The sequence below is a fragment of the Rhizobium sp. SG570 genome, from assembly GCF_012275345.1.
GTDB lineage: Bacteria > Pseudomonadota > Alphaproteobacteria > Rhizobiales > Rhizobiaceae > Rhizobium > Rhizobium lusitanum.
Genome location: NZ_JAAZQI010000005.1, coordinates 229,539 through 344,881, shown reverse-complemented (window position 1 = coordinate 344,881; position 115,343 = coordinate 229,539). Strand labels below are relative to the sequence as shown.

The 115,343-nt window shown below is 61.6% G+C and carries 97 protein-coding genes, 3 pseudogenes and 2 riboswitches (2 of these 102 cut by a window edge); of the genes and pseudogenes, 58 read left to right on the top strand and 42 right to left on the bottom strand.

Annotation, left to right across the window (positions count from 1 at the left end):
* A protein-coding gene (locus FHT28_RS13475; RefSeq protein ID WP_047553812.1) for a sensor histidine kinase crosses the window boundary here: on the top strand, window positions 1-694 show its 3' end. Its footprint begins 722 nt before the window's first position; 694 of the gene's 1,416 nt are visible here — the last part of the coding sequence; its start codon lies beyond the left edge, outside the window; its stop codon occupies window positions 692-694.
* 174 nt (window positions 695-868) lie between these two features.
* Here the strand turns inward: FHT28_RS13475 and FHT28_RS13470 are convergent, their stop codons facing one another.
* The 3 genes from FHT28_RS13470 to FHT28_RS13460 form a co-directional block, all read right to left on the bottom strand.
* A complete protein-coding gene (locus FHT28_RS13470) occupies window positions 869-1,750 on the bottom strand; it encodes an ABC transporter permease (RefSeq protein WP_037196058.1) in 882 nt (293 codons plus the stop codon).
* Window positions 1,751-1,764: 14 nt separating this feature from the next.
* Window positions 1,765-2,583, bottom strand: a complete 819-nt coding sequence (locus FHT28_RS13465; RefSeq protein WP_034509194.1) for an ABC transporter ATP-binding protein — start codon at window positions 2,581-2,583, stop codon at window positions 1,765-1,767.
* A gap of 91 nt (window positions 2,584-2,674) precedes the next feature.
* Window positions 2,675-3,688, bottom strand: a complete 1,014-nt coding sequence (locus FHT28_RS13460; protein ID WP_037196055.1) for an ABC transporter substrate-binding protein — start codon at window positions 3,686-3,688, stop codon at window positions 2,675-2,677.
* 330 nt (window positions 3,689-4,018) lie between these two features.
* Here FHT28_RS13460 and FHT28_RS13455 point away from each other — a divergent pair, with 330 nt between their 5' ends.
* From FHT28_RS13455 to FHT28_RS13440, 4 genes are all read left to right on the top strand, one after another.
* Window positions 4,019-4,327 (top strand): hypothetical protein, encoded by a 309-nt coding sequence (locus tag FHT28_RS13455; protein WP_168596495.1) that lies wholly within the window; start codon window positions 4,019-4,021, stop codon window positions 4,325-4,327.
* A 189-nt stretch (window positions 4,328-4,516) separates the two neighbouring features.
* Window positions 4,517-4,975: a helix-turn-helix transcriptional regulator gene (locus FHT28_RS13450; RefSeq protein ID WP_037196050.1), complete on the top strand. Its 459-nt coding sequence runs from the start codon at window positions 4,517-4,519 to the stop codon at window positions 4,973-4,975.
* A gap of 185 nt (window positions 4,976-5,160) precedes the next feature.
* The gene (locus tag FHT28_RS13445; RefSeq protein WP_168596494.1) at window positions 5,161-6,414 is read left to right on the top strand and encodes a YcaO-like family protein; all 1,254 of its coding nucleotides are present in this window, start codon (window positions 5,161-5,163) and stop codon (window positions 6,412-6,414) included.
* 230 nt (window positions 6,415-6,644) lie between these two features.
* A complete protein-coding gene (locus FHT28_RS13440; RefSeq protein WP_047553818.1) occupies window positions 6,645-6,887 on the top strand; it encodes a hypothetical protein in 243 nt (80 codons plus the stop codon).
* 169 nt (window positions 6,888-7,056) lie between these two features.
* Here the strand turns inward: FHT28_RS13440 and FHT28_RS13435 are convergent, their stop codons facing one another.
* Window positions 7,057-7,740, bottom strand: coding sequence for a TetR/AcrR family transcriptional regulator (locus FHT28_RS13435; protein WP_112442017.1), 684 nt, complete (start codon window positions 7,738-7,740; stop codon window positions 7,057-7,059).
* 174 nt (window positions 7,741-7,914) lie between these two features.
* Here FHT28_RS13435 and FHT28_RS13430 point away from each other — a divergent pair, with 174 nt between their 5' ends.
* From FHT28_RS13430 to FHT28_RS13415, 4 genes and pseudogenes are all read left to right on the top strand, one after another.
* Window positions 7,915-9,141: an efflux RND transporter periplasmic adaptor subunit gene (locus FHT28_RS13430; RefSeq protein WP_037196195.1), complete on the top strand. Its 1,227-nt coding sequence runs from the start codon at window positions 7,915-7,917 to the stop codon at window positions 9,139-9,141.
* A gap of 9 nt (window positions 9,142-9,150) precedes the next feature.
* The gene (locus tag FHT28_RS13425) at window positions 9,151-12,294 is read left to right on the top strand and encodes an efflux RND transporter permease subunit (RefSeq protein WP_168596493.1); all 3,144 of its coding nucleotides are present in this window, start codon (window positions 9,151-9,153) and stop codon (window positions 12,292-12,294) included.
* 129 nt (window positions 12,295-12,423) lie between these two features.
* Window positions 12,424-12,669, top strand: a complete 246-nt coding sequence (locus FHT28_RS13420; protein ID WP_047553829.1) for a plasmid stabilization protein — start codon at window positions 12,424-12,426, stop codon at window positions 12,667-12,669.
* A pseudogene (locus FHT28_RS13415) lies at window positions 12,666-13,051 on the top strand (type II toxin-antitoxin system VapC family toxin). Before FHT28_RS13420 ends, FHT28_RS13415 begins: the two are co-directional and overlap by 4 nt.
* 21 nt (window positions 13,052-13,072) lie before the next feature.
* Here FHT28_RS13415 and FHT28_RS13410 read toward each other — a convergent pair.
* The 4 genes from FHT28_RS13410 to FHT28_RS13395 all read right to left on the bottom strand — a co-directional run bounded on the left by FHT28_RS13410 (window position 13,073) and on the right by FHT28_RS13395 (window position 22,079).
* Window positions 13,073-16,180, bottom strand: coding sequence for an efflux RND transporter permease subunit (locus tag FHT28_RS13410; protein WP_168596492.1), 3,108 nt, complete (start codon window positions 16,178-16,180; stop codon window positions 13,073-13,075).
* Window positions 16,177-19,296: an efflux RND transporter permease subunit gene (locus FHT28_RS13405; protein WP_168596491.1), complete on the bottom strand. Its 3,120-nt coding sequence runs from the start codon at window positions 19,294-19,296 to the stop codon at window positions 16,177-16,179. Before FHT28_RS13405 ends, FHT28_RS13410 begins: the two co-directional genes overlap by 4 nt.
* Window positions 19,293-20,762, bottom strand: coding sequence for an efflux RND transporter periplasmic adaptor subunit (locus tag FHT28_RS13400; RefSeq protein ID WP_168596490.1), 1,470 nt, complete (start codon window positions 20,760-20,762; stop codon window positions 19,293-19,295). The genes FHT28_RS13405 and FHT28_RS13400 overlap by 4 nt, the downstream gene beginning before the upstream one ends.
* Before the next feature lie 216 nt (window positions 20,763-20,978).
* Window positions 20,979-22,079 (bottom strand): RHE_PE00001 family protein, encoded by a 1,101-nt coding sequence (locus tag FHT28_RS13395; protein WP_092573141.1) that lies wholly within the window; start codon window positions 22,077-22,079, stop codon window positions 20,979-20,981.
* Between the two features lie 172 nt (window positions 22,080-22,251).
* Here FHT28_RS13395 and FHT28_RS13390 point away from each other — a divergent pair, with 172 nt between their 5' ends.
* The gene (locus tag FHT28_RS13390; RefSeq protein WP_168596489.1) at window positions 22,252-24,756 is read left to right on the top strand and encodes a heavy metal translocating P-type ATPase; all 2,505 of its coding nucleotides are present in this window, start codon (window positions 22,252-22,254) and stop codon (window positions 24,754-24,756) included.
* 11 nt (window positions 24,757-24,767) lie between these two features.
* On the top strand, window positions 24,768-25,154 hold the full coding sequence (gene cueR / locus FHT28_RS13385; RefSeq protein ID WP_037196031.1) for a Cu(I)-responsive transcriptional regulator: 387 nt from the start codon (window positions 24,768-24,770) through the stop codon (window positions 25,152-25,154).
* A gap of 62 nt (window positions 25,155-25,216) precedes the next feature.
* On the opposite strand, the gene FHT28_RS13380 is transcribed toward cueR, so the two are convergent.
* A complete protein-coding gene (locus tag FHT28_RS13380; protein ID WP_168596488.1) occupies window positions 25,217-26,407 on the bottom strand; it encodes an acetyl-CoA C-acyltransferase in 1,191 nt (396 codons plus the stop codon).
* Between the two features lie 188 nt (window positions 26,408-26,595).
* On the opposite strand from FHT28_RS13380, the gene FHT28_RS13375 reads away from it, so the two are divergent.
* Window positions 26,596-26,823, top strand: coding sequence for a type II toxin-antitoxin system VapB family antitoxin (locus FHT28_RS13375; protein ID WP_037196027.1), 228 nt, complete (start codon window positions 26,596-26,598; stop codon window positions 26,821-26,823).
* A complete protein-coding gene (locus FHT28_RS13370; protein WP_168596487.1) occupies window positions 26,823-27,218 on the top strand; it encodes a type II toxin-antitoxin system VapC family toxin in 396 nt (131 codons plus the stop codon). The genes FHT28_RS13375 and FHT28_RS13370 overlap by 1 nt, the downstream gene beginning before the upstream one ends.
* A gap of 22 nt (window positions 27,219-27,240) precedes the next feature.
* Here FHT28_RS13370 and FHT28_RS13365 read toward each other — a convergent pair whose 3' ends face one another.
* From FHT28_RS13365 to FHT28_RS13355, 3 genes are all read right to left on the bottom strand, one after another.
* Window positions 27,241-27,546 carry a hypothetical protein gene (locus tag FHT28_RS13365; protein WP_047553839.1) on the bottom strand — a complete coding sequence of 102 codons (306 nt, stop codon included), beginning with the start codon at window positions 27,544-27,546 and terminating at the stop codon, window positions 27,241-27,243.
* A gap of 84 nt (window positions 27,547-27,630) precedes the next feature.
* Entirely contained in the window at window positions 27,631-29,091 is a 1,461-nt protein-coding gene (locus tag FHT28_RS13360; protein WP_168596486.1) for an MFS transporter, read from the bottom strand.
* A gap of 208 nt (window positions 29,092-29,299) precedes the next feature.
* On the bottom strand, window positions 29,300-29,962 hold the full coding sequence (locus FHT28_RS13355; RefSeq protein WP_168596485.1) for a sulfite oxidase-like oxidoreductase: 663 nt from the start codon (window positions 29,960-29,962) through the stop codon (window positions 29,300-29,302).
* Between the two features lie 137 nt (window positions 29,963-30,099).
* Here FHT28_RS13355 and FHT28_RS13350 point away from each other — a divergent pair, with 137 nt between their 5' ends.
* Window positions 30,100-30,453: a hypothetical protein gene (locus FHT28_RS13350; protein WP_168596484.1), complete on the top strand. Its 354-nt coding sequence runs from the start codon at window positions 30,100-30,102 to the stop codon at window positions 30,451-30,453.
* Between the two features lie 57 nt (window positions 30,454-30,510).
* Here FHT28_RS13350 and FHT28_RS13345 read toward each other — a convergent pair whose 3' ends face one another.
* Genes FHT28_RS13345 through hutI form a run of 4 tightly spaced genes read right to left on the bottom strand, consistent with a single transcriptional unit; the run spans window position 30,511 to window position 35,558 of the window.
* Window positions 30,511-31,080, bottom strand: coding sequence for a HutD family protein (locus FHT28_RS13345; protein ID WP_168596483.1), 570 nt, complete (start codon window positions 31,078-31,080; stop codon window positions 30,511-30,513).
* Window positions 31,081-31,082: 2 nt separating this feature from the next.
* Window positions 31,083-32,768: a urocanate hydratase gene (gene hutU, locus FHT28_RS13340; protein WP_047637723.1), complete on the bottom strand. Its 1,686-nt coding sequence runs from the start codon at window positions 32,766-32,768 to the stop codon at window positions 31,083-31,085.
* Window position 32,769: 1 nt separating this feature from the next.
* Window positions 32,770-34,305, bottom strand: coding sequence for a histidine ammonia-lyase (gene hutH / locus FHT28_RS13335; protein WP_037196011.1), 1,536 nt, complete (start codon window positions 34,303-34,305; stop codon window positions 32,770-32,772).
* Window positions 34,302-35,558: an imidazolonepropionase gene (hutI, locus tag FHT28_RS13330; protein WP_037196187.1), complete on the bottom strand. Its 1,257-nt coding sequence runs from the start codon at window positions 35,556-35,558 to the stop codon at window positions 34,302-34,304. Before hutI ends, hutH begins: the two co-directional genes overlap by 4 nt.
* 101 nt (window positions 35,559-35,659) lie before the next feature.
* On the opposite strand from hutI, the gene FHT28_RS13325 reads away from it, so the two are divergent.
* On the top strand, window positions 35,660-37,003 hold the full coding sequence (locus FHT28_RS13325) for a formimidoylglutamate deiminase (protein WP_168596482.1): 1,344 nt from the start codon (window positions 35,660-35,662) through the stop codon (window positions 37,001-37,003).
* Between the two features lie 80 nt (window positions 37,004-37,083).
* Window positions 37,084-37,803, top strand: coding sequence for a histidine utilization repressor (hutC, locus tag FHT28_RS13320; RefSeq protein ID WP_168596525.1), 720 nt, complete (start codon window positions 37,084-37,086; stop codon window positions 37,801-37,803).
* A 13-nt stretch (window positions 37,804-37,816) separates the two neighbouring features.
* Here hutC and FHT28_RS13315 read toward each other — a convergent pair whose 3' ends face one another.
* A complete protein-coding gene (locus FHT28_RS13315) occupies window positions 37,817-37,972 on the bottom strand; it encodes a hypothetical protein (protein ID WP_167669529.1) in 156 nt (51 codons plus the stop codon).
* A gap of 314 nt (window positions 37,973-38,286) precedes the next feature.
* Here FHT28_RS13315 and FHT28_RS13310 point away from each other — a divergent pair, with 314 nt between their 5' ends.
* From FHT28_RS13310 to FHT28_RS13300, 3 genes and pseudogenes are all read left to right on the top strand, one after another.
* Window positions 38,287-38,901 carry a hypothetical protein gene (locus FHT28_RS13310; protein WP_037196006.1) on the top strand — a complete coding sequence of 205 codons (615 nt, stop codon included), beginning with the start codon at window positions 38,287-38,289 and terminating at the stop codon, window positions 38,899-38,901.
* Between the two features lie 90 nt (window positions 38,902-38,991).
* Window positions 38,992-39,188: pseudogene (locus FHT28_RS13305) on the top strand (AbrB/MazE/SpoVT family DNA-binding domain-containing protein).
* Between the two features lies 1 nt (window position 39,189).
* A pseudogene (locus FHT28_RS13300) lies at window positions 39,190-39,594 on the top strand (type II toxin-antitoxin system VapC family toxin).
* Between the two features lie 17 nt (window positions 39,595-39,611).
* Here FHT28_RS13300 and FHT28_RS13295 read toward each other — a convergent pair.
* Both FHT28_RS13295 and FHT28_RS13290 read right to left on the bottom strand, forming a co-directional pair.
* Window positions 39,612-42,767 carry an efflux RND transporter permease subunit gene (locus tag FHT28_RS13295; RefSeq protein WP_168596481.1) on the bottom strand — a complete coding sequence of 1,052 codons (3,156 nt, stop codon included), beginning with the start codon at window positions 42,765-42,767 and terminating at the stop codon, window positions 39,612-39,614.
* Window positions 42,767-43,936, bottom strand: coding sequence for an efflux RND transporter periplasmic adaptor subunit (locus tag FHT28_RS13290; RefSeq protein ID WP_168596480.1), 1,170 nt, complete (start codon window positions 43,934-43,936; stop codon window positions 42,767-42,769). Before FHT28_RS13290 ends, FHT28_RS13295 begins: the two co-directional genes overlap by 1 nt.
* Window positions 43,937-44,137: 201 nt before the next feature.
* Between FHT28_RS13290 and FHT28_RS13285 the strand changes: the two genes are divergently transcribed.
* Window positions 44,138-44,761, top strand: a complete 624-nt coding sequence (locus tag FHT28_RS13285; RefSeq protein ID WP_047637713.1) for a TetR family transcriptional regulator — start codon at window positions 44,138-44,140, stop codon at window positions 44,759-44,761.
* Here FHT28_RS13285 and FHT28_RS13280 read toward each other — a convergent pair whose 3' ends face one another.
* Window positions 44,762-45,232, bottom strand: coding sequence for an Lrp/AsnC family transcriptional regulator (locus FHT28_RS13280; RefSeq protein ID WP_037196181.1), 471 nt, complete (start codon window positions 45,230-45,232; stop codon window positions 44,762-44,764). It abuts the gene before it with no gap.
* Between the two features lie 151 nt (window positions 45,233-45,383).
* Between FHT28_RS13280 and FHT28_RS13275 the strand changes: the two genes are divergently transcribed.
* The 4 genes from FHT28_RS13275 (at window position 45,384) to FHT28_RS13260 (ending at window position 50,427) form a co-directional block, all read left to right on the top strand.
* Window positions 45,384-46,133 carry a tryptophan 2,3-dioxygenase family protein gene (locus FHT28_RS13275; RefSeq protein WP_037196178.1) on the top strand — a complete coding sequence of 250 codons (750 nt, stop codon included), beginning with the start codon at window positions 45,384-45,386 and terminating at the stop codon, window positions 46,131-46,133.
* A gap of 349 nt (window positions 46,134-46,482) precedes the next feature.
* Window positions 46,483-47,841 (top strand): Nramp family divalent metal transporter, encoded by a 1,359-nt coding sequence (locus FHT28_RS13270; RefSeq protein ID WP_037195996.1) that lies wholly within the window; start codon window positions 46,483-46,485, stop codon window positions 47,839-47,841.
* A gap of 132 nt (window positions 47,842-47,973) precedes the next feature.
* On the top strand, window positions 47,974-49,803 hold the full coding sequence (locus tag FHT28_RS13265) for a M23 family metallopeptidase (RefSeq protein WP_168596479.1): 1,830 nt from the start codon (window positions 47,974-47,976) through the stop codon (window positions 49,801-49,803).
* Window positions 49,804-50,049: 246 nt separating this feature from the next.
* Complete coding sequence (locus FHT28_RS13260; RefSeq protein ID WP_037195990.1) at window positions 50,050-50,427, top strand: DUF427 domain-containing protein; 378 nt, start codon at window positions 50,050-50,052, stop codon at window positions 50,425-50,427.
* On the opposite strand, the gene ugpC (FHT28_RS13255) is transcribed toward FHT28_RS13260, so the two are convergent.
* The 4 genes from ugpC (FHT28_RS13255) to FHT28_RS13240 form a co-directional block, all read right to left on the bottom strand.
* On the bottom strand, window positions 50,424-51,494 hold the full coding sequence (gene ugpC, locus FHT28_RS13255) for a sn-glycerol-3-phosphate ABC transporter ATP-binding protein UgpC (RefSeq protein WP_037195988.1): 1,071 nt from the start codon (window positions 51,492-51,494) through the stop codon (window positions 50,424-50,426). The two genes, FHT28_RS13260 and ugpC (FHT28_RS13255), sit on opposite strands and share 4 nt — an antisense overlap.
* Window positions 51,495-51,514: 20 nt before the next feature.
* The gene (locus tag FHT28_RS13250; RefSeq protein WP_047637711.1) at window positions 51,515-52,363 is read right to left on the bottom strand and encodes a carbohydrate ABC transporter permease; all 849 of its coding nucleotides are present in this window, start codon (window positions 52,361-52,363) and stop codon (window positions 51,515-51,517) included.
* The gene (locus FHT28_RS13245; protein ID WP_047553871.1) at window positions 52,356-53,294 is read right to left on the bottom strand and encodes a sugar ABC transporter permease; all 939 of its coding nucleotides are present in this window, start codon (window positions 53,292-53,294) and stop codon (window positions 52,356-52,358) included. Before FHT28_RS13245 ends, FHT28_RS13250 begins: the two co-directional genes overlap by 8 nt.
* A 306-nt stretch (window positions 53,295-53,600) precedes the next feature.
* Window positions 53,601-54,902 (bottom strand): extracellular solute-binding protein, encoded by a 1,302-nt coding sequence (locus tag FHT28_RS13240; protein WP_037195980.1) that lies wholly within the window; start codon window positions 54,900-54,902, stop codon window positions 53,601-53,603.
* Window positions 54,903-55,122: 220 nt separating this feature from the next.
* Between FHT28_RS13240 and FHT28_RS13235 the strand changes: the two genes are divergently transcribed.
* The 11 genes from FHT28_RS13235 to FHT28_RS13185 all read left to right on the top strand — a co-directional run bounded on the left by FHT28_RS13235 (window position 55,123) and on the right by FHT28_RS13185 (window position 67,359).
* Window positions 55,123-56,325, top strand: a complete 1,203-nt coding sequence (locus FHT28_RS13235) for an ROK family transcriptional regulator (protein ID WP_047553874.1) — start codon at window positions 55,123-55,125, stop codon at window positions 56,323-56,325.
* A 40-nt stretch (window positions 56,326-56,365) separates the two neighbouring features.
* Window positions 56,366-57,466, top strand: a complete 1,101-nt coding sequence (locus FHT28_RS13230; protein ID WP_168596478.1) for a Gfo/Idh/MocA family oxidoreductase — start codon at window positions 56,366-56,368, stop codon at window positions 57,464-57,466.
* Window positions 57,467-57,490: 24 nt separating this feature from the next.
* Window positions 57,491-58,132 (top strand): ThuA domain-containing protein, encoded by a 642-nt coding sequence (locus tag FHT28_RS13225; protein WP_168596477.1) that lies wholly within the window; start codon window positions 57,491-57,493, stop codon window positions 58,130-58,132.
* 377 nt (window positions 58,133-58,509) lie between these two features.
* The gene (locus FHT28_RS13220) at window positions 58,510-59,538 is read left to right on the top strand and encodes a CorA family divalent cation transporter (RefSeq protein WP_168596476.1); all 1,029 of its coding nucleotides are present in this window, start codon (window positions 58,510-58,512) and stop codon (window positions 59,536-59,538) included.
* Window positions 59,539-60,138: 600 nt separating this feature from the next.
* On the top strand, window positions 60,139-61,221 hold the full coding sequence (locus FHT28_RS13215) for an ABC transporter ATP-binding protein (protein WP_092573253.1): 1,083 nt from the start codon (window positions 60,139-60,141) through the stop codon (window positions 61,219-61,221).
* 15 nt (window positions 61,222-61,236) lie between these two features.
* A complete protein-coding gene (locus tag FHT28_RS13210; RefSeq protein ID WP_037195970.1) occupies window positions 61,237-62,307 on the top strand; it encodes an ABC transporter ATP-binding protein in 1,071 nt (356 codons plus the stop codon).
* 2 nt (window positions 62,308-62,309) lie between these two features.
* Entirely contained in the window at window positions 62,310-63,182 is an 873-nt protein-coding gene (locus tag FHT28_RS13205; protein ID WP_047553883.1) for a sugar ABC transporter permease, read from the top strand.
* Window positions 63,183-63,229: 47 nt separating this feature from the next.
* Complete coding sequence (locus FHT28_RS13200; protein ID WP_234903919.1) at window positions 63,230-64,102, top strand: carbohydrate ABC transporter permease; 873 nt, start codon at window positions 63,230-63,232, stop codon at window positions 64,100-64,102.
* 12 nt (window positions 64,103-64,114) lie between these two features.
* Window positions 64,115-64,402: a DUF2160 domain-containing protein gene (locus FHT28_RS13195; RefSeq protein ID WP_047553886.1), complete on the top strand. Its 288-nt coding sequence runs from the start codon at window positions 64,115-64,117 to the stop codon at window positions 64,400-64,402.
* A 68-nt stretch (window positions 64,403-64,470) separates the two neighbouring features.
* Window positions 64,471-66,201: an ABC transporter substrate-binding protein gene (locus FHT28_RS13190; protein WP_037195963.1), complete on the top strand. Its 1,731-nt coding sequence runs from the start codon at window positions 64,471-64,473 to the stop codon at window positions 66,199-66,201.
* A 303-nt stretch (window positions 66,202-66,504) separates the two neighbouring features.
* Window positions 66,505-67,359, top strand: coding sequence for a 5'-nucleotidase, lipoprotein e(P4) family (locus tag FHT28_RS13185; RefSeq protein WP_168596475.1), 855 nt, complete (start codon window positions 66,505-66,507; stop codon window positions 67,357-67,359).
* Between the two features lie 260 nt (window positions 67,360-67,619).
* Here the strand turns inward: FHT28_RS13185 and FHT28_RS13180 are convergent, their stop codons facing one another.
* The gene (locus tag FHT28_RS13180) at window positions 67,620-68,915 is read right to left on the bottom strand and encodes an ABC transporter substrate-binding protein (protein WP_037195960.1); all 1,296 of its coding nucleotides are present in this window, start codon (window positions 68,913-68,915) and stop codon (window positions 67,620-67,622) included.
* 149 nt (window positions 68,916-69,064) lie between these two features.
* Here FHT28_RS13180 and FHT28_RS13175 point away from each other — a divergent pair, with 149 nt between their 5' ends.
* The 4 genes from FHT28_RS13175 (at window position 69,065) to FHT28_RS13160 (ending at window position 73,707) form a co-directional block, all read left to right on the top strand.
* Window positions 69,065-70,087 (top strand): LacI family DNA-binding transcriptional regulator, encoded by a 1,023-nt coding sequence (locus FHT28_RS13175; RefSeq protein WP_168596474.1) that lies wholly within the window; start codon window positions 69,065-69,067, stop codon window positions 70,085-70,087.
* Window positions 70,088-70,126: 39 nt separating this feature from the next.
* Window positions 70,127-71,983, top strand: coding sequence for a DUF2264 domain-containing protein (locus FHT28_RS13170; RefSeq protein ID WP_168596473.1), 1,857 nt, complete (start codon window positions 70,127-70,129; stop codon window positions 71,981-71,983).
* On the top strand, window positions 71,980-73,005 hold the full coding sequence (locus FHT28_RS13165; RefSeq protein WP_168596472.1) for a hydroxyacid dehydrogenase: 1,026 nt from the start codon (window positions 71,980-71,982) through the stop codon (window positions 73,003-73,005). The genes FHT28_RS13170 and FHT28_RS13165 overlap by 4 nt, the downstream gene beginning before the upstream one ends.
* A gap of 114 nt (window positions 73,006-73,119) precedes the next feature.
* On the top strand, window positions 73,120-73,707 hold the full coding sequence (locus FHT28_RS13160) for a transglycosylase SLT domain-containing protein (protein ID WP_037195951.1): 588 nt from the start codon (window positions 73,120-73,122) through the stop codon (window positions 73,705-73,707).
* Between the two features lie 49 nt (window positions 73,708-73,756).
* On the opposite strand, the gene FHT28_RS13155 is transcribed toward FHT28_RS13160, so the two are convergent.
* From FHT28_RS13155 to FHT28_RS13140, 4 genes are all read right to left on the bottom strand, one after another.
* On the bottom strand, window positions 73,757-75,019 hold the full coding sequence (locus FHT28_RS13155; RefSeq protein WP_168596471.1) for a Gfo/Idh/MocA family oxidoreductase: 1,263 nt from the start codon (window positions 75,017-75,019) through the stop codon (window positions 73,757-73,759).
* Between the two features lie 111 nt (window positions 75,020-75,130).
* Entirely contained in the window at window positions 75,131-76,552 is a 1,422-nt protein-coding gene (locus tag FHT28_RS13150; protein ID WP_168596470.1) for a mandelate racemase, read from the bottom strand.
* Entirely contained in the window at window positions 76,549-76,746 is a 198-nt protein-coding gene (locus FHT28_RS13145) for a hypothetical protein (RefSeq protein ID WP_168596469.1), read from the bottom strand. The genes FHT28_RS13150 and FHT28_RS13145 overlap by 4 nt, the downstream gene beginning before the upstream one ends.
* A 166-nt stretch (window positions 76,747-76,912) precedes the next feature.
* The gene (locus FHT28_RS13140; RefSeq protein WP_168596468.1) at window positions 76,913-77,608 is read right to left on the bottom strand and encodes a TetR/AcrR family transcriptional regulator; all 696 of its coding nucleotides are present in this window, start codon (window positions 77,606-77,608) and stop codon (window positions 76,913-76,915) included.
* Between the two features lie 181 nt (window positions 77,609-77,789).
* Between FHT28_RS13140 and FHT28_RS13135 the strand changes: the two genes are divergently transcribed.
* From FHT28_RS13135 to ugpC (FHT28_RS13110), 6 genes are all read left to right on the top strand, one after another.
* Window positions 77,790-79,076, top strand: a complete 1,287-nt coding sequence (locus tag FHT28_RS13135) for an ABC transporter substrate-binding protein (protein WP_047553920.1) — start codon at window positions 77,790-77,792, stop codon at window positions 79,074-79,076.
* A 61-nt stretch (window positions 79,077-79,137) separates the two neighbouring features.
* Window positions 79,138-80,049, top strand: a complete 912-nt coding sequence (locus FHT28_RS13130) for a sugar ABC transporter permease (protein WP_063835585.1) — start codon at window positions 79,138-79,140, stop codon at window positions 80,047-80,049.
* A gap of 28 nt (window positions 80,050-80,077) precedes the next feature.
* Window positions 80,078-80,926 (top strand): carbohydrate ABC transporter permease, encoded by an 849-nt coding sequence (locus FHT28_RS13125; RefSeq protein ID WP_210255748.1) that lies wholly within the window; start codon window positions 80,078-80,080, stop codon window positions 80,924-80,926.
* A 73-nt stretch (window positions 80,927-80,999) separates the two neighbouring features.
* Window positions 81,000-82,025, top strand: coding sequence for a Gfo/Idh/MocA family oxidoreductase (locus FHT28_RS13120; RefSeq protein ID WP_037195923.1), 1,026 nt, complete (start codon window positions 81,000-81,002; stop codon window positions 82,023-82,025).
* A 7-nt stretch (window positions 82,026-82,032) separates the two neighbouring features.
* Entirely contained in the window at window positions 82,033-83,103 is a 1,071-nt protein-coding gene (locus FHT28_RS13115) for a Gfo/Idh/MocA family oxidoreductase (protein ID WP_168596466.1), read from the top strand.
* Window positions 83,104-83,147: 44 nt separating this feature from the next.
* Window positions 83,148-84,227 carry a sn-glycerol-3-phosphate ABC transporter ATP-binding protein UgpC gene (ugpC, locus tag FHT28_RS13110; RefSeq protein WP_037196172.1) on the top strand — a complete coding sequence of 360 codons (1,080 nt, stop codon included), beginning with the start codon at window positions 83,148-83,150 and terminating at the stop codon, window positions 84,225-84,227.
* A gap of 73 nt (window positions 84,228-84,300) precedes the next feature.
* Here ugpC (FHT28_RS13110) and FHT28_RS13105 read toward each other — a convergent pair whose 3' ends face one another.
* From FHT28_RS13105 to epmA, 7 genes are all read right to left on the bottom strand, one after another.
* On the bottom strand, window positions 84,301-86,772 hold the full coding sequence (locus tag FHT28_RS13105; protein WP_037195918.1) for a glycoside hydrolase family 2 protein: 2,472 nt from the start codon (window positions 86,770-86,772) through the stop codon (window positions 84,301-84,303).
* A gap of 78 nt (window positions 86,773-86,850) precedes the next feature.
* Window positions 86,851-87,810 carry a DUF1839 family protein gene (locus tag FHT28_RS13100; protein ID WP_080760453.1) on the bottom strand — a complete coding sequence of 320 codons (960 nt, stop codon included), beginning with the start codon at window positions 87,808-87,810 and terminating at the stop codon, window positions 86,851-86,853.
* 8 nt (window positions 87,811-87,818) lie between these two features.
* On the bottom strand, window positions 87,819-88,727 hold the full coding sequence (locus FHT28_RS13095) for an amino acid--[acyl-carrier-protein] ligase (protein ID WP_047637699.1): 909 nt from the start codon (window positions 88,725-88,727) through the stop codon (window positions 87,819-87,821).
* A gap of 5 nt (window positions 88,728-88,732) precedes the next feature.
* Window positions 88,733-89,926: an acyl-CoA dehydrogenase family protein gene (locus tag FHT28_RS13090; protein ID WP_037196170.1), complete on the bottom strand. Its 1,194-nt coding sequence runs from the start codon at window positions 89,924-89,926 to the stop codon at window positions 88,733-88,735.
* A complete protein-coding gene (locus FHT28_RS13085; protein WP_037196168.1) occupies window positions 89,926-90,177 on the bottom strand; it encodes an acyl carrier protein in 252 nt (83 codons plus the stop codon). The genes FHT28_RS13090 and FHT28_RS13085 overlap by 1 nt, the downstream gene beginning before the upstream one ends.
* 350 nt (window positions 90,178-90,527) lie before the next feature.
* Window positions 90,528-91,580, bottom strand: coding sequence for a lysine-2,3-aminomutase-like protein (locus FHT28_RS13080; protein WP_037195908.1), 1,053 nt, complete (start codon window positions 91,578-91,580; stop codon window positions 90,528-90,530).
* Window positions 91,577-92,641 carry an EF-P lysine aminoacylase EpmA gene (epmA, locus tag FHT28_RS13075; RefSeq protein ID WP_037195906.1) on the bottom strand — a complete coding sequence of 355 codons (1,065 nt, stop codon included), beginning with the start codon at window positions 92,639-92,641 and terminating at the stop codon, window positions 91,577-91,579. Before epmA ends, FHT28_RS13080 begins: the two co-directional genes overlap by 4 nt.
* Window positions 92,642-92,792: 151 nt before the next feature.
* Between epmA and efp the strand changes: the two genes are divergently transcribed.
* Window positions 92,793-93,362, top strand: a complete 570-nt coding sequence (gene efp / locus FHT28_RS13070) for an elongation factor P (protein ID WP_037195905.1) — start codon at window positions 92,793-92,795, stop codon at window positions 93,360-93,362.
* 107 nt (window positions 93,363-93,469) lie between these two features.
* On the opposite strand, the gene FHT28_RS13065 is transcribed toward efp, so the two are convergent.
* Window positions 93,470-95,329, bottom strand: a complete 1,860-nt coding sequence (locus FHT28_RS13065) for an ABC transporter ATP-binding protein/permease (protein WP_037195903.1) — start codon at window positions 95,327-95,329, stop codon at window positions 93,470-93,472.
* 165 nt (window positions 95,330-95,494) lie between these two features.
* Between FHT28_RS13065 and FHT28_RS13060 the strand changes: the two genes are divergently transcribed.
* The 10 genes from FHT28_RS13060 (at window position 95,495) to FHT28_RS13015 (ending at window position 104,677) form a co-directional block, all read left to right on the top strand.
* Entirely contained in the window at window positions 95,495-96,337 is an 843-nt protein-coding gene (locus FHT28_RS13060; protein WP_168596465.1) for a MoxR family ATPase, read from the top strand.
* Entirely contained in the window at window positions 96,337-96,759 is a 423-nt protein-coding gene (locus tag FHT28_RS13055) for an NUDIX domain-containing protein (protein ID WP_047553936.1), read from the top strand. Before FHT28_RS13060 ends, FHT28_RS13055 begins: the two co-directional genes overlap by 1 nt.
* Before the next feature lie 78 nt (window positions 96,760-96,837).
* Window positions 96,838-96,915, top strand: a riboswitch (SAM riboswitch).
* Between the two features lie 50 nt (window positions 96,916-96,965).
* Window positions 96,966-97,892: a homoserine O-succinyltransferase gene (gene metA, locus FHT28_RS13050; protein WP_037195896.1), complete on the top strand. Its 927-nt coding sequence runs from the start codon at window positions 96,966-96,968 to the stop codon at window positions 97,890-97,892.
* Between the two features lie 3 nt (window positions 97,893-97,895).
* On the top strand, window positions 97,896-99,083 hold the full coding sequence (locus tag FHT28_RS13045; RefSeq protein WP_168596464.1) for a VWA domain-containing protein: 1,188 nt from the start codon (window positions 97,896-97,898) through the stop codon (window positions 99,081-99,083).
* 110 nt (window positions 99,084-99,193) lie between these two features.
* Window positions 99,194-99,616: a hypothetical protein gene (locus tag FHT28_RS13040; RefSeq protein WP_037195892.1), complete on the top strand. Its 423-nt coding sequence runs from the start codon at window positions 99,194-99,196 to the stop codon at window positions 99,614-99,616.
* Window positions 99,617-99,818: 202 nt separating this feature from the next.
* Window positions 99,819-100,844, top strand: a complete 1,026-nt coding sequence (locus FHT28_RS13035; RefSeq protein WP_168596463.1) for an aldose epimerase family protein — start codon at window positions 99,819-99,821, stop codon at window positions 100,842-100,844.
* A 122-nt stretch (window positions 100,845-100,966) separates the two neighbouring features.
* Window positions 100,967-101,740 carry a GntR family transcriptional regulator gene (locus tag FHT28_RS13030; protein WP_037196166.1) on the top strand — a complete coding sequence of 258 codons (774 nt, stop codon included), beginning with the start codon at window positions 100,967-100,969 and terminating at the stop codon, window positions 101,738-101,740.
* Window positions 101,737-102,768 carry an SIS domain-containing protein gene (locus FHT28_RS13025; RefSeq protein ID WP_047553946.1) on the top strand — a complete coding sequence of 344 codons (1,032 nt, stop codon included), beginning with the start codon at window positions 101,737-101,739 and terminating at the stop codon, window positions 102,766-102,768. The genes FHT28_RS13030 and FHT28_RS13025 overlap by 4 nt, the downstream gene beginning before the upstream one ends.
* A complete protein-coding gene (nagA, locus tag FHT28_RS13020; RefSeq protein ID WP_168596462.1) occupies window positions 102,768-103,925 on the top strand; it encodes an N-acetylglucosamine-6-phosphate deacetylase in 1,158 nt (385 codons plus the stop codon). The genes FHT28_RS13025 and nagA overlap by 1 nt, the downstream gene beginning before the upstream one ends.
* A gap of 23 nt (window positions 103,926-103,948) precedes the next feature.
* Complete coding sequence (locus FHT28_RS13015) at window positions 103,949-104,677, top strand: SIS domain-containing protein (RefSeq protein ID WP_168596461.1); 729 nt, start codon at window positions 103,949-103,951, stop codon at window positions 104,675-104,677.
* 94 nt (window positions 104,678-104,771) lie between these two features.
* Here FHT28_RS13015 and FHT28_RS13010 read toward each other — a convergent pair whose 3' ends face one another.
* The 5 genes from FHT28_RS13010 to FHT28_RS12990 all read right to left on the bottom strand — a co-directional run bounded on the left by FHT28_RS13010 (window position 104,772) and on the right by FHT28_RS12990 (window position 112,516).
* Complete coding sequence (locus FHT28_RS13010) at window positions 104,772-107,951, bottom strand: multidrug efflux RND transporter permease subunit (RefSeq protein WP_047553951.1); 3,180 nt, start codon at window positions 107,949-107,951, stop codon at window positions 104,772-104,774.
* The gene (locus FHT28_RS13005) at window positions 107,948-109,123 is read right to left on the bottom strand and encodes an efflux RND transporter periplasmic adaptor subunit (protein WP_174157031.1); all 1,176 of its coding nucleotides are present in this window, start codon (window positions 109,121-109,123) and stop codon (window positions 107,948-107,950) included. Before FHT28_RS13005 ends, FHT28_RS13010 begins: the two co-directional genes overlap by 4 nt.
* Window positions 109,124-109,441: 318 nt before the next feature.
* Window positions 109,442-111,271, bottom strand: a complete 1,830-nt coding sequence (locus FHT28_RS13000; RefSeq protein WP_047553952.1) for an ABC-F family ATP-binding cassette domain-containing protein — start codon at window positions 111,269-111,271, stop codon at window positions 109,442-109,444.
* 2 nt (window positions 111,272-111,273) lie between these two features.
* On the bottom strand, window positions 111,274-111,927 hold the full coding sequence (locus FHT28_RS12995; RefSeq protein ID WP_047553954.1) for a thiamine diphosphokinase: 654 nt from the start codon (window positions 111,925-111,927) through the stop codon (window positions 111,274-111,276).
* Between the two features lie 73 nt (window positions 111,928-112,000).
* Complete coding sequence (locus FHT28_RS12990) at window positions 112,001-112,516, bottom strand: MarR family transcriptional regulator (RefSeq protein WP_047553955.1); 516 nt, start codon at window positions 112,514-112,516, stop codon at window positions 112,001-112,003.
* Between the two features lie 178 nt (window positions 112,517-112,694).
* Between FHT28_RS12990 and FHT28_RS12985 the strand changes: the two genes are divergently transcribed.
* Together FHT28_RS12985 and thiB are read left to right on the top strand one after the other, a co-directional pair.
* Window positions 112,695-114,230, top strand: a complete 1,536-nt coding sequence (locus tag FHT28_RS12985; RefSeq protein ID WP_168596460.1) for an MDR family MFS transporter — start codon at window positions 112,695-112,697, stop codon at window positions 114,228-114,230.
* 70 nt (window positions 114,231-114,300) lie between these two features.
* Window positions 114,301-114,417: riboswitch (TPP riboswitch) on the top strand.
* A 50-nt stretch (window positions 114,418-114,467) separates the two neighbouring features.
* Window positions 114,468-115,343 carry the 5' portion of a thiamine ABC transporter substrate binding subunit gene (gene thiB, locus FHT28_RS12980; RefSeq protein ID WP_168596459.1) on the top strand. The gene runs 153 nt beyond the window's last position, so only the first 876 of its 1,029 coding nucleotides appear in the window; its start codon is at window positions 114,468-114,470; its stop codon lies beyond the right edge, outside the window.

Here is a 115,343-nt window from a genome sequence, read left to right as displayed (position 1 = left end):
TCACATGGAGCGCGTGCAGAACCAGATGGCGGCGCAGCGCCGCTTCGTCTCGAATGCCGCCCATCAGTTGCGCACGCCGCTCGCTCTGATTTCGACGCAGGCAAGCGTTGCCGCACGCGAGACGGATAGCGCCAGGCGCGACGAGGCTTTGCAGGCGCTGCGTTCGAGCACGCGGCAGGTCACCCGGCTTGCAAGCCAGCTTCTCACCCTCGCGCGTGCGGAACCCGGCAGCCGCCGGCCACGGGACGACACGATCGACCTTGCGGATACCGCCCGGCGGGTGCTGGAAAATCTTGCCGAAGAGGCCTTGCGGCACAATATCGACCTCGGGCTGGAAGCCGGCGAAATGCCGGTGCGCATCGAGGGAGACGGCACCATGCTGCGCGAGATGCTGGTCAACCTCGTCGACAATGCCTTGCGGTACACGCAGCCAGGCGGGCGTGTGACGGTGGGCATCGGACGGGAAGGCGATACGGCCCTCCTATGGGTCGAGGATAACGGTCCGGGCATTCCGGAAGCCGAGCGTGCCCAGGTGTTCGAGCGCTTCTATCGCATCATGGGCACCGAACCCGAAGGCAGCGGCCTTGGACTTGCCATCGTCCGCGAGGTCGTCGACGGCGCCGACGGCTCGGTCGCGCTTGGCGAAGCGGCCGGCGGCGGGCTGTTGGTCAGCGTGCGGCTGCCGGCGGTTTGAACTGCGAAGTTAAGTCGGGAATTTACGTCGCGATCCCTGGTTCTGGAATGCGATAGTTGCGGGATAATCCCTCTCCACGCCCGCGGGGAGACGGGGTCTCTCACGCCAGCGCAACAAAAAGGGCCGGGCAAGATGCCCGGCCTCGGCCTTGGGAGGCGCCAGAAAAGTCGCGGCTTATTGCGCGTCCATATGCTGTTGCGGACGCCAGCGGGTGATGCGGTTTTCCACCAGGGTCATCACATATTCGGCGCCGAGCGTCACCAGCATCACCAGGATGATCGCGGCATAGAGGCCGGCAGCGTCATAGGTGCCCTTGGCGATCGAGATCAGGTAGCCGACGCCGGCCAGAGAGCCGACGAATTCGCCGACGATCGCGCCGATGATGGCAAACGAGAAGGACACGTGCAGACTTGCGAAGATCCAGCTCATCGCCGACGGCAGGATGACGTTGCGGGTGACCTGCCAGTTCGAGGCGCCGAGGATGCGGGCATTGGCGATCATGTTGCGGTCGGCCTCGCGCACGCCCTGAAAGGCATTGGCGAATACGACGAAGAACACCATGATGAAGGCGAGCGCCACCTTGGAAGGCAGGCCGAGACCCATGATCATCACGAAGATCGGCGCCAGCACGACGCGCGGGATCGAATTGATCGCCTTGATGTAGATCGACAGGATATCGGAGGCCAGCCTGTTGCGGCCAAGAGCGACACCGACGAGAACGCCGGTGATCGAACCGATGACGAAGCCGATCAACGCTTCTTCCATGGTGACGCCGAGATGATACCAGAGCGAACCGTTTTCGGTGCCTTCCGTGACCCAATCATAGAGCCTGTAGCCGATGGCAGTCGGGCTGGAATAGAAGAACGGATCGATCCAGTGCAAATCCGAAGCAAGCTGCCAGACGCCAAGGATCGCCACGAGGATCGCGACCTGCCAGAACAGCACGACATATTTGCGGCGTGACATTGCCTTCATCGCTGCTGCTTCGATTTCCGCATCCGAGGTACCGGCGCGGAAGATCGGCGCATTGCCTGTCTCAAGGGCTGTGTTTGCCATGATCAATCCTCCCCTTATGCCGCTTGGGCGGCACGGCGATAGCTGGTTTCGACCTCTTCGCGAAGGTCATCCCAGATCGTCTTGCAATAATCGATGAAGTTCTGCTCGTAGCGGATCTCCGAGACGACGCGCGGACGCGGCAGGTCGATCTTGTAGACCGACTTCACCGTCGCAGGTCCCGCCGTCAGCACATAGACCTTGTCAGCCAGTGCAACAGCCTCTTCGAGATCGTGCGTGACGAACACCACGGAAGCCTGCCGTTCAGCCCAGAGCTTCAGCAGTTCTTCATGCATGACCGTGCGGGTCTGCACGTCGAGAGCCGAGAACGGCTCGTCCATCAGCAGGATTTCCGGCTCGTTTATGAAGGTCTGCGCCAGCGAGACGCGCTTGCGCATGCCGCCCGAGAGCTGATGCGGATAGTGATGCAGGAATTTCGTGAGGCCGACTCGGGCAAGCCAGTCCTTGGCGCTCTTCTCGGCCTCTGCTTTGGACTTGCCTCGGAACAGCGGGCCGGACATGACATTGTCGATAACGTTCTTCCAGGGGAAGAGCGCATCCGTCTGGAAGACGAAGCCGACACGCGGGTCGATGCCGTTGACCGGGCCGCCCATCAGGCGGACTTCGCCGGCACTGGGCCTGGCAAGGCCGGTGACGAGGTTGAGCGTCGTCGACTTGCCGCAGCCCGTCGGGCCGACGACGGCGACGAATTCGCCGCGTTCGACGGTCATGTTGAAATCGCGAAGTGCCGTCAGCGATTTGCCGGTCGGTGAAACGAAACGGCGGCTGACATTGATGAGCTCGATCGCCGATGTCCGGCGTCCATCCTGTTGCATGGTGCTGATCCTCACGCGTGCCTTAGGGCGTGCACGCAAAGCCCGGTGAACTGCCGCTTCCAACACCAGCCGGAAGCGGCATTGTGACTGCTTACTTGACGTTCTTGACGAATTCCGTCGTGTAGGTCTTCGACAGGTCGATCGTCTTGCCCTTGACGTTCTTGGAGAACGCCGAGAGCACGGCGAGAACGGTCTTCGGGCCATCTTCCGGCATTACGCCATCCGGCGTGAACATTTCCTTGCCGGCGTCCAGGGCCTTGATGTAGCCATCCTTGTCGCCGACGTAGAAATCCTTCGGCATCTTGTCGGCAATCTCGGCGGCGGAATGGGTGTGGATGAAGCGCAGCGTCTTGACGAAGGCGTTGGCGAGCTTCTGCACTTCTTCCTTATGGGCATCGACCCATGCGGCGTCCATGTAGAGGGATGCGGCCGGATAGGTGCCGCCGAGCGCTTCCTCGGTGCCCTTGAGCGTACGCAGATCGACGAGAACCTTGGCCTCGCCCGTCTTCAGCAGACGCGAGATCGTCGGCTCGGTGGTCATGCCGGCCTGGATGGCGTCCTGCTGCATGGCGGCGATGAAGGTCTGGCCGGCCCCCACCGGAACCGGGGTCACGTCGGCAGGCGAAAGGCCGGCCTTGGATGCCATGTAGAGCGTCAGGAAATTGGTGGAAGAACCGAGGCCGGTAACGCCGACGCTCTTGCCCTTCATATCCGCGAAGGACTTGATTTCCGGATGCTTGGCCGAAACCAGCTCGACTTCGCCGGGCGCCTGGCTGAACTGCACCACCGACTTGATGAACTTGCCCTTGGCCTGCAGGTCGACACAATGATCGTAGAAGCCGACGACACCCTGGACGGCACCGGCCAGCAGCTGGTTTTCGGCATCGACGCCGGCCGATTCGTTGAGAAGCTCGACCTCGAGGCCTTCATCCTTGAAATAGCCGAGCCCTTCGGCAAGCTTGGCCGGCAGATAGATCTGCTTCTCGTAGCCGCCGACCATGATGGAAATCTTGTCGGCGGCCTGTGCCGCCGTGGCTGCAAGTGAAGCAGCAGTCATGACGAGGGAAAGGGCTACGGTATGAAAAAAGGCGCGCGATGAACGCATCAAATGTCTCCTCCTGTTTTGGTGCTTGCGTCGCCCGACGCCGCAGAACATCTGCTTCCTCCACGAAGCTCGACGAACCTAGCGCGTGCAACCTTTCAGTCAGCTTTCAGTGCGCAAGCTCAAAAGGCGACATTACAAATTTTTTTATTTCAATGAGCTGAAAGGGCTTTTGGCGCGCGCTTGAAAAAACGGCACAGGGACAATGGCGGTTGCCGCCATCGTCAAGATACCGTTGCGATCGCCCCTTGCAACGGGGAAGCATCTTCCGATCCTGGCATTTCTACTATAGCGACATATCTAGAACATCGTATGTTCATTGGGGGATGACGGATGAGAAGCGTAGCCGCAGCGCTGATTCTAACGACGATCGCAACCGCCGGGCCGGCCTGGGCCATCTCTCGCTACGAGTCGCTGAGCCGAAGCTGCGCGTCCGTGCAGCAGCTCATTGCCGGCGAACGCGCCGTCATATTGCGTTATCCCTCGAGTAACGGCCGCCTTATGTTGTATGACCGGTATGTCTCCGGTGACGAGCAATGCGGCATAAGTGGTTATGCGGCCCGCACCTTCGTGCCGACCAGGGACAACCCGCAATGCCCAGTCCATAATTGCAGATCTTCTTCCGTCTTCAATCCGCATTGACGCGCCGCGTCTTTCTGCGTTTATTTGGCCTTCACTGCCACAAAAACTTTACAAAAAAGACTTTTGGTTGAATTTTACCCATATTTAACACACATTGTACGGGCAGATTGGACGAAGGTTCCCTGCCCCTATAGTGTCACAGCTAAGGTGGCATCCGCCTGGTCCCCTGTTTGAAAAGGAGATTGCGCAGTGAGTGCAAAAGTACCGAATCCGATCGACGCCTATGTCGGCTCCCGTGTTCGCACACGTCGACTGATGCTCGGCATGAGCCAGGAGCGGCTTGCTGAACAGATCGGCGTCACCTTTCAACAGGTGCAGAAATATGAAAAGGGCACCAACCGCATCGGCGCGAGCCGGCTGCAGGCGATAGCCAACGTTCTGGCCGTACCGGTCGCCTTCTTCTTCCAGCAAGACAATACGCAGCCGCTCAACACGGATGGTTTGGGCGCGATCAACGGCCTGGAGGATCTGTCGGAGTTTCTGACCTCCAAGGAAGGTCTGAGCCTTAACAAGGCGTTCATGAAGATCAACGATCCCGGCATACGTCAGTCCGTGCTGACACTGATCAAGTCATTGTCAAATGCCTCCGAACCGCTCGCGGGCCATGTGCCGCAAGCGGCCGACGCATCGATAGGCCTTCGCAACTGACCTTCAGCCTTGCCGCATCGAACATGGTCGAGGCGCGAACCCAACAGAAGCGCTGGTGGTCGCCTCGACAGTCGCAGTTGCGCTGTGTGCTGATGCTGTTTCCCCTCGAAAGCCGGCGCGTGGCATGGGCAATTGGGAGGCTGTGATACCCGGCCGGTCAATGATCTAACCCTTCGGCGGCAATGATGACCGTGGATCCTTCCCCAGCCGAATTTCTTGCCGGACATTCGGGCCGGAAGGCATCCGCACTCGCCGCATCTCCTTATTCGGATCGCGCCTGCTCAGCCGAGGAAACCTTTCGGCGGATCGAGCCGTGTCTCCTGGCCCACGGCGTCACCCGTCTCGCGCGCCTGACGGGGCTCGACAGGCTCGGCATTCCCGTTTGGCAGGCAATCAGCCCGAACGCCCGCTCGATCGTCGTCCACAACGGCAAGGGCGTCACCGATCTCGATGCCAAAGTCTCGGCCGCGATGGAGGCACTGGAACGGGCCACGGCCAGTACGCCCGCCCTGGAAACCGTAAACACCAGTTGCGAGCGGCTGATGGTCGACGGACGCCGCACCGATACTCTGCCGCAGCTCATTGCCGGCGGCCAGGCCGATATCGCCGATGACGAGGACATCGCCTGGGCCGAGGGTCACGATCTCATTAGTGGAGAGGCCGTCTGGATCCCCGTCGAAGCCGTAGCACTCGATCGCACCATCCGAGTTGCACGCTTCTGGCAATCATCCGACGGGCTGGCTTCCGGCAACACCTTCGCCGAGGCCATCCTGCACGGCGTGCTGGAGCGCATCGAGCGCGACGCCGTGGTACTTTGGGACATCTCCACATTGAAGCAGCGCATGGACGCCTGCATCGACCCTGCCTCCTTCCACGATCCGGTGCTGAACGAGTTGACGGCCAGGATCGATTCCGCCGGGCTGACATTGCGCCTCTTTGACATCACCAGCGATATCGGCATCCCGGCCGTCACCGCTCTGCTCGGTCCCAGCGACATCGCCGCGGCGAGACGCGTGCGCTATCTCGATGTCACGGTCGGCAGCGGCGCACATCCATCGCCGCTCCGGGCAGTGATCCGCGCGGTGACGGAAGCCGCGCAGTCGCGGCTCACCTTCATCAGCGGCGGCCGCGACGATATAGAGCCGGAAACTTTTACCCGGGAACTGCCTGATAGCATCCGAAGCTGCTTCGACGCTGCCCCAAAACCCGCATCAAGGCTCGATGCCCCCTTGCCGAAAGGCGCCGAAGCCTTGTTGGAGCTGACGATCGATCACATGCGCCACGCAGGCATCGCCTCTGCAATAGCGCTTCCTCTGGCGCACACCTCCTTGCCCTTCTCGGTTGCAAAGATCGTGATACCAGAGCTCGAAAACCCACCGGGCAACCGCAAGCGCCGATACGGCCACAGGGCGCTTTCGAAATCCCTGCATCTGCTGTGACGATGCATATGCCCGGAAATCGAGCTTGGAGACCTAATATTTCCGGCCGCTGACCGGCGCATTTCTTCATTCTAACGTCCTGAAATTGCATAGGTAGGATTATTGCACAATCACGCCTCGTGTCACGCTGCATGTCACGCGCCAACCCCAGGAACATAAGTTAAGGTCTGCTCATGTTCTCGGCAGGATGCAATTCACCACCGCGAACAGGGGGCAATAGAGGGTGTGAAATGACTGCAGTACTTTCGATCGAAATGACAAACCAGGATCCGGATTCACTTAAGGAACTGGCGTCGATCGCACGACTCATCACTTATGCGCGGCAAAGTGCCAAAAATCTCAACGCGGAATTCCCGGTCTGGTGCCTGGATCTGGCGCTCGGAGCCGTGTTGCAGGAAATGTATGCAAACGGATTGCAGATGCCTTTGTTCGAAGAGGGCACGGACAGGGCAAACATGGCCGTTGCGCATTGAGCGCACCGGTGCGGGTTTCGGCGGGGGACCCGAGAAAATGTCGGTATGGTTAGCAAGCCATGCCGGCATTTTTGTTGAGGAGCAGAGAGCAAGACCAACCTAGAGCGTTTTGTTTCTTTACGCATTCCAGACGGAAAACCGCTTCGCACTTTTCCTGGAAATGCTCCAGCTAAACACCGCTCGTGCGCGGCTGCACACCTGCCACGAAGATCGCGATACATTGACGCAGGTGTCGCAAGCGCGTTTCCCGATCGGGCCAGTCATTCGGATGGCCCGGCTTTGAGATCATGGCGCCGAAGATCATGCTCATCAGCATGCGCGCGCCGCTTGCAACATCGGCAATCTCGATAAGACCGCGCTGCTGCTGCTGGCTAAGCCAATCGGCAAGCATCTGCTGCGATTGCTTTGCGCCGTATGTGTGCATCAGTGTTGCAACCTCCGGAAATTGCTGCGATTCACTGATGGCGAGATGAATGAAGGCCTCGCGTTCGCGCTCCTTGGTCTCGTCGATATTGATCATGAAGATCTGTTCAAGCGTCTCGCCGAGCGGCAGATTCTCATCCGCGTCACGCGGCAAGGCCAGCATCGAGGCACGATGGTCGGCGATGATCGCCATGAAGAGATCGGTCTTGCGCGGAAACAATCGATAAAGGGTCTGCTTGGAGATCCTGCATCGGGCGGCAACCAGATCCATCGTCGTTCCGCCATATCCCAGCTCGTAGAATGTCGAGCGAGCCTCGCCGACGATCTCCGCGCGCCGCGTATCGTCGTTCACGGTTTTCGGACGACCGCGCGGGCGGCGTATCGCAGCCTGATCCGCGTTGCCTCCCCGTTCCTTCGTCCGCACTTCCATCTTGACCTCAACAGCCGAATGAGATTGACATTTGGAGCAATACAAATATTTTCCGTACGACATCGTACTGTAAATAAGGCAACAGGAAATAGCAACGTGCGAAAGCTTGCCTCTTTCACCTCCGAATCCACATATCCTGCGATATCCAGCCGCCTTCTGGCCACCCGAAGCGCGATGATCGTTGCGGGGGTCGCTGCCACGATGCTGCTTGTCGGCTGCAATGAGCAGAAGAGTGCTCAAAGCGGTATGCCGGCCGTCAAGATCGAAGTCAGCGCCATGGCGCTGCATCCGCAATCGGTGGCAATCACCGCCGAGCTGCCCGGCCGCACCAGCGCCTATCTCGTCGCCGAAGTGCGACCGCAGGTCGGCGGCATCATTCGCAGCCGTAACTTCAAGGAAGGCAGCGAGGTGAAGGCGGGCGACGTGCTCTACGAGATCGACCCGGCCTCCTACCAGGCATCCTATGACAGCGCGGTCGCTTCCTTGCAGAAGGCGGAAGGGGCCTTGCCGAGCGCTCAGTCGAAGGTGGATCGTTATAAGAGCCTCACGGCACAGGACGCGGTCAGCAAGCAAAATCTGGACGATGCTGTGTCCACTTTGGCTCAGGCGAATGCCGACGTGGCATCCGCCAAAGCGGCCCTGGAAACAGCGCGCATCAATCTCGACTACACCAAGATGCGCGCGCCGATCGGCGGCCGTGTCGATGCTTCCGCAGTCACCGTTGGCGCTCTCGTCACCGCGGACCAGACGACCGCACTGACCACCATCCGCCAACTCGATCCGATCAATGTCGACGTCACGCAGTCGAGCACGAACCTGCTTGAATTCCGTCGCGCCGTCGCGGAAGGCAGATTGAAGACCAGCGGCGACAACGTCTCGGTGCATCTGACGCTCGAAGACGGCAGCCAATATAAGGAAGCCGGCAAGCTCGAGTTTGCTGAAGCCTCGGTGGCCGAAACCGTCGGCACGATCACCGTGCGCGCCGTCTTCCCCAATCCGGACCGCATTCTGCTGCCCGGCATGTATGTGCGCGCCACCATTCAGGAGGGCATTGCCGAAAACAGCTTCCTCGTGCCCCAGCGCGCTGTTTTCCGCAACACCAAGGGCGAGCCTACGGCCATGTTCGTGACCGCCGACGGCAAGGTGCAGCAGCGCGTATTGAAGGTACAGCGCAGCATCGGCAACAGCTGGCTTGTCAATGAGGGCATGAAGGACGGCGACCGCGTGATCGTCGAAGGCAGCCAGCGTGTCCGCGACGGCCAGGAAGTCAACGTCTCTCCCGTGACCATCGATGATGCGACCGGCGAGGTGAAGCAGGCAGCAGCCGACGCCAAGCCGGCACAGCAGCAGGCCGAATTGGAAAAAACCGATATCAAGGCCGCCTCCGGCGCTCAGAAGTGAGATTAGACGATGTCTCGTTTTTTCATTGACCGGCCGATCTTCGCCTGGGTTATCGCCATTGTCATCATGCTTGCGGGCGCGTTGTCGATCCTCACACTGTCGATCTCGCAATATCCGCAAATCGCGCCCACCACGGTGAGCATCAGCGCCACCTATCCCGGCGCCGATGCCGCAACCGTCGAAAACTCGGTGACCAAGGTCATCGAGCAGGGCATGACAGGTATCGACAATCTCGATTACATGACGTCGACCTCGACCTCGACGGGCCAGGCCTCGATCTCGGTGACCTTCACCAACAAGGCCAATCCGGACGTCGCGCAGATGCAGGTGCAGAACAAGCTGCAGCTCGTTACCGCACAGCTGCCGCAGACCGTGCAATCGACCGGCATAACCGTTTCAAAATCGACGTCGAACTTCCTCATGGTCGTCGGCTTCGTCTCGTCAGACAACAAGCTGAACTCCAACGACCTGGCGGACTATGTTTCCAGCACGCTCAACGATACGCTGAAGCGCATCGACGGCGTCGGCAACACCCAGATCTTCGGTGCCGGCTACGCCATGCGCATCTGGGTCAATCCGGACAAGCTCGCCAAATATCAGCTGATGGTCAGCGATGTCACCAGCGCGATCGAGGCGCAGAACTCGCAGGTTTCCGCCGGCCAGCTCGGTGCGCTGCCGCAACGCAAGGGTCAGCAGCTCAACGCGACTGTTACGGCCAAGAGCCGCTTGCAGACGCCGGAGCAGTTCGAAAATATCATCCTGAAGAGCCAGTCCAATGGTTCGCTGGTGCGTTTGAACGATGTCGCCACCGTCGAGCTCGGCGCGTCGTCCTATACCACGTCGAGCACCTATAACGGCCATCCCGCGGCAGGTCTTGCCGTGATGCTCGCTTCCGGCGCCAACGCCATCAGCACGGCGGAGGCGGTCAGATCGACTATTAACAATCTGAGCCAGACCCTGCCGCCGAATGTCGAGATCGTCTACCCCTATGACACGACGCCGTTCGTCAAGCTGTCGATCGAAGACGTGGTCAAGACGCTGTTCGAAGCCATCGTGCTCGTCTTCATCGTCATGTTCGTCTTCCTCCAGAACATCCGCGCTACATTGATCCCGACGCTCGCCGTCCCGGTCGTCCTGCTCGGCACCTTCGGCGTGCTGTCGCTGTTCGGATATTCGATCAATACGCTCACTATGTTCGGCATGGTGCTCGCCATCGGTCTGTTGGTGGACGACGCCATCGTCGTCGTCGAGAACGTCGAGCGCGTGATGGAGGAAGAGGGACTGTCGCCGCGTGAGGCGACGATCAAGTCGATGCAGGAAATTACCGGCGCGCTGATCGGCATCGCCACGGTCCTATCGGCCGTGTTCATCCCGATGGCCTTTTTCTCCGGCTCGGTCGGCATCATCTACCGCCAGTTCTCGGTGACGATCGTCTCGGCGATGGTGCTCTCGGTCATCGTCGCGCTGATCCTGACGCCGGCCCTCTGCGCCACCATTCTGAAGAAGCCCGCACACGGCTCGAAGGAGCGCGGTGTTTTCGGCTGGTTCAACCGCAACTTCGAGCGGGGAACACGAGGTTATCAGCGCAGCATCAACGGCATGATCCGCTACTCCATCGTCTTCCTGCTGGTGTTCGCGTTGATCGGCGGCGCCGTCGCCTATCTGTTCAATCGTCTTCCCAGCTCATTCCTGCCGGAGGAGGATCAAGGGATTCTGCTGACCGCCATTCAGCTTCCCCCCGGCGCCACGGATTCCCGCACCTGGGCTGTGCTCAATCAGGTGAGGGACTATTATCTCAACACCGAGAAGGACTATGTCGACGGCGCATTCGCCGTGGCGGGCTTCGGTTTCAGCGGTCAGGGACAGAACGTCGGTATCGTCTTCGTGAGATTGAAGGACTTCGACAAGCGCTCGACGCCGCAATCGAAGGCGCAGGCGATCGCCGGTCGCGCCATGGGTGCTTTCTCTAAGATCAGGGACGGCAGCGTCTTTGCGCTCGCACCGCCCGCGATTCCGGGCTTCGGCAGTTCGAGCGGCTTCGACTTCTTCATCAAGGACGTCAACGGCGCCGGCCATGCCGCGCTCATCCAGGCCCGCAACCAGTTGCTGGGCGCAGCCGGCAAAAGTGCGAAGCTCTTAGGCACTCGCCCGAACGGCCAGGAAGATACGCCGCAATATTCCGTGAACATCGATCAGGAAAAGGCGAGCGCGCTCAATATCACCCTGTCCGATATCGACTCGACGCTGTCGACGGCCTGGGGCGGCACCTATGTCAACGACTTCATCGATCGCGGCCGCGTCAAGCCCGTTTACGTACAGGCCGACAAGAATTTCCGCATGCAGCCCGAGGATTTCGGCCGCTGGTACGTGCGCAACTCCGGCGGCGATATGGTGCCATTCTCGGCCTTCGCCAGCGGCGACTGGACCTATGGTTCGCCGCGGCTGGAGCGCTATAACGGCTCGTCGGCCGTTGAAATCCAGGGCGCGGCAGCACCCGGCGTCTCGTCGGGCGATGCCATGAACGAGATCGACAAGATCATGGCGACCCTGCCCCCCGGCTTCAGCCATGAATGGACCAGCCTGTCGGCCCAGGAAAAGCTCTCCGGCAACCAGGCGACCCAGCTCTATGCAATCTCCATCCTGGTCGTCTTCCTGGCGCTGGCGGCCCTCTACGAAAGCTGGTCGATCCCGCTCGCGGTCATGCTGTCGGTTCCGATCGGCATCTTCGGCGCGCTGCTGGCCGCCACCATCTTCGGCCAGTCGAACGACGTCTACTTCAAGGTCGGCCTGTTGACGACTATAGGTCTGGCGGCCAAGAACGCCATTCTGATCGTCGAATTCGCCATTGAGCAGCAGAACCACGGCAAGGGGCTGATCGAGGCGACGCTGGAGGCTGCTCGCCAGCGCCTGCGGCCGATCCTGATGACCTCGCTCGCCTTCATTCTCGGCGTCATGCCGCTGGCGATTGCCAATGGCGCGGGATCGGGCAGCCAGAACTCGATCGGCATCGGCGTCATGGGCGGCATGATCTCGGCGACCGTGCTCGGCGTCTTCTTCATCCCGTTGCTGTTCGTTTCGGTCCGCCGCATCTTCAAGGGCAATGTTCGATCGACGGCAGCGCCGGAGGCCGCCAACCCTGACGTGGCGCATTAAGGCCTCTCACTCGCTCTCGAAAAAAAGAGCGGGCGGTCGAGACCTCGATCACGGATCGGCTGCTTCGGCTTGATTTGCCCAATCTGTCATCAATGATTAATATGCAGTCATTGATGACAGAATATTTGTATTGCCAGTATGACGATCCGCAATATCGATGATCATCTAAAGACCCGGCTGCGCATTCGCGCCGCCGCACACGGGCGATCGATGGAGGATGAGGCGCGAGACATTCTGCGGGCGGCCTTATCGACCGAAGAAAAGCGTAAGCCCAATTTGGCCGAGACAATTCGTCGTCGCATGGCTGCAAGCGGTGGGGTTGTGCTGGATATTGCCCCACGTGAACCAATCCGCCCGGTCGATCTCGATCCGTGATCATTCTCGACACCAATGTCATTTCGGAACTACGGGCGCGATCACCATCGCCAATGGTTGAAGCATGGCTCGCCGCCCAACCTTCTCTTACGGCCTCCGGCTCTTGCCCGAGGGCCGACGCCGAAGCGAATTGGAAGCTGCCATTCTCCCGATATTCGAAGAGGATTTCGCCGGAAGAGTTCTCCCCTTCGATGGCGAAGCTGCGGGAGCTTATTCCTTCATTGCAACATCGCCGCTGCGGGCGGGCAGGCCAATCAACCAGTTCGATGCTCAGATCGCCGCAGTTGCGGCGTCGCGAGGAGCGACGCTTGCAACACGCAACGTGCCGGATTTCCTGGACACCGGAATAGCGATCGTCAATCCGTGGAACTATCGGGACTGATCCGATCCATATGCCGCCAACTCAAGTTGATAGCGAAGACATCGGCGGTGCCGGCTCTTGCTTCGGCGACCATCGTGCATGCAGCTTGGCAAGCATCAGATAGATGATCGGGGTGGTGTAGAGCGTCAATACCTGCGACACGACCAGTCCGCCGACGATGGTGATACCGAGCGGACGGCGAAGCTCCGAACCTGGGCCGGTCGCGATGATCAGCGGAATGGCGCCCATCAATGCGGCCAGCGTCGTCATCAGGATCGGACGGAAGCGTTTGAGGCAGGCTTGATAGATCGCCTCCTCCGGGGACAGGCCGAGCACACGCTCACCCTGTAGGGCGAAGTCCACCATCATGATCCCGTTTTTCTTGACGATGCCGATCAAGAGGATGATGCCGATGAAGGCGATGATCGTCAATTCGGTGCCACTGATGACCAGCGCCAGCAGGGCGCCCAGGCCGGCTGATGGTAGCGTCGAGATGATCGTCAGCGGATGCGCCAGGCTTTCATAGAGAATGCCGAGAACGATGTAGACCGTCAGAAGCGCCGCCAGAAGCAGGAGCGGCTGGCTGCTGGACGACTGCGTGACGCTTGCCGCGTCGCCGGCGAAATCCGCGTGCAGCGTGTCGGGCAGGTGCATGTCGAGCACCGCTTTCTGGATGGCGTCGTTCGCCACCTGCAGCGGCGTGTTGAGCGCCAGATTGTAGGAAATGGTGACGGACGGATATTGGCCCTGATGATTGACCACCAGCGGCGCAAGCGTCCGGTCGACCGATGCGACGGCGCTGAGGGGGACCTGCGTGCCACCGGAGGCCGGCACATAGAGCTTGGAGATATCGTGCGGATCGAGGGCGTAGTTCGGATTGGCCTCCAGCACGACACGATACTGGTTGCGTTGCGTATAGATCGTCGAGATCTGCCGCTGAGCGAAGGCATTGTTCAGCGCGGCATCGATGGACTGGATGTTGACCCCGAGTTGGGAAGCGAGGCTCCGGTCGATATTGACGGTCGCCTGCAGGCCGTTGGGCTGCCTGTCGGTCGCGACATCGGTCAGCCCCGGAAGAGCTTGCATGCGTTCCAGCACCTTCGGCGCCCAATACACCAGCTCGTCATAATTCGCGCCCCAGAGCGTGAACTGATACTGCGACTGCGATTGGCGAGCCCCGGCGCGGATGTCACCAGGCGAAAACAGGAAGGTGCTGAGCCCTGGAACGGCCGTGAGTTGCTTGCGAAGCCGGTCGATGACGTCGGCCGTCGGTGCCCGCTCCGATTCCGGCTTGAGTGAAATGAGGAGCTGCCCGCGATTGATGGAGCTGGAAAAGCCGCCGCCGCCCAGGGAAGAACCAAGACCCGAGACCGCAGGGTCCTGGGCGACGATATCAGCCGCCTGCCGCTGCAATTTGACCATGGCCGGATAGGAGATATCGGTCGCAGCCTCCGTCCCACCCTGGATGAAGCCCGTATCGTCCTGCGGAATGAAACCCTTCGGAACCTTGACGTAGAGATAGCCCGACATGACGACGCAGGCGATGATAACAAGCACGGACAGCACGCGGTGATGCAGCACCGCTTTCAATGTACGGCCATAAAATCCGATGATCGCGCCCAGCGTGCCTTCGATAACGCGGCCGAACGGACCTGGCCGCGCATCGATGTCGTGCTGACGAAGGCGATGGCCGCAGATCATCGGCGTCAGCGTCAGCGACACCAGCGTTGAGACAATGATGGTGAATCCGAGCGTCAGCGAAAAGGTCTGGAAGAAGCGGCCGACGATGCCGCCCATGAAGAACAGCGGTATGAAGGCGGCGAGCAGTGACAGGCTGATGGAAACCACCGTGAAGCCGATCTGCCTCGCCCCCTCGAGCGCCGCCCGCATCGGCTTCATGCCGCTTTCCAGATTGGCATAGATGTTCTCGATCATGACGATGGCATCGTCGACGACGAAGCCGACCGAGACGGCGAGCGCCATGAGAGAAAGATTGTCTATGGACAGTCCGAATAGCCACATCGCGGCAAAGGTTCCGGCCAATGAGAGCGGCACGGTGACGCCGGCTGCAAGGGTCGGCGTCGCGCGCCGCAGGAAGACGAAGACCACGGCCATGACCAGGCAGATGGTGGCGAGCAGGGTCCACTGCATATCGTTGACGCTGGCATGGATCGTTGTGGTGCGGTCGGAAAGGACTGCTATCTTGACGCCGGCGGGGATGAGCCTCTGCAGCTCGGGGATCAGCTCCTTGACGCCATCGACGGTGGCAATGACGTTCGCATCCGCCTGCTTGGTGATGTTGAGTAGCACGGCCGGCTTGCCGTCGTACCAGGCATCGGAGCGGCTGTTGCGCACGCCCGGCTCGACGGTGGCGATATCCGAGAGGCGGACGGCCGTGCCGTCGCCGCTCCGCACGACAAGCCTTCCATAGGCTTCCGGCGTCCGCAGCTGACTGTTCACGGCAAGGGAGAAGGCGCCGCTGGCGCCGTCGATGGAGCCGAAGGGACCGAGCACGTTGGCGTTGACGATCGCCGTACGGACGGCATCGAGCGATAGGCCCATGGCCGAGAGACGGTCGGGATCCAGCCTGATGCGCACCGCCGGCTGATCGGCGCCGCTGACCGTCACACCGCCGACGCCATCCACCTGCGAGATACGCTGCACGACCACCGTATCGGCCGCATCATATATGGCGCTCGGCGCGACATTGTCTGATGTCAGCGCCAGAATGAGGACAGGAGCCGCGGCCGGGTTGATCTTGCGGAAGGAAGGCAATGTCGGAAGATCGCCCGGCAGGTCGATTGCCGCCGCATTCAACGCCGCCTGCACATCCTGCGCCGCGCCATCGACACTGCGCGAGAGATCGAACTGCGCGATGATGGTGCTCGAGCCGAGCGAGCTGACCGAGGTCAGCTGCGTGACGCCGGCAATGGTGCCGAGATGGCGCTCGAGCGGCGCCGCGACGCTTGCCGCCATGCTGGCGGGATCGGCGCCCGGCCGGCCGGCGGAGACGACGATCGTCGGCAGATCGACGGTCGGCAGGCTTGCCACCGGCAGGAACCGATAGGCGACGATGCCGAGGATCATCAACCCGATCGCCAGAAGCGTCGTCCCGACAGGGCGCTTGATGAACGGCTCGGAGAGGTTCATGTCTCACCACCCGCCAGTTCGTTCATCTCTGGACTCGGCGTTCCGCTGGTGCGGCCGACGATGCGGGCGCGCAGGCTCTCGAAGGCCAGATAGATCACCGGCGTCGTATAGAGCGTCAGAAGCTGGGAAAGCACGAGGCCGCCGATGATGGTGATACCGAGCGGGATGCGCAGTTCGGCACCCGTGCCCTGCGCCAGGGCCAATGGCAGCGCACCGAAGAGTGCCGCCAGTGTCGTCATCATGATCGGGCGGAAACGCAGGATAGAGGCCTTGAGAATGGCTTCGCGCGGCGGAAGGCCTTCCTTGCGCTCCGCCTCCAGCGCGAAGTCGATCATCATGATCGCATTCTTCTTCACGATACCCATCAAGAGCACGATGCCGATCAAGGCGATGATCGACAGGTCCTGCCCGAACAGCATCAGTGCGAGCAGCGCGCCGACGCCGGCCGAAGGCAGCGTCGAAAGAATGGTAACGGGATGCACGGCGCTTTCGTAGAGCAGGCCGAGCACGATGTAGATGGTCACGATGGCCGCGAGGATCAGCCAGGGTTCGCCCGCGAGCGAGGAGGCAAATTCTTCCGCATCACCCGAATATTTGCGCTGGATGTTATCAGGCATGCCGATGTCCTGCTCGGCCGCCTTGACCTCGGCAACTGCCTCGCTCAGCGAAGCGCCCTTGGCGAGATCGAAACTGATCGTCACGGCCGGAAACTGCTCGTCATGGCTGATGACCAGGGGCGCCGTCGTGAATGTCGCTGTGGTGAACGCATTGAGGGGAACCTGCGTGTCGCTGGCGCCCGCAACGTAGAGCTTGTTGAGCGACTTCGGATCCGACTGGTATTGCGGCGCGGCCTCGAGAATGACGCGATACTGGTTCGCCTGGCCGTAGATCGTGGCGATCTGGCGCTGGCCGAACGCGTCATTCAAAGTATCACTCACGGCCTGCATCGACACGCCGAGCCGCGAGGCGGTTTCGCGATCGACATCGACGAAGATGCGGCCGCCGCCCATTTCGACCTCGGACGTGACGTCGATGAGCTTCGGGCTCTCCTGCAGCTGCTGAGTGAGCTTTGCGGCCCAGTCGACCACCGTGGCCGTATCCGTCCCGGTCAGCGTGTATTGATAGGGTGCGCGGCTTGCCCGGGTACTGATCGAGATGTCGCGTACGCTTTGGAAGGTGACATGGATGCCGGGCAGGCCGTCGACTTCACCGCGCATCCGGTCGATGATCTGATCGGCGGAAACGTCGCGCTGGTTCCTCGGCTTCAGCACGAGGCTGAGATTGCCTGTGTTCAGCGTCAGATTGCTGGCGCTGGCACCGATGACGGAGACGATGCCCCTCACGTCCGGATCCTTGCGCAGCCGGTCGGCCACGGTCGCCTGTATCGTCGTCATGGATTCGAAGGAGGTCGTCGGCTCCGCTTCTATGACGGCCGTGATCAGCCCCGTATCCTGCGCCGGCAGGAAGCCCTTGGGAATGACGACATAAAGCGCGATGGTCGCGGCCAGCGTCACCACCGTTGCCAACAGCATCAGGGCACTGCGGTCCACAGCCCAGACGAGACTGCGTCTGTAGCCCTCGACAAGCCGCTCCATGAAACGGTCGGTTCCGGCCAGAATGCCGCCCTTGCGCTCCCTGGGCTTTCGCAGGATTCGGGCGCACATCATCGGTGTCAGGGTCAGCGACACGACTGCCGACACCACCACGGCAATGGTGAGCGTCAGCGCAAACTCGCGGAACATGCGCCCGACGATCCCGGTCATGAACAACAGGGGAATGAAGACGGCAACCAGCGAGACGGTGAGCGAAATGATGGTGAAGCCGATCTCGCCGGCGCCCTTCAGCGCCGCCTGCATCGGGTTTTCGCCCTCCTCGATGTGGCGGGCGATGTTCTCGATCATCACGATGGCGTCGTCGACGACGAAACCGGTGCCGATGGTCAGCGCCATCAGCGAGAGATTGTCGAGGCTGAAGCCGGCAAACCACATGACGCCGAAGGTGGCGATCAACGACAGCGGCAGGGCGACGCCTGCGATGAATGTCGCCGTCACCGTGCGCAGGAAAAGCAGGACGACGAGAATGACCAGACCGATGCTGATCACCAGCGTCCATTGCACGTCGTGGATCGAAGCCCTGATCGTCTCGGTGCGATCGTTGACGATGTCGAGCGAGATGCCGGCGGGCAGCGCCTGCTTCAGCTTCGGCAACTGCTGCAGGACGCTTTCGACCGTCTGGATGACGTTGGCGCCTGGCTGGCGCATGATATCGAGAATGACGGCGGGCTGTCCCTGATACCAGGCGCCGACGCGATTGTTCTCCAGCCCCTCGACGACGGTTGCCACGTCCTTCAATTGCACCGGTGCGCTGTTGCGATAGGCAATGATGACGGATTTATAGACGTTGGGATCGACGATCTGGTCGTTGGCCGCAAGCGTGAAGCTCTGCTGGGTGCCGTCAAGCGAGCCCTTGGCGCCGGCAACGCTGGCATTGGTGATCGCCGAGCGTATGTCCTCCAGAGCCAGGCCGTAGGAGGCGAGACGCGGCAGATCGACCTGGATGCGGATGGCCGGCTTGACGCCGCCCTGTATGTTGACGTCGCCGACACCGGAAACCTCGCTCAGCCGCTGCGCCATCATCGTATCGGCGAAGTCGCTGAGTTCGCGGATCGAATAGCTGTTGGAATGCAATGCCAGCGTCACGATCGGCGTATCGGCCGGGTTCACCTTCGAATAGGTCGGTGGATAGGGCAAGGTGCGCGGCAGCGTCGAGCCGGCGGCATTGATCGCCGCCTGCACATCCTGCGCGGCGCCATCGATATTGCGGCCGAGATCGAATTGCAGGGTGATCTGGCTGATGCCGAAGGCGCTCGACGAGGTCATGGACGCCAGCGACGGGATCTGTCCGAGCGGTCGCTCGAGCGGCGCCGTCACCAGGGCGGCCATCGTATCGGGATCGGCTCCGGGAAGCTGCGTCGTCACCTGTATCGTCGGAAAATCCACCTGCGGCAGCGGCGCGACCGGCAGGAAGAGAAAACCGAGAATGCCGCCCAGGAGAACCGCGACCCCGAGAAGCGAGGTGGCGATAGGCCGGGAGATGAAGAGCGACGAAACGTTCATTGTTGCTGTGTCGGCGTTGTGGGCGACATGGCGGGGGCAGCGCTGCCACTGGCATCCGCACCCTGGCCGGCGCCGGCGGCATGCTGGCCGCGATGGCTGCCATTGCCGCCCTCACCGTTGTGCCGACGATGCGGCCGCTCACCATCATTGGCATTGTTGGTCTGGCCGCTTTGCGGATCGTTCTCCGCGACCGGCTGCCCCTGATCATTCGCTGCCGGCGCATTCGGCGTTGCCTGAACCGGACTGGCTGAAATCTGGACTTTCGACTTATCCTGAAGCCGCGCGAAGCCGGTCGTCACCACCTTGTCGCCGGGCGACACACCGTCGGTGATGACCGCCAGCGTGTCATCCTGCTGCCGCACCTTCACCGTCTTCATGGCAACGGTCTCATCCTGGTTGACGATATAGACGAAGGTGCCGTTCGGCCCGCGCTGCACGGCGGCGCTCGGAATGGTCGTGACGCCCTTCAGCGTCTCGACCAGAAGACGCGCATTGACGAAAGCACCCGGCCAAAGCGCCAGCTTGTCGTTCGGGAAATTGGCCTTCAGCCTTATCGTGCCTGTCGTGGGGTCGACCTGGTTGTCGACCACCGCAAGCGAGCCATTGTCGACCACCGTCTGGCCGTCGTTCCCCAGCGCCTGGACGGCGAGCGTTCCGGCCAGGCTGGCCGCGTTGACGCGTGCAAGCTGCTGCTGCGGAATGGAAAAGAGGACGGAGATCGGCTGGATCTGCGACAGCGTCACGATGCCGGTCGTGTCGGACGAGCTGACCAGATTGCCGATATCGACGTTGCGGATGCCGGTGCGCCCGTCGATGGGCGCCTTGATCGTCGTATAGTCGAGCGTCGCCTGGGCGCTTTCTATGGCTGCCACATCGACCTGGATTTGCGCCGTATATTGCGCCACCAGCGACAGCTGGGTGTCGACCTGCTGCTGGGTGCCCGAGGCGCTCTTCACCATCAGCTGATAGCGCGCAAGGTCACGCTGGGCGCCGGCGAGCAGGGCTTCGTCCTGCGCCTTCTTGGCGACCGCCTGGTCGCGCTGCGCCTTGTAGACGCCGTCATCGATACGGGCGATTACGTCGCCCTTCTTGATGTCCTGGCCTTCGTCGAAATCGATTTCCACGATCTTTCCGTTGACCTGGGCGCGCACCGTCACGGTGTTCAGGGCCTTCACCGAACCCACGCCATCGATATAGACAGGCACATCGGCCGCCTTCGCGTCGGCCACAAGCACCGGAACAGGACCGCTGAATTGCGAGAGGCCGCGCCGTCTTCCGCTGCCGCCACTCCCCTGGCCCTGGCCGTTGCGACGCTCACCTTGAGCTTGCTGGGCAGGTGCTGACGCATTCTGATAGCCGAGCAGCCGCTCGGCGCTGCCAAGCCAGAGATCGCGAGTGGCATAGGCGCCATAGGCCACTGCACCGATTACCGCCAGCGACATTACGACCCGAAAGGTCCGAGCCATCAACATACCTTCCTTCAAAGCCTTCGACGGTTCACGACCCGCCAGCATCACAGGGCGCGACTCTAGCTTGCATCGCGCCACTTAGGAATTTGGTATGGCCATTAAATTTTGTCCATTTTAGCGCGACTTAGCGTAACAAACTGTAACATTGGACAAAAACTAGGGTTGTAGTTGCAAAAGATCAGCGGCTGCGCAAGCGCACGCTGTCCCCTGTGATCACAGCACCCCCCAGCCGCGATAGCGCCCGCGACCGGTCATCTCGCGCAGGCCGAGATCAGCCACCAGATTGAGCGCGCCTCTTGGGGTAACACCGACATGGCGGGCGATCATCTTCGCCGAAACGATCGGTCGCGACAGCACGATATCGATAACCTCCGGCAGGCTGCTGTTCGATCGCCGGTCCTTCAGCCGCAATTCCATCTGCAGCTTGGCGAGCGAAAGCCGATCGAGTTCCTTGAGACCCGAATCGGCCGAAAGCGCCATGGCGTCCAGGAAGGCCAACAGCCGTGTGGTGCGATCCGACGCACGCCGCCGCTCGTGCCGCACGGATTTCAGGCCGACATTCAGGCAGAAGAGATGCGAGGTGACCTTGCCGCGGCTGCGCAGATAGGCGCTGACCAGCAGGCCGCCGAGCCAATGCTGCCGCCGCAGCGGCTCGATCCGCTCCCAGGCGTCGAAAAGCACGGCGGCGCCAAGAACCGGCGGCAACAGATCGGCCTCGCGGATCAGGGCGCGCCAGCTCTCCAGCCGCTCGCCTTCATCCCAATCCTCGTCGCGAACCAGGGCAAGCGGATCGTCGATCGTCTCCGGCCTGGCATCTGGGACGCCGCCGTTCAGGATCTTGTCGGATCGGGCAAGAATGGCGTCGATCTCGGCGAAATCGACGCCGAAATCATCCCCCCCATCCTCTTGTCCGTCATTAGGCTCACCGAGCGGCGGCGGACGCAGCTGGATGACGTCCTTGGCCTCGCCGATATCGCCCCGCAATGCGGCAAGTCCGGCCGCCTCCAACCCCCAGGAGGGCTCCGCGCTCCACAGACGACGCCTGACCCGCAGCACGGCGTGGGCGATGGTCAGCTCATGTGTCGGCGTGCGCGCATCCATGCGCGCATCGTGCAAGACCAGATCCTCCACATGCACCAGCTCGCCACCGACCCAGAGCGCGCCCGCTGCGTCGAAAAAATGCCCGCGCTCGCGAAAACCGTCCGCCACCGCATGCCTGAGGACACGCTCGTCCAGCCGCGCCAGCATGTCTTCCGCCTTGATGATGGCAGCCAGGAGCGTCGTCAGCGGGAGGGTGGTCAGATCATATCGCATTGGAATCACATCATTGAATCATTCTTACGGAACTTATCATCGCCGCATCCGGCGGGATAGGAAGAGACCCCTGTGAACTGTGGATGACAATCCCCATTTTATGCCTTGACCTTCCAGTGACAGGAAGGTTCATAAGCTATCCGACGCTCCCATCGGAGCAATGGAGTTTGATATGGCATTGCACGACGAACACGATCACAGCCATCACGGCCACGGTCATCATCACCACCACGACGGACAGCCGCAGGAGACGATCACCCGCGATCCCGTTTGCGGCATGACTGTGGATCCCGCCGGCAAGCCGTCGCTCGATTATCAGGGCCGCACCTTCCATTTCTGCTGCGACGGCTGCCGCAAGAAGTTCGAAGCCGCGCCGGAAAGCTATATCTCCGCCAAGGACCCGGTCTGCGGCATGACCGTCGACCGCGCCACCGCGCGTCATTTCCTGAAGCACGAAGGCGAGAAATTCTATTTCTGCTCCGCCGGCTGCAAGGGCAAATTCGAAGCCGATCCATCAGCCTATCTCGACGGCAACAAGCCCTCGCCGAAACCGGTACCGAGGGGCACGCTCTATACCTGCCCGATGCACCCCGAGGTCGTCAGCGACCATGCCGGCGATTGCCCGAAATGCGGCATGGCGCTGGAGCCCATGGGCGTGCCCTCGGCCGATGAAGGACCTAATCCGGAACTCGTCGATTTCACGCGCCGGCTCTGGATCAGCGCAGCCTTGTCGCTGCCGCTGCTGGTGATCAGCATGGGTCCGATGTTCGGCCTGCCCCTACGCGGCTGGATCGGCGAACCCACCGCCACATGGATCGAACTCGTGCTGGCAACGCCGGTTGTGCTCTGGGCGGCATTGCCCTTCTTCCGTCGCGCCTGGAATTCGCTCGTCAACTGCAGCCCGAATATGTGGACGCTGATCGGCCTCGGCGTCGGCACCGCCTATCTCTACAGCCTCGTCGCCACGCTCGCGCCCGGCCTGTTTCCCATGAGCTTTCATGGTCATGGCGAGGCCATACCCGTCTATTTCGAGGCCGCCTCGGTCATCATCGCGCTGGTCTTCGTCGGCCAGGTGCTGGAGCTGAAAGCGCGCGAACGCACGGGATCTGCCATTCGCGCCCTGCTCGATCTCGCGCCCAAGACGGCCCGACGCATCGGCGCCGACGGCAACGAAGTGGATGTGCCTGTCGACCAGATTGAGGCCGGCGACCGGCTGCGTGTTCGCCCCGGCGAGCGCGTGCCCGTGGACGGCTCGGTCGTCGAAGGACAATCCACCATCGATGAATCGATGATCACAGGCGAACCGCTGCCGGTCGAAAAGGCCAAGGGTGATGCATTGACCGGCGGCACGATCAACAGGAACGGTTCGCTGATTATGCTGGCCGAAAAGGTCGGTGCCGACACGACGCTGTCGCGCATCGTCGAGCTTGTCGCCAAGGCGCAGCGCTCGCGCGCCCCGATCCAGACGATGGTCGACCGCGTATCCGCGGTCTTCGTGCCCGCCGTGGTCGCGGCCGCCATCATCGCGTTTTCCGTCTGGGCCTTCGTCGGACCGGAGCCACGACTGGCGCATGCGCTGCTCGCCGCCGTCGCAGTGCTGATCATCGCCTGCCCCTGCGCGCTTGGACTGGCGACGCCGATGTCCATCATGATCGCCACCGGCCGCGGCGCACAGGAAGGCGTGCTGGTGCGCGACGCCGAGGCGCTGGAACGCTTTGCCAAGGTTGATACGCTGATCGTCGACAAGACCGGCACGCTGACGGAAGGCAAACCGAATCTCACCGACATCGTCACGGCTGACGGCATCGAGCAAGCTCATCTGTTGTCGCTCGCCGCCAGCCTCGAGCGCGGCTCCGAGCATCCGCTCGCCGAAGCGATCGTTGCGGGCGCCGAAGAGCGCGGAGCCAGCTTTGTCGAGGTCTCCGGCTTTTCGGCAACATCGGGCAAGGGCGTCGAAGGCCGTGCAGGCCATACCGCGATTGCGCTTGGCAACGCTGCCATGATGGCTGATCTCGCCATCTCGTTCGACGAATTGAAAGCCGAGACCGAGCGCCTGCGCGGCGAGGGCAAGACTGTCATGTTCGTCGCCATCGACAACAGGCTGGCGGGCCTCGTCGCCGTTGCCGACCGCATCAAGCCGACGACCGCGGCCGCGATCAAGGCACTGCATGAAAGCGGCTTGAAGATCGTCATGGCAACCGGCGACAACGGCCGCACGGCAGACGCTGTCGCCAAGCAGCTCGGCATCGACGAGGTCCGCGCCGACATGCTGCCGGAAGGCAAGAAGGCGCTGATCGATGAGCTGCGAACGAAGGGCCACATCGTCGCCATGGCCGGCGACGGCGTCAATGACGCGCCGGCGCTCGCCGCCGCCGATGTCGGTATCGCCATGGGCACAGGTGCGGATGTCGCCATGGAAAGCGCCGGCATCACGCTGGTGAAGGGCGATCTCAACGGCATCGTCCGGGCCCGGCGCTTGTCGGAAGCGACGATCCGCAACATCAGGCAAAACCTTGCCTTTGCCTTCGGCTATAATGCGCTCGGCGTGCCGCTGGCAGCCGGCGCGCTCTATCCGATCTTCGGTCTGCTTCTGTCCCCGATGATCGCGGCGGCCGCCATGAGCCTGTCGTCGGTCTCGGTCATCGCCAACGCGCTCAGGCTGCGGCTGGCAAGATAGGGAGAACTTATATGAACATCGGCGAAGCATCCGACCGCTCCGGCCTGCCGGCGAAGACGATCCGCTATTATGAGGATATCGGCCTCATCCGTCCCGACCGCAGCGACAACGGCTATCGCGACTATCGCGCCGGCGACGTGCATAAGCTCCGCTTCCTGCATCGCTCGCGCAGCCTCGGTTTCTCGGTCGAGGAATGCCGGCAGTTGCTGGCGCTCTACGAGGACAAGAGCCGCGCCAGCGCCGACGTCAAGGACATCGCCACCGCGAAGCTCACAGAGATCGACCGCAAGATCCGCGAACTGACGGAACTGCGCCGCACGCTGGAACATCTGGTCCACGCCTGTCACGGCAACGAACGGCCGGATTGCCCGATTTTGGAGGAGCTGTCGGAGGGGTGAGATTATTGTGGCGGCAGGTCAGGCGAATGCGTCGATGCCGAAACAACGATGTGCCTGGCCACTCACCCAACCCGCTCAACCGCAATTGCCGTCGCCTCGCCGCCGCCGATGCAGAGTGCGGCGATGCCGCGCGTCGCGCCCCGGCGTTCGAGGGCGTGCAGCAGGGTCACGATCAGCCGCGCGCCGGTGGCGCCGATGGGGTGGCCGAGGGCGCAGGCGCCGCCATTGACGTTGAGGCGGTCTCGAGCAATGCCAAGATCCTTGGCCGCGGCCATCGCGACCACGGCAAAAGCCTCGTTGATCTCGAAGAGATCGACATCGCCGACCTTCCAGCCGGTCTTATCGAGCACCTTGCGGATGGCGGGGATCGGCGCGGTGGTGTACCAGGCCGGCTCCTGGCTATGGGTGGCATGCGCCTTGATTTCCGCGAGGATCGGCAGCCCCTCGCGCTCGGCAACCGAGCGACGCGTCAGGATCAGCGCAGCCGCGCCATCGGCGTTGGCCGAGGCGCTGGCCGCCGTGATGGTCCCGTCCTTGCGGAAAGCGGGCTTCAGTGTCGGGATCTTTTCCGGCGAGACCTTCTGCGGATGTTCGTCCTTGGCGGTCGTCACCGGCCCGCCCTTTGCCGCGACCGAAACCGGGGTGATCTCGGCCGTGAAGGCGCCGTTCTCGCTTGCGGCGCGGGCGCGCGACAGCGTTTCGACTGCATAAGCATCCTGATCGTCGCGGCTGAACTGATAGGCCTCCACTGCCATTTCGCCGAAGTCGCCCATGGAGCGGCCCTTCTCATAGGCATCCTCCAGCCCGTCGAGCATCATATGATCGAAGATGCGGTCATGACCCATGCGGTAACCGCCACGTGCTTTCGCCAGCAGATAGGGCGCATTCGACATCGATTCCATGCCGCCGGCGACCGCGATCGAGGCCGAACCGGCGAGGATCAGATCATGTGCCAGCATGGTCGCCTTCATGCCGGAGCCGCAGACCTTGTTGATCGTCGTGGCGCCTACCGCATCCGGCAAGCCGGCGCCGCGTGCCGCCTGTCGGGCCGGAGCCTGCCCCTGCCCTGCCGGCAGCACGCAGCCGAACAGAACTTCATCCACCCTGTCAGCCGACAATCCGGCACGCTCCAGTGCCGAGCGGATGACGTGCGCACCGAGCTCGGTCGCCTGCAAGGACGACAACTCTCCCTGAAAACGACCAAGCGGCGTGCGCGTGGCCGAAACGATGACAACGGGATCAATAGCGGGCATGACATCTCCTCACGGTCAGAAAACGATGTGCTTTAACTCATTGCTAGCACGTTAGATGATGTTCGTCATCTAAAAATCGCGAAAATATCACCCGCCAAAATCGCCTCGACGCTGATGGCATAAAGGCGCGATTGCCCTCGTTGGAGACATATCCTATGGATATCCCAGCATAGCGAAATGGATATCTCATGCCACTTTACATCAAGGACGACACAATCGACCGGCTGGCTCGGCGCTACCAAGCGCTGACGAAAGCGTCGACCAAGACCGAAGCCGTGAGGCTCGCACTGCAGAAGGCGCTGGATGAGGAGTTGACCAAACCCGTCCTTGCCGATGTCGCCGTCGCCTTCTGCCGCAACCTCAAGCGAAAGGCGACAGCCAAAGCCGAGGGCGATCATACGACGGGAGAAGCCTGATGTTTATCGACGCTTCGGTATTGTCGGCAATGATGACTGACGAGGAAGAGGCGCGGGCTTTTGCCATCCGCATGCAGCCGGCAACGGCGCGGATGACCTCACCGCTTGCGGCAGCGCGGGCGGCAATCGAGATCTCCACCATCCTGGGGCTCTCGCCAACCGAGTCTGCGGAAGCGGTGCGCGCGTTCCTGCAGCTCATGAACATCCAGATTCTCGCCGTTCCGCCCCGTGTCGCCTTTCTGGCGGCAGAGGCATATGAGCGCTACGGCGAGGGCGGCCGCGCGGGGCGCCTTAGCCTCGACGATTGCATGACCTATGCCTGCGCCCACTATTATCGCCAGCCGCTATTGTCGAAAAGCGGCCGGTTCAATCAAACCGATATCGAAATGGCCTGAGCCACCCGATGCGATGCTGCCGTCAAGGGCAAAGCGAGGCCGAGCCTGAGGAATAGGTGTTCGAGCGCGCGCCGACCGAGTTCGGTGCGGCAGCGCATTGCAGTCGGGAAATCGAATCGCCGGCGCGGATCGGGCCGGTCACCGACGGGTCGGTGTTGATCGTGCCGTCTGGAAGGATAGCGTCCTTCGAGTGGTCGACATTGCCGACGTCGGTCTGAAGCGCCTCGACCTTGAGGTTCTTGGGGTGATGCTTATGCACCTGTTCCGCCATCGCGCCGCTGGACATGCCAATGACGAGGGCCGAGATAGCGAGAGTTTTGAGCAGCATGAGACTGCCTCCTGTGGGGGGGTTAAAGCTCCATTTATATGGGAACTCGTTAACCGATTTACAGCGGCTTGTATCTCAATATCGTTAAGAGTTTGAAGGTTTTGACGACGTGTTGATTTTGTGCCGCGACACCTCCGCGCCGGCATCGTGCGGCAGGCTGATGAAACGCAGCGAAGAGACGGCGCCGATCAAGGCGACGACGAGGAAAGCCCAGCGAAAATCGACAGGAGAGAGCGTGGCGCCACCATGAATGGTGCGCGAGAGATTGAGAACAGCCGCGGCAACGGCAACGCCGAGCAGCAGCGAAACCTGCTGCAGCATGCTTGACAGGGTCGAGGCGGAACTGCGCTGGGAAGCATGGATATCGGCAAAGCCGAGCGTATTCAGCGCGGTGAAATTCATCGATCGTGACAGGCCGGCCGCCAGCAGCAGACAATAGATCAGCCAGTTCGACGTCGATGGCGACAGAAATGCGAAACCGCCGATGCATAGGGACGAGATCAGACCGTTGACCACGAGCACATTGCGGAAGCCGAAGGCTCGCAGCATCTGTGTCGTGATCGCCTTCATGCCGAGATTGCCGGCAAAATAGAACAGGAGATAAGTGCCGGCGTTGATCGCGGTCTGGCCGAAGCCCACCTGGAAGAGCAGCGGCAGCAGGAAGGGCGTGGCGTTGATCGCCACCCGGCTCGCCGTACCGGCCGACAGCGTCGACATGGCGAAAGTCTGGACCTTGAAGGCGGAGAGATCGAGCAGGGGTGCATCGACCCGCATGAAATGCCGGGTAGCGATGACGGAAAACACCACGCCGGCGGCGATCAGCCCGACGCTGGCCACGAGAGCGGTCGTGCCCTGGACGACGAATTCGAGACCGGCGAGCAGGAAGGTCAATCCCGCTGCCGACTGCAGGAAGCCGATGAAATCGAGCGGCGCAACCCTCTCCTCGCGCTGATCCGGCACGAAGCGCAACACGAGGCCGAAGCCGATGATGCCGATCGGAATATTGATCAGAAAGTTCCAGTGCCAGCTCAGATAGGTAGTGATGAAGCTGCCGAGCACCGGACCGATGACGGGCGCCGTCAGCGCCGGCCAGGTGATCATCGACATCGCATGCACGAGATCCGATTTGCGCGCATTTTTGAGCACGATGATGCGTCCCACAGGCGTCATCAGCGCGCTGCCGATACCTTGAACGGCGCGGGCAATGACGAACTCGGCGAGGTTGCCGGAAAGGGCGCAAAACAGCGATGCCACGGTGAAGATGGTGATCGATGCCAGAAACACCCGCCGCGCGCCGTAGCGGTCGCCCGCCCAGCCCGCAAGCGGCACGAAGGCCGCCATGGTGAGCAGATAGACCGTGATGCCGATGCTCATCGACACCGGCTCGACGCAGAATGTGCTCGCCATCTGCGGCAGCGACGTCGTGACGATGGTGCCGTCGAGGATCTGCATGAAGAAGGCGACGGCGACGACGAAGGCGATAATGCGGGATTGCCGGCCGAAACTGGTCTCGGAAGGATGCTCTGTGGTCCGGACAACGGTCATGGCATGGAATTTCAAAGAATGGGGTTCAGGGCGTGGTCGGACTCCGCCGACGGCAATCATACGATCATTGAATACGCCCATCATTGCCGCTTGCAAAGCCGCAAACCCATGCGGGAGCCATCAAAAATTGACACGGTGACATAAGAAACCGCGATCTCTGCCGGATTTGCTTCGGCGGCACCCTCTGCCCTCCAACATCGAGCAGGCTTCAATCGTTGGAATAACGCTGCTCACGCCAGGGATCGCCGTACATGTGATAGCCATTCTTCTCCCAGAAGCCGGCCCTGTCGGTGCCGATGAACTCGATGCGGCTCAGCCACTTGGCGCTTTTCCAGAAATAGAGATGCGGCACCACGAGACGCATCGGCCCACCGTGCTCGCGCGTCAGCGGCTGGCCTTCCCAGGCGGTGGCGAGAATGGCATCCTCGGCGGCAAAATCCGACAGCGGCAGGTTCGTCGTATAGCCGTCATAGCTGGTCAGCAACACATGATGCGCCTCGGCCGTCGGCATGGCGAGATCGAGCAGATCGCGAGTCGCCACTCCCTCCCAGCGATTGTCGTAGCGCGACCAGGTCGTCACGCAATGAATGTCGCTGATGCGGGTGCTCTGTTCGATCGCCTGGAAGGCGGTCCAATCAAGGCTGAGCCGCTTTTCCACGAAACCGAACACATCGAGCCGCCAGCTCGACAGCGAAACCTGCGGCTGCTGCCCGAGATCGAGCACCGGCCAGTTCTTGACGAGATGCTGACCCGGCGGCAACCGCTCGGTCTCAGGCCGGCTGATGCGCCCGGTCAGAAACTTGCCCTCCGCCGCCCAGCGGCGCTTGGAGGTTGTGAGCTTGCTATCGGCGGGGATCTGATCGTCGCTCATCGGGGTACCCTCTCTGCTGCGCGGAAATAGGATAGCTGCGCCAAGTGGGTGTCAAGTCGCGATGCGCCAATCAATCGGCTGATGACATCTCGGCGAGCACAATGCTATGGCTCGGCAAACATGATGAGGGGGTAAGCTTGAATACCGATATCACATCCGTCCGCGAAATCGGTACTCGAGATCCAGCTTCAGAATCATCCGGTTTCATTCCTTGGGAGTACATGGATGGCGTGATCTTCGCCACCATGGATCCAAGAACGGCGAAGGCGGCTACCATATTCGTCAACTTGGAAAGCAAGACCAGCCTGAGCGAAGGCCTAGTCGCAAAAATCTGGAAGAGATCAAAGCGCCCGCGGCCGGTTTTGATCAGACGCGGCCAGTTCGATACACAGTTCAGGGAAATTGCGGTTGCCGTCGATCTATACTACCGCGCGTATAAGACAAGGGCGAGGAATGCCGAAAACGGCTCCCCGCAACGCATGCCGGCGTAGATTACTACGATCTCGATCAGAAAAATCGAGCCCATCACTTCGGTTGGCTGTCTTTGCCTACGGGTGCCCATTGGGCTGAATTTCGATCTGGAACAGCTCCGCTTTTCCGGAAACGTTTATTTCCTGCCCACCTGCTTCCAGAAGCAGGCAATCCAATGCCGAAAGCGAAAGCCTGGCGGCTTCGGCGTGGCCACGATGGCAAAGGATAAGGCTCACCCCACCGCAGGGGGCAAGCTTGATAGTCCCCTCAACCGAAATGCGCCGCACCGAATGCGTGAAGCGTCCCCGCCGCGTCATCACGTTGAGATCGGTGATCGTCCCGTCGATCAAAGTCGCGGAAGTCGGCGCATCCGCCGCGAAGGATAGCGGATCGCTTGCCTGCGTCAGACGCTCCGGTTCGCGGCCCTCGATGAAGAGGGTCATTCCCTCTCCCTCGAGAATGGATAGCGTGCGATCGATACCGGGAAAGACCGAAAACGGCCCATCCGTGGCAACCGTCGCCATGCTGACGCGCCAGTCGAAGTCGGCAAGCCCGACGCCGTCGGGCGAAACGGCGATTTCCACCGTTTCTCCGCCGCCGTTCTTCCAGGGCATGCGCTTGTGGTCACTGGCGCGCAGCAGCTTCATCTTCAGTTCCCCAGGATGGCCGGCAGGCGCAGGCCCTGCTCCTTGGCGCAATCGATGGCGATGTCGTAGCCGGCATCGGCATGACGCATGACGCCGGTCGCCGGGTCGTTCCAGAGGACGCGCTCCAGACGGCGGGCGGCATCATCCGTGCCGTCGGCGCAGATGACCATGCCGGAGTGCTGGGAAAAGCCCATGCCAACGCCGCCGCCATGGTGCAGCGACACCCAGGTGGCGCCGGAAGCAGTGTTGAGCAGCGCGTTCAAGAGCGGCCAGTCGGAAACGGCATCCGAGCCGTCCTTCATCGCTTCCGTCTCGCGGTTCGGCGAGGCGACGGAGCCGGAATCCAGATGGTCGCGGCCGATGACGACGGGCGCCTTCAGCTCGCCGTTCCTGACCATTTCGTTGAAGGCAAGGCCGAGGCGGTGACGATCGCCGAGGCCGACCCAGCAGATGCGCGCCGGCAGGCCTTGGAAGGCGATGCGCTCGCGCGCCATGTCCAGCCAGTTATGCAGGTGGGTGTTGCCGGGAGTGAGTTCCTTCACCTTGGCATCGGTCTTGTAGATATCTTCCGGATCGCCGGACAGGGCAGCCCAGCGGAACGGACCGATGCCGCGGCAAAAGAGCGGGCGGATATAGGCGGGCACGAAGCCGGGGAAGGCAAAGGCGTTTTCGAGGCCCTCATCCTGCGCGACCTGGCGGATATTGTTGCCGTAATCGAGCGTCGGCACGCCGGCATCCCAGAAGGCGACCATGGCCTCGACATGAACCTTCATCGAGGCGCGGGCGGCAGCTTCAACGGCCTTCGGGTCGCTCTCGCGCTTCGCCTTGGCTTCGGCCACGGTCCAGCCGAGCGGCAGATAGCCGTTCAACGGGTCGTGGGCCGAGGTCTGGTCGGTGACGATGTCGGGACGCGGACCGCCGGCCTTCATGCGCTTCACCAACTCGGGGAAGATTTCGGCGGCGTTGCCGAGCAGGCCGACGGACTTGGCTTCGCCGGCCTTCGTCCACTTGTCGATCATGGCAAGCGCTTCATCCAGCGTCTTTGCCTTTTCATCGACATAGCGGGTGCGTAGGCGGAAATCGATGCGGGTTTCGTCGCTCTCGACGGCGATGCAGCAGGCACCGGCCATGACGGCCGCCAGCGGCTGCGCGCCGCCCATGCCGCCGAGACCGCCGGTCAGGATCCACTTGCCCTTGAGGTTGCCGTTATAATGCTGGCGGCCTGCCTCGACGAAGGTCTCGTAGGTGCCCTGCACGATGCCCTGCGTGCCGATATAGATCCACGAGCCGGCCGTCATCTGGCCGTACATGGCAAGGCCCTTCTTATCCAGCTCGTTGAAGTGATCCCAGGTCGCCCAGTGCGGCACGAGATTGGAATTGGCGATCAGCACGCGCGGCGCATCCTTGTGGGTGCGAAACACGCCGACCGGCTTGCCGGATTGCACCAGCAGCGTCTCTTCCTCGGTCAGCGTCTTCAGCGTCGCGGCGATGCGGTCGAAATCGTCCCAGGTGCGGGCGGCGCGGCCGATGCCGCCATAAACGACCAGTTCGTTCGGATTTTCGGCCACGTCCGGATCGAGGTTGTTCATCAGCATGCGCAGCGGCGCTTCGGTCATCCAGCTCTTGGCGTTGAGCTCCGGGCCGCGAGGGGAGCGGATTTCGCGGATATTATGGCGTGGGTTTGTCATGTCACATCTCCAAGGAGGGCAGGATGTCGGTTGAAATCGAGGCATTGAGCGCGCCTGAAGCGATGAGGTCGCTGGCGGCCTTGAGGTCGTTTGCCATGTAGCGGTCTTCTTCGAGCGATGGCACGACGGTGCGGATCGCTGAGATGGCAAGGGTCAGTTCCGGGCTGGTCGCCAGCGGCGCGCGCAGCTCGACACCCTGGGCGGCGGTCAGCGCTTCGATGCCGATGATGCCGAAGAGATTGTCAGTCATGCCAAGCAGGCGGCGCGCACCGTGGCAGGCCATGGACACATGGTCTTCCTGGTTGGCGGAGGTCGGCGTCGAATCGACCGAAGCCGGATGCGACATCTGCTTGTTTTCCGACATCAGCGCCGCCGAGGTCACCTCGGCGATCATCAGGCCGGAATTCAGGCCCGGCTTCTTGGCGAGAAACGCCGGCAGGCCGTAGCTGAGCGCGGGGTCGACGAGCAGCGCGATACGGCGCTGCGCGATCGCGCCGATTTCGCAGACGGCAAGAGCGATCTGGTCGGCGGCGAAGGCGACCGGCTCGGCATGGAAATTACCGCCGGAGACGACGGAATTATCAGACAGCACAAGCGGATTGTCGGTGACTGCATTGGCTTCGATTTCGAGCGTGCGTCCCACAGAGCGCAGGAGATCGAGGCAGGCGCCGTCGACCTGCGGCTGGCAGCGGATGCAATAGGGATCCTGCACGCGCTCGTCGCCCTCGATATGGCTCTCGCGGATCACCGAGCCGGCCAGCAACCCGCGAAGGGCGGCGGCGGTATCGATCTGGCCCTTGTGGCCACGCAGCGTATGGATATCGGGGTGGAACGGTGCGGAGGAGCCCATGGCCGCATCCGTCGACATGGCGCCGGTGATGAGGGCCGCCTGGGCGGCGCGATGGGCACGGAAGAGACCGGCAAGCGCCAACGCGGTCGAAACCTGCGTGCCGTTGATCAGCGCCAGCCCTTCCTTGGCGGCGAGCACGACCGGCTTCAAGCCTGCCTTTTCGAGTGCCGCAGCACCGGAAAGGCGCTCTCCGGCATAAAAGGCTTCGCCATGGCCCATCATCACGGCGGTCATATGCGCGAGCGGAGCAAGATCGCCCGATGCACCGACCGAACCCTTTTCCGGAATGACGGGCACGACACCCTTGTCGAGCATGGCCTCGATCAGCCGTACCAGCTCCAGCCGCACGCCCGAGGCGCCGCGCCCGAGCGAAACCAGCTTCAGCGACATGATGAGACGGACGACATTGTCAGGCAGCGGCTGACCGACGCCGCAGCAATGGGAGAGGATGAGATTGCGCTGAAGCGTGGCGACATCGGCGCTGTCGATCTTGATCGATGCCAGTTTGCCGAAGCCGGTGTTGATGCCATAGACAGGCGCATTGCCGGCGGCAATCTCGGCGATCCGGGCGGCGGCCTTGGCGATGCCCGCATCGAAGGAGGCATCGAGCTTAGCCGGCTCACCGGTCCAATAGATCGTCGCCAGTTGCTGCAGCGAAACGGAGCCGGGATGGAGAACGACAGTCATCGGTTGAACCTTTTTCCCTTGAAGACATGAGCATGGAGCGGATTGAAGCCGATGCGATAGACCAGCTCCGCAAGGCTTTCGACGTCCCAGATAGCAAAATCGGCCGACTTGCCGGCTTCGAGCGTCCCCGTCTCGGACAGCAGGCCAAGGGCACGCGCGCCTTCGCGGGTGGCGCCAGCGATGCATTCCTCGACCGTCAGGCGGAAAAGTGTGGCAGCCATGTTCATGGTCAGAAGTAACGACGTCAGGGGCGACGTACCTGGATTGGAGTCCGTGGCGATAGCGATCGAAACGCCCGCCTCGCGCAGAGCCTTGACCGGCGGCTTCTGCTTCTCGTTGATGGCATAGAAGGCGCCCGGCAGGAGCACGGCAACCGTTCCCGCCGCCGCCATGGCCTTGACGCCGTCCTCGTCGAGATATTCGACATGATCAGCGGAAAGTGCGCCATAGGAGGCCGCAAGCTTGGCGCCGCCGAGATTGGAAAGCTGTTCCGCATGCAGCTTCACCGGAATGCCGAGCGACCGGGCAAGATCGAAAACGCGAGCAATTTCCGCCGTCGAGAAGGCAATCCCTTCGCAGAAGCCGTCGACGGCATCGACGAGACCCTCTGCATGCGCCTGCCTCAATCCGGGCAGCACGACATCGTCGATATAGTCGCCGTTACGGCCTTTGTACTCCGCCGGCGTCGCATGCGCGCCGAGATAGGAAGTGACGACCCGGACCGGGCGAACTTCTTCGAGCCGGCGAGCGGCCCGCAGCATCTTCAATTCGGATGGGATATTGAGACCGTAGCCGGACTTCACCTCGATCGTGGTGACGCCTTCGGCCAGCAGCGTATCGAGCCGCGGCAGCGCGACGGCAACAAGCTCATCCACCGACAGCGCGCGCGTAGCGTTGACGGAGGAGACGATGCCACCGCCGGCGCGGGCGATCTCCTCGTAGCTAGCACCCTCCAGCCGCATCTCGAATTCGCGGGCGCGATTGCCGCCATAGACGATATGCGTGTGGCAATCTACCAGACCGGGCGTGACCCAGCGCCCCTCGAGATCGATAGCATCAGCGTTGGAGACATCGGGCAGATCGGCTTCGCTGCCGGCAAAAACGATGCGGCCATCCTTCGTCAGGATCGCACCCTTCTCGACCGTACCAAGCCGAGCCGAGCCCTCTTTCAAGGTCGCCAAACGGGCATTGCGCCAGACGCGGATTGCGCCGTCGCTTGCCGTGCTATCTTCGGAAAAATTGTTCCCACGCATCAGCTTTACGCCTTTCATCGTTGGCTCATAATGTATATACATATTAAAAAGGCTGACAAGAGGGATTTTGGACTCCAAGTCCGAAAGGAAAGGGTGAGACCATGACGACACTTCACGCACGCTCGGCATTGCTTGGCGACGGATGGCACGAAAATGTGCGGCTGACCCTCGAAGGCGGCCGCATTGCCGATATCGCCGTTGATGTCGCGCCCGAAGGCGGCGACAACAGGCAGGATATTCTCGTGCCGGCGGTGCCGAATCTGCACAGCCACGCCTTCCAGCGCGCCATGGCCGGCCTTGCCGAAGTCCGCGGCCCGGCAAATGACAGCTTCTGGAGCTGGCGCACCGTCATGTATAAATTCGCGCTGTCGATGACCCCCGATCATGTCGAGGCCGTTGCCGCGCAGCTCTATATGGAGATGCTCGAAGCGGGCTTCTCCCGCGTCGGCGAATTCCATTACCTGCACCATGACAAGGACGGCAGCCCCTATGCCAATATCGCCGAACTGGCGGAGCGCATCGGCGCGGCCAGCGCCGAAACCGGCATCGCGCTGACGCTGCTCCCCGTCTTTTATGCCCATTCCGGCTTCGGCGGCGCGGCCCCCATCGACGGCCAGCGCCGCTTCATCAATTCGCTCGAAAGCTTCGAGGCGCTGATGGCCGGCTGCCGCTCGGTAACAAGCCGCCTGCCCGGCGCCGAACTTGGGATCGCACCGCACAGCCTGAGGGCCGTGACGCCGGAAGAACTTGTAAAGCTCGTGCCGATGGCCGGTGACGGGCCAATCCATATCCACGTCGCCGAACAAGTGAAGGAAGTCGAGGATTGCGTTGCCTGGTCCGGCGCGCGGCCGGTGGAATGGCTGCTCGACAATGCTCCGGTCAATGACCGTTGGTGCCTGATCCACGCCACCCATATGACCGAGAATGAAACCCGGCGGATGGCGAAGAGCGGCGCGATCGCCGGCCTCTGCCCCATCACCGAGGCCAATCTCGGCGATGGCGCATTCGCCGCCCCTCTCTTCCTGGGGGAAGGCGGCCGTTATGGCATCGGCTCGGATTCCAACATCCTGATCTCCGTTCCGGAAGAACTGCGGCAACTGGAATATTCGCAGCGACTGGCACTGCGCGCCCGCAACGTCATCGCCTCAACAGGCGGCTCGACGGCGCGGATGTTGTTCGATGGCGCGCTGGCAGGCGGCGGCGCAGCCCTGAAAGCGGCGGCTGGGCTTGCCGTCGGCAACTACGCCGACATGGTTTCCCTCGATGCCAGCGCCGTGCCGTATCTGTCCGGCGACCGCGTTCTCGATCACTGGACATTTGCCGGTGGTGTCACGGTCGACTGCGTCTGGGTTTTGGGCCGCAAGCAGGTCGAAGGCGGTCGCCACATCAAGAGAGAGACGATCTCTGCACGGTTCCGGCAGGCAATGGCCGAGCTGATCGGTTGAGAAACCACTTTTCCTCCCGCCGATTGGCCCTTAAATAATTCACGGGAATTCCCATGTCTTACACGGAGATGGCAGGCGGCATGACCACGGGTAAAGAGGCGACCCTGCATCAGCGTATCCTGAACGATATCGAGGGCCAGATCGTCTCGGGCGCCTGGCCGCCGGGTCATCGCATCCCATTCGAGCTGGCCTTGGCGGAGCAATATGATTGCTCGCGCATGACCGTGAACAAGGCGCTGACCCAGCTTGCCCGTGCCGGCCTGATCGAGCGGAGAAAGCGCTCGGGCAGTTTCGTCACCCATCCGCTGGCGCAATCGGCCGTGCTGGAAATCCACGACATCAAATCGGAAGTCCAATCGCTCAACCTGCCCTATTCGCACAAACTCGTGAAACGCACCGAGCGGCGCGACCGGTCGGAGGACGCGCGGCGGCTGCAGTTTGCAGGCTCCGTCCCGGTGCTCGAAATCAGCTGCATTCACTATGCCGGCCCGCGACCCTTCTGCCTGGAAGATCGTGTCATCAACCTGGATGCCGTGCCGGAGGCGGCCAAAGCCGACTTCGCGACCTTGCCACCGGGCCCCTGGTTGCTGAACCAAGTGCCATGGAGCACCGCCGAACACCAAATCCGTGCCATATCCGCCGAGGGCGAGGCCGCCGCGAGCCTTGACGTTCCCAAGGGGACCGCCTGTCTTGTCGTCGAACGGCGCACATGGAGTTCCACCGGCCCGATAACCCATGTCCGCCTTACCTATCCCGGCGATCGTCACAGCCTGGTAGCGCGCTTTACCCCGTCGAGCTGACCGACACCGCCCGCTATGGCCGCTGCTGCGTAGGCTCGGTCTGCATGGGTATGAGGCTGTCGGATTGGCGCAGCGGCTGAGCGGGATCGACCAGCAGGATGCTGAGCGCAATCAACACCAGCGCCAGAATCAGAATGATACCGATCAGAAGTGGACGAATCGCGGTCATATCGGTTCTCCAACCTCCCCAGCCCAGCGCAACGGCGCGACAGGGATTTCGAGACAACCACCCCAGTCTAACGTCAAACGTTAAGCAAAGTTTGATGTTTCCGCACTTATTCCGGTTTTTCCAATCAATTCTCGGGCGGAACATAGCCCTCATCTCACGCTTGTTTGAATGGCGAACGGCAGAGCCGGCGCATAGGATCGTTGTGTCGATGGCCCCGCCCACCAATCCCCGCAAGGATATCCCACTGGCCGGCTCAGCATCGCATCAAACACGACCGGCTCACCGCTCGGCCGATATCTCAAGGAGACACTGCCATGCATCGCAAACGCCTGATCACGGGTGCGCTGACGCTCACCGTCGCAATGTTCGCCGCGCTGCAAAGCGTTGATGCCGCCGAACGCGTCAGGGTACGCGGCACCGTCGAAAGCCTCAATGGCGACACGCTCAAGGTCAAATCCCGTGACGGCAATGACGTGACGGTTGCGCTGAAATCCGGCTGGAACGTCAGCGGCGTCGTCCAGGCAGCCGTCGATGACATCAAGCCGGGCGATTTCGTCGGCATCGCTTCGCAGCCGACTGACAGCGGCATCAACGGCGCCATAGAAGTCGTCATCTTCCCGGCGGCGTTGAAGGGAACGGGAGAGGGCGATCGCCCCTGGGATTCAAAGCCGAACAGCTCCATGACCAATGCGACGGTCGCCAATGCCGTGACCTCGGTGAATGGCCCGACATTGACGCTCACCTACAAGGGCGGACAGCGCAAGATCAACATTCCCAAAGGCACGCCCGTCGTGACGCTGGCAACCGCCACGAAAGCGGATCTGAAGCCCGGTGCCGGTGTTTTCATCACCGGAGAGCAAACTGACGCTACGACCGTATCAGCCGACCGCGTCGCCGTCGGCCTCAACGGCACCGTGCCGCCGATGTGATCGTCAGGCGAACCGGCACACTGCGCGATTGCCTTGAACTCGGCCTCCAAAAGTAAGACCTCTGCTTCAGAGGTCATTACCAAGGCGCGCATGAGCACGACCGTAACAGCAAAGGGACAGGTCACGATTCCCAAGGCCGTTCGCGACATGCTGGGAATCGGACCTGGCAGCCAGGTCGATTTTCGCCGGCCGGCAAGCAAGTCAGCCGGTTTGCCAAGTTTCGCGGGCATTCCGGAAAGGGCATGAGCACCGACGAGATCATGGCATTGACGCGCGGCGATGGCTGACGTGATCCTTGTCGATTCCAACGTCCTCCTGGATATCATCACGAATGATCCGGTGTGGTTTGATTGGTCGTTGGCGCAGCTTGATGGCGCAAGCCTTCTCGGCCCTCTTTGCATCAACGATGTCGTCTATGCCGAGATCTCGGTTCGCTAGGATAGAATAGAAGATCTCGACGCCATGCTCGCGGAAACCGGCATCGAGATCATGCCCATCCCGCGGGCAGCGCTCTTCCTCGCAGCCAAGGTTTTCACCCAATATCGCAAACCGGGCGGGACACGCGGCGGTGTCCCGCCCGATTTTTTCATTGGTGCTCATGCGGCCGTTAGCGGCCTGTCCCTGCTGACCCGCGACACGAAGCGCTTCCAGACTTATTTCAAGTCACTCACGCTCATCAGTCCAACGGCCTAAGCGCGGAGCAGGAAACCCTACTCCGCCGCCTGCGCATGCGGACGATGATCGATCGCCTCGTCCTCGTCGTCTTCCGGTTTCGGCTGCTTCCAGGCGATCAGGCGGTAGAACATCGGGATAAAGAAGGTGGCGATGAAGGTTGCCGCCAGCATGCCGCCGATGACGCCGGTGCCGATTGCATGACGGCTGGCCGAACCGGCGCCGGTGCTGATGGCGAGCGGGACGACGCCGAGGATGAAGGCAAGCGATGTCATCACGATCGGGCGGAAGCGCAGCCGCGCCGCCTCGAGTGCCGCGTCAGCCGCACTCATCCCTTCCTTGCGTTTCAGCACGGCGAACTCGACGATCAGGATGGCGTTCTTTGCCGCGAGGCCGATCAGCGTCACCATGCCGATCTGGAAATAGACGTCGTTGGTGAGCCCGCGCAGATAGGTGGCGAGCAGCGCACCGAACAGCGCGAAGGGGATCGCGGTGATGACGGCGAGCGGCAGGCTCCATTTTTCATACTGCGCGGCAAGAATGAGGAACACCATGATGACGCCGAAGATCATCGCCTGCGTGCCGACGCCACTGGTCTCCAGCTCCTGATAGGCAGAGCCCGTCCAGGCGATCTGGAAACCCTCAGGCAAGGTCTCGGCCGCCACCTGCTGCATGGCCTTGATCGCATCGCCTGATGTATAGCCCGGCGCCGGATTGCCGGTGATCTTGGCGGCGTTGAAGGCATTGTAGCGTTCGAGTTGGTCCGGCCCGATGACGCGCGACACCTTGATGAGCGCATCGAGCGGGATCATCTTGCCGCTGTCGGAGCGCACGAAGACCTGGCGCAGATCGTCAGGCGATTCGCGGAAGGGCGCCTCCGACTGCAGATTGACCTGATAGTTGCGGCCGTAGAGCGTGAAATCGTTCACGTAGAGGCTGCCGAAGGTCGCCTGCATGGCATCGAAGACCGAGTTGATCGGCACGCCGAGCGCCTTGGCCTTCTCACGGTCGAGATCGGCGCGGAACTGCGGGACGTTGGTGTCGAGCGTGGTGCGCACCGCCGCAAGCTCCGGCCGCTTGGAGGCGGCCGCGACAAGCTTCTGCGCTTGCTCCGAAAGCCCCGCGACGCCCTTGCCGCTGCGGTCCTGCACATAGACCTCGAAGCCGCCTGTCGTCGACAGGCCCTGGATCGGCGGCGGGTTGAAGGCAAGCACCATGGCATCCTTGATGCCCATGTTGGCGCCGATCATCGGGCCTGCGAGATTGCGGGCGTCGAGTTCGGGCGTCTTGCGCTCGCTCCAGTCCTTCAGCGTCACGAAGGCAACGCCGGCGCTGCTCTTCAGGCCGCCCGACAGCAGGTCGAAGCCGGAGACCGCAAAGACGTTCTCGACGCCGGGAAGCTTCTCGGTGTTGGCAAGCGCCTCATCCATGACGGCCTGGGTGCGCGTCAGCGAAGCCGCCGGTGGCAGGATGGCGATCTGGAACAGCGAGCCCTGGTCCTCGTCCGGCACCAGCGAACCCGGCAGCGTATAGAAGAGATAGCCGGTCACGCCGAGCAGGCCGGCAACCAGCACGCAGCCGACGATGACGCGCTTCAGGAAGAAGGCGACGCCGGCCGCATAGCCCTGCGTCAGCCGCTCGAAAGCACGGTTGAAGATACGGAAGGGCAGTACCGGCTCGTGATGGCCGGGCTTCAGGATCAGCGCGCACAGTGCCGGTGTCAGCGTCAGCGCCACGATACCGGACAGGGTGACCGAGATCGCGATAGTGACCGCGAACTGCTTGTACATCTGGCCCGCCAGCCCGCCCATGAAGGAGACCGGGATGAACACGGCGCAGAGCACCAGCACGATGGCGATGACCGGGCCTGTGACTTCGCCCATCGCCTTGATGGCCGCCTTCTTCGGCGACAGCTTCTCCGTCGACATCAGGCGCTCGACATTTTCGAGCACGACGATGGCGTCGTCGACCACGATGCCGATCGCCAGCACCAATCCGAACAGGGTCAAGAGATTGATCGAGAAGCCGAGCAGATACATGCCGGCAAATGTGCCGATGATCGAGATCGGCACGGCGATGACAGGGATCAGCGTCGCGCGCCAGTTCTGCAGGAAGACGAAGACGACGACAATGACGAGAAGGATCGCCTCGATGAAGGTGTGCACCACCTCCTTGATCGATACCTGGATGAACTTCGTCGTGTCGTAGGGAATCTGATAGGCGACCCCATGCGGGAACGATTTTTGCAACTCGTCGAGACGGCCCTTGAGTGCCGCCATCGTATTCAAAGCATTGGCGCCCGGCTGCAGATAAACGGCGATCGGAACTGCCGGCGTGCCGTTGAGGCTGCTCTGGATGGAATAGCTCTTGGTGCCGAGTTCGATGCGCGCCACGTCCTTCAGCCTCAGCGTCGCGGCATTGGCCGTCGAACGCAGGATGATTTCGCCGAAGCCGTCGACATCGGGCAAGCGCCCCTGTGTCGTCACGGTATAGGTGAAAGCCTGCGGATTGTTGCTGGGCTGGTCGCCGAAGCGACCGGCGGCAAATTGCGAATTCTGCTCCTGGATGGCGGTCGCGACATCGCTCGGCGTCAGATTATATTGCGCCAGCTTGTCCGGCCGCAGCCAGATGCGCATCGAATAATCGACATCGCCGAGCAGGTTGACGTCGCCGACGCCGGGAATGCGTTTGAGATCGTCGATGACGTTCAGAAGCGCGTAGTTGCCGACATAGGTGCGGTCGTAGCGGCTGTCGGTGGAATACATCGCCACGAAGCCGAGGATGGAGGTCGAACGCTTGGTGACGACGACGCCGAGGCGTGTGACGTCCTGTGGCAGGGTCGAGACCGCACGCTGCACGCGGTTGTTGACGTTGATCGCAGCCTGGTCCGGATCGGTGCCGAGCGCGAAGGTCACTGTGATCTGCATCGCGCCGCTGTTGGAGTTCGTCGACTGCATGTAGAGCATGTTTTCGACGCCGTTGATCTGCTGCTCCAGTGGAGCTGCAACGGTCTGGGCCACCGTCTCGGCGCTGGCGCCGGGATAGGTCGCGGTGACCACCACCTGCGGCGGCGTCAGCTCGGGATATTGCGCGATCGGCAGAATGCGTATGCAGACGGCGCCCGCAAGCAGAATGACGATCGAGATCACCGCCGCGAAAACGGGGCGATCGATGAAGAATCTGTTGCCCAACATCAGTTCTGCGCCACCTTTTTCGCGTCCTTGGGCGTTGCATCCGCCGTCGCCTGCACAGCTGCGCCCGGGCGCACCTTGATGATGCCTTCGGTAATCAGCTTGTCACCGGCCTTGAGGCCCGAAAGCACCAGCCAGCTGTTGCCGACCTTCTGGCCGAGCGTTACCGGATTGACGTGCGCCTTGCCGTCCTGGTCGATCGTGTAGACGAATTGCCCCTGCGGGCTCTGCATCAATGCCACTTCCGGGATCGTGATGGCGTTGTCGAGCGACACGCCCGTTACCCGCGCGCGCACGAACTGGCCCGGCAGCAGCCGGCGATCGGGATTGTCGACCACGGCGCGGGCCTGCAGCGTGCCGGTCGACACGTCGATCGTGGAGGAGGTGAAGTCGACGACGCCGTCATGATCGTAGCTCGTGCCGTCGCCGAAAGAGATTTTGACGCCGAGATTGGGCGCCTCGCCCTTGGCCTTTTTCATGTCGACGAGCCGGCGCACTTCCGCAGCCTCGGAATCCGAGAAGGAGAAATTGACATAGACCGGATCGAGCTGGGTGATGTTGGTGAGCAGGCCGGTATCGCCCGTGGTGCCGATCAGGCTTCCTTCGGAGACCTGCTCCAGGCTGGTGATGCCGCCGATCGGTGCGGTCACCTTGGTATAGTCGAGATTGAGCTGCGCCGTCTGAACCTGTGCCCGCGCGGCCGCGACCGCCGCTTCCGCCAGCTCCCGCGCCGAAATGGCGTCGTCACGAGCCTTTTGTGTCGCTGCATTCTGGTCGAACAGGTTGATGTTGCGCTTTTCCTCGCGCTGAGCCTGAGTGAGCTGCGCCTGCGTCTGCTGAAGCTGCGCCTGAGACTGGGCGAGCGCTGCCTGGTAGGTCGCCGGATCGATCAGGAACAGCACATCGCCGGCCTTGACCTCGGCACCTTCGACAAAGTTTCTTTTCAACAGGATACCGCCCACGCGCGCCCGCACATCGACTTGCCTAAAGGCGGAGATGCGCGCAGCATATTCGTAGGAGAGCGATACGGTCTGGGGCTTGACCTCGATTGCCGTCACCTGCGGCGGCGGCATCTGTCCGGCCTGCTGCGCGAGGGAGGGAAATGCGCCGAAAATGAATAGTCCGGCTGCGGCGAGACTGCTGCGCAGGAGGAGAGAAATATGCATCGTCATGGAAAATCACCGCGATCTCAGACATTTTTGTTGCGCCGCAATATACAAACATTCATGAATGATTGTAAACATCAAATCGACGTGACTTTTTGCTCGATATCGTGTGCCGCGCATTGGCGCTTAGATATTAGCGTATGAAATCAAATACATGGAATGAGGCGAATGACCCCCTTTCGCCTCAAGGAAGCTTCGAGGAGGAGCATGCGCAGAACCAAGGAAGATGCCGCCAAGACCAGAGAGGAAGTCCTGACCGCCGCCGCCGCGGTTTTCTATGAAAACGGCGTAAGCGGCTCCAGCCTCGAGAAGATCGCCCAGCGTGCCGGCGTAACACGCGGCGCGATCTACTGGCATTTCAAGGACAAGGCCGAGGTTTTGACGGCGCTGCATAGCGAAATCCGCCTGCCGCAGGAGGCGATCGTCGATCATGCGCTGGAACATGGCCACGACGATCCTCTGGGCCTGATCGAGCAGGCATCGATCGAGGTCGTGCATATCCTGGCGAATGACGAGCATCAGCAGCGCGTCTTTGCCATTATGATCCTCGGCTGCGAATTCACCGAGGATCCCTCCGAGACTGCCCAGCGCATCATCACCGCCAACGCCGAAATGTACGAAAAGCTGCAGAAGCTGATCGACATGGCCGACCAGCAAGGCAAGCTCGCGAGCGGCTGGACCGTCGACACCGCCGCCCGCGCCTTCCAATGCTCGATGAACGGTCTTTTTGCCGAATGGCTGCGATCGGGAAAGTCGTTTCCGGTGGTCGATGTCGGCGAGAAGCTGGTGCGCAGCCTGATCGGCTCGATGCGGCGCAGCCAAGACCGGTAACTATTCGCGGGCGTGCCGCATGGCTTCGGCAAGAGAGATGTCCGACTTGATCTCCCGGGTCGACATCGATGTCACGGTGTGCCGCACGCCGGGCAGCCTGTTGAGCTCCTGCCGCAGCAGCCAGTCGAGCGCCGCCATGTCGGTGGCCAGAATATGCAGGAGATAATCGGCCTCGCCGGTGGTCGCATGACAGCGCCAGATCAGCGGATGGCGTCGCACGGCGGCTTCGAAGACATCGAAACGCTCGACATCGATCGAGACCTGCACGAAAGCCTCCAGGCCGAAACCCAGCCGGGCCGGATCGAGCGCCGTCCTGTACCCCCTGATCACGCCCGCCTCCTCCAGCGCCTTCACCCGCTTCCAGCACGGCGTCTTGCTGAGGCCGACCAGCTCGGCGAGAGCGGCAAACGAGATCCGGGCATCCGCCTCCAGCGCGGCAATGATCTTGTGATCCAGTGCGTCCAATTTCATCGTTCTTTCCATATCGCTGAAAATGATCGATCGTACTCCTGTTTTCCAATTTTGGGTGACAAATTGGAACAATGTTCAAGCTGAAATTTCGTATCCTTCGATAGGAGCAAACATGCTTGGCGGCCGCGGGCCGGATGAAAAGGGAACGAAGATGCAAAAGGAAGAATACTACGCCCGTATCGAAGCGCCCGACATGCGCGACTACGGCGTCTACCTGCAATGCGACAAGCTGCTTGCCTGTCAAAAGCCGTTGAGCGGCATGGTCAACGGCGATGAATTGCAGTTTCAGATCGTTCACCAGGTGGAAGAGCTCTGGATGAAGCTCATCGCCTACACGCTGGTCGACGTCATCGGCTTCATGGAGGAGCGCAACACGCACCGCGTCGTAACCCTCATGGGCCGCGTGCATCGGCTCATGCGCATGATGACGACCCAGCTCGACCTCCTGGAAACCATGTCGCCAAAGGAATACCAGGAAATCCGCCTGCAGCTCGGCAATGGCAGCGGCCAGGAATCGCCCGGCTTCAAGTTCCTGCTGCGCATGCCGCCAGATCTCTGGCACGCCTTCAAGGCGCACTATCTCGATGCCGCCGGACTGACGATCGAGGATATCTACGACGGCAAATACGATCACGGCGACAGCTACGTGGTCGCGGAAGCCTTGGTGGAATTCGACGAACTGTTCCAGAAATTCCGCGCCAACCACATCTATCTCATCCAGCGTTCCATCGGGCTCGGTTCGAAATCCCTGAAAGGCCGGCCGGTCGACCTGTTGCAGGCCGGCGCCCGTCACCGCTTCTTTCCCGATCTCTGGGATATCCGCGCTGAGATGACCGATCGTTGGGGCAGCCAATATGGTGTGGTCCGGGATTCCATTTCCAAGCATGACGCCGCCGAATAGGCGACGGCCGAAAGCAACCTTCCGCCGCGCGGCGTCACGCGACGGAAGGTTTTCATTGCCCGCGCACAAGCGCGACAGTGGGGTTGGCGCGATATGTGTCCCTCCTCACAAGGCGCGTCGTTATCGCCTATAGTCGACGACGATCTTTCCGACGGCGGACCCTCCTTCCACGAGCGTGAAACCTCTCCTCCCCACAATAACAGCGACGTCAACTCCGGCGGCAACGGCATAGGCAAGGTGCTTTGCTGCCCGATAAAATGCCAAAACCATGAAATATAGCCTATTGCATAATGTTGATATCCAGCATATTTGTTTAGTCACTTCAAAATTCGATCCTCCCGGAGTCCGCATGACGCAAATTCAGGAAGCCGCCGCGCAAGGCCGCGCATGGAAATTCGCGAGCGCCGACGAGGACGACCGCCCAAGCCTTCCCGAAGTCAATTCCACCATCAAGGTTCCCCATACCGGCACCTGGGTTCGGCGCCTGATCGCCTTCCTCGGACCGGGCTATATGATCTCCGTCGGTTACATGGACCCCGGCAACTGGGCGACGGACATCGCGGGCGGCTCGCAATTCGGCTACACGCTGCTTGCCGTCATCATGCTGTCCAACCTGATGGCGATCCTGCTGCAGGCACTGTCGGCCCGGCTCGGCATCGTTACCGGCCGCGATCTTGCCCAGGCCTGTCGCGATCACTATCCGCGGCCCGTCAACCTAGCTCTATGGTTTGCCTGCGAACTGGCCATCATCGCCTGCGACCTCGCCGAAGTCATCGGCACGGCGATCGCTCTGCAGCTGCTCTTCGGAATTCCGCTGATCGGCGGCGCATTGATCACCGCGCTCGACGCCTTCCTGCTGCTGCTTCTGATGAACAAGGGCTTCCGGTATCTCGAAGCCTTCGTCATCGCGCTGCTGGTCGTCATCGCCACCTGTTTTGCCGTGCAGATCGTCGCTGCCGCGCCTCCGGTCGCAGGCATCCTCCACGGCTTCATCCCCTCGCCCGAGATCGTCACCAATCCCGCGATGCTCTACATCGCCATGGGCATCATCGGCGCGACCGTCATGCCGCATAATCTCTACCTGCATTCCTCGATCGTGCAGACCCGCGCCTATAAGCGCAATGACGAAGGCCGCCGCGACGCCATCAAATGGGCAACCCTCGACAGCACCATCGCCCTGATGCTGGCGCTCTTCGTCAACGCCGCGATCCTGATCGTCGCTGCCGCCGCTTTCCACACCAGCGGCCATGCCGACGTTGCCGAGATCGGTCAGGCATACGAACTGCTGTCGCCGCTGCTCGGCCTCGGCATCGCCTCCACGTTGTTTGCCGTCGCGCTGCTCGCCTCAGGGCTCAATTCGACCGTTACGGCGACGCTCGCGGGCCAGATCGTGATGGAAGGCTTCCTCCGCCTGCGGATTCCGCATTGGGCAAGGCGACTTTTGACCCGCGGCCTCGCAATTATTCCGGTTGTGTTCGTGACCGCTATTTATGGTGAAAAAGGCACTGCCAATTTGCTCGTGCTGAGCCAGGTCGTCCTGTCCATGCAGCTGCCCTTTGCTGTCATCCCGCTGGTTCAATTCGTCACGAATCGCGAGAAAATGGGCAAATTCGTCGTCTCGAGAAGTATTGCCATTCTCTCCTGGCTGGTCGCGGCAATCATTCTGGTGCTGAACTTCAAGCTTCTCTACGACACCATCTTCGGTTGACGAATCATCCGGAACGCGCGAATCTGGACCTGTGGACGATCACGGCAATTAACAGACTCGTAATATTTGCCTAGATTTCGCCATGATTTGCCCTAGTTTGGGCCCACCGCAGTCTGCAGGGTTCCTCACTTCATGGTCGAAAGTCCATTGCGCGTCCAATTTCCTGCAGAAGCTGCGATGCAGGCGCGGCCGCATCATGAATTTCACATTCCGTTTCTGCCTCGCTCTCCACATCTTCGCCATCTGATCGCGATCAGCCTGGCCGGCACCGCTTCCTTCGGCCTTCTCGCAAGCGTGCTCTATCCATTGCTGGCGCATCATACCATCGAACAGGCCGTGCCGATGCGCACCGCCCAACTTGCGCGCCCGCAGCCGGCGCTGCGCAAGAGCACCCGCATCGCCGCTGCAAAACAGCGTTTCGATGGTGCCCGTTTCGCGCAGGTGGCAGAGAAGACCTCGAGCGGCGAAACCCGCATTTTCACCTATCACCGCACGACGCTGGTTTTCAAATCGGCGGAATCCGCAAACTCAGACGGCAATCTCGGTGCCATCAACGCCTCTTATGGCGGCGAACGTGCCGAGGAGGTGGTGTTCTCGCCGCCGTCGCTGTCGGATATCCGCCATGGTATCTATCCGCAGACGACGCACTATGATGCCGTTCGGCGCTCGCGCTTCCCCGTTCGCGGCGTTCCGCTGAATGTCAGCGTTTCGAGGGCAACCACGGGCGAGTCTGGCCGCGAGTTCCACAAGCTCGTTTCCATGCCGAAGGACAAGCAGGATCTGCAGGACATCCTGGCATCCGCGGGCCTCAGCAGCGACGCCGGCGATGAGCTGCAACGTGCGCTTGAGACCGACACGGTTTCCCCCGGCGACAGCCTGGAACTGCTGCTGGAGAAGAAGGGGCCTAACGCACGCCCGAAGCTGATCATGGCCCGCCTCAGCGGCGACAAGACGCCCGAGCGCGTCGTCGCGCGCGACGATGCGGACAGCTTTGTGCCGATGGCCAATGACCAGCTGTTTTCCACGCTCTATAGCGAAAGCCAGGCCGAATTGCCTGCCTCGACGGAGGTAGCTGCCGTCGATCTCAAGGACGTTGACGGGAACGACGAGACGACAATTAGCGCCAAGCTCGAGAAGGCAGGCCTGACCAGAGAATGCGCCTCGCAGCTCGTCAAGCTTGCCAAGGCCAAGGGCATTTCGCTGACGAGCGTCGAAGATGCGCCCGACAGCGTCGATCTGCTCTTCCGCAAGGCGGAGGAAGGCAAGAACGAGTTGATGTTCATCGAGTTCCATGCCGACGGCGACACGCACCGCTTCTATCTGCACAAGAATAGCGGCGAAGAGCCCTCGGAATTCTACGATGAAGGCGGCCATTCGATCGCCAAGTCGCTTGTGCACCGTCCCGTGCCGAACGGCACGCTTGGCGACGGTTTCGCCTGGCGTATCCATCCCATTCTCGGCGTGAAGAAATTCCATAACGGCGTCGATTTCCGCGCACCGATGGGCAGCCCGATCCAGGCCGCCGGCGATGGTGTCGTCGAAAAGATCTCCTGGGAAACAGGCTACGGCAAATATGTGCGCATCCGCCACGACGGCGGCTATGAGACCACCTATGCCCATATTTCCGCAACACCGTCGGATTTGCGCGTCGGCCAGCGCGTCACCCAGGGCCAGACCATCGCCTATGTCGGCTCGACCGGCTACTCCACCGGCCCGCATCTCTACTATGAACTGCGCGTCAACGGCCGCTATGAGAATCCGCTGACGGCACAATTGCCCGCCGGCACCAATCTCACGGGCAAATCGCTCGACAGCCTGCGCTCCCAGGTCAACCACGTCGAAAACATCATGAGCTATCTCGACGTGCCGCCGGCGCGCGACGATCCGCCACCGCCCTTCCCGGGCTTTGAGCCGGGACCTGGGCCTGCCGGCCCCGGACCGAAGCACTTCGGCGCACCTTAAGCCTCCGTCGCGCGCGCTCGGCTGATTGCGGACGCAGTTGCGCAGATTTACGACCGAGCACTGACAATCGGCGTTGCGCTTCCTATATCCCTTTCCGAACGCAAATCGTCAGGCCCTCCGCCGTTGCCGCGGCTTTGTACCTGACCCCTCACCCTAGCCCTCTCCCCGCACTGCGGGGAGAGGGCCAAGCACAAAGCGCCACATCGGCGGACACACCCGACCATCGCTCACCCCAGGAGCCACGTGATGTCGCAAAAGCCAGTCAAAACACCCGGTCCCGATCATCCCATCACGATCGAAGAGAAGCATGCCCATGTCACCGTTTCCGTCGCCGGCAAGGTGATCGCCGACACCCACGAAGCGCTGTCCCTCAAGGAGGCATCCTATCCGGCTGTGCTCTATATCCCGCGCAAGGATGTCGACCTGTCGTTGCTGGAAAGAACAAGCCACGAAACCTACTGCCCCTACAAGGGCGACTGCTCCTATTACAGCATCCCCGCCGGCGGCGAGCGTTCTGTGAACGCGATCTGGACCTATGAGAATCCCTATCCCTCGGTCAGCCAGATCAAGGACTACATGGCCTTCTACCCTGATCGCGTCGACGTGATCGACATCATCAGCTAAAGCGCCAGACCGCTCGACGCATCGAAGACGTAGACCAGGTCCGGGCTGACGGAAACATTCAGCGGTTGACCATAGCGCACCGGCGCCTCGCCATCGACGACGGCCGTTACCTGCTCGCCGGCGAGGTCGAACAGCACATGCGTCTGGGCGCCGGTCGGCTCGACCAGCAGCGTCTGGCCGCTGAGCGGCGAACCGCCGCTCGCAAGGCTAAGATGCTCGGGCCGCAGGCCGATCTTCACGCTCTGGCCCGGCTTCACCTTGCGCTCGCCGGCGATGCGCACCGACGTGCTATCCTTCAGCCGCACGGCCGGGGCGCCATCCACACCATCGACCACACCGTCGAGGAAATTCATCGCCGGCGAGCCGATGAAGCCGGCGACGAAGAGATTGGCCGGCTTGCGATAAAGCTCGATCGGCGTGCCCTGCTGCTCGATCTTGCCCTGGTTCAGGACGACGATGCGGTCGGCAAGCGTCATCGCCTCGATCTGGTCGTGAGTCACGTAGATCGACGTCGTCTGCACCTTCTGATGCAGCGCCTTGATTTCCGAGCGCATCTGCACCCGCAATTTGGCATCGAGGTTGGACAGCGGCTCGTCGAACAGGAAGACGGCCGGATTGCGCACGATGGCGCGGCCCATGGCGACACGCTGGCGTTGGCCGCCGGACAGCTGCGCCGGCTTGCGGTCGAGCAGCTTGGTGAGATCGAGCATGCGCGCCGCTTCGTTGACGCGCTGCTCGATAACCGGCTTCGGCTCGCCCGAGAGCTTAAGGTTGAAGCCCATGTTCTCGGCGACGGTCATGTGCGGATAGAGCGCATAGGACTGGAAGACCATGGCGATGTTGCGCTCGCGCGGCGTCATGCCATTGACCACCTGCCCGCCGATCGACACATCGCCGTCGGTGATTTCCTCAAGCCCGGCGATCATGCGCAAAAGGGTCGATTTCCCGCAGCCTGAGGGGCCGACGAGGGCGATGAACTCGCCGTCATCGATTGCCAGCGAGATATCGTGGATGACCGTGAGCGCCCCATAGGCCTTGTGGATATTGTGCAGTTCGACGGATGCCATGCTTTTTGCTCCGATAGGGCTCAGGATTTCACCGCGCCGGCGGTAAGACCGGCGATGATATGCTTCTGCGCCAGGAAGAAGACGATGATGGTGGGCAGGATGGTCAGCGTGATGAAGGCGAGCACCAGCTCCCACTCCGTGCCGAATTCGCCGCTATAGACCATCATGCCGAGCGGCCAGGGATAGATCGAATCCGAGTTCAGCATGATCAGCGGCAGGATGTAGCTGTTCCAGCTGCCGACGAAGGAAATGATGCTGACCGTGGCGATGATCGGCCGCGATAGCGGCAGCGAGATATGCCAGAAGAAGCGGATATAGCCGCAGCCATCAACGAAGGCGGCCTGGAACAATTCTTCCGGAAGGTTGCGAAAGTAATTGCGAAAAAGCAGAATGCTCATGCCGAGGCCGAAGGCGACCTGCGGCAGCACCACGCCCCAATAGGTGTTGAGCAGGCCGAGATCCCGGATGCGGATGAACAGCGGCAGGATGGCGGTCGCGGCCGGAAACATCAGGCCGATCAGGAAATAGTTCAGCAGGAAGTTCGAGCCGAAGAATTTTACGTGCGCGAAGGCGAAGGCTGCCATCGCCGAGACCGATACCGTCAGGAACACGGTCAACACGGCGATGATCAAAGAGTTCATCATTTGCCGCCAGTAGCGGTCGCCGAACAGGATGCCGGCATAATTCTCGAAATGCCACTCGGCGGGCAGGCCGAAGGGATTGGTGCGAAGATCGCCGAGCGACTTGAAGCCGCCGAGCGCGGTCGTCAGCAGCGGGATCAGCACGATGGCGGCGATGATGGTGAGCGACACATAGAGATAGATCTTCGTGCCGGTGCTCAGTCGAACGGATGTGGCCATATCAGTCATTGCGCATAAATATCCGTTTGTAGCCGAAGGCGAGGGTGACGCAGATCACGAACAGCACGACGCCGACGGCGCTGCCGAGGCCGACCTGCATGCGGGTGACGCCGAAATTGTAGAGAAAGGTCACCATCGTCTGCGTCGAGTTGAACGGTCCGCCGCCGGTGAGCGGCATGATCATGTCGAAGAGCTGCAATGATCCCACCACGGCGAAGAACACGGAGAGACGCAGCGTCGAGCCGAGCAGTGGCAGGGTGACGTAACGGAACTTCTGCCAGCCGGTGGCGCCATCGATCTCGGCGGCTTCCAGCACGCTCTTGTCGAGGGATTGCAGGCCGGCGATGAACAGCATCATGTGGAAGCCGAAATATTTCCACACGATCACGCCGAGCACCGCGTACATCGCCAGATCCTTGTCGGCGAGCACGTAAGGCGTGGGCGTGCCGAGGAAATGGGCGATCGCGGCGAAGAGGCCGTAGTCACCGTCATAGACGAAGCGCCAGATCAGGCCGGCAGCGACTTCGGCCAGCACATAGGGCAGGAAGAAGATCAGCCGGAAGAGCACGACGCCGCGGATGCGGTTGGCGAGCATCGTTGCCAGCCAGATCGCGAGCGGCACCTGAATGGCGATCGACACCACGATGATCAGCGCATTGTTCTTGAGCGATGTCAGGAACGCGCCGTTCTTGAACAGCACCTGGAAATTGCGCAGGCCGACGAATTCAGTGGGCGGACCGTAGCCGTCCCAGCGATAGAGGCTGTACCAGGCCGCTTCCCCCATCGGCAGGATGACGAAGATGGTGAAAAGCAGAAGCGCTGGCGGCAGGAACAGTAGGATGACCGGCATGCGACCGCGTGCGGCGGGCGACTTTCGCTTCGCTGCGGGCTTCGCCCGTGCGACGGAGGGCATGGCGGTCGTGGCGCTGACATCGGTCATAGATAATCCTGACCCCTGAAGTTCCAGGGAAGCACGCGTCGTCTTTGGAATGGCGAGCCGGTATTAGGAGCCGGCTCACCCGATCAATTGTCACGCCAAAATTCAGATGAATTCCACAAATTGGCGCCAGGGCACATTTCACCTTCTCCCCGCCGGGGAGAAGGACGCCCGAAGGGCAGGTTGAGGGGGCGTTGCACCGTAAGGGCCGCAAAGAATATGCCGCACCCCCCTCATCGGTCTCTCACCGCTTCACTTCGCTCAGCGTCTCGATCCACCTTCTCCCCGTTGGGGCGAAGATCTAAGATATCAAAGCTGATCCTGCTCGAAGGCTTCCTGAACCTGCTGCGCGCCATCCTTCGGGGTGACCTGGCCCGAGACGATACCGACAGCCACGTCGTTGACCACGCGACCGACGGACGGGCCGAGATCCTGGTCGAAGAAGTTCTGGTGCCAGGTCGAATGCGCCAGCTGGTCGGCAGCCTCATGCATCAGCGGACCCTTGACGCCGTCTTCAGCGCCGACAGCTACCGGGATGATCATGCCAGCCTGCGCCATGGTGCGCTCATTCTCCGCATTGGTCAGATAAGCGAGGAAATCGAGCGCTTCGGGCGGAGCTTTCTTGGTGACGGCCCAACCGTTCAGGCCACCGAGCGTATCGGTCCCAAGGCCAGCGCCACCGGTGACGGCCGGAAAGGCGAAGCGGCCGACATTGTCGTTCGCCAGGCCCTTGCCATCGCCGGCATTGGTGCGCTGGTTGGCGACGGTATTCTCGAACCCGAGGATCATGGCAGCCTTGCCGTCGCCGAAGACACCGAGCGCCTGCGGCCAGGTGGTGCCGAGATAGCCAGGCTGGAAGGGTTCGAGCTTGCCGAGTTCGGCGAGCTGCTCGCCGGCCTTGATGATAGCGGGATCGTTGAAGCCGTTGCCCTTGCCGTTCTTGGCATCGCTGAAGACCTGCTGGCCGCCGTCGCGCATCACCAGATAGCTCCAGTAGAAATGGATCGGCCACTTCTCGCCGCCGCCACCGGCGATCGGCGCGATGCCGGCCGCCTTGATCTTCTTGACCGCGGCCAGATAGTCATCCCAGGTCTTGATAGCGCTAGCATCGACGCCAGCCTTGGCGAAGAGCGCCTTGTTGTAGAAGAAGGAAACGGTGCCCATTTTGTACGGCACGGCGCTGATCTTGCTGTCGAAGGTCAGGCCTTTGACGGCGGCCTGATTATAGCTCTTCGACCACGCACCGTCCTTGGCGTTCATGGCCGCAGTGAGGTCCTGCAATGTTCCGGTCTGCTGTTGCTGCTTCAGCACGCCGCCGCCCCAGCTGAAGAAGAAATCGGGAGCGTCCTTCGATTGCAATAGTGTCGGCAGTTTCGCCTTGAAGGCCTCGTTGGCCAGGAACTGCATCTCGATCTTCGTACCGGGATGTTTAGCCTCATACTGATCGGCGATCTTGCGCCAGACGGCAACATAAGTCGGATCGGTTTCCAGATGAAGCCATTTGACGACGGTGTCGGCGGCAGCGCTCGACACGCCGGCCAGAATCGCCAATCCGGTCGTTGCGGCAATAGCGGCGATGCGAAGGGCCTTGGCCCCACGTAGATGGATCATGATTTTCTCCTCCCAAGGGAACCAAGAGCCTCAATATTTTTTCCCTTATGCGGATTAATTCAACGGAGCTTTGCTGAAATGTCAACCACCATCGCTAAATTTTCGGCAGATCGTCGGTAAAACGGCTTGACATTGGGCAATTGGCATAGGTTATTTAATACGCATTCCGTTAAAAATACCAGGCCGCCGCCGAGCGGGTCCGACATCCGGCACCATTCTCATGAAAACAGCAGATCCCGAACTCATGCGGGCGATAAACCGCTTCAACGTGCTGGATACGATCCGGCGGGCGGGCTCCATCGCACGCATCGAAATCAGCGAGCGCACCCAGCTTTCGACCACCACGGTCTCGGCGATAACAGCGTCGTTGCTGGATGACGGCCTGATCCTGGCGCGCACGGAGGGCGACCTGCGCGAGGCCGCCGCCCGAGGCCGGCCCCGCGTCATGCTGGAACTCAATCCGGACGCCGCCCGCGTCGTCGGCGCGAAGATCGCCGCCAACCGCATGGTCTTCGTCGTCACCGATTTTCGCGGCGAAGTGCTTTCGACGCTGACGCTGGCGCTCCGCGTCGACCGGCAGCCGATCGGCGTCATCGCCGATCTGATCGAGGACGGCGTGCGCCGCTGTGTCGTCGACGCCAACCTGGCGCTTGATGAAATCGATTCGGTCTGTCTCGGCCTGCCCGGCGTCGTCGAACATCGCACCGGCCATGTGCGCACCAGCCCGATCTTCCGCGAAACCGGCGTCGATTTCGCCAGGGAAATGTCCGAACGGCTGGGCGTCACCACCATCGTCGAAAGCGATGCGCACGCCATCACGCTCGCCCATCACTGGTTCGGCAAGGCCCGGGACCTTGACGACATGGTGCTGGTGTCGCTGGAACAGACACTGGGGCTGGGCGTACTGCATGGCGGCCAGCTCTTTCGCGGGGCCGGCGGCCTCAGCCACAATCTCGGTGACCTCGTTCTCGGCATCGGGCCGCAGGGCACGGTCAGACTGGCGAGCCTTGCCGGCGAGAGCGCCATTCTCGGCGATCAGCCGAGCGGCCGCTTCGCAGAGGCGATCCGTCTCGGGCAGGGCATGGCGCATGCCAAGACGCTGATTGCGGCGGAAGACAATACGCTGATCGGCGCGGCGGTCCGCGCCGGCGAAGCCTGCGGCACGGCGCTCGCCAATATCGTCACGCTGTTTGCCCCGCCGCGCGTCATTCTTGTGGGATCGAGCCTGGCGCTCGGCCAGCCCTTCCTCGACAGCCTGCGGGAGGCCTATTCACTGGCAATCCCGCCGTCGATCAAGGGGGTGACCGAACTGGTATTCGACCAATCGACCGACGAGACCTGGGCGCAGGGCGCAGCCGTCGTCGCGCTGCGCGAACTCTACGAATCGCCCTGGGGCACGACAGGGCCGGCACCGGCCCTCTGATCCTCGGGGACAGGCAAAGACAATTATCTGGAGGAAGTCTATGAACAAGGTCGGCATCGGCATTATCGGCTGCGGAAACATTTCCGGCGCCTATCTCACCGCCATGAAATCCTTTCCCATTCTCGACATCAAAGGCGTCGCCGACCTCAATCGCGAGCTTGCGGAGGCAAAGGCCGCCGAATTCGGCCTGAAGGCGGTTGAGATCGCAGCCCTGCTCGCTGATCCCACGGTCGAGATCATCGTCAACCTGACCATCCCGAAGGCGCATGTCGCGGTCGGCCTGCAGGCGCTGGATGCCGGCAAGCACACCTATTCGGAAAAGCCGCTTGGCATCAATTTCGCCGAAGGCAAGAAGCTTGCGGACGCGGCTGCCGCCAAGGGTCTGCGCATCGGCGCGGCGCCCGATACCTTTCTCGGCGGCGGCCATCAGACGGCCCGCGCCATCATCGACGAAGGCGCAATCGGCATCCCGGTCGGCGGCACCGCCACTTTCATGTGTCCCGGCCACGAGCGCTGGCATCCGAATCCGGCCTTCTATTATGAAGTCGGGGGCGGCCCCATGCTCGACATGGGGCCCTACTACATCACCGACCTCGTCAATCTGCTCGGCCCCGTCTCACAGGTCGCAGGTTTTGCTATGACGCCGCGCAAGGAGCGCATCATCACCAGCGAGCCGCGCAATGGCGAGCACATCCCCGTGCATGTCGCGACCCACGTCGCCGGCGTCATGGCCTTTGCCAATGGCGCGGTCGTGCAGATCGGCATGAGCTTCGACGTCGCCGGCCACAAGCATGTGCCGCTCGAAGTCTACGGCACCGAGGGCACTTTGATCGTGCCCGACCCCAATCGCTTCGGCGGCCCCGTCGAGTTCCTGAAGAAAGGCGACGAGTTCGCGGAGCGCGAAATCACGGCTCCCTATGCCGACGGCAATTACCGCTCTCTCGGCGTCGCCGATATGGCGCATGCCATCCGCTCGAACCGTCCGCACCGGGCCAATGGCAGCCTGGCGCTGCACGTGCTCGAGGTCATGGAAGCCTTCCAGACCGCGTCCGATAGCGGGCGCACGGTCACCATAACGACGCAAACGGAACGTCCGGCCCCGCTGTCCGAATCCCTCGTGGACGGAAAAATCGGCCGCTAACCGCGCAATTTCAGGAGGAATATCATGCGTGAAGCACTTATCGTCTGGGGCGGCTGGAGCGGCCACGAGCCGCAGGAATGCGCCCATATCATCCGCGATATGCTGGAGGAGGACGGCTTCAAGGTCTATCTCGAAAACAGCACCGAAGCCTTTGCCGATCCCTCGATCCACGATCTCAGCCTGATCGTGCCGATCGTCACCATGTCGAAGATCGAGAAGGAAGAGGTGAAAAATCTTGCCGCCGCGATCGAGAGCGGCGTCGGCATCGCCGGCTATCACGGCGGCGCCGGCGACTCATTCCGAGAGAGCGTCGAGTACCAGTTTATCATCGGTGGCCAATGGGTCGCCCATCCCGGCAACATCATCGACTATACCGTCAACATAACCCGCCCGGACGATCCGATCATGGAAGGAATCACCGATTTCCCCTACGCGTCCGAGCAATATTACATGCATGTCGATCCGTCGAACGAGGTGCTGGCGACCACGACCTTCACCGGCGAGCACGCCTACTGGATCGACGGCGTCGTCATGCCGGTGGCCTGGAAGCGCAAATACGGCAAGGGCCGCGTCTTCTATTCCTCGCTCGGCCACCAGGCCAAGGAATTCGACGTGCCTCAGATGAAAACGATCTTCCGCCGCGGCGCCAACTGGGCGGCGCGCTGAGGGCGCCTGCCTCTTTCTGGCAAGGATTGCCCCTCATTTAATGCGAGCAAGAGTTGCCCCTCACCCTAGCCCTCTCCCCGCGCGCGGGGAGAGGGGACGATCCCGGTCCCTCGCCTCTCGATAGGCTGGAAGGAAGGCTGCGGGTGCCCCATCCCCTTCTCCCCGTGCCGACCGGGAGAAGGTGGCCGATAGGCTGGATGAGGGGCCCAGGAGGCTTCAGGAACTTTAGTGGCCCCATACCTCATACCGGCATGAGAAGCCGGTCACCCTTCACCTTGCTACCTTGACCCGAACTGATAAAATACCGCCAGCAAGCCACAAACTCTTGTGCTGCTTGCGCTTTTCGTTGCCATGGGGGCGGGATGGATCAAGGCGCCATGGAAGCACCCAACAGCTCGTCGGTCAGCTACGGCACCGAACCGGGATTGCGTTTCGCCTCCCTGCTCGACGGGCATGGTGGCTGCAGGCAGCTCAGCATGGATCAGGTCGGTTCCTGCAAGCCCGGAGAGGGCGTCACCTGGCTGCATTTTGAGCGCGACCATCCGGCGACCGCCGATTGGATCACCCACAGGAGCAATCTTGATCCTTTCGTGGTCGAGGCGCTGCTGGAAGAAGAATCTCGCCCGCGTGTCGAACCGGTAGGCGACGGACTGTTGATCATCCTGCGCGGCGTCTGCGCGACATCGCCCGATGGCACGACGCAGAAGCCCGCCGATATCGATCTGGTGCCTCTGCATCTCTGGGTCGATGGCAATCGCATCGTCTCCCTGCGCGACAGCGGCCACTACATCACGGCGCTGCGCGATATCCGCCTGTCGCTGGAGAAGAAAAAGGGGCCGCAGCGTTCCGGTGAGCTGCTCGCCCTGATCGCCGACAAGCTGGTGCGCGATCTCGAACCCGTGCTCGACGCCATGGACGAAGAGGTGGATGAGCTCGATGAGCTGATCTTTCACGGCGAGGCCGGTCAGGTGCGCGAACGCCTGAAGCTGCTGCGCCGCCGCGCCGTGCAGCTGCGCCGTTACCTGGCGCCGCAACGCGATGCGCTGAACCGCATCGAACATGACGACGCGCCCTGGCTTGCCGAACGCGATAAGCTGCGCCTGCGCGAGGTCATCGACAAGCTGATGCGCTATATCGAGTATCTCGACGCCATCCGCGATCGCACCAGCATCCTGCATGACGACCTGTCGACCATCATTAGCGAGCGCATCGCCAGCAATTCCAACCGCCTCGCCGCCCTAGCTGCCCTGCTCCTGCCGCCGAGCGTGGTGGCCGGCCTGTTCGGCATGAATGTCGGCGGCATTCCCGGCGTCAACGACACCTGGGCCTTCGTCGTCATCGTCCTCTTCGTGACGATCACATCGATCGCCACCCTCTGGGTGCTGAAGCGCATCAACTGGCTTTAACGCCCGGCTCTCGGTTCGGCCAAGCCCATGGCGCAGGCAATCCTTTCGAATAGGCAGCAGGCAATCCCGGCCGACGAGCCGAGCATTGGCCAGGCGATCAAAGGTGCCTGAGCAGCCTGAAACCATCCACCCGCCTTTCGGGTCTGAAATATGGTTTCCTTATATTTCCAATCCCGATCAATCGGTTATCCGTATTGTTATTTTTTGCTAAAATAAGACCTGGGCGAGATTTATGAAGCGAAACTGAAACGCGACCAGTTTTCGTTTGACATTCCTTTATCTTCATTTATCGTCATTCTTGTTTCGGTTTTCGCGTGAGGGGTGCAAATCGAAACGGGGGAGGTATCATTGTCCAGACATCAGATCCGCATCGGAAATGGCACGAAGTACGGCACAGCAAGCCGCACCGCCGCCATCAACCTCGCGCACCTTGGTTTTCGCTGCCGCGACGTTAGCGCAGGCGGATCGATGCAATTCTTTCTACGACCATAGCCTCGGCAATAGACGGCACCCGGTGAAGGTATAGCCCGATCCGGACGGATCAGTCTTCTTGAAATCCTCGTGGCGGCATCGGCCTGCGACGCATGGAGGGAATCTATCGTGCTTGAACTCAAAGGCGTCTCGAAGTCGGTCACCGGCGAGACGCATATTGCGGAAACGAACCTGACGCTGCAGCGCGGCACGCTGAACGTGCTTCTTGGGCCGACGCTTTCGGGAAAGACATCGCTGATGCGGCTGATGGCCGGCCTCGACAAGCCGACCACGGGCACGATCCATGTCGACGGTGCCGACGTCACCGGCCTGCCGGTACAGCGCCGCAACGTCGCCATGGTCTACCAGCAGTTCATCAACTACCCCGCCATGACGGTCTACGACAATATCGCCTCGCCCATGCGCCTCAGCGGCGCGAATGCGGCAACCATCGACCGGGAAGTGAAGAAGGCCGCCGACATCCTGCGGCTCGGCCCCTTCCTCGATCGCCTGCCGCTCAGCCTCTCCGGCGGCCAGCAGCAGCGCACGGCGCTTGCCCGCGCCATCGTCAAGAAGGCAGGGCTGGTGCTGCTCGACGAACCGCTCGCCAATCTCGATTACAAGCTGCGCGAGGAATTGCGCGCCGAGCTGCCGAAGATTTTCGCCGAATCCGGCGCCATCTTCGTCTACGCCACCACCGAGCCCTCCGAGGCGCTGCTCCTTGGCGGCAATACCGCGACCCTGTCGGAGGGACGCATCACACAGTTCGGATCGACGATCGAAGTCTTCCGCAATCCGAAGGACCTGATCACCGCGACCACCTTCGCCGATCCGCCGCTGAACACCATAATTCTGAACAAGCGCGGCAGGGAATTCGTGCTGGACGAGAATATCCACCTGCCCGTGCCGCAAGGCCTCGAAAGCCAGCCGGACGGCCGCTACACGATCGCCTTCCAGCCGCATCACCTGGCCCTTGCGCCGCAGACGCCGGAAGCCGTCGCCGCGCCGGCGAAAGTGATGGTAACCGAGATCACCGGCTCGGAAAGCTTCATCCATCTCGATTTTTCCGGTCGGCGCTGGGTGATGCTGACCCAGGGCGTCCAGGATATCGACGTCGATGATGCGATCGATGTCTATATCGACCCCCGCCACATCATGGTCTTCGACACCGATGGCGCCGCCGTCGCTCCCGACCTGCAACAAGCCGCCTGAGGAGAGACATCGCCAATGGCACGTATCGATCTTGACCACATCAGGCACGCCTACAACGACCATCCCAAATCCGATGCGGACTACGCGCTGAAGGAAGTGAACCATAGCTGGGAAGACGGCAGCGCCTATGCGCTGCTCGGACCGTCCGGCTGCGGCAAGACCACTTTGCTCAATATCGTCTCGGGCCTGGTGCAAGCCTCCGAGGGCCGCATCCTGTTCGACGGCAAGGACGTGACCCGGCTATCGACCCAGGAGCGCAACATCGCCCAGGTCTTCCAGTTCCCGGTCGTCTACGACACGATGACCGTCTACGACAACCTCGCCTTCCCGCTGCGCAACCGGCATGTTCCGGAAGCCGACGTAAAGCGCAAGGTCGATGAGATCATCGAAATGATCGGCCTTTCCGACAGCGCTCATCGCAAGGCGCGCGGGCTGACGGCCGACGCCAAGCAGAAGATCTCGCTCGGCCGCGGTCTCGTGCGCTCCGATGTCAACGCGATCCTCTTCGACGAGCCGCTGACGGTCATCGACCCGCATATGAAGTGGGTGCTGCGTTCGCAGCTGAAACAGCTCCATCGTCGCTTCGGCTTTACCATGGTCTACGTCACCCACGACCAGACGGAAGCGCTGACTTTCGCCGACAAGGTGGTTGTCATGTACAATGGCGAGGTGGTGCAGATCGGCACGCCGAACGACCTGTTCGAACGCCCGCGCCATACCTTCGTCGGCTATTTCATCGGCTCGCCGGGCATGAATGTCATGCCGGTCGAAATCGAAGGCCGCAACGCGCGCCTCGGCAACCGTACGATCATGTTGCCCGGCGCGCTGCTGGAAAAACGCGCCGGCCGCTCCGAACTCGGCATCCGTCCGGAATTCGTCCGCATCGGCCGCGAGGGCATTCCCGCCACCGTCACCAAGGTCGAGGATCTCGGCCGCCGCAAGGTGGTCCGCGCTAAGCTGGATGGTCAGGATATCGTCGCTGTCATCGGCGAGGACCAGGCGGTGCCGGCCGAGCCGCATATCGCCTTCGATCCCGCCGGCATCAATATCTACGCCGACTCCTGGCGCATCGAGATGGGAGCCTGACGATGGACAAGACCTGGAACAACAAAGCCTGGTTCATGCTCATTCCCGTTCTGCTGCTGGTCGGCTTTTCCGCCGTCATTCCCTTGATGACGGTGGTGAACTATTCGGTGCAGGATACCTTCGGCAACAACGTCTTCTTCTGGGCGGGCACCAGCTGGTTCGAGCAGATCCTGCATTCCGGCCGTTTCTGGGATGCGATGTTCCGCAACCTGATCTTCTCCTTCGTCATCCTGGCGATCGAAGTGCCGCTCGGCATCTTCATCGCCCTTAATATGCCGAAGAAGGGTGTCGGCGTGCCGGTCTGCCTCGTATTGATGGCCCTGCCGCTGCTGATTCCCTGGAACGTCGTCGGCACGATCTGGCAGGTCTTCGGCCGCAGCGACATTGGCCTGATGGGCTATGTCCTCGTCGGCCTCGGCATCGACTACAACTACGTCTCCGATCCGGTCGACGCCTGGGCGACGATCATCCTCATGGACGTCTGGCACTGGACGAGCCTCGTCGTGCTGCTCTGCTATGCCGGCCTCGCCTCCATTCCCGACGCCTTCTACCAGGCGGCCAAGATCGACGGCGCCTCGCGCTGGTCCGTCTTCCGCTACATCCAGCTGCCGAAGATGAACCGGGTGCTGCTGATCGCCGTGCTGCTGCGTTTCATGGATAGTTTCATGATCTATACCGAACCCTTCGTCGTCACCGGCGGCGGACCGGGCAACTCGACGACCTTCCTGTCGATCGATCTCGTGAAGATGGCGCTCGGCCAGTTCGACCTCGGCCCGGCGGCGGCCATGTCGCTCGTCTACTTCCTTATCGTGCTGCTTCTGTCCTGGGTCTTCTACACCGTCATGACCAATTACGATGCGGGAGCAAGCCAATGAGCGGCAAACCCCTGTCCACCACGGCCGACGACGCCGCGCTGCACAAGATGGCAGTCTCCGGCGCGACAACAGGCAATGCCGCCGCTGCCGGCGCGCAGGTTGCGCGTAGGCAGAGCGAGAAGGGCCGATGGTCCTGGCTGGTGCCGGCGATCTACATCGTCTTCCTGCTCCTGCCGATCTACTGGCTCGTCAACATGAGCTTCAAGACCAACGAGGAGATCGTCAACGGGTTGACGCTCTATCCGCACGCGCCGACACTGCGCAATTACACGATCATCTTCACCGATCCGTCCTGGTACAAGGGCTATATCAACTCGATCACCTATGTCGTCATGAACATGGTGATCTCGGTTGCCTGCGCCCTTCCCGCGGCCTATGCCTTCTCACGCTACCGCTTCCTCGGCGACAAGCACGTGTTCTTCTGGCTGCTGACGAACCGCATGGCGCCGCCGGCGGTGTTCGCGCTGCCCTTCTTCCAGCTCTATTCCGCCTTCGGCCTGATCGACACCCATATCGCAGTGGCATTGGCGCATTGCCTGTTCAACGTGCCGCTCGCAGTCTGGATCCTCGAAGGCTTCATGTCCGGCGTGCCGAAGGAGATCGACGAGACAGCCTATATCGACGGCTATTCGTTCCCGCGCTTCTTCATCAAAATCTTCATTCCGCTGATCGCCAGCGGCATCGGCGTCGCCGCCTTCTTCTGCTTCATGTTCTCTTGGGTCGAGCTTTTGATCGCCCGCACGCTGACGGTGACCGACGCCAAGCCGATCGCCGCCATCATGACGCGAACGGTCTCGGCCTCGGGCATGGACTGGGGCCTGCTTGCCGCCGCCGGCGTGCTGACCTTGGTCCCCGGCGCGCTCGTCATCTATTTCGTCCGCAACTACATCGCCAAGGGCTTCGCGCTCGGCCGCGTCTGAAGGGAAACCGCCATGAACACAGATTTCTCCTGGATGGCCTGGACGCTGCCGACAGCGCTGTTTTTCTCGACGATCCTGGTGCTGCTGATCGGCATGGCGGTCTGGGAATATGTTTCGCCCGGCGGCAATCCGCGCGTCGGCATCCTGCATTTCGAAACGACACGCGGCGACCGGCTGTTCATCTCGCTGCTCGGCGCCGCCTTCATCCACATCGCCTGGCTGGGCCTGGGAGGCCCCAGCCTGTGGTGGGCTCTTGCTCTTTCCGTGGTCTACGCCATCGGCGTCTTCCGTCTGGTCTGAAGCAAACTGGTACGGAGGCCGGGGTCTGGCCGCCTGGGAATATACTCGCAACCTGTAGGGAGGAATTTATGCGAAGACATCTCTTAACGACGACGGCAGTCGCCCTGCTGGCCTTGGCCGGCACGGCTCATGCCGGCATGAACGAAGCCAAGGCATTCCTGGACAAGGAGATCGGCGATCTCTCGACGCTCTCGCGCGCCGACCAGGAAAAGGAAATGCAGTGGTTCATCGACGCGGCCAAGCCCTTCCAGGGCATGGAGATCAAGGTCGTCTCGGAAACGCTGACGACCCACCAGTACGAATCGCAGGTTCTGGCACCGGCCTTCACCGCCATCACCGGCATCAAGGTCACGCATGACGTCATCCAGGAAGGCGACGTCGTCGAAAAGATCCAGACGCAGATGCAGACCGGCCAGAACCTCTATGACGGCTGGGTCAACGATTCCGACCTGATCGGCACCCATTGGCGCTACAAGCAGGTGCGCAACCTGACCGACTGGATGGCGGGCGAGGGCAAGGACGTCACGAATCCCGGCATCGATATCCCTGATTTCATAGGCACCAGCTTCACCACCGCTCCGGACAAGAAGCTCTACCAGCTTCCCGACCAGCAGTTCGCCAACCTCTATTGGTTCCGCTACGACTGGTTCAACGACGAGAAGAACAAGGCCGATTTCAAGGCCAAGTACGGCTACGATCTCGGCGTGCCGGTCAACTGGTCGGCCTATGAGGATATCGCCCAGTTCTTCACCGGCCGCGACGTCAACGGCAAGAAGGTCTTCGGCCATATGGACTATGGCAAGAAGGACCCATCGCTCGGCTGGCGCTTCACCGATGCCTGGCTTTCCATGGCCGGCAACGGCGACAAGGGCCTGCCGAACGGCCTGCCCGTCGACGAATGGGGCATCAAGGTCGATGCCAATTCCCGCCCTGTCGGCTCCTGCGTCGCCCGCGGCGGCGACACCAACGGCCCCGCTGCCGTCTACTCCATCCAGAAATATCTCGATTGGCTGAAGGCCTATGCACCGCCGGAAGCCCAGGGCATGACGTTCTCGGAATCCGGTCCGGTTCCGGCGCAGGGCAACGTCGCCCAGCAGATCTTCTGGTACACGGCCTTCACCGCCGACATGGTCAAGCCCGGCCTGCCGGTCATGAACGCCGACGGCAAGCCGAAGTGGCGAATGGCACCGTCTCCGCATGGCGTCTACTGGAAAGACGGCATGAAGCTCGGCTATCAGGACGTCGGTTCCTGGACGCTGATGAAATCGACGCCGGTCGATCGCGCCAAGGCCGCATGGCTCTACGCGCAGTTCGTGACTTCGAAAACGGTGGACGTGAAGAAGAGCCATGTCGGCCTCACCTTCATCCGCGAATCCACCATCCGCGACAAAAGCTTCACCAAGCGTGCGCCGGAACTCGGCGGTCTGATCGAGTTCTACCGCTCGCCGGCACGCGTGCAATGGTCGCCGACCGGCACGAACGTTCCTGATTATCCAAAGCTGGCACAGCTCTGGTGGCAGGCGATCGGCGATGCCGCATCGGGTGCCAAGGACGCACAAGGCGCCATGGACGCCCTTTGCGCCGACCAGGAAAAGGTGATGCAGCGCATCGAACGCGCCGGCGTTCAGGGCGATATCGGCCCGAAGCTCGCCGAGGAACACGATCTCGCCTACTGGAACGCCGATGCCGTCAAGAACGGCCATCTCGCTCCGCAGCTGAAGATCGCGACCGAGAAGGAAAAGCCGGTCACCGTCAACTACGACGAACTGGTGAAGAGCTGGGCCGACTCGGCCAAATAAACCCGATCGATCGATTGAGGAGATGCGGCTGTGCCGGGGTCTGAAAAGGCCCCGGCATTTTGCTGTTCCCAGCCCAAACACTTCTCAGGCGCGCGTCAACGGGACCTTCGTACGGCACCCCGGCGATGGGCTCGGGCGGAGTCATCAACCAAAATCAGCCGAATCGGGGTGCAACCAGTTGTCATATGCTTGACACATTCCATCCGCGCGCAAACTATCCTTACCCGGATCAAGACTTTCACACCTGTTTGAAATCGTTGATGCGACCCGTTGATTTTACAGAATTTCATAAAGGAGAACGGAGTGAGAAATAGATACTTTGGACGCCTGGCATTCGTGTTCGGCCTCGCTGCAGCCGTGCCTGCTTTTGCCGCCGATGTGCCGGCCGCCATGCCGGACGATAATCTCAACGCCGTTCTCTGGGACCAAACCTCGGTCGAAGCCCAGGCCAATGCGCTTGGCGCCTATGCGCTCGCCCGCCTCCGGCTTGACGAAGCGCTTGCCGACAAGAACTGGACCGCGGCGCCAGTCGAGCAAACGGGCAATTTCCAGGATTTCCCGCCGGCCATCATCCTCGATGTCGATGACACCGTGCTCAATACCTCGCCCTATCAGGCGCACAACATCACGGCGGGCACCAGCTTCACGCCGGATAGCTGGACGAAATATGTGAATGCCCAGCAGGACAAGCCGATCCCGGGCGCGGTCGACTTCACGCAATATGCAGCCTCGAAGGGCGTCAAGGTCTTCTACGTCACCAACCGCACTTCCGATGAAGAAAAGCCGACCGTCGAGGAAATGAAGCGCTTCGGCTTTCCGATGGGCGACAATGTCGACACTTTCCTCAGCGCCAAGGAACAGCCCGATTGGGGCTCCGCCAAGGGCACGCGCCGCGCCTTCATCGCCAAGAACTACCGCATCCTCTTGATGTTCGGCGACAATTTCGGCGACTTCACCGACGACTACAAGGGCACGGTCGAGGAGCGCCAGAAGGTCTTCGAGGCCAACTCCGCCCACTTCGGCCATGACTGGATCGCCATCGCCAACCCGACCTACGGCTCGTTCGAGAGCGCCCCCTACAAGGGGGATTACAAGTTGCCGCCTGAAAAGCAGCGGCAGATGAAGCAGGATGCGCTGAAGCCCTGGGATGGGAAGTAGCCGTCGTTCGAGGATGATTGTCAGGCACGTTCAAGTCTGTGGAACCTTAGTGCCTGGCCCCTCATCCTAGCCTTCTCCCAGCAAGCGGGGAGAAGGGACGATCGAGAAACCGCTGGTCTTCAGGAAGACTGAAGCTAAGTCAGGCATGATAACTCCCTCGCCCCGCTTGCGGGGAGAGGGTTGGGGTGAGGGGCCAGGCACAGAATCAAGGCAAAGCCGAACCAGCCTCACCGTCATCCACTCACATAGCCGGCCTTCAATCAGCTCTTCCGCTTCAGCTTCGTCGCACCTTCCTCCACCAGTCTCTTGGCCGCCTCGGCGACCGTGATCTTGCCGAAGGCGAGCTGGTCGGCGACGGGACGCGCGACGTTCTGGTCGAATTCTCCGGAGCCGAGCGGCGCCGGCACGGGATAGGTGCCGACCTGATCCTTGAGCAGCTCGATATATTGCACCGTCTGCTGCTCTACCGGATTAAGCGTCGGCAGGATGGCGGCGCGCACGGCTGGCGACATCGGCACACCACGCTCGACGCCGAGGATCTTGCCTGCTTCGACATCGTTGACGAAGAAATTGATGAATTTCGCCGCCGCTTCGCCGTTCTTGCTGGTGGCGCCCACGCTCCAGATCAGCGCCGGGCGATAGTAATGGCCGGAGGGGCCGTCTTTCTTTTCGCGCGGCAGCATCGTGACGGCGAGCTTGCTCTTGACCACGAGCTGATAGCCGACGAGCTGGTTGGAATAGGCCATGCCGATGGCCGATTTGCCGAGAGCCAGGCAATTGCTTTCGATGACGTTCTGGTCGAGCGTCTGGACATCGGCGGAGACCGTGCCGCCGCGCTTGCGCAGCTCTTCCCAGTAGCTGTACCATTCCTTGGCATCGTCGACGCCGAAGCCGAGCCCGCCCTCCTCGGTAAAAAGGCTCTTGCCGCGCTGGCGCAGCCAGACATCGAGAACATAATTGTAGCGCGCGCCATAGGGACCGCCCCAATAGCCGCGTTTGCCGGCCGCCTTGGTCATCTCAACGGCAAGATCCGCATAGTCTGCCCATGTCGTGGTGGGGCCCGGCGGCGTCAGGCCGGTCTTCTTGAACATGTCCTCGTCATAGAACATCGCGAAGGAATTGAGCCCAAGGCCGACGCCGTAAAGCTTGCTGTCGACGGTCGTGAGCTTCAGCACATCCTTGCCGAAACTGTCGACATTCAGCGTCGAGGGCACGAACTGATCGAGCGGCATGCAGGCGCCGCGCTTGGAATAATCGGAAATCGTGCTCGGCTCGAGCTGGAAGACATCGGCGATGTTCTGGCTGGCCATGCCAGTCGCAAGCTTGGCCCAGTAGCCGTCACCGCTGATGCTCTCGCCGATGACGGACAGATCGGGATTCTTGCTGTGAAACAGTTCGGCGACGGCGACCGTGCGCTTGCCGCGATCGGGCGACCCCCACCACATCGCCCGCAGTTGCGTGGCGTCGGCGAAGGCCGGCATCGCCCCTCCCCCGAACGCGAGACCCGCAGCAGCTCCGGCAGTTCCGATCATGAATGAGCGGCGATTCATGCGCATGAGATTCCTCCTTCTCTTGCGTTGTCATCCGCGACGGTCTCCCGACGTCTTCAGCGGACAATTCCGAGCGAAGATATGCAACTTCATTGCGCTGTGCAATAAAAAACTCTGTATTGCAAATTTGCACAATTTTGCATAACAATTGCGATATGAGCGATGTTCGATCCAAACGTATCAGGCAAGCCGATATTGCTGCCGCAGCCGGCGTCTCCGTTTCGACGGTGTCGCGCGTGCTGACCAATGAACCCGGAATCAGCGACATGATCCGCCAGCATATCTTCAAGGTGGCTGGTGATCTCGGCTACCCGCTGAAGACGGCTGTAGAGGCGGAGGCTGGCGGCCTGGCGCTGATCGCCAGCGATAGTGTCACAGGCGGCTTGAGCGTTTTTTACGAGGGCATTCTGGAAGGCCTGCGCGCCGGCGCCGCCGAACGCGGCATGCGCTTCGACATTCGCCTCATCCGCGAGGCCCGCACCGAACCGAATCTGGTGATGGAATATCTGCAGGCTGCCGGCGCCGAGGGCCTCTTCCTTGTCGGCATAGATCCCTCCGAGGAGCTGTGCCGATGGCTCGAGGCAAGCGGCACGCCCACGGTTCTCGTCAACGGCACGGACCCGAAACTGCGATTCGACGGGGTTTCACCCTCGAATTTCTTCGGCGCCTACAACGCGACGCGGCGGCTGCTCGATGCCGGCCACCGCCGCATCCTGCACCTGACCGGTTCTCATCGCCAGACCATCCGCGAGCGCATCCGTGGCTTCGAGGCCGCGATCGCATCCGTCGAGGGGGCGCATGGCCGCATCGTGCCGATGAACTTCCGGGGCAGTTCCAGCCAGGAGGCCCATGATACAACGGCCGCGATCCTCGCTGCCGATGAGGGTTTCACAGCCGCCTTCTGCATGAATGATTTCATTGCCGTCGGCGTGCTCGACGCCGTGACCGAAGCCGGCCTGCGCGTGCCGGAGGACTTCGCCATCGTCGGCTTCGACGACCTGCCCTGCGCGCTGATGACCAATCCCAGGCTGGCGACCATGCGTGTCGACCGCGCAGCGCTGGGGCGGGAAGCCATAAGCCTGATGATTGCCCGCTTCCGCGATCGCGACGCCCCCGCCCGCCACGTTTGCCACGGCGTTCAACCGATCGCCGGCGGTACCCTCCCACCCGAAACCTGAGCCTTCCCCGCAGCGGAACCAATCGAGAGAGCCACACCGATGATCTACGACCCCGCCAGCACCAATCCGCTTGCCGGCAACCCGTTGAAGAACCTCACCGACATGCGGCGGGCGCTGATCGACCTGTTCGATCCGCTCCTGTCCTATTTTTCCGAGGGCAATGCCCGTGTCCGCATCGACGCGGCAGGTGCCCATTTCGACCGGGCGGCCGCCGATCTCGAAGGATTCGCCCGCCCGCTCTGGGGCCTTGCGCCATTCGGCGCCGGCGGCGGCGATTTCGGTCATTGGGACCGTTATACCGAGGGGCTCGCCAACGGCGTCGATCCCGACCATCCGGAATATTGGGGCACTGTCAACGGCCGCGATCAACGCATGGTCGAGCTTGCAGCGCTCGGCTTTGCGCTCGCGCTGGTGCCCGAAAAGATCTGGGAACCGCTCGATGCGCGAGCCCGCAACAATCTCATCGCCTATCTCAAGCATGCTCGCACCTTCGACTATGCCGACAACAATTGGAAATTCTTCCGCATCTTCGTGGATATCGCGCTCGACCGGCTCGGGGCCTCCTTCGACCGCAGCCTGACGGAGAATTATCTGACGGAGCTGGATGGCTTCTATATCGCCGACGGCTGGTATCGCGACGGCGATATCAGGCGCATCGACCATTACGTTCCCTTCGCGATGCACTTCTACGGGCTGATTTATTCCAAGCTCGTCAATGACGACCGCGCCGAGCGCTACCGCGAACGCGCCATGCTCTTCGCCAAAGATTTCCGCCATTGGTTTGCGCCAGATGGCGCCACCATCCCCTTCGGCCGCAGCCTGACCTATCGCTTCGCCTGCGCCGGCTTCTGGTCGGCGCTCGCCTTTGCCGATGTCGAGGCGCTGCCCTGGGGCGAGATCAAGGGGCTTTGCTTACGGCACCTGCGCTGGTGGGCCGACAAGCCGATCGCCAATCGCGACGGCACCCTGCCGATCGGCTTTGCCTATCCCAACCTGCTGATGTCGGAAAACTACAATTCCGCTGGCTCACCCTATTGGGCCTTCAAGGCCTTCCTGCCTTTGGCGCTTCCCGAAACACATCCCTTCTGGACAGCAGAAGAAAAGCCGCTGGAAAATCAGCCGGCTATCGTCCCGCAGAAGCATCCCGGCATGGTGATGATGCGCAGCAAGGCCGATGTCGTGGCGCTCTCCAGCGGCCAGGAAAACCAGCAGATGCGCTTCGGCGCCGAAAAATACGCGAAGTTCGCCTATTCGGCCCGCTACGGCTTCAGCGTCGAGAGCGACGAGCGCATCTTTGCCGGCGGTGCGTTCGACAGCATGCTCGCCTTCAGCGACGACGGTCTGCATTACCGCGTCCGCGAGACCAACAAGGAGGCGAAGCTTGCCGGCGACACGCTCTATGCCAAATGGTCGCCTTATGCTGATGTGACCGTGGAGACCTGGCTCATCCCCGCCTCGCCCTGGCACATCCGCCTTCACAGGATCACTACGCCTCGGCCATTGCAGACGGCGGAAGGCGGCTTCGCCATCGCCCGGCGCGATTTCGAGGTCGATACGCTCTCCTCCGAGACGGGTGCGGCCTATGTCATCGGCGAGGAGGATTTCAGCGGCATCCTCGATCTCGGCTCGACGACCGAGCGCAAGGGACTGGCGCAGAAGGCGCCGCCGAACACCAACCTGATCGCTTCCAAGACGCTGGTGCCGCAGTTGCGCGCCACGATCCCATCAGGGCAAACCATTCTCGTTTCCGCAGTTCTGGCTGAAAAGGATCCCTCCTCCGTCGGCGGCGCCTGGACGAAGCCGCCCGCCAGGCCCGATATGGATGCCCTGCGCGCGCTCGTGGCCGACAAGGGCATCACGGTCAGCGCCATCGAGGCGCCCGGTCGCCTGCCATGACGCAATTCGTCTCCACACGTCCCGCCATTGCCTTTGCGATGCAGCCCACCCGCACGCAACACGTCCTGCCGGAGGTGCTGATCCAGCGCCTCGATACGGTCGGCCGCGTGCTGGATGCAACGCCGATGCAGCGCTTCGATGATGACCGCGCAAGCAAACTGCTCGCCGAAACCGAAATCCTGATTACCGGCTGGGGTTCGCCGGCGATTGATGCCGCGGCGCTGGCGCTGGCCCCGCATCTGAAGCTGGTGGCTCATTCCGCCGGTACAGTGAAGGGCCTGCTCGGAGACAGCCTGTTCGATCGCGGCATAGCGGTCAGCCATGCGGCGCAGGCCAATGCCCTGCCGGTCGCCGAATTCACGCTTGCCGCCATCATCTTTGCCGGCAAGAAGATCTTCCGCTTCCGCGATCTCTACGTCGCCGACCGCAACCGCAAACGAACGCAGCCGATCCAGGCGGAAGCCATCGGCAATTACGGCCGCACGGTCGGCATCATCGGCGCCTCGCGCATCGGTCGGCGGGTGATCGAACTGCTCGCGCCCTTCGACTACCGGGTCCTGCTCTACGATCCCATGGTCGATGAGGCAGAAGCCACGCGCCTCGGCGCCGAGAAGACCGAGCTGGACGCCTTGATGGCATCAGCCGATATCATCTCGCTGCACGCGCCGTCCCTGCCGGCGACGCGGCACATGATCGACGCCCGGCGCCTCTCGGTGATGAAAGAGGGGGCGACCTTTATTAACACCGCGCGCGGTGCTTTGGTCGACGAGGCGGCGTTGATCGCCGCGCTGAAGACCGGCCGCATTGATGCGATCATCGATGTCACCGATCCGGAAATCCCGGAGGCGGATTCCGCCTTCTACGACCTGCCGAATATCTTCCTGACGCCGCATATCGCCGGCGCCGTCGGCCTCGAGCGGACCCGCCTCGGCGAGATGGCGGTCGAAGAAGCCATTCGTTTCATCGAGGGTCGGCCGCTGCTCCACGCGATCCGACGCGAGGACATGGCGCGCATGGCATGATGCGACGCAGCAAATCCATGAAAACTCCCTGAAATCGCCCCATTTCGGCACAGGCGAACAACCCGTTTTTAATTATTCCGCGCTAGCAATCTTCTTATCGAAGAGGTTCTAGTTATGCGTACCCGCGTGCTTTCCATTCTGGCTGTGTTGCTGCTCGGCGTGCTGGCGGGTTGCGCAACCGCACCCTCGCGCACCCGCAACATCTGCGCGATCTTCGACCAGCGGGACGGCTGGTTCAACAATTGGCAGCGGGCAGCCGAACGCACGGAGCGCAAATACGGCGTGCCGGTGCCGATCCTGATGGCGACGATTTACACCGAATCCGGCTTTCGGCCACGCGCCCGTCCGCCAAGGCGATACCTGCTCGGCTTCATTCCCTGGAAGCGTCCAACGACCGCCTACGGCTATTCGCAGGCCCTCGATGGCACCTGGGACAAATACAAGCGCGAGACGGGCAACTGGACCGCGAGCCGCACCAACTTCGCCGACGCCATCGATTTCGTCGGCTGGTATCACTACCAGACGCATCTGCAGACCGGCATTCCCCTGAACGATTCCTACGATCTCTATCTCGCCTACTACTCCGGCCCGAAGGGCTATCTGCAGGGGGCATGGCGCGGCAATTCCGCCGCACTGTCCGGCGCCAAGCGCTTCAACGGCATGACCAGGATCTACGCGCAGCAGCTGCCGAGCTGCAGCTGATCGCGCGGTCGACTTCGGAGCAATTTCCGCAATACACGTAGCTGCGGGCCTAAGGCCGCGGCTCCAACAGGTTCAAGCCGCCATCCTCGCCCCAGATGTCGGCGATCGATACCTGCTGGCCGGTGCGGCTGCTCTCCAGCGCCGCGATGCCGCAGAGAACCGACATCGCACCCGCGCGCGAACCGGCGCGTTGCTTGAGCTCGTCGTTCGGGCCGGAGCGCAGCAGCATGTTGCGCAGCCGGTCGTCGCCGCCATAGTGGCCGCCGGATGAATGCGGCACCCATATCCGCTCGACGTCGCCGAAATTCTTCATGACGACGATCTCATCCGCCGGTGGCGTCGTCCAGTGTTGCTTCTCATATTGCCGCAGCTCGATCCGGCCCTTCTGGCCGTTGAAGGCGATGTGATGCCCTTCGATCGGCATGTAGGTATTCAAGGAATAGGAAACGTTGACGCCGTTACGATAGCGGATCGAGGCGACCATCGTGTCCGGAATGTCGATATCCTCGCGGAAGACGCAGGCATCGCGCACGTAGCCGTCGACAGTGGACGGATCCTCATAGAGGCTTTCGAGCAGCGGTGTCGCGCCGATATCGAGATAATAGTCGCAGTCCTCCTTGTAGCGACAGTTACGACAGCGCTCGCCGCGGAACGGACCCTTGCGGCCGTAATGCTTGAGATCGGCAAAGGCTGCGACCGTTTCCGGATCGGAATCCAGATACCAGTTCAGCAGATCGAAATGGTGCGTCGCCTTGTGGACGAAGAGACTGCCGGAATTTTCGACGAATGCATGCCAGCGGCGGAAGTAGTCCGCACCATGGCTGGTGTCGAGATACCAATGGAAATCGACTGAGGTGACATCGCCGATAACGCCGGAATTGATCAGCTCCTTGATCTTTGCCGCCGTCGGCGCGAAGCGATAGTTGAAAGAGACATCCAGCCGTTTGCCGGTGCGCGCCTCGGCATTGAGAATGCGCTTGATCTTGTCGACCGTCGTCGTCATCGGCTTTTCGCTGATGACGTTGGCGCCGGATTCCATCGCCTTGACGATCAGATCGTCATGGCTGGAATCGCGGGTGCAGACGATGACGAGATCCGGTTTCTCGACCCGCAGCAGCTCATCGAAATCGGTATAAACAGGCACCGACGCGCCGATATAGTCGAGCGCCCGCTTGGCCCGCATGGCGTTGAGGTCGCAGACTGCAACGAGTTCGACCTCGTCGCTCCAGCGCTCGACCAGATCCCTGCCCCACATGGTCGCGCCGCGATTGCCGGTACCGACCAGAACGTAGCGTTTCTTCGATGACTGCATCTGCTCCTCCAGAATCTGTGATGGCGATGGTCAGGCTAGTCCGGGTTTGGCCGCACCTTACTGCCTGGGCGCTGCATCAAATACAAAGCGCGCCTGACCTTAAACAGAGTCCTATGTCAGCGATGCCTCCATCGCCGTCCAGTCCGGCTCCACGGACGAGCCAAGTCCGACAGCACCGATGACTGAACCGATGGCGACCTGACCGCTCTCGATCCGCAGCCGGGTCCGCCCGTTGCTCACACGATAGAGATCGGAATGGGCCCGGGCGAAAGCCGCCTGCTCGGCGTCCGGCGCGCCGGCCATGCCATCGACATAGTGATGGCCGTTGCGCTCGATATGCGTCATGCCGATCAGCGAAGCGAGCGCCAGGTCCTGCTGCACGGCAAGGCCGCCCTGCGTCGTCAGATCCTCCGCCGACATGAAATAGGGTATGCCATCCTCGGCACTCCATTTGGATACGCGTGCCCGGTTCAATAGCGAGCGATAGAAACCCTTGCAGGACTTCGAGGAAATGCCGGTATAGCCGAGCCCTCTGGCCGTCACGAAAGCATCGATATCGGCATCGGATTCATCGATCTCCACCGGCTTGAAGGCGGCAAGCGCCTTTACCGGCTTCTCAAAAGCGTGGGCGCGCGCGATCGGCTGCTCGACGAACAGGATCGAAGCGGCGAAACGCGCCAGCCTCGGCTCCTCCTTTATGCGGGCGAGCAGATCCGCAACCGCCTCGGCGGATGAAAACTGCTCATTGCCGTCGAGCGTCACCGAGTATGCAGGCACCTTGGCGTCGATGACAGCAGCAACACGGCAGAGGCGGTCGATATCGGCATCGGGAGCGCCCGACACCTTGACCTTGAAGAAGGTCAGGCCATAGGCGTCGATCGCCTCCTCGAAGCTCTCCGGCAGGCCGTCGTCCAGACGGTCATCTACCGGAATATCGCCCGGCACGATCGCATCGACCAGACCGACGGTGTGGCGGGCAGCGAGGCTTCCGGCGGGTTCCAATGTCGACAGGAAGCCGGAAAGATCGAAACCGGAAAGATCGTGCGCTGTCGAAGAGTCGATACCGGGCCGGTTCGCCCTGATCGCCTGCGCAACCGTCAGCCCTTCCAGCCGGCAGAGCGCATCGAGGATCGCCCTGTTGGCAAGCGCAAGACCGAAAGAGGCGACGAGGCCGTTCAGCTTTTCAGCCGCCGCCCGCGCATGATGGGTAGCCTCGACGGCGGCATGCAGCCCAAACGCCATTCCAAGGCCCGCGCCTCGCAGGGCATCGAGTGCCAGAGCCAGCGAACGGCGCAGCTGATTTTCATTGTCTGCATTGGAAAGCTCAGGCGATTTGTCGAACCATTTCGGCACCATCAGCTCGGCGGCCATCCCCCCAGCCGAACGGCCGCTCGCATCCTCGATGCGCACCCGCAGGAAAATCTGCCGCGCCTCCCGCAAGGTCGCAGCCCCGAAACGGAAGGGAAGCCGCAATTTGACCGGGCGCTCGAATGCCTCGGCCTCGACAAGCCTGATCTTCAATGACTCTGTCATAATGGTTGGGTGCTTCCTTCGAAGAAATCGATCGTCTGCGGCTGACCGGCACTCCAGACAGGCTTCGACGTGTTGGTCCGATGCTGTATCCAACAATGCATCAGGCTACCGAGCGCCTGAGCCGGCCCGAAGAGACTATCGAGCAGGTAGCGCCGGTGGCAAATCATATCGAGAATGATGCCAACGCCCTTCATGATGTCTCCTCCCTGCCCGATTCCCTCCAGAATCAGGAAAAGCAAATGCTTGGTCGCTCAAGCAATGTAACCATATGGTTACAAGATCGCGCGATCACTCCGGCCTTGTCAACCGCCTTTTGAAAATTTCTCTGAAGGCTGGAGAGCCATGGGCTCTCGGGATACGCTACGCTCGGATGGAAGCAAGGGTCACCTCTACGATATGTTCGCCCCAGGCATTGAGCGCGTCCGGGCTGGTCAACTTGCGCGCAAAAATCGTCGACAAGGTGTGACGGTTGGACAGGTAGAAGAAACCGAGTGCCGCGATCGTCAGATAGACGGATACGGGATCGACGGCGGACCGGAACACGCCGGCCGCCTCACCGCGGCGCAACACATCTGAAAGCTCATCGATGAAATGCGAATGCATCTCCAGCACCCTGTCCGATCGCTGCAGATAGTGTGCCTGATGCAGATTTTCGGTCACGAGCAGGCTTAGAAACTCGGGATGCGCGAGAAAATGCCGCCAGGTGAACAGCGCAAGTTCCCGCATTCCCTCTTCGGGGTCGCGGCGGGCGAGATCGAGATGCCTTTCGGCGTTGCGGATCGCCGCATAGGTCGCCTCCAGCACGGCGAGATAGAGCCCCTCCTTGTCGCCGAAATAGTGATAGAGCATCCGCTTGTTGGTCTGCGCCCGCGCCGCGATCGCATCCACCCGCGCGCCGCCGAAGCCATGCGCGGCAAACTCTTCCGTCGCAGCTTCCAGGATCGCGGCATGGGTCCGTTGCGGATTGCGCGACACTTTTTTCGACCGTGTTCGTACAGCCTCGCCGATCCCGGCTTGCGCTGACTTTTCAGTCTCTTGCCTCTCCCTGGCGGTCATGACTAACCTCCTCCCGCATCGATCTTTCCCGCGAGGGGCGCCACCGGCTCTCGCAGACGTCGTTTTGATTGTGACACGATTGACGCTTGACAGCGGTCGCATTTCTATCCAACTTGTAACCAAATAGTTATATCATGCAAAGCAGTTCGTAAATCATCGGTTTACTGGGGAGGAGACCAGGATGACTTTGACGATCGACCGCCGGCAACTCATTGCCGGCATGGCAGCTACGCTAGCTTTCAGCAGTATCGGACTTTCCCGCGCCCATGCGGCAACGGCGATGCGCCTTCTTTGGTGGGGATCGAAGGAGCGAAGCGATCGCACATTCGCAGCGGTCAAGGCCTATCAGGCCAAGAATGCCGATGTCACCATCGCCGGCGAGTCCTTCGGCTGGGACAGCTACTGGACGCGTCTCGCCACGCAGACGGGCGGCGGCAATGCGCCCGATCTCATCCAGATGGACTATCGCTATATCTTCGAATATGCCCGCCGCGGCGCGCTGCTAGACATGACGCCCTATCTCGGCAAGAGCCTCGCGATCGAGGATTTCGGCCCGGCCAATATCGATTCCGGCAAGGTCGACAACAAGATTTACGGCGTCAATCTCGGCGTCAATTCCTCGATGGTCGTCGTCAATGCGGCGGCCTGGACCGAAGCCGGCGTCGAGCCGCCGCATGACGGCATGACCTGGGAACAGCTCGGCGATGCCTGCGCCAAGGTGACATCAGCCAAGAAGCGCCGCGGCTTCTATGGCACTGCGGATGCGAGCGGCGGAGAGCCGGCCTTCGAATGCTGGCTGCGCCAGCGCGGCAAGGCGCTCTATACCGCCGACGGCAAGGTGGCCTTCGAGGCCAAGGATGCCACCGAATGGTTCGACTTCTGGGGACATATGCGCAAGATCGGCGCTTGCGTTCCGGCCGATGCACAGGCGCTCGACCAACAGACCCTCGAAACCGACATGCTCGTGACCAAGAAGGCAGCCGTCAGCTACGCCCATTCCAACCAGTTCGTCGCCATTCAGGGTCTGGTCAAGGAAAAGCTCAATATCGTTTCCTATCCGGTCCCCGGTGCTGACGGCAAACCCGGCCAGTATCTGAAGCCGTCGATGCTGATGTCGGTTTCGGCGACCTCTGCCAACAAGGACGCTGCCGTCGCTTTCGTCAATTACCTGGTGGAGGATCCGGAGGGCGCCAAGGCACTCGGCGTCGAGCGCGGCGTTCCGCCGTCGACAAAGATCCGCGATCTCCTGACCCCGGATCTCGATGCGACGAGCAAGCAGGTCGTCGACTATATCGGCCGACTGACGCCGCATGTCGGAGCGCTGCCGCCGTCTCCGCCGAACGGCGCCGGCGAGAATGCATTCCTGCTGAAAAAGATCGCCGAGGAAGTGGCCTTCGGCAAGACCAGCGCGCAGGACGCCGGGACGAAGTTCACCGAACAGGCAGCAGCAAACGTTACGCGAGGCTGATACCGTGGGTACAAACAGCAAGAGCGTTGCCGGCGGCTTGGCCGTCGGCGTGCGCGCGCCGATGCGCGTGGAAACCACCTACAAAGCGCCGAGCGCATTTTCGCGCAACGCGCCGGGCTATCTCTTTCTCCTGCCATGGTTCATCGGCTTCTTCGGACTGACCCTCGGACCGGCGATTGCGTCGCTCTACCTGTCCTTCACCGACTACAATCTGCTCCAGTCTCCGAACCTGGTCGGATGGGATAATTACGTGCGCATCGCCACGGCGGACGACAAGTTCCTGTCGTCGATGAAGGTGACGCTGTTCTACGTGGTCTGCTCCGTGCCGCTGAAGCTTGCCTTCGCGCTCTCGGTGGCGCTGCTGCTCAACCGCGGCATTCGAGGCCTTCCCGTCTATCGCGCCATCTTCTACCTGCCGTCGCTGCTCGGCTCCAGCGTCGCCATCGCCGTCCTGTGGCGGCAGATCTTCGATGCCGACGGCATCATCAACACCCTGCTCTGGTATGTCTTCGGCATCAACGGCCCGAGCTGGATCTCCAATCCGGACTATTCGCTCTATACCCTGATCATCCTGGCAATCTGGCAGTTCGGCTCGCCGATGATCATCTTCCTGGCGGGCCTCAGGCAGATCCCGACCGATCTCTATGAAGCCGCCAGCCTCGATGGCGCCTCCAAGAGGCGGATCTTCTTCAAGATCACCCTGCCACTACTCACGCCGGTGATCTTCTTCAATGCGGTGGTTCAGACCATCGACGCATTCAAGGCCTTCACGCCGGCCTATGTGATTTCCTCCGGCACCGGCGGCCCGATCGATTCGACACTGTTCTATACACTCTACCTCTATCAGGAAGCCTTCGGCTATTTCCGCATGGGCTATGCCGCCGCACTCGCCTGGATCCTGGTGATCATCATCGCGATCTTCACCACCTTCTCCTTCCTCTCCGCTCGTTATTGGGTTCATTACGATGACTGACGCGAAGCTCACCCATTTTGCCGAGGATATGAACCCGCCGCGCGAGCGTCCCTGGTTCGTCTCCGTCCTCATCCACATCGCCCTCGTCGCCGCGTCGATCGTGATGCTCTATCCGCTGCTGTGGATGCTTTCCGGCTCGATCAAGGACCAGAACGAGATCTTCGGCACGGCATCCTTGATCCCGTCACACTTCGACTTCAGCTCCTATACCCGCGGCTGGTTCGGCGGTCAGGTCACCTTCGGCACCTTCGTCTGGAATTCGGTTGTTATCGCCGTGCTCTCGGTCATCGGCAACGTGATCTCCTGCTCGCTGGCGGCCTATGCCTTCGCGCGGCTGGAATTCTGGGGCAAGAATTTCTGGTTCGCTTTGATGCTCGGCACGCTGATGCTGCCCTACCACGTCACGCTGATCCCGCAATATATCCTCTTCCTCAAGCTCGGCTGGGTGAAGACCATGCTGCCGCTGGTCGTGCCGAAATTTCTCGCTGTCGACGCCTTCTTCATCTTCCTGATGGTGCAGTTCTTCCGCGGCATCCCCCGCGAACTGGATGAGGCCGCCATGATGGACGGCTGCAGCCCGTGGCGCATCTACTGGCGCATCATGCTGCCGCTGTCGCTTCCCGTTCTGGCGACGGCCGCCATCTTCTCCTTCATCTGGACCTGGGACGATTTCTTCGGGCCGCTGATCTATCTCTCCGACATCAATACCTACACGGTACAGCTCGGCCTGCGCTCCTTCGTGGATTCCACAGGAAGTTCCGATTGGAGCAGCCTGTTTGCCATGTCGAGCCTGTCGTTGATCCCGGTCTTCCTGATCTTCCTCTTCTTCCAGAGGCTGCTGATCGACGGCATCGCGACCGCCGGCCTCAAACGCTGATTATGAACCTCGCAGCCCCGAATACCCAAGATTCGGGACGGCGAACCAACAAACCTACGAAAGGAAATGTCGCATGAGCGCGCTGCGCTTCGCCGCCATCGGCCTCAACCACGATCACATTTACGGCCAGGTCAACGTCATGCTGCGGGCCGGCGCGGAACTGGTCGCATTCCATGCCATCGAGGACGACCTTGCCGCCGTCTTCGCCGAGCGCTTTCCGCAGGCGAAACGCGTTGCCGACAGAAAAGAAATCCTGGAGGACCGCTCCATCGCGCTGATCGTCAGCGCGGCGATTTCCAGCGAACGGGCGGGCCTTGCCATCGAGGTCATGCGCCACGGCAAGGACGTGATGCTCGACAAGCCCGGCATGGTAACGCTGGATCAACTCGCCGAGGTGCGCAGGGTGCAGGCCGAAACCAAGCGCATCGTCTCCATTCTCTATTCCGAGCATTTCGAGACGGCATCGACCGTCAAGGCCGGCGAGCTGGTCAAGGCCGGCGCCATCGGCAAGGTCATCCACACGACGGGCCTTGGGCCGCACCGGCTACGCAAGCCGACCCGGCCGGAATGGTTCTTCGACCGCAAGCGCTACGGCGGCATCATCACCGACATCGCCTCGCATCAATGCGAGCAGTTCCTGTTCTTCGCCGGCTCGCTCGAGGCCGAGGTGTTGTCGGCAACCGTGTCCAACCGCGCCAATCCCGAGACGCCCGGGCTGCAGGACTATGGTGATGTCCACCTGCGCACGCCTGACGTGACGGGCTATGTCCGCGTCGACTGGTTTACGCCGGACGGCCTTTCCACCTGGGGCGACGGCCGCCTCTTCATCGTCGGCACCGAAGGCACGATCGAGCTGCGCAAATATATCGACGTTGCCGGCCGCCCCGGCACCGATCATCTCTTCCTCACCGACCGCAAGGGCATGCAGCATATCGACTGCGCCGGCCTTGATCTGCCCTACGGGCGGCAGTTTGTAGCCGACATCAGGGACCGCACCGAAACGGCGATGGGCCAGGACCATTGCTTCAAGGCCATGGAGCTGGCGCTGAAGGCGCAGGCGCTTGCCGAAGCAACATCGCTCAACAGCATCCAAAGGTAATCCGCATATGTCCGACATAAAGAAAGTCGCGATCATCGGTCTCGGTATCGGCCGCTCCCACATCGTCGAAGGCTATCTGCCTCATTCCGATCGCTTCGAAGTTGCCGTCCTCTGCGATCTCAACGAGGAGCGCCTGAACGCGGTCGGCGACGAATTCGGCATCGGCAAGCGCATCAAGGATTTCTCCGAAGTCCTTGATATGTCCGATATCGACATTATCGATATCTGCACGCCGCCCGGCTCGCATTTCGAGCTCATCATGCAGGCGCTCGCAGCCGGAAAACATGTGGTCTGCGAAAAGCCGCTTGTGGGATCGCTCGCCGATGTCGATGCCGTCATCGCCGCCGAGAAGACGGCCAAGGGCAAGCTGATGCCGATCTTCCAGTATCGCTACGGCGACGGCATCCAGAAGGCCAAGCGCATCGTCGACGCCGGCATCGCCGGCAAGGCCTATGTCGCCACCTCCGAAACCCATTGGGTGCGTGGCGCCGATTATTATGCCGTCCCCTGGCGCGGCAAATGGGCGACGGAGCTTGGCGGCGTGCTGATGACGCATTCCATCCATCTGCACGACATGCTGACCTATCTGATGGGACCGATCGCAGGCCTTTTCGGCCGCGTCGCGACGAGGGTCAACGACATCGAGGTCGAGGATTGCGCCAGCGCCAGCCTGCTGATGGAAAACGGCGCGCTCGCCACCATCAGCGCCACGCTCGGCTCGCAGGAGCAGATCAGCCGCCTGCGGCTTGCCTTCGAGAATGTGTTGATCGAAAGCAACCATGAGCCCTACAGCCCCGGCCAGGATCCCTGGAAGATCATCCCGGCCAATGACGAAATCGCCGCGAAGATCGATGCGCTGCTGACCGACTGGACGCCGATTCCCAACCGCTTCAACTCGCAGATGAAGCTGTTCCACGAGGCGCTAATGTCAGGTGGACCGCTGCCGGTGACGACAGCCGATGCCCGCCAGGCGCTGGAACTGGTCACGGCATTCTATGAATCATCGGAAACGCGCACCGAAGTCCGCTTTCCTGTCGGACCGGAAAGCGCAAAATACAAGAGCTGGAGGCCGTCATGAACGTTGCCCCGTCAGCCGTCAGGACGAACAAGGAGGAAGCGCCCATGGCGACAAGTGTCTCGCTGCAGAAGGTTATCAAGCGCTATGGCGAACTCCAGGTCGTCCACGGCATCGATCTGGAAATCGAACCGGGGGAATTTACCGTTTTCGTCGGCCCATCCGGCTGCGGCAAATCAACGCTTCTGCGCATGATTGCCGGGCTTGAGCCGATTTCCGGCGGTGGGCTTTATCTCGACGGCAGCCGCATGAACGATGTTCCCGCCTCCAAGCGCGGCATCGCCATGGTCTTCCAGTCCTATGCGCTCTATCCGCATATGTCGGTCTATAAAAACCTCGCCTTCGGCCTGGAAACGGCTGGCATGAAGAAGCAGGACATCCAGCCGCGCGTCGAAAAGGCCGCCGAGGTTCTGCAGATCACGCAGCTTCTCCAACGCAAGCCGAAACAGCTCTCCGGCGGCCAGCGCCAGCGCGTCGCCATCGGCCGCGCCATCGTGCGCGAACCCAATATCTTCCTCTTCGACGAACCGCTTTCGAACCTGGACGCCGAGCTGCGCGTCCAGATGCGCGTCGAGATCGCCCGCCTGCACCAGCGGCTCGGCAACACCATGATCTACGTCACGCACGACCAGACCGAGGCCATGACCATGGCCGACAAGATCGTCGTGCTCAACGGCGGCAAAATCGAGCAGGTCGGCGCACCGCTCGACCTCTACAACAAGCCGAAGAACAAGTTCGTGGCCGGCTTCATCGGCTCGCCGAAAATGAACTTCCTCGACGCCAAGATCGTCGCCTCCGACGATGGCTCCGCCGTCATCGACCTCCACGGCCAGACAGTTCGCCTGCCGCGCCGGCTGGGCGGCATCCGGCCCGGAGAGAACGTGACACTCGGCGCGCGCCCCGAACATCTGAACGTCGGCGATCGCGGTCTGGCGCTCGGCACCGCCGGCGTCGATCTCGTTGAGCATCTGGGCGGCCAGACGATCCTCTACGCCACGCTGCAAGGCGGCCAGACGCTGACGGTGGCATTGGAAGATCAGCAGGCCATCCGCGCCGGAGAAACGGTCAACATCCGCATCGATCCCGAACGCTGCCACCTGTTCGGACCGGATGGCGCAACGCTGTAAGGGAAGCTGATGCGCGCAGGGGTTATCCCGCCCGCCAGGGGCGAGATAGGGCTCCGCATTCGCCGCACCTTGGTCACACTTCGACGATTCGCCGGCTACCGACAGCGCGGATCTGACCCATCGGAACGGCGTCGGCCGGTATTCCTGCCCGCCGGTGAAGCCGAACACGCCGGCTGCCGTCCGGCGGGAGATGAAACCAGTCATCCTCAGCCCGGTAGGCCTCGAAATCGATCTGCACCGATTGCGCAAGCCGATCGCTGCGAAGATCCAGAAACCAATCCTCGCCCTCCTGCAGGACCGATGCTGCAATCTCGGCGTCGTGGAATGCGGCCGCCCTTCCGAGCGGGAAATGAAAGGCTTCCGCAATCAGCGCGCCGGTACCGGGTGCCGTCAGCCGCGCCACCGTCACATCATGCGACGGCGGGCCGAAGCGAAAGGCGTAGCTCGTGTCGAAAAAGGCGCCGAAGAGATCCGTGCAGGCAATCCTCTGCTTGGAGCGGGCTTCGACTACCAGTTCGCGGCTACCGCCCACCACCCTCTGACGGCCATCGCGTAGGCAGGAAACCTCGAGCGCGATATCAAGCGCCGCATCGCTCTCGTTGATCACATGCACATCAAGGCCGTTGGTGCCCTCGTCTGTCAACAGCACCTGCACAGGCCGGAAGGCGCGGCGCAATGCATACCATATCGGCTTGGGCTCGCCGGTCGAATCGATCACACCCCAGCCCGCGCCGGGCAGCAGGTCCTGCAGCGTCCAGACAAGCGCGCCGTTGCAACCCGAACCTTGTCGCCGCCATTCGGCATAGGTCTCTTCCGCGACCTCGCCGGTCACCGCGCGGGAAAGACCGAGATAGAGATCGGGGTCCTCCCGCCGCAATCGGTTGGGCTCGAAGCCGTAGAGTTCCTGAAGGTAATGATCGCGCACATCCTCGAAATCCCAGGATGCGCCGCGATCGCGTGGCACGCGCTCCTTCCATAGCGGGCTATGAACAGCCGGAACCGGCAGATGCCGGATGAGCGTGCGGGCCTGCGGCACATGCGCGAATGCCAGGCTCTCGGCCGCAAAGCGGACATCGGCGCGGCGCGCATCGGCAAGCGGCCGCATGTAGGCGCCGACGCCGTAGTAATGCGTCACGCCGGCATTCGGAGAAAACGGCATGGCGCCGCCGGACGGCGAGTTGACGACATAGGGCACATCGGGCCGAAGCGATTGTACGACCGGCGGGATGATGTCCTCGACAATCGGGCTTTTCCAGAACTGTTCGGGCAGGCCCATCATCGCCGCTTGCTGATGGATCTCGCTGCCGCCGCAAAGAACGGCAAGCGAAGGCGACAGGCGCGTACGGCCAAGAAGCTGCGCAACCTCCGCCTCGACATGGGCGTTGAAAGTCTTGTCGTTCTTCGGGTAGTCGAAATTGGCGAACATGAAATCCTGCCAGACCAGCAGGCCGAGTTCGTCGCAGAGGCGGAAGAAATCCGGCGCCTCATAGGCCATGGTGCCGCCGATGCGGATCATGTTCATGCCGGCCTGCGCCGCCAGCCGCAGCCAGGGTTCGTAATCCTCGCGGCCGCCGGGCAGGCGCACGATGTCGGCCGTCGTCCAGACCGCGCCGCGGCAGAAAATCCGCTCGCCGTTGATGACAACAGCAAAATCCTGCCCATCGGCGCCACGATCGACTGACAGCCGTCGAAAGCCGGTGTTTCCGAGGGGATATTCCGCACCGTCGATGACAAGCGCGACGTCATATAGGTATGGTGCGCCATGCGTATGCGGCCACCATGGCTCCACACCGGGAATTTTCAGGATGGCGTTGTAGCGGCCGGGACTGTCCAGCTCGAAAGCCTGCTCGACCTCACCGCAGCGCAGGACGATCTCCCCGGCATCGCCCTCGATCGAAAGCGATGCATAGAGCCGGCCTTCGCCATCATCGAGCAAGTCCGGCCGCAGGGAGAGATCGCGGACGACAGGCGCGCTCGGGCGCAGAAGGGAAACCGGTCGCCATGGGCCAACGGCATGGATCTCCGGACACCAGCCGGGCATGTGGCCGAGCAATGTCGTGCGCACGAAGCGGAGGCCCTGCGGCGTGATCATCTGCGGCCGCCAGCGGGCGCGGGGACCCTGCTCCGAAAGCCTTGGCCCCAGAGCGCGGAAGCACAGCGCCAGCTCGTCGCCGCCGAGCAGGCTCACGGCGATATCATGGGCTTCGAACATGCTTTCGGAGACGAGGATTTTCTGACCGTTGAGGAAGACCTCGCAGAGTGTCGCCAGCCCTTCCAGCCGCAGCACCGCATCGCCGGCATCCACATCCACCATGCGACAAATATACCAGGCATCCCGGTCGTTGAGGATGTGAGGTTTCGCGCGGTCGAAGAGCCCGGCCTTTTCCAGCGCCTCGGCCACGGTGCCCGGCACCGGCGCGGGGATCAAGCCGGCCGAAAAGGGCACGTCGGAAGGCAAGGCACAGGTGCCCGCATCCGTCAGGACCAGATTCCATCCTTCGCTCAGCCGCATTCCGCCGCCGATATCAGCCAAGCGCCCGCCCATGACATCTTTCCGGGGGATTTCCCCGCCCCACATCTATCCCGAAATCGCCGAGCCGTTTCGCAACCGAACGGCAGCCGGTCAGAGCTTCCGTTCAAGCAGCCCCATCATGGCATCCCACGCATCGGCCGCCGGATCAAGCGCCGTCCGCAATGGCTCGAATTTCTTGCGCGTAATGGCGCGGGCAAGCTGGAACTGCACCGATTTCGCCGCTTCGGAAATCCGTCGCGCTTCGACGGCAGCGTCGGAGAAATCCGCCGTCAGCCAGTCCAGATGGCTGCCCGCGAGCTCGAAATTGGCGCCGAGCTGGCGCAGCGTGTTGAAGGCATATTTATGGAAGAAGCCGAAAGGCCGCTCGGCAACCGCTTCGACCTGCACGGGAAAGACCTCGGCAAAGGCGCGGATAGGATTGGCCTGCGGACGGCGGCGGAAATGGAAGGACAGCAGCTGCCGCGATGTTTGCCGGACGGCGGATTCTCCCGGTGTCTTGTCGGGAAATTTCGCGAATTCCGTATAGGGCAGGAACGGCAGGTCGTCTTCCGTCAGCTGCAGCTGGAACAGCCCGTCGAAATCTTCACCTGAGAGGCGGAAGAAGCCGCCATTGTGGAAATAGTCGATTGTACGGCCGTCCATATCGAGCCGGTTGATCGCGACAGTCGTCTTGCCATGCTCGCGGCGATAACCGACGCCCTGCGTATCAGGCATGAAGAAGGAGTCCATCTCCACCAGGCAGAGCCGGCCGCGGCCGATCTGCTCGCCGACGTGATGCTGGACCTTGTCGTAGATCGCAAGCTCCGTGCAGCGGATGCCGTAGAGCGCTTCGAGATCTTCGAGCGGCACCTTAAAGAAAGTGAACTGGTCGCCCTCGAAATCCTGGCCCAGCGTGAAGCCAAGCATGGCTTCCGGCTGAAGCTTCAGGCTCGAGAGCACTTCGATCCACAGATCGATGTAGCAATTGGTCTCCGGCCACATGCGTTCGCTGTCGTGCAACGCATGTGGCTTGTAGGTGGCGGGATCCAGTCCCTGGAAAACGGCAGCCATGGAAGCGATCAGCCCCACAGCGTCTTGCGCACGCTCTCGGGCCATTCCTTGACGTCGAGACCATGGTGGTGGAAGAGCGCCAGCGCAATGCGCTCGAGGCCGAAGCCGACGCAGGCGGTATGCGCAACGCTACCGTCAGCGAAGTTCAAACCCCATTTCGTCCCAAAGGCGTCCTGGTGATAGTTGAAGCTCATACAGGCCGTCGGGTTGGCTGTCGAGGTGATCGGGATCAGCAGTTCGAACTTCAGGTTCTGGTCGCGCTGGTTGTTGGCGAGCATCTTGCCGGCGCGGCCGAAGAAGGGATCGTTGGCAACGTCGATGGTCACGTCGAGGCCGACGGCCTTCATCATCTCGATGCCGCGATCCATCCAGCTTTGGCGGAAATCCGTCACATGCTTGTCGGTGCCCATGCAGACATATTCGCGCATGCGGAAGAGCTGCTGGCGGGCCGGATCCTTGGATGGCTCGTGACGGAAGCAGTAGGACTGCAGATCAAAGAGCGCGCCGCTTTCCGACAGAGCGCCGCGCTTGGCAACGGTCGGATAAAGCGGATAGCAGGCCGCCGGCGTCAGCACGATATCGGTCGCCTGCTGGTCTTTCGTCCAGTCGTCGCCGACTTCCATGCACTTCAAGAGGCTCATATGGTCGAGTTCGCTGCCGCAGAAGCTGTGCACCGTGCCGGCGAGCTGCGGGAAGCTCTTCATGTAGCCGCTCTTTTCGAAAAAGGCGCGGTTCATGCCCGGCGGAAAGCGGATGGCCTCGGCGCCATCGGCGCCGCCGAATTTGTCGATCAGCCGCTCGAAGGCGGCAATGACGTCTTCGAACTGACCGCTGCGCCCGTAGAGACCGTCAACGCCGGTGTCGATCAGAAGACCAGAATCAAAAAGACGATCGAGAAACGAGGATTTCATATCCATTACGATTACCCCAACAGGCTTGTATCTTGTTTGTGGACGAGCAGCATGGTCGACGTGTTGCCGAGAATGCGATCATTCGAGATCATCAATTGAGCGGAGTGCGCATCGCGCAGATGGCGGCCGAGGCTGTAGGGCGTGCCATTCTTGTAGCCCATGATGCCGCAGATCAGCATGGCGTGGTTGATGATCGGCAGGATCATCTCCGACGACGCGATCTTGACGTTGTTCATCGCGACGGCAAAGGCCATCGAAGACAGCCGATCGGCATCAACCTTGGCCTCTTCATAAACCTTAAGACCGGCAACGACATTCGACTTCACCATCTGCAGCAGACTGGAGACTTCCGCCAGCCGCAATGCACCCGGCGGCTGCGTGCCCGGCGATTTGCGGGCCGCTGCGCGCACGAAAGCCTGAGCACGGGCAACGGCATCGGCCGCAATGCCGTACCAGACGCCGCTCCAGAGCAGATGCGAGCTCGCCAGCATCGATTGCGCGGCGATCTCGGCAAACGGCTTCGGCAGGATCTGCACGGCCGGCGCCTCGCCCTTGAACAGGAAGCCGTCGGAGCAGGTGCCGCGCATGCCGAGCGTGTTCCACTCGACCGTGCGTTCAATCCTATACTGATCCCTAAGGAAAACCGTCAGCACCTGGTCGGAAGAAGCCGCCTCGGCGTGGCTGCGGGATGTGATCAGGATCGCATCGGCATGGGCGCCATAGGAAATGACGGTCGCATCCTTTTCCAGGAAGCAGGTATCGCCCTCGACCTTGATGGCGCAGATGCTGTTGCGCAGATTGCCGCCAATGCCGCCTTCAGTCGTCGCCGAGGCCAGCAACAGCTGCTCGCTCGCAATGCGGCGCATGAAATCACGGTGCCAATCGCTGTCGGCGCCATGCTCGACCAGGCTCGAAAGCTTGATCTGATGCATGGCGAAAACCATGGCGCTGGCCGCGCAGGCCTGGCCGAGGATCGAGCAAAGCTCGGCGATTTCAGTGATCGATGCGCCCTCGCCGCCAAGAGCGGCCGGGATCTGGATGGATAGCAATCTCTCGGCGCGCATCGCGTCGACGGCTTCGCGCGGGAACCGGCCCTCGGCATCGACGGCATCGGCGTGTTGGCTGGCGATCGCGGCGACGCGCGCGGCACGTACCGCCGGTCCGTCTCCCGTCCCAACCTCAAGCAAAGCGACCGCCACGCTCATCATGCAACCTTCCGGCTGTCCAGGATCATACCGACAGTCTTTTCGATGGCGGCAATGCTGGCGAAGGACTTGCGGTTCAGCAGATTGTCGGGAAACTCAACGTCAAAAGCCTCTTCGATGCCGAGCATCAGCTGTACGGAAGCAAATGAGGACAATCCCGTGACATAGAGATCGGCATCATCGGCAATCCCATCGACAGCAACGGGAAGCGCACCGAATTTGGTCAGCAAATCGCGAATCGTCTTATTCATAATCTTGTCCCTTCTGGCAATGGCAAGCATAACTGCAGTTACGCAGTCTTATCGTCAGCCAAGAAGTAACGGGCAAAATAGAACATTCCGCTAATCGACGTGGTAAATACAATTGGGATATACTTCTAGAAAATTCGCATATTCAACATTTTTCTAAATGAAGTTTACCATCTGTAAGCCATGCAAGGCAGCGTTTACAGGCAAATATTAAGATGCCCTAATATTTTCGCGTATTCGATTTGTGAATAGGCACCACCGACAATAAGGTTAATGTGCCAACTTCGCCAATACGTTTTATTCAAAAAATCTCATAACAAGCATAGCGGCAGAGTAAAACGGCGGCCCAGGATCTATGAATCGGGCGGGTAGACGTGCTCGCCGCCGCGATAATCCGAAATCGAGTAGCAACCCTCGCTGACCTCGCGAACCGAACTCTTGCCGATATCCGCCTTGCCGTGGCCGCCGGGAATATCGAGAATGTAGGTGGGCTGGCAGAGGCCGGAAATGCGGCCGCGCAGAGCCGAAACGATCGCCTGGCCTTCGGCGATCGTCAGGCGAAAATGGCTGGTGCCGGGCGCAAGATCGGGATGGTGCAGGTAATAGGGCTTCACCCGCGTTTCGACGAAAGCCTTCATCAGGGCTGCCAGCACATCCGGATCGTCGTTGACGCCCTTCAGGAGCACCGATTGGCTGATCAGCACGATCCCCGCATCGACCAACCGGGCGCAGGCAGCGCGCGCCTCACCCGTCAGTTCCCGCGGATGATTGGCATGCAGCGCCACATAGATGGTCTTGCCGCTAGCCTTCAGTGCCGCGATCAATGCCGCATCGATCCGCAAGGGATCGACAACGGGAACGCGCGTGTGGAAGCGGACGATCTTCACATGATCGATATCGGCCAACTGCCGCAAGATCTCTTCGAGCCGGCGCGGCGAAAGAACCAGCGGGTCGCCGCCGGTGAGAATGACCTCCCAAATCTCGCTGTGACCGCGGATATAGGCAAAGGCGGCATCGAGCGCCTCGCCGTCGAGCGTCCCGAGACCTTGTGGCCCGACCATCTCGCGGCGAAAGCAGAAGCGGCAATAGACCGGGCAGACATGCACGGCCTTCAGCAGCACGCGATCCGGATAGCGATGGACGATGCCTTCGACGGGGCTATGGGCATGATCGCCGATCGGATCGGCACGCTCTTCCGGCGTGACGGCAAGTTCAGCCATGTCGGGCAGGAATTGCCGGGCAATGGGATCGGCTGGATCGGTGCGGTCGATCAGCCGCGCAACGGTCGGTGTCAGCGCCACCGCATATCGCTCCGTCACCGCCTCCAGCGAAATCGCCTGATCGGCATCGATCAATCCGGCACGCTCGAGTTCGCTGATATTCCTGATCGGACGCATCGAATTCATACGCCGAACTCCGCAACCGGCGCCCAGAGCACCTGCTCGATCCGCGAGGCCCCGGTTGCCAGCATGACGAGCCGATCGAAGCCGAGCGCGATGCCGCTTGCGTCAGGCATGACGGCAAGCGCCTCCAGAAAATCCTCGTCGAGCGGATAGGTTTCGCCATAGACGCGCTGCTTTTCCGCCATCTCGATTTCGAACCGCCGCCGCTGCTCGTCGGCATTGGTCAGTTCACCGAACGCATTGGCAAGCTCGACTCCGCAGGCATAGAGCTCGAAACGTTCGGCGACACGGTGGTCTCCAGCGGAGGGCCGGGCAAGCGCGGCCTCGGAGACGGGATATTCATCGAGGATCGTCGCACGGCCGAAGCCGAGATTGGGTTCAACCTTCTCGACCAGCACCCGGCTGAAGAGATCGGGCCACACGTCATCTTTGGCGACGCGTATGCCGACCCGCCGCATGTCCGCCGCCAGACGCTCCGGGTCCGTGGATCCGTCCATGCCGATGGAGGCAAAAAGATCGATGCCGGCGTAACGTTCGAAAGCCGCTCCGACGCTGATACGCTCCGGCGTGAGGAAAGGATCGGTCTCGGCGCCGCGATAGGTCAGCTTTTTTGCCCCGACCGTCTCGGCTGCCAGCGCCAGCAGCACAGAACAGTCGGCCATCAGGGCCTCGTAGCTTTCCCCAGCCCGATACCATTCCAGCATGGTGAATTCCGGATGGTGCAGCGGGCCCCGCTCACGATTGCGATAGACATGGGCAAAACAGGCGATGCGCTCCTCACCGGCCGCGAGCAGCTTCTTGCAGGCAAACTCTGGCGACGTATGAAGATAGAGAGGTGATGCCTTGCCGTCCGTCGTCAGCGCCTCGGTCTCGAAGGCATGGAGATGCGCCTCGTTGCCGGGCGACACCTGCAGCGTCGCCGTATCGACCTCGATGAAGTCGTTGCGCGCGAAGAAACCCCGCAGAGCCGCCTGGATGGCGTTACGGCCAATGAGAAACGGCCGCCGGTCCGCATGGACATTGCGGGTCCACCAAGGAGACGCCTTGCTCGTTGTTGGCTTCATTCCTAGCTTTCTTCAGGGCGCAGGCCGCGTTGGGGGTGGCAATTTCCATTGATTTAGGGTAGTTGCGCCCCCAAGCAAACAATTGCTGCGTCTCGGAGAGCATTTAGACAGTCCCTCTACGACGCAAAACACAGCGTTACAAGGAAGTCTTATGGTCAAGGTCATCGCCTCTTCGGTCCGCAAGGGCAACGTTCTCGACGTCGACGGCAAGCTCTACGTCGTTCTCACCGCCGCGAACTTTCATCCGGGCAAGGGTACGCCGGTTACCCAGGTCGATATGCGCCGCATCGTTGACGGCGTTAAGGTGTCCGAACGCTGGCGCACCACTGAGCAGGTCGAGCGCGCCTTCGTCGAAGACGTGAACTTCCAGTACCTCTATGAAGACGGCGAAGGCTTCCACTTCATGAACCCGGCCAACTACGATCAGGTGGTCGTCGATGTCGAGACCATGGGCGACCAGAAAGCCTATCTGCAGGAAGGCATGACCTGCGTCCTGTCGATCCACGAAGGCATTCCGCTCGCGCTCCAACTGCCGCGCCATGTCACGCTTGAGATCACCGAGACCGAACCGGTCGTCAAGGGCCAGACGGCATCCTCGTCCTACAAGCCCGCCATCCTGTCGAACGGCGTGCGCACCATGGTGCCGCCGCACATCAACGCCGGCACCCGCGTCGTCATCGCCACGGAAGACAATTCCTACGTCGAGCGCGCCAAGGACTGAGCCTCGGCCGCTTGCTTGCATGAGAAACGCCTCGTCGCCAAGACGGGGCGTTTTAGTTTCAGCGGCTGGCGTCGCCATGGCCGGACATGCACGTCTCCGAAGCAAAGTTACGGCGCGTTGGCCTTCTTCGTATCCCTGACCGTTGCCTCTGCGGGTACGGCCGCCGGTGGCGTGGCTGCGGCCACATCATCCTCGTCGCGCGATACCAGTGCCTGCAGATGCAGGACGCGAGGGGACATGGCATGAAGATAGGCTTCGTTGCGGCCGATATAGATCACGGTCACGTCGGTCAATTCCGCCAGCAGCGCTGAAAACTGCGCCTGAATTTCCGCCTCCAGCCCTTCCATGGCGTCGTCGAGGACTACCCATTTCGGCTTCGCCAACAGCAGATGCGCAAAGCCGACGGCCTTCTGCTCCTCGATATCAAGCAGCCGGTCCCAGCGGGCTTGCGTGTCGAGACGGCTCTTGAGGCGACCAAGGCTCACCTTGTCCATCGCGGCCTCGACCGCGGCCTCGTCGTAGACATCCCGATCCTCAGGGAAACAGATCGCCTCCCTGAGCGTGCCGCTCGGCACATAGGGTGTGTGTGGCATGAACAGAACGTCTTCCATCGGCGGCAGGCTGACGGTGCCGGAGCCGCTATACCATTGATGCGCCAGCACCTCGAACAGCAGCCGGCGGTTCACGCCGTGATCGCCGTTGACCATGATGTGTTCGCCGGCATTGATCGTGACCGTCCCCTCGGCAATCCGGAAGCCGTTCTCGGTCGCCTCGTCGCTGGTCCTGGTGGAGATCTCCATGTCGGTCCATACCATCGTGCCGGGCGCGGCCTTCTCGAAGACGAGGGTGTGCGGCATCGGCGTCTTGTCGTCCATCTCCGTCAGTGCCTTGCGGAAATCGGTGACGCGCATCAGCGTGGCGCGCCATTCGGCGATCGGTCCGAAATTGGCAACATACCAGCGCAGGGCCGAATTGACCTGATTGAAGGCGCCGACTGCCACCATGAGCTGGCCGAAGGTCAGCCCGCCGGAGAAATAGGCGGGCGCAGCCACGAGGATGGGGATGATCAGCACCAGCCAGCCATAGCCGGCGGAAACCCAGGTGAGATTGGTATTGGCGATCGCAAGCTGGCGGATGACGGCGAGCACGGCGGAAATATCGACATTGATCCGCCGGCGTTCATTCTCTTCGCCGCCGGCAATGGTGATCGCCGGCATATGCTCGTTGGCATGCATGAGCGCGAAGCGCAGCTCGGCTTCCTTCGAATAGCGATCGGCATTCAGCCGCACCAGCCGGCGGCCGACGAACTGGCTGAGGAACGATGCCGAACCGGCATAGAGGATCGCCGCCCAGACCATATAGCCGGGGACGGAGAAGCTTGCGCCCCTGAAATGGAAGACCATGCCGCTCGACAGTTCCCAAAGCACGCCGATGAAGCTCAGCAGCAGGATCGTCGCCTGCACCAGGCCGATCGCCAGACCCGTCGTGCTTTCGGCGAGATTGCGGGCATCCTCATGGAGCCGCTGGTCTGGATTGACGCCGATCAGGCCGGAGGAGGCAAGGCGAAGCGCACGCTTGGCCTGCAGCCATTGGTTCACCAGATCCCTTGCCAGGCCCTCGCGCATATAGAGCGCGGTCATCTGGTTCAGCCATGCCTGGATGACGTTGAGGACCAGAAGCGAGCCGGCAATGATGCCGAAGACGCCAAGCTGGTGGAAGAAGGCGGAGGTATCGCGCCTTGCCAGCGAATCGTAAAAAGGAGCGTTCCAGCTGTTGAGCAGCACCTGGACATAGGCGGTGACCAGGATAATCAGGAAGAGCGCTACGGTCAGCGAAATGATCTTGATGCGTACCGGCGAATTCCAGAAAGCCGAGAACATCATCCTCAGCCGAAAGAAAAGACTCAAATCGTAACCGACCTGCTCGTTTCCCTGGATATTCGGCTTGGCTTGCGCTTCAACTGCCATCAGCACTTCCCTGCGACGCACGTCCCGTCAGTTAATCAAGACCCGCCCTCATGTCCACCCTTGCAACAGATTGGTGCGATCACGTTCCTATATACACGGTTTCACGCCTTGAACCGAATAAGGTCAGCAACTAGCTTGCACTGGAAAGATTGAGAAAGCCTTCCGATGCAATTTCAAGGAACTGCCGACTATATCGCCGACAAGGATCTGATGGTCGCCGTCAATGCAGCCATCCGGCTGGAGCGTCCGCTTCTGGTAAAGGGTGAGCCGGGCACGGGCAAGACGGAACTGGCGCGACAGGTGGCCGCTGCTCTCGGCCTGGACCTCATCGAGTGGAACGTAAAATCGACCACCAGGGCGCAGCAGGGCCTTTACGAATACGATGCCGTCTCGCGCCTGCGCGACAGCCAGCTCGGCGACGCACGCGTTCATGATATCAGCAACTATATCAGACAGGGAAAGCTCTGGCAGGCCTTCACCTCGCCGCGGAAATGCGTGTTGCTGATCGACGAGATCGACAAGGCCGATATCGAATTTCCGAACGACCTCTTGCAGGAACTCGACCGCATGGAATTCCATGTCTACGAGACCGACGAAACGATCCGGGCCGCCATCCGGCCGATCGTCATCATCACATCAAACAATGAAAAGGAGCTGCCGGACGCCTTCCTGCGCCGCTGCTTCTTCCACTATATCCGCTTCCCCGACATGGAAACACTGGAGCGCATAGTCGAGGTACACTATCCCGGCATCAAGCAGACGCTTCTGCATGCGGCGCTGACGCAATTCTTCGAGATCCGAGACGTGGCGGGCCTGAAGAAGAGGCCCTCGACATCCGAAGCGCTCGATTGGATCCGTCTGCTCGTCGCCGACGATGTCGATCCGGCCACGCTGCGCGGCGATGCCAAAAATGCGCTTCCGAAGCTGCACGGCGCTTTGCTGAAGAACGAGCAGGACGTGCACCTCTTCGAGCGGCTGGCCTTCATGGCGCGTGGGCAGGGAAAATAATGCAGCCGGATGCTGTTAAGGTCCTGATCTACGCCGTTCGGGAGCGCCACCTGCTTGTTTTTGACGAGCCGGATTTTCCGGCGGTCGAACTGCAGGTCCCCGGCGGCACCGTCGAGGCCGGCGAAGACATAGCGGCAGCGGCAGCACGAGAGTTCGAAGAAGAAACCGGGCTCACAGCAAACGCGCTGCATCCGCTCGGCATCGACGATTACCGGTTCGAGAAGAGCGGTCGCACCTGTCACCATCAGCGGCATTTTTTCCGCTGCACCCTCCCGGAGACGACACCGGCCACCTGGCGCCACTTCGAGATGACGCCGTTCGATGGCAGCGCACCCATCTGCTTCCGCTTTTTCTGGATATCGCTCGCCGAGGCGCGGAAGCGTCTCGGCTATGGCATGGCGGCGCTTCTTGAACATTTGTAAGTGAGAACCGACATCAGAGCGCGGCCGCCAGCCCCCGCAAAGCTTGCCCATTGACCAGCGGGAACAGCAGGTTTATGAAATTCCTTCTGTGGTGATTTGGCCGGCCGGCTTGCAGCCACGTTAAATAAGTCGCTAAAGGGCCGCGTGCGGACCGGTAGCGATTCATGATCGCGGCCGGTTTTTTTGTATTTGGTCGAGTGAAAACAATGCCCATCAAGATTCCCGATACGCTGCCCGCATTTGAGACCCTCCGGAACGAGGGCGTGCGGGTGATGACCGAAACGGTGGCGATCCGTCAGGATATCCGCCCCCTTCAGATCGGGCTTCTCAACCTCATGCCGAACAAGATCAAGACCGAGATACAGATGGCGCGCCTCATCGGCGCATCGCCGCTGCAGACGGAGTTCTCGCTGGTGCGCGTCGGCGGCCACAAGGCCAAGAACACCTCCGAGGAACACCTGTTTTCCTTCTACCAGACCTGGGAAGAGGTCAAGGATCACAAGTTCGACGGTTTCATCATCACCGGCGCGCCGATCGAGCTGCTGGAGTATGAAGAGGTCACCTACTGGGACGAGATGCGGCAGATCTTCGACTGGACGGCGACCAATGTGCATTCGACGATGAATGTCTGCTGGGGGGCAATGGCCGCCGCCTATCATTTCCATGGCGTGCCGAAGCATACGCTGAAGGAGAAGGCCTTCGGTGTCTATCGCCACCAGAACCTTGCACCGTCATCCGTCTATCTGAACGGCTTCTCCGACGATTTCGCCATTCCGGTCTCGCGCTGGACGGAAGTGCGCCGCGCCGACATCGAAAAGGTGCCTGGCCTGCAGATCCTGATGGATTCAAGCGAAATGGGCGTCTGTCTCGTGCACGAACAGGCCTGCAACCGGCTCTACATGTTCAATCACGTGGAGTATGATTCCACCTCGCTGGCGGACGAATATTTCCGGGATGTGAATGCGGGCGTGCCGATCAAGATGCCGCATAACTACTTCCCCCATAACGACCCGGAGATTCCGCCACAGAACCGGTGGCGCAGCCATGCACATCTGTTCTTCGGCAACTGGATCAACGAAATCTACCAGACCACGCCTTATGATCTGGAGGAGATCGGCCAAGAAAGGGCTTGAGCCTTGTTCATTCCCTTCTTCCTGAAGCTGAAGGAAGCAAAGGTACCGGTGACACTCCGGGAATTCCTGTCGCTGCTCGAAGGGATGGAAGAAGGGATAGCCGATTACGATATCGAGGCCTTCTACTATCTGGCCCGTACGACGCTGATCAAGGACGAGCGCTTCATCGACCGCTTCGACCAGGTTTTCGCCGATTATTTCCGTGGCGTGGAAGCGATCGGCGGCAATGCGGAAGCGATGGAAGCGACGGCCATTCCCGACGAATGGCTGCGCAAGCTGGCGGAAAAGCATCTCACCGAAGAAGAACGGAAGCAGATCGAGGCGCTCGGCGGGTTCGACAGACTGATGGAGACACTGCGCCAGCGCTTGGCCGAACAGCAGGGCCGGCATCAGGGCGGCTCGAAATGGATCGGCACGGCAGGCACATCGCCCTTCGGCGCCTATGGCTATAACCCTGAAGGCGTGCGCATCGGCCAAGAGACGTCGCGCAATCGCCGGGCGGTGAAGGTCTGGGATCGCCGTGACTTCCAGAATCTCGACGACGGCGTCGAGCTCGGCACCCGCAACATCAAGGTGGCGCTGAAGCGCCTGCGCCGCTGGGTGCGCGAGGGCGCCGCCGAAGAGCTGGATCTCTCCGGCACCATCCGCTCCACCGCCGAACACGGCTATCTCGACGTCCAGACCCGGCCGGAACGGCGCAACGCCGTCAAGCTCTTGATGTTCTTCGATGTCGGCGGTTCGATGGACGATCACATCCGCGGGGTGGAGGAGCTGTTTTCCGCCGCCCGCTCCGAGTTTCGGCACATGGAGTATTTCTACTTTCACAACTGCCTCTATGAGGGCGTGTGGAAGGACAATCGTCGCCGGCGTGTCGATGTGACAGCGACAACGGATCTGATCCGCACCTTCGGTCCCGACTACCGTGTCGTCTTCGTCGGCGATGCCGCGATGAGCCCTTACGAGATCACGCAGCCGGGCGGCTCGGTGGAGCATTGGAACAAGGAGGCCGGCAACGTCTGGCTCGCCCGCATGACCGGCCATTTCCGCAAATGCGTCTGGCTCAACCCTGTTCCGGAAGACTCCTGGGGCTATACGACCTCGATCTCTCTCATCCGCCGCATCATGGCTGACCGCATGTATCCGCTGACGCTCGGCGGACTGGAGAGAGCGACGAAGGAATTGTCACGCTGACTGATCAGCATTTGCATGCCGCAGCGCCACCAAATTACCACAACCATTTGTAGATAAAGAAGCGCAGCAGATACCGTCCCAAATCACTGCGGAAACTGGTGGAGATATGCGTGCGCCACGCTGTGAAATTACTTCTCTTCATCGCAACCATTTTGCTCGTCTCGCAGCAGGCAAGATCCGAGGAAGAGGGCTTCTCCGGACAATGGGAACAGATCGACTCCAACGTGAGCGCCGGTGAAAAATGCCGCGTGGGAATAATCAGGCAAGGCAGATTCATGAGGATCAGCACGAACAACGGCTGGAGCGCCACCGCAGAGACGAGCAGCAACGGAAATTCCAGCTACGCGGCAGGCATGGGACGTTGGAACTCCTACGTGGAAAAATATAGTCAAAAAGCGTTCTATATCCTTCTCGCCGTTCGCGGCGACAGATTGATGGTGATCATGAAGACCGAAAAAGCGGATGGGTCGAACCAAATGGTCAGAACGCTTTTCAGCAGACGGACAGCCAAACTTCGTTACGGCAAGACATAGTAGATCAGGATGAAATCGACCGCCTGTCTTACGCACCGCACATTCGCGGCATAACGTGCCAGTCCCAAGCCAGCGGCAAAGCCTAATCAGACCTTGCCTCTCCTCTGCTCGCCCCTAGTTTTCGCCATCGAACTGGTTGCGGAACGGCGCGAATGGAGGCAGGGTCTGACCTCGCATACTCAAAAGCAATGGATGAGTTGATATGACGGAAAGTACTTTGCAGCGGGAAATTTTTGGGACGACGGCGGATGGGGATACCGTCTATCGCGTCAAGATCGTTGGCGGCGGCCTGACGGCGCATATCATGTCCTGGGGCGCGGTCATCCAGGATCTCCGGCTTGATGGCCATGAGCCGGCCTTGCTGCTCGGCTTCGACAATTTTGCCGATTATCCCCTCCACTCCTCCTATTTCGGCGCTACGCCCGGCCGCTGCGCCAACCGCATCGGCGGTGGCCGCTTCACGCTGGATGGCAAGCAATACCAGCTCGAACTCAACGAAAAGGGCGTCACGCACCTGCACGGCGGCAAGGACAATATCGCCAAGCGCAACTGGACGATCGTTGAGCACGACGCCGACCGCGTAGTCCTCAAGATCGTCGATCCCGACGGGCGCGCCGGCTATCCCGGCAACTGCACGATACAGGCGACCTATCGAGTACATGGCAACGGCCAACTGTCGGTCACCTACGAATCGACCACCGACCAACCGACGCTCGCCAACGTCTGCCAGCATGCCTATTTCAATCTCGACGGCCGCGACGATGCCCTCGGCCACGACATCATGATCGCCGCCGATCACTATACGCCGACGGATGAGAAGCAGGTACCCACGGGCGAAGTGCGTTCGGTCGAAGGCACGGCGTTCGATTTCCGCGAGATGGCTCCGATGAAGCGCTTCGACGGAACGGAACAGGCGCTGTACGACCATAACTTCTGCCTCTCGACCGAGCGCACTGCCAAGCGTTCCGTTGTGCTGGCCCGCAGCGTCAATTCCGGCGTGTCGCTGGAAGTCCGCACCACCGAACCCGGCGTGCAGTTCTATACCGGCTTCAAGCTCGACGTTCCGGTTCCCGGCCATGATGGCCGCAAGATCGGACCGTTCGCCGGCTTCTGCCTGGAAACGCAGGTTTGGCCCGACGCGATCAATCACGAAGACTTCCCCAATGCCGTGCTCCGCCCGGGCGAGGTATTGCGGCAGGAAACGGATTACATCTTCACCAAGAACTGATCGGGGCATGCCCCGCTCTCTTGAAATTCGGCCGGGCGTCCAAAGCGCCCGGCCGATTCTTTTTAGGCCCGCAGGCAGATTCGCCTTGTGAATTGGTTCTAAATAGGTTCTATATGCACATCATGGATAGAACCAGTTTGATCGCTGAATTGAACAGCCGCGGCCTCAGCGATGGGACCGGGAGTGGGCCGCTCTATAAGCGCCTGGCGCAGGCACTGACGGGCCTTATTCAGGAGGGACTGCTGAAATCGGGCACCGCGCTGCCCGGCGAACGCGATCTTGCCGGCGCCCTGCAGATCGGCCGCGTCACGGTGCGAACGGCCTATCGCGACCTGCTCGCTTCGGGCGTCATCGAATCCCGCCACGGCAGCGGCACCTTCGTCTCGCAGCATGTCGAGCGCATCGAGCAGCCGCTCTGGCGCCTCTCCTCCTTCTCCGCCGACATGCGCTCACGCGGCCGCGAGCCGGCAGCCCGCATCCTGTCGCGCACCATCAGCGCGCCGGCGCCGGAGGAATCCTTCCTGCTCGGCCTCGGCCTTGACGAACCCGTGCTGCGGCTTGACCGCCTGCGCCTGGCCGACGGCCAGCCGCTCGCCATCGAACGCGCCGTCGTCCCCATCAAATTCCTCGGCGAGGACGCGGTATCCGAGGGTTCGCTCTATGATGCGCTCGCCGCCAAGGGCTTCAAGCCCGTGCGTGCCCAGCAAAGGCTGACGGCCGTGACGCTGGACCCAACATCCGCATCGATCCTGACCGTCAAGGCCGGAGCACCGGCGCTTTTGATCGAACGGGTGTCACGCCTCGCGGACCAGCGCGTCGTCGAATACACCCGCTCGCATTATCGCGGCGATGCCTATGATTTTGTAGCTGAATTGAGAATTGGAGATGACCTATGAGCGAGACCCAATCCCTGATGCTGACGGAAGCCGGCCAGTCGCCGGACGTGGTTGCAACGCTGCTTGACAAGGAAAAGCCCGCCTTTGCCGAAATCGCGAAGCTCTTCTCCTCCACGCGCCCATCGCTGGTCACGACAGCCGCGCGCGGCTCTTCCGACCATGCCGCGACCTTCTTCAAATATCTCTTGGAAATATCCTGCGGCATCCCGGTCGCCTCGGTCGGCCCGTCGATCGCCTCCGTCTATGGCGTTCCGCTCCACCTAAAGGGCGGCATCCACTTCACCGTGTCGCAATCCGGCGGCAGTCCCGATATCATCGCCATGCAGGCCGCCGCCAGGAAGGGCGGCGCTACCACGATCGCCGTCGTCAACGTCACCGACAGCCCGCTTGCCAACGAGGCCGACATCGTGCTCGGCCTCAATGCCGGCAAGGAACAGAGCGTCGCCGCCACGAAATCCTTCATCGCCTCCGTTGCAGCTCTTGCCGGCGTCACCGCAACGATCTCGCAGGACCAAGCCCTCTTCGCCGGCCTAGCCAGGCTGCCGGAAGCACTGAGGGCCACCTCGGGCATCGACGGCAAGGCTGCCGAAGACGTGCTCTTCAACGCCTCCTCGCTCTATACCGGCGGACGCGGCCCCGCCTTCGCCATCGCACTTGAAGCCGCGCTGAAGGCCAAGGAAACCGCCGGCCTGCACGCCGAAGCCTTTTCGCTGGCCGAACTGATGCATGGCCCGATGCGGCTGGTGCAGCCGGGCTTCCCCATCGTCGCCTTCTCGCCCGATGACGCGGCCTTCGCCAACAATGCCCGGGCGCTGGAGCGACTGCAGAAGCTCGGCGCAACCGCCGTCTCCTTCTCGACCGCTCCGCTTGCCGGGATCAACCTGCGCATGCCGACCACCGGGAACGGCCTGCTTGATCCGCTGGTATCGCTGCTTTGCTACTACCGCCTCATCGAGTCCGTGACGCGCCGCAAGGGCTTCGATCCTGACAAGCCGGCTAACCTTCTCAAGATCACGGAGACCATGTGATGGACTACAAGGTCTTTACCGGCGCCCGAATTTTCGACGGCGACCGCTTTCACGACGACAGTGCACTGGTGATCGGCAACGGCCGCATACACGCGATCACCAGTGCCAACGACGTGCCCGACAACGCCGAAACGGTCCAGCTGAACGGCGGCGTCCTGTCGCCGGGCTTCATCGACGCTCAGGTGAACGGCGGTGGCGGCCGCATGCTGAATGACGAGCCCTCGGCCGAATCCATGTACATGATCGCCGAGGGGCATCGCCCCTATGGCACCACCTCGCTGCTGCCGACGCTGATTACCGATGTCGCGGCCGCGACGACGGCTGCAACCGAGGCGGCAGTCGAGGCCGTGAAGGCCAATCGCGGCGTCGTCGGCCTGCATCTCGAGGGCCCGCATCTGGCGCCGGCCCGCAAGGGTGCGCATCTGGCCGAGCTGATGCGTCCGGTCGAGGACAGCGATGTCAGAACCTTCATCCGCGCTCGTGAGGCGATCGGTACGCTGCTGGTCACCATGGCGGCCGAACAGGTGACGGAGCGGCAGGTGCAGGCGCTTGCCGAAGGCGGCGTCATCGTCAGCATCGGCCATAGCGACTGCACCGCAGAAGCGGCAAATGCGCGTTTCGATGCCGGCGCCCGCGGCGTCACCCATCTTTTCAACGCCATGAGCCAGATGGGCCATCGTGCGCCGGGTCTGGTCGGCGCGGCGATCGACCATCCTGCCCCGTGGTGCGGTATCATCGCCGATGGCCACCATGTCGATCCGATAGCATTGCGCGTTGGACTTCGTGCCAAGCGCGGCGAGGGCCGGCTGTTCTTCGTCACGGATGCCATGTCGCTCGTCGGCACCGATCTTCCGAGCTTTACGCTGAACGGCCGCACGGTCTATCGCACCAAGGGCGGCTATTGCTCCAAGCTGACGCTGGACGACGGTACACTCGCCGGCTCTGATGTCGATATGGCTTCCACCATCCGCTATGGCGTCAATGTCCTTGAACTGCCGCTGGCCGAAGCGTTGCGCATGGCGACCTCCTATCCCGCCCGCTTCCTGCGGCTCGGCGATCGTGGCCACCTGACGCCCGGAACCCGCGCCGACCTGGTCCATATCGACGATGGGATCGAGGTCACCGAAACATGGATCTCGGGCCAGCCTTCGGCTTGAAACAATCGAGAAGGAGGCACGGCATGAGCACAATCACAGACAGCTATTTCTCCGCCCTCATCGGCCGGCTGGAAACCCTGCGCGAAACGCTGGCGGAACCGATGTCGAGGGCCGCCGCCGCCATCAGCACGGCTGCGCGCGCCGATCGCCGCGTCTATGTCTTCGGCACCGGCCATTCGCATATGCTGGCGGAAGAGGTGCACTATCGCGCCGGCGGCTTGGCTTTCACCATCCCGGTGCTTGTGGGATCCGCCATGCTGCACGAAGGCGCCGTCATCAGCTCGGTCTATGAACGCACGGAGGGCCTCATCCGCCCGATCTTCGAGCGCTATGGCATGCAGCCGGGCGACGTGCTGATCATCGCCTCCAATTCTGGCGTCAATGCCGCCCCTATCGAGGCTGCCGATTTCGGCCGAGAAATCGGCGCGACCGTCATCGCCATCACCTCGTCCGCCTATTCGGCCGCCATTGCCAACGGCCGCAGGAGGCTTGCTGATATCGCAGATATCGTGCTGGACAACGGCCTGCCGCCGGGCGACGCCATCATCGACCTGCCGGGCACCGACCTGAAGGTCGGGCCGGCATCGACGGCCATCGGCACCACGGTGCTGAACGCCATCTTCGCAGATGTCGCCGCCGAGCTTTGCAAGGACGGCGAACCGCCCGTCTACCTCAGCGCCAACATGCCGGGCGCCAAGGAAACCAATCAGCGGCTGGTGAAGAAATATCGGCCACGCAACCCGCATCTCTAGAAACGCGCGGCGGTTTTCAGTCCGGAATTGCATGAAAGCAAACGATTGGAGCGGCTCAGCGATCCCATGGAAAGCTGAGCCGCTCCAATTGATGTTATTGCGCCGCCGCGTCTGAGGCTGACGGCTCTTCCACCACTGCCTCTGTCTGCTTGCGCCGCCTGCGCAGCACGACGTAGAAGACCGGCGTCAGGAACAGGCCGAACAGCGTCACGCCGAGCATGCCGGAGAATACGGCCGTGCCGAGCGACTGGCGCATTTCCGCGCCGGGTCCGGTCGCAATCATCAACGGCACGACGCCGAAGATGAATGCGAAGGCCGTCATCAGGATCGGGCGCAGACGCAGATGGCTGGCCTCGATCGCCGCCTCCACCGCGCTCTTTCCTTCGAGCTGCGCCTGACGCGCGAATTCGACGATCAGGATCGCATTCTTGGCCGCAAGGCCGATCAGCACGATGAGCCCGATCTGCGTCAGGATATTGTTGTCCATGCCTCTCAGATGCACCCCGATCAATGCGGCGAGCACCGCCAGCGGCACGATGAGGATGATGGCGAGCGGCAGCGTCCAGCTTTCATACTGGGCCGCAAGCGCAAGGAAAACGAAGATGACCGACAGGGCGAAGATATAGACCGCCGTATTGCCGGTATTCCTTTCCTGATAGGCAAGCTCCGTCCATTCGAAGGTCGTGCCCGTCGGAAGAAGGTTCTTCGCCAGCCCCTCCATGGTGTCGAGGGCCGTACCGGTGGAGACGCCCGGCGCCGGATTGCCCTGGATGGGAACCGACACATACATATTGTAGCGCTGCACCAGCGTCGGCCCGGTCGTATCCCGGATATCGACGAGGGTGCCGAGCGGCACCAGCGCGCCAGTGGCTGAGCGAACCTTCAGCGCCAGAATATCCTCCCGGTCCATGCGATATTGCTGGTCGGCCTGCGCCCGCACCTGATAGACGCGGCCGAAGGCATTGAAGTCGTTGACGTAGGACGTGCCGAGGTTGATCGACAGCGTCTCGAAGATGTTCGGGATCGGCACGTTCAGCGCCCGCGCCTTGTCGCGGTCGATCGCCAGGAAATATTGCGGGCTGTTGGCCGAGAAGGTGGTGAAGACGCCGGTGACACCCTTATTCTGAGCGGCAGCGCCCATCATTTGATAGGCCAGCGGCAGGATCCGGCGCATGTCGGGATTTTCGCGGTCCATGATCTGCATCTTGAAGCCGCCGGAATTGCCGACGCCGCGGATCGATGGCGGCGGAATGGCGATGATGAAGGCCTCCTGAATGCCCTGGAGGCTACCATAGATCTGGCCGATGATCTTCATGGCCGTCTCGCCGCTCTTCAATCTCTCCTCGAAGGGTTTGAAGGGCGTGAAGATGACGCCCGAATTCGAGGCATTGGTGAAGGTCGCGCCATTGAAGCCGGCAAAAGCAACCGCGTTTTCCACGCCAGGCGTCTTGTTGATGATCGCGGTCGCCTTCTCGATGACGGCATTGGTGCGCGCCAGCGACGCTCCATCCGGCAATTGCACGACGACGATGGCATAACCCTGGTCCATTGTGGGAACGAAGCCCTGCGGCACGATCCTGCCCATGAACCAGGTCGCGCCGAGCAGCCCGACGAACACGAGAAGAGCGCAGCCAAGCGCGACCCAGGTGGTGACGAGATGGCGGATGACCCAGGAATAGCCCCTGCTCATCGACTCGAAACCCCTATTGAACCCATCGCCCAGAGCGCGACCGAAACGCGAGACGATATTGTTGGATTTCTTGTGGTCGTGTGGACGCAACACGATGGCGGCAATTGCTGGCGAGAGCGTCAACGAATTCAGGCAGGAAATCGCCGTTGCGATCGAGATGGTCACCGCGAACTGCCGGTAGAACTGTCCCGTTATGCCCGGAATGAAGGCCGTCGGCAGGAAGACGGCGATCAGGACCAGCGAAATCGCCAGAACTGCAGTGCCGACCTCGTTCATCGTCACATGCGACGCCTCCTTTGGCGTCATCCCGAGCGCCAGGTTGCGCTCGACATTTTCGACGACCACGATCGCGTCGTCGACGACAATGCCGATGGCAAGCACCAGGCCGAACAGCGTCAGCATGTTCAGCGAGAAACCGAAGGCAAGCAGGAAGGCGAAGGTGCCGATGAGCGATACCGGAATGGCGACGATCGGAATGATCGCCGTCCGCCACGACTGCAGGAAGACCAGCACGACGATGGCAACGAGCACGGCTGCCTCGAAGATCGTCTTATAGACCTCGTAGATCGATTCCGCGATGAATTCGGTCGGATTGTAGACGATGCGATATTCGAGGCCCTGCGGAAAATCCTGAGCCAGGCTCTGCATCGTCTTCTGGATGCTTGCGGCGGCGTCAAGCGCATTGGTGCCGGGGCGGGCAAAGATGCCGAGCGCAACCGCCGGCTTGCCGTTCAGATAGCTGTTGGTAACGTAGTCCTGCGCGCCGAGCTCGATACGCGCCACGTCCTGCAGCTGCACGAGCCGGCCGCTATCCGTCGCCTTGACGATGACATAGCGGAATTGCCGCGCATCGGAAAAACGCCCCTGGGTCGTCACCGTATATTGAAAGGCGTTGGTGCCCGAAACCGGCGGCCCGCCGATCGAGCCGCCGGACACCTGCACGTTCTGGTCCCGCAACGCCTGGACGATGTCGCCTGCGGTCATGCCGTAGGCAGCGAGCTTTTCCGGGTCGAGCCAGATGCGCAGCGAATATTGCCGCTCGCCGAAGAGCTGCACGTCGCCGACACCGTCGAGACGCACGAGAAGGTCGCGGATGCGCGTTCGGGCATAGTTGGAGATATAAAGCTGGTCGTAGCGGTTGCTCGGCGAGAGCAGATGCACGACCATCATCAGATCCGGCGAGCTTTTGACCGTGGTGATGCCGATGCGGCGGACATCATCGGGCAGGCGCGGTTCGGCAATGGCGACGCGGTTCTGCACCAGCACCTGCGCCTTGTCGAGATCGGTGCCGAGCTTGAAGGTGATGGTCAGCGACATCGAGCCGTCGGCGCTGGAATAGGAGGACATGTAGAGCATGTCTTCCACGCCGTTGACCTCCTGCTCGATCGGCGTCGCCACCGTATCGGCGATCGTCTGGGAATCGGCGCCCGGATAGGAGGTGCGCACCACGATCGTGGGAGGCGCGACCTCCGGATATTGCGCCACCGGAAGCTGGAAATAGGCAATGCCGCCGACGATCAGCAGCACGATGGACAGAACCGACGCGAAAATCGGCCGGTCGACGAAAAAATGGGAAAACCTCATTGATCCGTCCCCTGTGCGTCCGCCTGAGCCGGCGGCTCGTCATTCGACGCTTCCTGCGGCAATTCGATCAGCTGAGGCGCGACCTTGACGCCGGGCCTGATGCGCATCAGGCCGTTGACAATAATGGTCTCGTCACCAGTCATGCCGTCGCGGATCACGCGGTAGCCATAAAGCTTCGGCCCGACCCGCACCGACTTCGGCGTCACGTTGCCGGCCGTGTCGACGACATAGACGACACGCTGGTTCTGATCCGAACCGATGGCTTCGTCGGGCACCAGAATCGCCTTGTAGCTGTTAGAGCCCTGCACCTGGATGCGCCCAAACAGGCCGGGCTGGAGAATGAGATCGGGGTTGGGGAAGGTAGCGCGAACACGGATCGTACCCGTTTGATTGTCCACACGGTTTTCCGCAAAGTCGAGCTTGCCCTTGAAAGACTTCTGGTGAGAGTCGGCGATCGTCACGGTGACGTTGAGACCGCCGCCGCCCTGCTGCAAGGCGCTGCCGTTCTTGCGCGCCTCGTCGGCATAGGAAAGCAGCCGGCGCTCATCGACGTCAAAATAGAAATCGATCGGGTCGAGAGACACGATGGTCGTGAGGATGGTCTGATCGGCCTGCACGAGATTGCCGACGGAAATCAGCCGACGGTCGATCCGGCCGCTGAGCGGCGCGGTGATCTTGGTGAAATCCATGTCGAGATTGGCGCGATCCACGGCCGCCTCCGCCCCACGCACATTCGCCTGCGCCGAGATCAGGTCGCGGCGGCGATCGTCCAGATTCGAGGCCGACTGGCTGCCCGTCGTCGAGAGGGATTCCGTCCGCTTGAATTGCGCATCGGCAAGCGTGAGCGACGATTTCGCCACCTCCAGCGACGCCGTCGCCTCGTTCAAGGTGGTGATGAACGGCCGCTGGTCGATGACAAAGAGCAGATCGCCCTGCTTGACCATGGTGCCGTCCTTGAAATGCACCTCCTGCAGATAACCGCCGACCCGCGAGCGCACGGAGACCTCGTCGACCGCCTGGAAGCGCCCGATGAACTCGTCGCTGTCGATGACATCGCGAACGACGGGCTTGGCGACTGTGACGGGCGCAGCCGGCGGCGCGCTTTGCGCCAGCGCCTGGGCGCTCGAGAAAACGGTGATTACACAGCTGAACAAGATGGCACGCGGCAGCATCGGCATGAAGGCCCCCTCGAAAAACCGCACACGGCAATAAGCGCCGCCGCGTTAAACGTCTACGATATTTGCCTGCAACTTTTACGAAGGACCTGTCGCCATCAGGCGAAATCCAATCAAGTCTCTTCGGACTTCCCCAACATGCACCACGGGCCGCGCCGGCCCGGGGGTATCAACCGGCTCATCGTCCGGCAGCATACGTTAATGTATAAACAGTTTATCGGATTCGACAACAGGGAATGAAGCGGCCGCGACCGAGCGCAACCGATTGTTTTTTCTAATATAGACGGACGCGCATAGGGCGAGCTGGCAGAGATATCAGCCCTCCAGCTCCTCGCGCAGCATTTCAAGCTCAAGCCATTCCTCTTCCATCCTGATCAAGCTTTCGCGCAGCTTTTCCATCTCTGCCGCAAGACGATTGAACGTAGCGGGATCCTTGGTGAAGAGAGTGGGATCGGCCATTTTCTTCTCGCGGACGGCGATCTCCGCTTCCGCCTTGGCCATTTCCTTGGGCAGGTTTTCCAATGCGAATTTCTGCTTGTAGGAAAGCTTGGCCTTGCCTTTCGAAGCGTCCGCGGCGGATGACGCAGTCTCTGCGGCCCTCGGCTTTTCAGCCGCCTTTTCCGCCCGCTTGCGCTCTTCCATCGCGCCCTTGCGCTGGGTGAGCATGTCCGAATAGCCGCCGGCATATTCGATCCATCGGCCGTCCGGATCTTCCGGGTTGGCGGGCGCGATCGTCGAGGTCACGGTGCGGTCGAGAAAATCGCGGTCGTGGCTGACGAGGATGACGGTGCCGGAAAAGCCGGCGACGATTTCCTGTAGCAGATCGAGCGTCTCGATGTCGAGATCGTTTGTGGGTTCGTCGAGGATCAGCAGATTGGTCGGCCGCGACAGGATACGCGCCAGCATCAGCCGGGCGCGCTCGCCGCCGGAAAGATTCCTGATTGGCGTGCGGGCCTGCTCCGGCTGAAACAGGAATTCCTTCATGTAGCCGGTTACATGCCGTTGCTCGCCGTTGACAAGCAGGTTTTCGCCGCGCCCGTCGGTCAGGTAGTTGGCAAGCGTGTCCTCGGGATCAAGCTCTTCGCGCTTCTGGTCGAGCGTGGCGATCTCCAGATTGGTGCCGAGCTTCACCGTGCCGCTGTCCGGGGCCAATTGGCCGGTCAGCATCTTCAGGAGCGTCGTCTTGCCGGCGCCGTTCGGGCCGACGAGGCCGATGCAATCGCCGCGATGCACGCGGATCGAAAACGGCGCCACGATGACGCGTTCGTCATAGGCCTTGGTGATCTTCTCGGCCTCGATCACCAGCTTGCCGCTCTCCTGCGCATCCGCGGCGGTCGCCTGCACGGAACCCAGCGCGCCCCTGTGGCCACGATGGCGCGAGCGCATGTCGTGCAATTCGCCGAGGCGACGCATGTTGCGCTTGCGCCGCGCGGTCACGCCGTAGCGCAGCCAGTGCTCCTCGCGCTCGATCGCCTTGCCGAGCTTGTGCTGCTCCAGCTCTTCGGCTTCCAGCACCTGATCGCGCCAGGCTTCGAAGAATGCAAAGCCGCGATCGAGCCGCCGCGAGGTGCCGCGATCGAGCCAGACGGTCGCCGTCGAGACTTTTTCGAGGAAACGACGGTCGTGCGAGATCAATACCAGCGCGCTGCGGGTCTTCTGCAGCTCGCCTTCCAGCCATTCGATGGTCGGCAGGTCCAGATGGTTTGTGGGCTCATCGAGCAGAAGGATGTCCGGCTCCGGCGCCAGAACGCGGGCAAGAGCCGCACGGCGCGCTTCGCCGCCCGAAAGGTTCTTCGGATCCTCTTCGCCGGTGAGGCCGAGATGCGACAGGAGATAGGTGACGCGATAGGGATCGTCGCCAGGCCCCAACCCGGCTTCGGCATAGGCGGCCACCGTCTTGTAATCGGCGAAATCCGGCGCCTGTTCGAGATAGCGCACGGTCGACGACGGATGACGGAACACTTCGCCGGACTGCGCCTCGACCATGCCGGCTGCGATCTTCAAAAGAGTCGACTTGCCCGAACCATTGCGGCCGACGAGGCAGATCTTGTCACCCGGCTCCACCTGCAGCCCGGCGCCGGCGAGCAGGGGTGCTCCGCCGAAGCTCAGGAAGATGTCGTCGAGTTTCAGAATGGGAGGGGCCAAGATCAGACTCCGCTGAGATCATAAGGGCGGGCAAGGACGATCGCCCTGCCGCTGCCGAGCGAAAAGCGCACAGCGCCTTCCGCCACATTGGAAATGGTGCGCGACGTGCCGAAGGGCAGATGGAAATCGCGCAAGGGATAACGGGCATTGTCGATGAAAAGCCCCGTAAGGTCGCTGAAACCGAGAACCGAAAACAGCGATCCGGTCGGTAGCTGAAGCATCAGCTCTCCCGGCGGAAGCGGCACCGCTTCCTCATCACCGGAGGTCAACAGCACATCAAAGCCCTTTTCGGCGAGCTGGACGCCGTAGAGCAGGTGCTGGATCGCATGATCAGACCGTTCGCCACCCATGGCCCCGGCGAGGATCAACCTGGTTGCCCCACGATCGATTGCCTCCGATACGGCAATCTCGCCATCGGTTGCCGCCTTCGCCGCCGGATAGGGCTGCTTCGGCACCTTGGGAAACGCCGCGAGGAGGTCCGCGGATGTGGAGTCGAAATCGCCGACCCAGAGCTCCGGCTCTACGCCAAGCGCCACGGCATGGCGCATGCCGCCATCGGCCGCGATGAAACGGCTACCGGAAACCGCGGCGCGCAACCGATCCGTCATGCGAAGCTCGCCGCCGAGTAGGATGGTGAAGGTGGTGGACTGGCTCATGCGCCAAGCCCATAGCGCAAAGTCGTATCCCTAGGGAAGAGCGCCGTTTGCAAGAACGACCCGTGTCGGCCGCTCAGTCGGTCGTTTCCTTGAGGCGGGCCTCAATAACGCGTTCATAGCCTGTGACATAGCGATCGAACAACAACGAGAAACTCTTGATTTCCTCAGCCGACCAATCGGCAAAGATGCCGCCGATGACGGAGTATTTTTGCGCCTGAATTTCCGACAGCAACCGTTGCCCGAGCGCGGTGAGCACGACGACGATGCGCCGCGCATCTGCCTGGGACGCCTTTCGCCGCAAGACACCGCGCGCCACCATATCGGCAACGATGCGGCTCGCCCGCGACGGATCGATGCGCAGGATGTCCGCAATCGTCCCGACGGTGACTTCACCCGTGGCCTCTGCCCGCCTTACGACGTCGAGCACATCGAGATGCGAAAGCTCAAGCCCCGGGGCGACGTTCTGAATGGCGAGCCTGCCGATCATACGGCGGCCTGTCAGCAGGCGCATGCGCGTCATCGCCTGACCGATCAGCAGGAGATTCGCGTCTTCGGTCAGCGGCGGGCCTTCAACTTCACGTGTATTCATCGCTGATGTCATCTTTCCACCATATCAGAGGCGGAAAAGAAATAAAACATGCAAACAGCATTCACCTGTCATTGACAATTATATGCTAACAGCACATATGTTTCCTATATGAAGCCGGGGCGCCCCGCGCATTCGCTCGACTGCGCAGCGTTTCGGACAAGCTCGGATATCTTGCTCCATGGACATGCAGACAACGTTCGCGCCGCTCGTGACGGATCCTAGGCGGCGGCTTATTCTCTTCCTGTTTCTGATGACCGCCATGTTCATGGCAACGCTCGACAATCAGATCGTATCGACGGCACTCCCTACCATCGTCGGCGAGTTCGGGCATCTGGAACGCTTCGGCTGGATCGGATCGGCCTATCTTCTCTCCCTTTCCGCCGTCATGCCTGTTTACGGCAAGCTCGGCGACCTCTTCGGCCGCAAATATGTGATGATGACGGCGATCGCGATCTTCACTGTCGGCTCCGCCGTCTGCGGCCTTGCGGTGTCGATGAACACGCTGATCGCCGCCCGCGTGCTGCAGGGCTTCGGCGGCGGCGGCATCATGGTATCGATCTTCGCCGTCAACGCCGATCTCTTTGAGCCGCGCGAACGCGCCCGCTACCAGAGCTATTCCAGCCTCGTGCTGATGGCGTCCGGCGCCATCGGCCCCGTCCTCGGCGGCACGATGAGCGATCTGTTCGGCTGGCGCTCGATTTTCCTCGTCAATGTGCCGATCGGCTTCATCGTGCTCGCCGGCCTCGCCACCATGCTGCCCTACCGCAAGCCGGCCCGCCGGCCGAAGATCGATTACGCCGGCGCGCTTGTTCTTGCGCTGACGACGACAAGCATCGTGCTCGCCGCAGACGGCACCGAACTCTTCGGATCGCTGCTGTCGCCGCAATGCCTCGGCATCATCGCCTTTGGTGCGATCTGCGCCATCGCCTGGGTCTTCATCGAGCGGCGTGCGCCGGAGCCAATCGTGCCGATGACACTGTTCCGCAATCCGACATTCGGCCTGCTCCTCATCATCTCGATCACCAGCGGTGCGGTCGCCATCGGCATGGTCAACTACTTCGCTCTCTTCCTGCAGACGACGACGGGCCTCTCGCCCTCGCTGGCCGGCCTGCTGTTCATCCTTTTGACCGGCGGCATCGTCTGCGGCTCGCTTTCCGCCGGCAGGTTGATCGCGGCAAGAGGCCGCTACAAACCCTTTGCCGTCGCCAGCGCCGCCTGCAGCACCATTGCTTTCGGCTCGCTCGCCTTCGTCCATGCCGGCACGCCCATCGCCGTCATCGGCGGCCTGATGCTGCTGCACGGCATCGGTATCGGCCTTGCGCAGCAGGTGCCTGTCATCGGCGTGCAGAACGCCGCCAATAGCCGCGACGTCGGTGCTGCTACCGGCGCGGTGACGCTGTCTCGGATGGGCGGTGCCTCGATCGCCATCTCCATCTATGGCGCCATCATCGCCGCCAAGCTCGGCAATGTCGGTGTCTCGATTTCAGGCGTTTCCGACATCAAGGAACTGACGCCGAAGATGATGGCGGCCCTGCCGGAAGCCACCCGCGAAGCCGTCGCCAATGCCTATGCAAGCGCCTTCAGTCCCCTGTTCATGACGGCAGCCGGCATCTGCATGCTCGGCCTTCTGACAGCGCTCACGCTGAAGAACGTGCAGCTGCCCGGCGCCACCAAGAAATTCGAAAACACGGTTGCCGCCGAAGCCGCCGAATAGATCGTGCGGCCTGCAATCGACGGGGGAATCATTCCCCTTGTCATCCCTTCGTCGCAAGGCTAAATCTGCCGATGCTCTAACGGGGTGCCTTATGTCCTTTGGGATATTTGGCTGAGAGGCTTTGACAGGCCAACCCGCGGAACCTGATCCGGCTAACACCGGCGGAGGGATTAGACGCGTGACGAAATCATAGCGCCCTTTTCCCCTTCAAGACGAAACCAAAGAGGAGGCGCTGTCATGCACGACCGATCGCTATTGTCATTCTTCGCCGGCCTGGCTCTCGCCGCCGGCACGACGTTTTTTACTGCCCAGGCCGCCCAGGCTGCGGACAAGACGCTGACCATCTACACCTATGAGAGCTTTACCGCCGATTGGGGTCCCGGCCCCAAGGTCAAGGCCGCCTTTGAAAAGACATGCGGCTGCACGGTCAACTACGTCAGCGTCACCGACGGCGTGGCGCTTCTGTCCCGCCTCAAGCTCGAGGGCGCCGGCACCAAGGCCGATATCGTTCTCGGCCTCGACACCAATCTTGTCAATGAAGCCAAGGATACCGGCTTGTTCGATGCGAGCGGCGTCGACACATCGGCGCTCAAGGTTCCCGGCGATTTCAAGGATGATGTCTTCGTGCCCTATGATTACGGCCATTTCGCCGTCATCTATGACACGCAGACGGTCAAGAACCCGCCGAAGAGCATGAAGGATCTCGTCGAGGGCGATCCCCAGCAGAAGATCGTCATCGAGGATCCGCGCACCTCGACACCGGGCCTCGGCCTCTTGCTCTGGGTCAAGTCGATCTACGGCGACAAATCAGCCGATGCCTGGACCAAGCTCAAGGGCCGCATCCTGACGGTGACGCCCGGCTGGTCGGAGGCCTATGATCTCTTCACCAAGGGCGAAGCGCCGATGGTGCTCTCCTACACCACGTCGCCGGCCTATCACATGATCGAGGAAAAGACCGACCGCTATCAGGCGGCGGCCTTCTCCGAAGGACATTACATCCAGATCGAGGTCGCCGGCCTCGTCAAATCGTCTTCGAATAAGGACCTTGCCCGCGATTTCCTGAAATTCATGGTGTCGCCGGCCTTCCAGGACATCATCCCCACCAGCAACTGG

Bases quoted from the DNA above. Each gene is read 5' to 3' on its own strand.
- FHT28_RS13395 (WP_092573141.1), bottom strand. From the start codon at position 22,079: ATGCGATATGATCTGACCACCCTCCCGCTGACGACGCTCCTGGCTGCC.
- FHT28_RS13285 (WP_047637713.1), top strand. From the start codon at position 44,138: ATGCGCAGAACCAAGGAAGATGCCGCCAAGACCAGAGAGGAAGTCCTG.
- FHT28_RS13240 (WP_037195980.1), bottom strand. From the start codon at position 54,902: ATGATCCATCTACGTGGGGCCAAGGCCCTTCGCATCGCCGCTATTGCC.
- FHT28_RS13030 (WP_037196166.1), top strand. From the start codon at position 100,967: ATGGATAGAACCAGTTTGATCGCTGAATTGAACAGCCGCGGCCTCAGC.
- FHT28_RS13205 (WP_047553883.1), top strand. From the start codon at position 62,310: ATGGACAAGACCTGGAACAACAAAGCCTGGTTCATGCTCATTCCCGTT.
- FHT28_RS13025 (WP_047553946.1), top strand. From the start codon at position 101,737: ATGAGCGAGACCCAATCCCTGATGCTGACGGAAGCCGGCCAGTCGCCG.
- FHT28_RS13200 (WP_234903919.1), top strand. From the start codon at position 63,230: ATGGCAGTCTCCGGCGCGACAACAGGCAATGCCGCCGCTGCCGGCGCG.
- FHT28_RS13295 (WP_168596481.1), bottom strand. From the start codon at position 42,767: ATGTTGGGCAACAGATTCTTCATCGATCGCCCCGTTTTCGCGGCGGTG.
- FHT28_RS13095 (WP_047637699.1), bottom strand. From the start codon at position 88,727: ATGGATATGAAATCCTCGTTTCTCGATCGTCTTTTTGATTCTGGTCTT.
- FHT28_RS13250 (WP_047637711.1), bottom strand. From the start codon at position 52,363: ATGACTGATATGGCCACATCCGTTCGACTGAGCACCGGCACGAAGATC.
- hutH (WP_037196011.1), bottom strand. From the start codon at position 34,305: ATGACTGTCGTTCTCCATCCCGGCTCCGTTTCGCTGCAGCAACTGGCG.
- FHT28_RS13090 (WP_037196170.1), bottom strand. From the start codon at position 89,926: ATGAGCGTGGCGGTCGCTTTGCTTGAGGTTGGGACGGGAGACGGACCG.
- FHT28_RS13260 (WP_037195990.1), top strand. From the start codon at position 50,050: ATGTCGCAAAAGCCAGTCAAAACACCCGGTCCCGATCATCCCATCACG.
- FHT28_RS13150 (WP_168596470.1), bottom strand. From the start codon at position 76,552: ATGACAGAGTCATTGAAGATCAGGCTTGTCGAGGCCGAGGCATTCGAG.
- FHT28_RS13355 (WP_168596485.1), bottom strand. From the start codon at position 29,962: ATGAGCGACGATCAGATCCCCGCCGATAGCAAGCTCACAACCTCCAAG.
- FHT28_RS13055 (WP_047553936.1), top strand. From the start codon at position 96,337: ATGCAGCCGGATGCTGTTAAGGTCCTGATCTACGCCGTTCGGGAGCGC.
- FHT28_RS13370 (WP_168596487.1), top strand. From the start codon at position 26,823: ATGTTTATCGACGCTTCGGTATTGTCGGCAATGATGACTGACGAGGAA.
- FHT28_RS13170 (WP_168596473.1), top strand. From the start codon at position 70,127: ATGATCTACGACCCCGCCAGCACCAATCCGCTTGCCGGCAACCCGTTG.
- FHT28_RS13280 (WP_037196181.1), bottom strand. From the start codon at position 45,232: ATGAAATTGGACGCACTGGATCACAAGATCATTGCCGCGCTGGAGGCG.
- hutI (WP_037196187.1), bottom strand. From the start codon at position 35,558: ATGCGTGGGAACAATTTTTCCGAAGATAGCACGGCAAGCGACGGCGCA.
- FHT28_RS13435 (WP_112442017.1), bottom strand. From the start codon at position 7,740: ATGGAAGTGCGGACGAAGGAACGGGGAGGCAACGCGGATCAGGCTGCG.
- FHT28_RS13365 (WP_047553839.1), bottom strand. From the start codon at position 27,546: ATGCTGCTCAAAACTCTCGCTATCTCGGCCCTCGTCATTGGCATGTCC.
- FHT28_RS13345 (WP_168596483.1), bottom strand. From the start codon at position 31,080: ATGAAGCTGCTGCGCGCCAGTGACCACAAGCGCATGCCCTGGAAGAAC.
- FHT28_RS13190 (WP_037195963.1), top strand. From the start codon at position 64,471: ATGCGAAGACATCTCTTAACGACGACGGCAGTCGCCCTGCTGGCCTTG.
- FHT28_RS13400 (WP_168596490.1), bottom strand. From the start codon at position 20,762: ATGGCTCGGACCTTTCGGGTCGTAATGTCGCTGGCGGTAATCGGTGCA.
- FHT28_RS13015 (WP_168596461.1), top strand. From the start codon at position 103,949: ATGAGCACAATCACAGACAGCTATTTCTCCGCCCTCATCGGCCGGCTG.
- FHT28_RS13130 (WP_063835585.1), top strand. From the start codon at position 79,138: ATGCGCGTGGAAACCACCTACAAAGCGCCGAGCGCATTTTCGCGCAAC.
- FHT28_RS13080 (WP_037195908.1), bottom strand. From the start codon at position 91,580: ATGAATTCGATGCGTCCGATCAGGAATATCAGCGAACTCGAGCGTGCC.
- FHT28_RS13210 (WP_037195970.1), top strand. From the start codon at position 61,237: ATGGCACGTATCGATCTTGACCACATCAGGCACGCCTACAACGACCAT.
- nagA (WP_168596462.1), top strand. From the start codon at position 102,768: ATGGACTACAAGGTCTTTACCGGCGCCCGAATTTTCGACGGCGACCGC.
- FHT28_RS13290 (WP_168596480.1), bottom strand. From the start codon at position 43,936: ATGACGATGCATATTTCTCTCCTCCTGCGCAGCAGTCTCGCCGCAGCC.
- cueR (WP_037196031.1), top strand. From the start codon at position 24,768: ATGAACATCGGCGAAGCATCCGACCGCTCCGGCCTGCCGGCGAAGACG.
- FHT28_RS13405 (WP_168596491.1), bottom strand. From the start codon at position 19,296: ATGAACGTTTCGTCGCTCTTCATCTCCCGGCCTATCGCCACCTCGCTT.
- FHT28_RS13375 (WP_037196027.1), top strand. From the start codon at position 26,596: ATGCCACTTTACATCAAGGACGACACAATCGACCGGCTGGCTCGGCGC.
- epmA (WP_037195906.1), bottom strand. From the start codon at position 92,641: ATGAAGCCAACAACGAGCAAGGCGTCTCCTTGGTGGACCCGCAATGTC.
- FHT28_RS13270 (WP_037195996.1), top strand. From the start codon at position 46,483: ATGACGCAAATTCAGGAAGCCGCCGCGCAAGGCCGCGCATGGAAATTC.
- FHT28_RS13165 (WP_168596472.1), top strand. From the start codon at position 71,980: ATGACGCAATTCGTCTCCACACGTCCCGCCATTGCCTTTGCGATGCAG.
- FHT28_RS13275 (WP_037196178.1), top strand. From the start codon at position 45,384: ATGCAAAAGGAAGAATACTACGCCCGTATCGAAGCGCCCGACATGCGC.
- FHT28_RS13180 (WP_037195960.1), bottom strand. From the start codon at position 68,915: ATGCGCATGAATCGCCGCTCATTCATGATCGGAACTGCCGGAGCTGCT.
- FHT28_RS13390 (WP_168596489.1), top strand. From the start codon at position 22,252: ATGGCATTGCACGACGAACACGATCACAGCCATCACGGCCACGGTCAT.
- FHT28_RS13325 (WP_168596482.1), top strand. From the start codon at position 35,660: ATGACGACACTTCACGCACGCTCGGCATTGCTTGGCGACGGATGGCAC.
- FHT28_RS13410 (WP_168596492.1), bottom strand. From the start codon at position 16,180: ATGAACCTCTCCGAGCCGTTCATCAAGCGCCCTGTCGGGACGACGCTT.
- ugpC (WP_037196172.1), top strand. From the start codon at position 83,148: ATGGCGACAAGTGTCTCGCTGCAGAAGGTTATCAAGCGCTATGGCGAA.
- FHT28_RS13445 (WP_168596494.1), top strand. From the start codon at position 5,161: ATGACCGTGGATCCTTCCCCAGCCGAATTTCTTGCCGGACATTCGGGC.
- efp (WP_037195905.1), top strand. From the start codon at position 92,793: ATGGTCAAGGTCATCGCCTCTTCGGTCCGCAAGGGCAACGTTCTCGAC.
- FHT28_RS13265 (WP_168596479.1), top strand. From the start codon at position 47,974: ATGGTCGAAAGTCCATTGCGCGTCCAATTTCCTGCAGAAGCTGCGATG.
- FHT28_RS13225 (WP_168596477.1), top strand. From the start codon at position 57,491: ATGCGTGAAGCACTTATCGTCTGGGGCGGCTGGAGCGGCCACGAGCCG.
- FHT28_RS13140 (WP_168596468.1), bottom strand. From the start codon at position 77,608: ATGACCGCCAGGGAGAGGCAAGAGACTGAAAAGTCAGCGCAAGCCGGG.
- FHT28_RS13470 (WP_037196058.1), bottom strand. From the start codon at position 1,750: ATGGCAAACACAGCCCTTGAGACAGGCAATGCGCCGATCTTCCGCGCC.
- FHT28_RS13175 (WP_168596474.1), top strand. From the start codon at position 69,065: ATGAGCGATGTTCGATCCAAACGTATCAGGCAAGCCGATATTGCTGCC.
- FHT28_RS13120 (WP_037195923.1), top strand. From the start codon at position 81,000: ATGAGCGCGCTGCGCTTCGCCGCCATCGGCCTCAACCACGATCACATT.
- hutU (WP_047637723.1), bottom strand. From the start codon at position 32,768: ATGACAAACCCACGCCATAATATCCGCGAAATCCGCTCCCCTCGCGGC.
- FHT28_RS12995 (WP_047553954.1), bottom strand. From the start codon at position 111,927: ATGAGCCAGTCCACCACCTTCACCATCCTACTCGGCGGCGAGCTTCGC.
- FHT28_RS13430 (WP_037196195.1), top strand. From the start codon at position 7,915: ATGATCGTTGCGGGGGTCGCTGCCACGATGCTGCTTGTCGGCTGCAAT.
- FHT28_RS13425 (WP_168596493.1), top strand. From the start codon at position 9,151: ATGTCTCGTTTTTTCATTGACCGGCCGATCTTCGCCTGGGTTATCGCC.
- FHT28_RS13145 (WP_168596469.1), bottom strand. From the start codon at position 76,746: ATGAAGGGCGTTGGCATCATTCTCGATATGATTTGCCACCGGCGCTAC.
- FHT28_RS13230 (WP_168596478.1), top strand. From the start codon at position 56,366: ATGAACAAGGTCGGCATCGGCATTATCGGCTGCGGAAACATTTCCGGC.
- FHT28_RS13160 (WP_037195951.1), top strand. From the start codon at position 73,120: ATGCGTACCCGCGTGCTTTCCATTCTGGCTGTGTTGCTGCTCGGCGTG.
- FHT28_RS13235 (WP_047553874.1), top strand. From the start codon at position 55,123: ATGAAAACAGCAGATCCCGAACTCATGCGGGCGATAAACCGCTTCAAC.
- FHT28_RS13455 (WP_168596495.1), top strand. From the start codon at position 4,019: ATGAGAAGCGTAGCCGCAGCGCTGATTCTAACGACGATCGCAACCGCC.
- FHT28_RS13125 (WP_210255748.1), top strand. From the start codon at position 80,078: ATGAACCCGCCGCGCGAGCGTCCCTGGTTCGTCTCCGTCCTCATCCAC.
- FHT28_RS13245 (WP_047553871.1), bottom strand. From the start codon at position 53,294: ATGACCGATGTCAGCGCCACGACCGCCATGCCCTCCGTCGCACGGGCG.
- FHT28_RS13010 (WP_047553951.1), bottom strand. From the start codon at position 107,951: ATGAGGTTTTCCCATTTTTTCGTCGACCGGCCGATTTTCGCGTCGGTT.
- hutC (WP_168596525.1), top strand. From the start codon at position 37,084: ATGACCACGGGTAAAGAGGCGACCCTGCATCAGCGTATCCTGAACGAT.
- FHT28_RS13060 (WP_168596465.1), top strand. From the start codon at position 95,495: ATGCAATTTCAAGGAACTGCCGACTATATCGCCGACAAGGATCTGATG.
- ugpC (WP_037195988.1), bottom strand. From the start codon at position 51,494: ATGGCATCCGTCGAACTGCACAATATCCACAAGGCCTATGGGGCGCTC.
- FHT28_RS13105 (WP_037195918.1), bottom strand. From the start codon at position 86,772: ATGGGCGGGCGCTTGGCTGATATCGGCGGCGGAATGCGGCTGAGCGAA.
- FHT28_RS13100 (WP_080760453.1), bottom strand. From the start codon at position 87,810: ATGGCTGCCGTTTTCCAGGGACTGGATCCCGCCACCTACAAGCCACAT.
- FHT28_RS12985 (WP_168596460.1), top strand. From the start codon at position 112,695: ATGGACATGCAGACAACGTTCGCGCCGCTCGTGACGGATCCTAGGCGG.
- FHT28_RS13380 (WP_168596488.1), bottom strand. From the start codon at position 26,407: ATGCCCGCTATTGATCCCGTTGTCATCGTTTCGGCCACGCGCACGCCG.
- FHT28_RS13460 (WP_037196055.1), bottom strand. From the start codon at position 3,688: ATGCGTTCATCGCGCGCCTTTTTTCATACCGTAGCCCTTTCCCTCGTC.
- FHT28_RS13220 (WP_168596476.1), top strand. From the start codon at position 58,510: ATGGAAGCACCCAACAGCTCGTCGGTCAGCTACGGCACCGAACCGGGA.
- FHT28_RS13440 (WP_047553818.1), top strand. From the start codon at position 6,645: ATGACTGCAGTACTTTCGATCGAAATGACAAACCAGGATCCGGATTCA.
- metA (WP_037195896.1), top strand. From the start codon at position 96,966: ATGCCCATCAAGATTCCCGATACGCTGCCCGCATTTGAGACCCTCCGG.
- FHT28_RS13135 (WP_047553920.1), top strand. From the start codon at position 77,790: ATGACTTTGACGATCGACCGCCGGCAACTCATTGCCGGCATGGCAGCT.
- FHT28_RS13195 (WP_047553886.1), top strand. From the start codon at position 64,115: ATGAACACAGATTTCTCCTGGATGGCCTGGACGCTGCCGACAGCGCTG.
- FHT28_RS13065 (WP_037195903.1), bottom strand. From the start codon at position 95,329: ATGGCAGTTGAAGCGCAAGCCAAGCCGAATATCCAGGGAAACGAGCAG.
- FHT28_RS13315 (WP_167669529.1), bottom strand. From the start codon at position 37,972: ATGACCGCGATTCGTCCACTTCTGATCGGTATCATTCTGATTCTGGCG.
- FHT28_RS13085 (WP_037196168.1), bottom strand. From the start codon at position 90,177: ATGAATAAGACGATTCGCGATTTGCTGACCAAATTCGGTGCGCTTCCC.
- FHT28_RS12990 (WP_047553955.1), bottom strand. From the start codon at position 112,516: ATGAATACACGTGAAGTTGAAGGCCCGCCGCTGACCGAAGACGCGAAT.
- FHT28_RS13310 (WP_037196006.1), top strand. From the start codon at position 38,287: ATGCATCGCAAACGCCTGATCACGGGTGCGCTGACGCTCACCGTCGCA.
- FHT28_RS13005 (WP_174157031.1), bottom strand. From the start codon at position 109,123: ATGCTGCCGCGTGCCATCTTGTTCAGCTGTGTAATCACCGTTTTCTCG.
- FHT28_RS13035 (WP_168596463.1), top strand. From the start codon at position 99,819: ATGACGGAAAGTACTTTGCAGCGGGAAATTTTTGGGACGACGGCGGAT.
- FHT28_RS13360 (WP_168596486.1), bottom strand. From the start codon at position 29,091: ATGACCGTTGTCCGGACCACAGAGCATCCTTCCGAGACCAGTTTCGGC.
- FHT28_RS13465 (WP_034509194.1), bottom strand. From the start codon at position 2,583: ATGCAACAGGATGGACGCCGGACATCGGCGATCGAGCTCATCAATGTC.
- FHT28_RS13115 (WP_168596466.1), top strand. From the start codon at position 82,033: ATGTCCGACATAAAGAAAGTCGCGATCATCGGTCTCGGTATCGGCCGC.
- FHT28_RS13155 (WP_168596471.1), bottom strand. From the start codon at position 75,019: ATGCAGTCATCGAAGAAACGCTACGTTCTGGTCGGTACCGGCAATCGC.